This window comes from Ningiella algicola (assembly GCF_028401415.2).
In the GTDB taxonomy this organism is placed as follows: Bacteria; Pseudomonadota; Gammaproteobacteria; order Enterobacterales; family Alteromonadaceae; genus Glaciecola.
Genome location: NZ_CP171821.2, coordinates 4,240,172 through 4,355,514 on the forward strand (window position 1 = coordinate 4,240,172; position 115,343 = coordinate 4,355,514).

Annotated in this window: 114 protein-coding genes and 4 tRNA genes (2 of these 118 running past the window's edge); 78 read left to right on the top strand and 40 right to left on the bottom strand. The window is 44.5% G+C overall.

Features of this window, described 5'->3' with window-relative positions:
* A protein-coding gene (locus PN836_RS18415) for a GntP family permease (protein ID WP_395341153.1) crosses the window boundary here: on the bottom strand, positions 1 to 1,262 show its 5' portion. The gene continues 115 nt to the left of window position 1, outside the view; 1,262 of the gene's 1,377 nt are visible here — the first part of the coding sequence; it begins with the start codon at positions 1,260 to 1,262; its stop codon lies off the left edge, out of view.
* A gap of 99 nt (positions 1,263 to 1,361) precedes the next feature.
* Between PN836_RS18415 and PN836_RS18420 the strand changes: the two genes are divergently transcribed.
* From PN836_RS18420 to PN836_RS18435, 4 genes are all read left to right on the top strand, one after another.
* Positions 1,362 to 1,892: a gluconokinase gene (locus PN836_RS18420; protein WP_395341157.1), complete on the top strand. Its 531-nt coding sequence runs from the start codon at positions 1,362 to 1,364 to the stop codon at positions 1,890 to 1,892.
* 229 nt (positions 1,893 to 2,121) lie between these two features.
* Entirely contained in the window at positions 2,122 to 4,212 is a 2,091-nt protein-coding gene (locus PN836_RS18425) for an FG-GAP repeat domain-containing protein (RefSeq protein WP_395341159.1), read from the top strand.
* A 1-nt stretch (position 4,213) separates the two neighbouring features.
* Positions 4,214 to 5,518, top strand: a complete 1,305-nt coding sequence (locus PN836_RS18430) for an FG-GAP repeat domain-containing protein (RefSeq protein WP_395341162.1) — start codon at positions 4,214 to 4,216, stop codon at positions 5,516 to 5,518.
* A 188-nt stretch (positions 5,519 to 5,706) separates the two neighbouring features.
* Complete coding sequence (locus PN836_RS18435; protein WP_395341163.1) at positions 5,707 to 6,750, top strand: MBL fold metallo-hydrolase; 1,044 nt, start codon at positions 5,707 to 5,709, stop codon at positions 6,748 to 6,750.
* Positions 6,751 to 6,754: 4 nt separating this feature from the next.
* Here PN836_RS18435 and PN836_RS18440 read toward each other — a convergent pair whose 3' ends face one another.
* From PN836_RS18440 to PN836_RS18450, 3 genes are read right to left on the bottom strand one after another with little or no spacing between them, the layout of a single operon-like run.
* Complete coding sequence (locus PN836_RS18440; RefSeq protein ID WP_395341166.1) at positions 6,755 to 8,425, bottom strand: PH domain-containing protein; 1,671 nt, start codon at positions 8,423 to 8,425, stop codon at positions 6,755 to 6,757.
* Positions 8,418 to 9,059, bottom strand: a complete 642-nt coding sequence (locus PN836_RS18445; protein WP_395341169.1) for a PH domain-containing protein — start codon at positions 9,057 to 9,059, stop codon at positions 8,418 to 8,420. The genes PN836_RS18440 and PN836_RS18445 overlap by 8 nt, the downstream gene beginning before the upstream one ends.
* Positions 9,031 to 11,013, bottom strand: coding sequence for a diguanylate cyclase (locus tag PN836_RS18450; protein ID WP_395341172.1), 1,983 nt, complete (start codon positions 11,011 to 11,013; stop codon positions 9,031 to 9,033). The genes PN836_RS18445 and PN836_RS18450 overlap by 29 nt, the downstream gene beginning before the upstream one ends.
* Positions 11,014 to 11,243: 230 nt before the next feature.
* Here PN836_RS18450 and murB point away from each other — a divergent pair, with 230 nt between their 5' ends.
* From murB to tuf, 8 genes are all read left to right on the top strand, one after another.
* Complete coding sequence (gene murB / locus PN836_RS18455; RefSeq protein ID WP_395341174.1) at positions 11,244 to 12,203, top strand: UDP-N-acetylmuramate dehydrogenase; 960 nt, start codon at positions 11,244 to 11,246, stop codon at positions 12,201 to 12,203.
* The gene (birA, locus tag PN836_RS18460; RefSeq protein WP_395341177.1) at positions 12,204 to 13,232 is read left to right on the top strand and encodes a bifunctional biotin--[acetyl-CoA-carboxylase] ligase/biotin operon repressor BirA; all 1,029 of its coding nucleotides are present in this window, start codon (positions 12,204 to 12,206) and stop codon (positions 13,230 to 13,232) included.
* The gene (locus PN836_RS18465) at positions 13,216 to 14,121 is read left to right on the top strand and encodes a type III pantothenate kinase (protein WP_395341180.1); all 906 of its coding nucleotides are present in this window, start codon (positions 13,216 to 13,218) and stop codon (positions 14,119 to 14,121) included. The genes birA and PN836_RS18465 overlap by 17 nt, the downstream gene beginning before the upstream one ends.
* Before the next feature lie 189 nt (positions 14,122 to 14,310).
* A tRNA-Thr gene (locus PN836_RS18470) sits at positions 14,311 to 14,386 on the top strand.
* Between the two features lie 9 nt (positions 14,387 to 14,395).
* Positions 14,396 to 14,480 (top strand) — tRNA-Tyr (locus tag PN836_RS18475).
* A gap of 32 nt (positions 14,481 to 14,512) precedes the next feature.
* Positions 14,513 to 14,587: transfer RNA gene (locus PN836_RS18480), tRNA-Gly, on the top strand.
* An 8-nt stretch (positions 14,588 to 14,595) separates the two neighbouring features.
* Positions 14,596 to 14,671: transfer RNA gene (locus PN836_RS18485), tRNA-Thr, on the top strand.
* 48 nt (positions 14,672 to 14,719) lie between these two features.
* Positions 14,720 to 15,904, top strand: a complete 1,185-nt coding sequence (gene tuf / locus PN836_RS18490) for an elongation factor Tu (RefSeq protein WP_395341183.1) — start codon at positions 14,720 to 14,722, stop codon at positions 15,902 to 15,904.
* Between the two features lies 1 nt (position 15,905).
* Here tuf and PN836_RS18495 read toward each other — a convergent pair whose 3' ends face one another.
* Positions 15,906 to 16,382 (bottom strand): hypothetical protein, encoded by a 477-nt coding sequence (locus tag PN836_RS18495; protein WP_395341186.1) that lies wholly within the window; start codon positions 16,380 to 16,382, stop codon positions 15,906 to 15,908.
* A gap of 164 nt (positions 16,383 to 16,546) precedes the next feature.
* Here PN836_RS18495 and ltrA (PN836_RS18500) point away from each other — a divergent pair, with 164 nt between their 5' ends.
* The 9 genes from ltrA (PN836_RS18500) to PN836_RS18540 all read left to right on the top strand — a co-directional run bounded on the left by ltrA (PN836_RS18500) (position 16,547) and on the right by PN836_RS18540 (position 23,395).
* Positions 16,547 to 17,815, top strand: a complete 1,269-nt coding sequence (gene ltrA, locus PN836_RS18500; protein ID WP_395341189.1) for a group II intron reverse transcriptase/maturase — start codon at positions 16,547 to 16,549, stop codon at positions 17,813 to 17,815.
* A gap of 391 nt (positions 17,816 to 18,206) precedes the next feature.
* Positions 18,207 to 18,752 (top strand): hypothetical protein, encoded by a 546-nt coding sequence (locus PN836_RS18505; protein WP_395341191.1) that lies wholly within the window; start codon positions 18,207 to 18,209, stop codon positions 18,750 to 18,752.
* A gap of 110 nt (positions 18,753 to 18,862) precedes the next feature.
* Positions 18,863 to 19,282 (top strand): hypothetical protein, encoded by a 420-nt coding sequence (locus PN836_RS18510; RefSeq protein ID WP_395341193.1) that lies wholly within the window; start codon positions 18,863 to 18,865, stop codon positions 19,280 to 19,282.
* A gap of 63 nt (positions 19,283 to 19,345) precedes the next feature.
* Entirely contained in the window at positions 19,346 to 19,744 is a 399-nt protein-coding gene (locus PN836_RS18515) for a hypothetical protein (protein WP_395341195.1), read from the top strand.
* Between the two features lie 115 nt (positions 19,745 to 19,859).
* On the top strand, positions 19,860 to 20,291 hold the full coding sequence (locus tag PN836_RS18520) for a hypothetical protein (RefSeq protein WP_395341198.1): 432 nt from the start codon (positions 19,860 to 19,862) through the stop codon (positions 20,289 to 20,291).
* Between the two features lie 94 nt (positions 20,292 to 20,385).
* Positions 20,386 to 20,820 (top strand): hypothetical protein, encoded by a 435-nt coding sequence (locus PN836_RS18525; RefSeq protein ID WP_395341201.1) that lies wholly within the window; start codon positions 20,386 to 20,388, stop codon positions 20,818 to 20,820.
* A 119-nt stretch (positions 20,821 to 20,939) separates the two neighbouring features.
* Entirely contained in the window at positions 20,940 to 21,305 is a 366-nt protein-coding gene (locus PN836_RS18530; protein ID WP_395341204.1) for a hypothetical protein, read from the top strand.
* Between the two features lie 120 nt (positions 21,306 to 21,425).
* Positions 21,426 to 21,863, top strand: a complete 438-nt coding sequence (locus tag PN836_RS18535; RefSeq protein WP_395341206.1) for a hypothetical protein — start codon at positions 21,426 to 21,428, stop codon at positions 21,861 to 21,863.
* A 665-nt stretch (positions 21,864 to 22,528) separates the two neighbouring features.
* Positions 22,529 to 23,395 (top strand): reverse transcriptase domain-containing protein, encoded by an 867-nt coding sequence (locus tag PN836_RS18540; RefSeq protein ID WP_395341208.1) that lies wholly within the window; start codon positions 22,529 to 22,531, stop codon positions 23,393 to 23,395.
* Here the strand turns inward: PN836_RS18540 and PN836_RS18545 are convergent.
* The 4 genes from PN836_RS18545 to tnpA (PN836_RS18560) are packed head-to-tail and all read right to left on the bottom strand — an operon-like array spanning position 23,387 to position 25,944.
* Positions 23,387 to 23,722: a hypothetical protein gene (locus tag PN836_RS18545; RefSeq protein ID WP_395338410.1), complete on the bottom strand. Its 336-nt coding sequence runs from the start codon at positions 23,720 to 23,722 to the stop codon at positions 23,387 to 23,389. The genes PN836_RS18540 and PN836_RS18545 overlap by 9 nt on opposite strands.
* 7 nt (positions 23,723 to 23,729) lie before the next feature.
* On the bottom strand, positions 23,730 to 25,313 hold the full coding sequence (gene tnpC / locus PN836_RS18550) for an IS66 family transposase (protein ID WP_395341210.1): 1,584 nt from the start codon (positions 25,311 to 25,313) through the stop codon (positions 23,730 to 23,732).
* 23 nt (positions 25,314 to 25,336) lie between these two features.
* Positions 25,337 to 25,672 (bottom strand): IS66 family insertion sequence element accessory protein TnpB, encoded by a 336-nt coding sequence (tnpB, locus tag PN836_RS18555; protein ID WP_395338414.1) that lies wholly within the window; start codon positions 25,670 to 25,672, stop codon positions 25,337 to 25,339.
* Positions 25,672 to 25,944: an IS66 family insertion sequence element accessory protein TnpA gene (gene tnpA / locus PN836_RS18560; RefSeq protein ID WP_395341213.1), complete on the bottom strand. Its 273-nt coding sequence runs from the start codon at positions 25,942 to 25,944 to the stop codon at positions 25,672 to 25,674. Before tnpA (PN836_RS18560) ends, tnpB (PN836_RS18555) begins: the two co-directional genes overlap by 1 nt.
* A 106-nt stretch (positions 25,945 to 26,050) precedes the next feature.
* On the opposite strand from tnpA (PN836_RS18560), the gene PN836_RS18565 reads away from it, so the two are divergent.
* From PN836_RS18565 to PN836_RS18595, 7 genes are all read left to right on the top strand, one after another.
* On the top strand, positions 26,051 to 26,476 hold the full coding sequence (locus PN836_RS18565) for a group II intron maturase-specific domain-containing protein (RefSeq protein ID WP_395341217.1): 426 nt from the start codon (positions 26,051 to 26,053) through the stop codon (positions 26,474 to 26,476).
* 140 nt (positions 26,477 to 26,616) lie between these two features.
* Positions 26,617 to 26,862 (top strand): hypothetical protein, encoded by a 246-nt coding sequence (locus tag PN836_RS18570; protein WP_395341219.1) that lies wholly within the window; start codon positions 26,617 to 26,619, stop codon positions 26,860 to 26,862.
* Positions 26,863 to 26,955: 93 nt separating this feature from the next.
* Positions 26,956 to 27,462, top strand: coding sequence for a hypothetical protein (locus PN836_RS18575; RefSeq protein ID WP_395341222.1), 507 nt, complete (start codon positions 26,956 to 26,958; stop codon positions 27,460 to 27,462).
* A 609-nt stretch (positions 27,463 to 28,071) separates the two neighbouring features.
* Entirely contained in the window at positions 28,072 to 29,361 is a 1,290-nt protein-coding gene (ltrA, locus tag PN836_RS18580) for a group II intron reverse transcriptase/maturase (protein ID WP_395341225.1), read from the top strand.
* Positions 29,362 to 29,503: 142 nt separating this feature from the next.
* Positions 29,504 to 29,833 carry a hypothetical protein gene (locus PN836_RS18585; RefSeq protein ID WP_395341227.1) on the top strand — a complete coding sequence of 110 codons (330 nt, stop codon included), beginning with the start codon at positions 29,504 to 29,506 and terminating at the stop codon, positions 29,831 to 29,833.
* Positions 29,834 to 29,956: 123 nt separating this feature from the next.
* Positions 29,957 to 30,268 (top strand): type II toxin-antitoxin system RelE/ParE family toxin, encoded by a 312-nt coding sequence (locus PN836_RS18590; RefSeq protein ID WP_395341230.1) that lies wholly within the window; start codon positions 29,957 to 29,959, stop codon positions 30,266 to 30,268.
* Complete coding sequence (locus PN836_RS18595; protein WP_395341232.1) at positions 30,261 to 30,548, top strand: helix-turn-helix domain-containing protein; 288 nt, start codon at positions 30,261 to 30,263, stop codon at positions 30,546 to 30,548. The genes PN836_RS18590 and PN836_RS18595 overlap by 8 nt, the downstream gene beginning before the upstream one ends.
* Before the next feature lie 689 nt (positions 30,549 to 31,237).
* On the opposite strand, the gene PN836_RS18600 is transcribed toward PN836_RS18595, so the two are convergent.
* From PN836_RS18600 to tnpA (PN836_RS18615), 4 genes are read right to left on the bottom strand one after another with little or no spacing between them, the layout of a single operon-like run.
* A complete protein-coding gene (locus PN836_RS18600) occupies positions 31,238 to 31,573 on the bottom strand; it encodes a hypothetical protein (protein WP_395338410.1) in 336 nt (111 codons plus the stop codon).
* A gap of 7 nt (positions 31,574 to 31,580) precedes the next feature.
* The gene (gene tnpC / locus PN836_RS18605; protein ID WP_395338412.1) at positions 31,581 to 33,170 is read right to left on the bottom strand and encodes an IS66 family transposase; all 1,590 of its coding nucleotides are present in this window, start codon (positions 33,168 to 33,170) and stop codon (positions 31,581 to 31,583) included.
* Between the two features lie 23 nt (positions 33,171 to 33,193).
* Entirely contained in the window at positions 33,194 to 33,529 is a 336-nt protein-coding gene (tnpB, locus tag PN836_RS18610) for an IS66 family insertion sequence element accessory protein TnpB (protein ID WP_395338414.1), read from the bottom strand.
* On the bottom strand, positions 33,529 to 33,801 hold the full coding sequence (gene tnpA, locus PN836_RS18615) for an IS66 family insertion sequence element accessory protein TnpA (RefSeq protein WP_395338416.1): 273 nt from the start codon (positions 33,799 to 33,801) through the stop codon (positions 33,529 to 33,531). The genes tnpB (PN836_RS18610) and tnpA (PN836_RS18615) overlap by 1 nt, the downstream gene beginning before the upstream one ends.
* 51 nt (positions 33,802 to 33,852) lie before the next feature.
* Here tnpA (PN836_RS18615) and ltrA (PN836_RS18620) point away from each other — a divergent pair, with 51 nt between their 5' ends.
* From ltrA (PN836_RS18620) to PN836_RS18645, 6 genes are all read left to right on the top strand, one after another.
* Positions 33,853 to 35,166, top strand: coding sequence for a group II intron reverse transcriptase/maturase (gene ltrA, locus PN836_RS18620; protein WP_415926379.1), 1,314 nt, complete (start codon positions 33,853 to 33,855; stop codon positions 35,164 to 35,166).
* A 130-nt stretch (positions 35,167 to 35,296) separates the two neighbouring features.
* Positions 35,297 to 35,650, top strand: a complete 354-nt coding sequence (locus tag PN836_RS18625) for a hypothetical protein (RefSeq protein ID WP_395341237.1) — start codon at positions 35,297 to 35,299, stop codon at positions 35,648 to 35,650.
* A 12-nt stretch (positions 35,651 to 35,662) separates the two neighbouring features.
* Complete coding sequence (locus PN836_RS18630; protein ID WP_395341240.1) at positions 35,663 to 36,172, top strand: DUF4145 domain-containing protein; 510 nt, start codon at positions 35,663 to 35,665, stop codon at positions 36,170 to 36,172.
* 133 nt (positions 36,173 to 36,305) lie between these two features.
* A complete protein-coding gene (locus PN836_RS18635; RefSeq protein WP_395341242.1) occupies positions 36,306 to 36,806 on the top strand; it encodes a hypothetical protein in 501 nt (166 codons plus the stop codon).
* 120 nt (positions 36,807 to 36,926) lie between these two features.
* A complete protein-coding gene (locus tag PN836_RS18640) occupies positions 36,927 to 37,496 on the top strand; it encodes a hypothetical protein (protein ID WP_395341244.1) in 570 nt (189 codons plus the stop codon).
* Between the two features lie 115 nt (positions 37,497 to 37,611).
* Positions 37,612 to 37,899, top strand: coding sequence for a hypothetical protein (locus tag PN836_RS18645; RefSeq protein ID WP_395341247.1), 288 nt, complete (start codon positions 37,612 to 37,614; stop codon positions 37,897 to 37,899).
* Positions 37,900 to 38,156: 257 nt separating this feature from the next.
* Here PN836_RS18645 and PN836_RS18650 read toward each other — a convergent pair whose 3' ends face one another.
* Complete coding sequence (locus PN836_RS18650) at positions 38,157 to 38,675, bottom strand: transposase (RefSeq protein ID WP_395341249.1); 519 nt, start codon at positions 38,673 to 38,675, stop codon at positions 38,157 to 38,159.
* The gene (locus PN836_RS18655; RefSeq protein ID WP_395341252.1) at positions 38,630 to 39,274 is read right to left on the bottom strand and encodes a transposase; all 645 of its coding nucleotides are present in this window, start codon (positions 39,272 to 39,274) and stop codon (positions 38,630 to 38,632) included. The genes PN836_RS18650 and PN836_RS18655 overlap by 46 nt, the downstream gene beginning before the upstream one ends.
* Positions 39,275 to 39,396: 122 nt before the next feature.
* Between PN836_RS18655 and PN836_RS18660 the strand changes: the two genes are divergently transcribed.
* The 11 genes from PN836_RS18660 to chrA all read left to right on the top strand — a co-directional run bounded on the left by PN836_RS18660 (position 39,397) and on the right by chrA (position 45,261).
* Positions 39,397 to 39,684 (top strand): BrnT family toxin, encoded by a 288-nt coding sequence (locus tag PN836_RS18660; protein ID WP_395341253.1) that lies wholly within the window; start codon positions 39,397 to 39,399, stop codon positions 39,682 to 39,684.
* Positions 39,685 to 39,707: 23 nt separating this feature from the next.
* Positions 39,708 to 39,905, top strand: a complete 198-nt coding sequence (locus tag PN836_RS18665; RefSeq protein ID WP_395345742.1) for a BrnA antitoxin family protein — start codon at positions 39,708 to 39,710, stop codon at positions 39,903 to 39,905.
* 202 nt (positions 39,906 to 40,107) lie between these two features.
* Entirely contained in the window at positions 40,108 to 40,359 is a 252-nt protein-coding gene (locus PN836_RS18670; RefSeq protein ID WP_395341256.1) for a type II toxin-antitoxin system Phd/YefM family antitoxin, read from the top strand.
* Positions 40,349 to 40,636 carry a type II toxin-antitoxin system RelE family toxin gene (locus PN836_RS18675; protein WP_395341259.1) on the top strand — a complete coding sequence of 96 codons (288 nt, stop codon included), beginning with the start codon at positions 40,349 to 40,351 and terminating at the stop codon, positions 40,634 to 40,636. The genes PN836_RS18670 and PN836_RS18675 overlap by 11 nt, the downstream gene beginning before the upstream one ends.
* Before the next feature lie 436 nt (positions 40,637 to 41,072).
* Positions 41,073 to 41,426: a hypothetical protein gene (locus PN836_RS18680; protein WP_395341261.1), complete on the top strand. Its 354-nt coding sequence runs from the start codon at positions 41,073 to 41,075 to the stop codon at positions 41,424 to 41,426.
* A 1,004-nt stretch (positions 41,427 to 42,430) separates the two neighbouring features.
* The gene (locus PN836_RS18685) at positions 42,431 to 42,832 is read left to right on the top strand and encodes a hypothetical protein (protein ID WP_395341264.1); all 402 of its coding nucleotides are present in this window, start codon (positions 42,431 to 42,433) and stop codon (positions 42,830 to 42,832) included.
* A gap of 63 nt (positions 42,833 to 42,895) precedes the next feature.
* A complete protein-coding gene (locus PN836_RS18690; protein ID WP_395341267.1) occupies positions 42,896 to 43,021 on the top strand; it encodes a hypothetical protein in 126 nt (41 codons plus the stop codon).
* A 51-nt stretch (positions 43,022 to 43,072) separates the two neighbouring features.
* Positions 43,073 to 43,309 (top strand): hypothetical protein, encoded by a 237-nt coding sequence (locus PN836_RS18695; RefSeq protein WP_395341268.1) that lies wholly within the window; start codon positions 43,073 to 43,075, stop codon positions 43,307 to 43,309.
* Positions 43,306 to 43,524, top strand: coding sequence for a hypothetical protein (locus PN836_RS18700; RefSeq protein ID WP_395341270.1), 219 nt, complete (start codon positions 43,306 to 43,308; stop codon positions 43,522 to 43,524). Before PN836_RS18695 ends, PN836_RS18700 begins: the two co-directional genes overlap by 4 nt.
* A gap of 87 nt (positions 43,525 to 43,611) precedes the next feature.
* Positions 43,612 to 44,082 carry a hypothetical protein gene (locus tag PN836_RS18705; protein WP_395341272.1) on the top strand — a complete coding sequence of 157 codons (471 nt, stop codon included), beginning with the start codon at positions 43,612 to 43,614 and terminating at the stop codon, positions 44,080 to 44,082.
* Entirely contained in the window at positions 44,083 to 45,261 is a 1,179-nt protein-coding gene (chrA, locus tag PN836_RS18710) for a chromate efflux transporter (protein ID WP_395341274.1), read from the top strand.
* Between the two features lie 32 nt (positions 45,262 to 45,293).
* Here the strand turns inward: chrA and PN836_RS18715 are convergent, their stop codons facing one another.
* The 4 genes from PN836_RS18715 to PN836_RS18730 form a co-directional block, all read right to left on the bottom strand.
* On the bottom strand, positions 45,294 to 46,361 hold the full coding sequence (locus tag PN836_RS18715; protein WP_395341277.1) for an AEC family transporter: 1,068 nt from the start codon (positions 46,359 to 46,361) through the stop codon (positions 45,294 to 45,296).
* A 13-nt stretch (positions 46,362 to 46,374) separates the two neighbouring features.
* Positions 46,375 to 46,812: an SRPBCC family protein gene (locus PN836_RS18720; RefSeq protein ID WP_395341279.1), complete on the bottom strand. Its 438-nt coding sequence runs from the start codon at positions 46,810 to 46,812 to the stop codon at positions 46,375 to 46,377.
* A gap of 40 nt (positions 46,813 to 46,852) precedes the next feature.
* Positions 46,853 to 48,421, bottom strand: coding sequence for an AMP-binding protein (locus tag PN836_RS18725; protein ID WP_395341282.1), 1,569 nt, complete (start codon positions 48,419 to 48,421; stop codon positions 46,853 to 46,855).
* Positions 48,422 to 48,522: 101 nt separating this feature from the next.
* Positions 48,523 to 48,978, bottom strand: a complete 456-nt coding sequence (locus PN836_RS18730) for a hypothetical protein (RefSeq protein ID WP_395341285.1) — start codon at positions 48,976 to 48,978, stop codon at positions 48,523 to 48,525.
* A 113-nt stretch (positions 48,979 to 49,091) separates the two neighbouring features.
* Here PN836_RS18730 and PN836_RS18735 point away from each other — a divergent pair, with 113 nt between their 5' ends.
* The 8 genes from PN836_RS18735 to PN836_RS18770 all read left to right on the top strand — a co-directional run bounded on the left by PN836_RS18735 (position 49,092) and on the right by PN836_RS18770 (position 61,540).
* Positions 49,092 to 50,303, top strand: coding sequence for a PQQ-dependent sugar dehydrogenase (locus tag PN836_RS18735; RefSeq protein ID WP_395341286.1), 1,212 nt, complete (start codon positions 49,092 to 49,094; stop codon positions 50,301 to 50,303).
* Between the two features lie 262 nt (positions 50,304 to 50,565).
* A complete protein-coding gene (gene acnB, locus PN836_RS18740) occupies positions 50,566 to 53,178 on the top strand; it encodes a bifunctional aconitate hydratase 2/2-methylisocitrate dehydratase (RefSeq protein ID WP_395341288.1) in 2,613 nt (870 codons plus the stop codon).
* A 167-nt stretch (positions 53,179 to 53,345) separates the two neighbouring features.
* The gene (locus PN836_RS18745) at positions 53,346 to 53,873 is read left to right on the top strand and encodes a DUF192 domain-containing protein (RefSeq protein ID WP_395341291.1); all 528 of its coding nucleotides are present in this window, start codon (positions 53,346 to 53,348) and stop codon (positions 53,871 to 53,873) included.
* A 39-nt stretch (positions 53,874 to 53,912) separates the two neighbouring features.
* Positions 53,913 to 55,262, top strand: a complete 1,350-nt coding sequence (gene lysC, locus PN836_RS18750) for a lysine-sensitive aspartokinase 3 (protein ID WP_395341293.1) — start codon at positions 53,913 to 53,915, stop codon at positions 55,260 to 55,262.
* 478 nt (positions 55,263 to 55,740) lie between these two features.
* A complete protein-coding gene (locus PN836_RS18755; RefSeq protein ID WP_395341295.1) occupies positions 55,741 to 57,477 on the top strand; it encodes a hypothetical protein in 1,737 nt (578 codons plus the stop codon).
* Positions 57,478 to 57,536: 59 nt separating this feature from the next.
* Entirely contained in the window at positions 57,537 to 60,806 is a 3,270-nt protein-coding gene (locus PN836_RS18760; RefSeq protein ID WP_395341296.1) for a calcium-binding protein, read from the top strand.
* Between the two features lie 109 nt (positions 60,807 to 60,915).
* Positions 60,916 to 61,170, top strand: coding sequence for a hypothetical protein (locus tag PN836_RS18765; RefSeq protein WP_395341298.1), 255 nt, complete (start codon positions 60,916 to 60,918; stop codon positions 61,168 to 61,170).
* Between the two features lie 61 nt (positions 61,171 to 61,231).
* Positions 61,232 to 61,540 carry a hypothetical protein gene (locus PN836_RS18770; protein WP_395345744.1) on the top strand — a complete coding sequence of 103 codons (309 nt, stop codon included), beginning with the start codon at positions 61,232 to 61,234 and terminating at the stop codon, positions 61,538 to 61,540.
* Between the two features lie 115 nt (positions 61,541 to 61,655).
* Here the strand turns inward: PN836_RS18770 and PN836_RS18775 are convergent, their stop codons facing one another.
* From PN836_RS18775 to PN836_RS18805, 7 genes are all read right to left on the bottom strand, one after another.
* Complete coding sequence (locus PN836_RS18775) at positions 61,656 to 63,680, bottom strand: methyl-accepting chemotaxis protein (RefSeq protein WP_395341301.1); 2,025 nt, start codon at positions 63,678 to 63,680, stop codon at positions 61,656 to 61,658.
* Positions 63,681 to 63,800: 120 nt separating this feature from the next.
* Positions 63,801 to 64,622 (bottom strand): symmetrical bis(5'-nucleosyl)-tetraphosphatase, encoded by an 822-nt coding sequence (locus PN836_RS18780; protein WP_395341303.1) that lies wholly within the window; start codon positions 64,620 to 64,622, stop codon positions 63,801 to 63,803.
* A 24-nt stretch (positions 64,623 to 64,646) separates the two neighbouring features.
* Positions 64,647 to 65,021, bottom strand: coding sequence for a Co2+/Mg2+ efflux protein ApaG (apaG, locus tag PN836_RS18785; protein WP_395341305.1), 375 nt, complete (start codon positions 65,019 to 65,021; stop codon positions 64,647 to 64,649).
* A 14-nt stretch (positions 65,022 to 65,035) separates the two neighbouring features.
* Positions 65,036 to 65,851, bottom strand: a complete 816-nt coding sequence (gene rsmA, locus PN836_RS18790) for a 16S rRNA (adenine(1518)-N(6)/adenine(1519)-N(6))-dimethyltransferase RsmA (RefSeq protein ID WP_395341308.1) — start codon at positions 65,849 to 65,851, stop codon at positions 65,036 to 65,038.
* 30 nt (positions 65,852 to 65,881) lie between these two features.
* On the bottom strand, positions 65,882 to 66,868 hold the full coding sequence (pdxA, locus tag PN836_RS18795; protein WP_395341310.1) for a 4-hydroxythreonine-4-phosphate dehydrogenase PdxA: 987 nt from the start codon (positions 66,866 to 66,868) through the stop codon (positions 65,882 to 65,884).
* A gap of 10 nt (positions 66,869 to 66,878) precedes the next feature.
* Positions 66,879 to 68,114 (bottom strand): peptidylprolyl isomerase SurA, encoded by a 1,236-nt coding sequence (gene surA / locus PN836_RS18800; protein ID WP_415926406.1) that lies wholly within the window; start codon positions 68,112 to 68,114, stop codon positions 66,879 to 66,881.
* A gap of 85 nt (positions 68,115 to 68,199) precedes the next feature.
* Positions 68,200 to 70,410, bottom strand: a complete 2,211-nt coding sequence (locus tag PN836_RS18805) for an LPS-assembly protein LptD (RefSeq protein ID WP_395341314.1) — start codon at positions 70,408 to 70,410, stop codon at positions 68,200 to 68,202.
* A gap of 188 nt (positions 70,411 to 70,598) precedes the next feature.
* On the opposite strand from PN836_RS18805, the gene djlA reads away from it, so the two are divergent.
* Entirely contained in the window at positions 70,599 to 71,477 is an 879-nt protein-coding gene (gene djlA, locus PN836_RS18810; RefSeq protein ID WP_395341315.1) for a co-chaperone DjlA, read from the top strand.
* A gap of 32 nt (positions 71,478 to 71,509) precedes the next feature.
* Here the strand turns inward: djlA and aceK are convergent, their stop codons facing one another.
* Positions 71,510 to 73,243, bottom strand: a complete 1,734-nt coding sequence (gene aceK / locus PN836_RS18815) for a bifunctional isocitrate dehydrogenase kinase/phosphatase (protein ID WP_395341317.1) — start codon at positions 73,241 to 73,243, stop codon at positions 71,510 to 71,512.
* Between the two features lie 35 nt (positions 73,244 to 73,278).
* Between aceK and xerD the strand changes: the two genes are divergently transcribed.
* A complete protein-coding gene (gene xerD, locus PN836_RS18820; protein WP_415926380.1) occupies positions 73,279 to 74,232 on the top strand; it encodes a site-specific tyrosine recombinase XerD in 954 nt (317 codons plus the stop codon).
* 202 nt (positions 74,233 to 74,434) lie between these two features.
* The gene (dsbC, locus tag PN836_RS18825; RefSeq protein ID WP_395341320.1) at positions 74,435 to 75,229 is read left to right on the top strand and encodes a bifunctional protein-disulfide isomerase/oxidoreductase DsbC; all 795 of its coding nucleotides are present in this window, start codon (positions 74,435 to 74,437) and stop codon (positions 75,227 to 75,229) included.
* 24 nt (positions 75,230 to 75,253) lie between these two features.
* Here the strand turns inward: dsbC and PN836_RS18830 are convergent, their stop codons facing one another.
* The 3 genes from PN836_RS18830 to pdsO all read right to left on the bottom strand — a co-directional run bounded on the left by PN836_RS18830 (position 75,254) and on the right by pdsO (position 79,220).
* A complete protein-coding gene (locus PN836_RS18830; RefSeq protein ID WP_395341323.1) occupies positions 75,254 to 75,865 on the bottom strand; it encodes a sortase in 612 nt (203 codons plus the stop codon).
* Positions 75,866 to 75,890: 25 nt separating this feature from the next.
* Positions 75,891 to 78,230, bottom strand: coding sequence for a marine proteobacterial sortase target protein (locus PN836_RS18835; protein ID WP_395341325.1), 2,340 nt, complete (start codon positions 78,228 to 78,230; stop codon positions 75,891 to 75,893).
* Positions 78,231 to 78,380: 150 nt separating this feature from the next.
* Positions 78,381 to 79,220: a sortase-associated OmpA-like protein PdsO gene (gene pdsO, locus PN836_RS18840; RefSeq protein ID WP_395341327.1), complete on the bottom strand. Its 840-nt coding sequence runs from the start codon at positions 79,218 to 79,220 to the stop codon at positions 78,381 to 78,383.
* Between the two features lie 211 nt (positions 79,221 to 79,431).
* Here pdsO and pdsR point away from each other — a divergent pair, with 211 nt between their 5' ends.
* From pdsR to PN836_RS18855, 3 genes are all read left to right on the top strand, one after another.
* Positions 79,432 to 80,133, top strand: coding sequence for a proteobacterial dedicated sortase system response regulator (gene pdsR / locus PN836_RS18845; protein WP_395341329.1), 702 nt, complete (start codon positions 79,432 to 79,434; stop codon positions 80,131 to 80,133).
* The gene (pdsS, locus tag PN836_RS18850; RefSeq protein WP_395341331.1) at positions 80,127 to 82,331 is read left to right on the top strand and encodes a proteobacterial dedicated sortase system histidine kinase; all 2,205 of its coding nucleotides are present in this window, start codon (positions 80,127 to 80,129) and stop codon (positions 82,329 to 82,331) included. Before pdsR ends, pdsS begins: the two co-directional genes overlap by 7 nt.
* A gap of 111 nt (positions 82,332 to 82,442) precedes the next feature.
* Positions 82,443 to 84,077 carry an FMN-binding glutamate synthase family protein gene (locus PN836_RS18855; protein ID WP_395341334.1) on the top strand — a complete coding sequence of 545 codons (1,635 nt, stop codon included), beginning with the start codon at positions 82,443 to 82,445 and terminating at the stop codon, positions 84,075 to 84,077.
* 702 nt (positions 84,078 to 84,779) lie between these two features.
* On the opposite strand, the gene PN836_RS18860 is transcribed toward PN836_RS18855, so the two are convergent.
* Positions 84,780 to 86,717: a hypothetical protein gene (locus PN836_RS18860; RefSeq protein WP_395341336.1), complete on the bottom strand. Its 1,938-nt coding sequence runs from the start codon at positions 86,715 to 86,717 to the stop codon at positions 84,780 to 84,782.
* A gap of 525 nt (positions 86,718 to 87,242) precedes the next feature.
* Positions 87,243 to 88,487, bottom strand: coding sequence for a DUF3466 family protein (locus PN836_RS18865; RefSeq protein WP_395341338.1), 1,245 nt, complete (start codon positions 88,485 to 88,487; stop codon positions 87,243 to 87,245).
* Positions 88,488 to 88,868: 381 nt separating this feature from the next.
* Between PN836_RS18865 and PN836_RS18870 the strand changes: the two genes are divergently transcribed.
* The 11 genes from PN836_RS18870 (at position 88,869) to PN836_RS18920 (ending at position 101,144) form a co-directional block, all read left to right on the top strand.
* On the top strand, positions 88,869 to 90,062 hold the full coding sequence (locus tag PN836_RS18870; RefSeq protein WP_395341339.1) for a DUF917 domain-containing protein: 1,194 nt from the start codon (positions 88,869 to 88,871) through the stop codon (positions 90,060 to 90,062).
* Between the two features lie 113 nt (positions 90,063 to 90,175).
* Positions 90,176 to 91,936 (top strand): single-stranded-DNA-specific exonuclease RecJ, encoded by a 1,761-nt coding sequence (gene recJ, locus PN836_RS18875; RefSeq protein ID WP_395341341.1) that lies wholly within the window; start codon positions 90,176 to 90,178, stop codon positions 91,934 to 91,936.
* Positions 91,933 to 92,646 carry a DNA repair protein RecO gene (recO, locus tag PN836_RS18880; RefSeq protein ID WP_395341343.1) on the top strand — a complete coding sequence of 238 codons (714 nt, stop codon included), beginning with the start codon at positions 91,933 to 91,935 and terminating at the stop codon, positions 92,644 to 92,646. Before recJ ends, recO begins: the two co-directional genes overlap by 4 nt.
* Positions 92,647 to 92,713: 67 nt before the next feature.
* Positions 92,714 to 93,472 (top strand): pyridoxine 5'-phosphate synthase, encoded by a 759-nt coding sequence (gene pdxJ, locus PN836_RS18885; protein WP_395341344.1) that lies wholly within the window; start codon positions 92,714 to 92,716, stop codon positions 93,470 to 93,472.
* Positions 93,469 to 93,894 carry a holo-ACP synthase gene (gene acpS / locus PN836_RS18890; RefSeq protein ID WP_395341346.1) on the top strand — a complete coding sequence of 142 codons (426 nt, stop codon included), beginning with the start codon at positions 93,469 to 93,471 and terminating at the stop codon, positions 93,892 to 93,894. The genes pdxJ and acpS overlap by 4 nt, the downstream gene beginning before the upstream one ends.
* Positions 93,895 to 94,394: 500 nt before the next feature.
* Positions 94,395 to 96,536 (top strand): GTP diphosphokinase, encoded by a 2,142-nt coding sequence (gene relA, locus PN836_RS18895; RefSeq protein ID WP_395341349.1) that lies wholly within the window; start codon positions 94,395 to 94,397, stop codon positions 96,534 to 96,536.
* 164 nt (positions 96,537 to 96,700) lie between these two features.
* The gene (gene rplM / locus PN836_RS18900) at positions 96,701 to 97,129 is read left to right on the top strand and encodes a 50S ribosomal protein L13 (RefSeq protein ID WP_395341351.1); all 429 of its coding nucleotides are present in this window, start codon (positions 96,701 to 96,703) and stop codon (positions 97,127 to 97,129) included.
* A 12-nt stretch (positions 97,130 to 97,141) separates the two neighbouring features.
* Positions 97,142 to 97,534: a 30S ribosomal protein S9 gene (rpsI, locus tag PN836_RS18905; RefSeq protein WP_395341352.1), complete on the top strand. Its 393-nt coding sequence runs from the start codon at positions 97,142 to 97,144 to the stop codon at positions 97,532 to 97,534.
* A 291-nt stretch (positions 97,535 to 97,825) separates the two neighbouring features.
* Positions 97,826 to 98,953: a hypothetical protein gene (locus PN836_RS18910; protein ID WP_395341355.1), complete on the top strand. Its 1,128-nt coding sequence runs from the start codon at positions 97,826 to 97,828 to the stop codon at positions 98,951 to 98,953.
* Between the two features lie 82 nt (positions 98,954 to 99,035).
* A complete protein-coding gene (locus tag PN836_RS18915; RefSeq protein ID WP_395341358.1) occupies positions 99,036 to 100,079 on the top strand; it encodes a hypothetical protein in 1,044 nt (347 codons plus the stop codon).
* 354 nt (positions 100,080 to 100,433) lie between these two features.
* Positions 100,434 to 101,144, top strand: coding sequence for a hypothetical protein (locus PN836_RS18920; protein ID WP_395341360.1), 711 nt, complete (start codon positions 100,434 to 100,436; stop codon positions 101,142 to 101,144).
* Between the two features lie 319 nt (positions 101,145 to 101,463).
* Here the strand turns inward: PN836_RS18920 and PN836_RS18925 are convergent, their stop codons facing one another.
* Entirely contained in the window at positions 101,464 to 102,000 is a 537-nt protein-coding gene (locus PN836_RS18925) for a hypothetical protein (protein WP_395341361.1), read from the bottom strand.
* 111 nt (positions 102,001 to 102,111) lie between these two features.
* Between PN836_RS18925 and PN836_RS18930 the strand changes: the two genes are divergently transcribed.
* The 6 genes from PN836_RS18930 to PN836_RS18955 all read left to right on the top strand — a co-directional run bounded on the left by PN836_RS18930 (position 102,112) and on the right by PN836_RS18955 (position 107,307).
* Positions 102,112 to 103,146 carry a glycoside hydrolase family 43 protein gene (locus tag PN836_RS18930; RefSeq protein ID WP_395341364.1) on the top strand — a complete coding sequence of 345 codons (1,035 nt, stop codon included), beginning with the start codon at positions 102,112 to 102,114 and terminating at the stop codon, positions 103,144 to 103,146.
* 312 nt (positions 103,147 to 103,458) lie between these two features.
* Positions 103,459 to 104,091 (top strand): ubiquinol-cytochrome c reductase iron-sulfur subunit, encoded by a 633-nt coding sequence (gene petA, locus PN836_RS18935; RefSeq protein WP_395341366.1) that lies wholly within the window; start codon positions 103,459 to 103,461, stop codon positions 104,089 to 104,091.
* Positions 104,091 to 105,356, top strand: coding sequence for a cytochrome b (locus tag PN836_RS18940; protein WP_395341369.1), 1,266 nt, complete (start codon positions 104,091 to 104,093; stop codon positions 105,354 to 105,356). Before petA ends, PN836_RS18940 begins: the two co-directional genes overlap by 1 nt.
* Entirely contained in the window at positions 105,353 to 106,087 is a 735-nt protein-coding gene (locus PN836_RS18945) for a cytochrome c1 (RefSeq protein WP_395341372.1), read from the top strand. The genes PN836_RS18940 and PN836_RS18945 overlap by 4 nt, the downstream gene beginning before the upstream one ends.
* Before the next feature lie 125 nt (positions 106,088 to 106,212).
* Positions 106,213 to 106,845 carry a stringent starvation protein SspA gene (gene sspA, locus PN836_RS18950; RefSeq protein WP_395341374.1) on the top strand — a complete coding sequence of 211 codons (633 nt, stop codon included), beginning with the start codon at positions 106,213 to 106,215 and terminating at the stop codon, positions 106,843 to 106,845.
* A gap of 66 nt (positions 106,846 to 106,911) precedes the next feature.
* Entirely contained in the window at positions 106,912 to 107,307 is a 396-nt protein-coding gene (locus tag PN836_RS18955) for a ClpXP protease specificity-enhancing factor (protein ID WP_395345748.1), read from the top strand.
* 52 nt (positions 107,308 to 107,359) lie between these two features.
* On the opposite strand, the gene PN836_RS18960 is transcribed toward PN836_RS18955, so the two are convergent.
* From PN836_RS18960 to PN836_RS18975, 4 genes are read right to left on the bottom strand one after another with little or no spacing between them, the layout of a single operon-like run.
* Positions 107,360 to 107,929, bottom strand: a complete 570-nt coding sequence (locus tag PN836_RS18960; protein ID WP_395341376.1) for a BON domain-containing protein — start codon at positions 107,927 to 107,929, stop codon at positions 107,360 to 107,362.
* Between the two features lie 3 nt (positions 107,930 to 107,932).
* Positions 107,933 to 108,529 (bottom strand): phosphoheptose isomerase, encoded by a 597-nt coding sequence (locus PN836_RS18965; protein WP_395341378.1) that lies wholly within the window; start codon positions 108,527 to 108,529, stop codon positions 107,933 to 107,935.
* Positions 108,530 to 108,552: 23 nt separating this feature from the next.
* Entirely contained in the window at positions 108,553 to 108,909 is a 357-nt protein-coding gene (locus tag PN836_RS18970; RefSeq protein ID WP_395341380.1) for a YraN family protein, read from the bottom strand.
* Complete coding sequence (locus PN836_RS18975; RefSeq protein ID WP_395341382.1) at positions 108,910 to 111,030, bottom strand: penicillin-binding protein activator; 2,121 nt, start codon at positions 111,028 to 111,030, stop codon at positions 108,910 to 108,912. It lies immediately after the preceding gene.
* Positions 111,031 to 111,179: 149 nt separating this feature from the next.
* Between PN836_RS18975 and rsmI the strand changes: the two genes are divergently transcribed.
* On the top strand, positions 111,180 to 112,022 hold the full coding sequence (gene rsmI, locus PN836_RS18980) for a 16S rRNA (cytidine(1402)-2'-O)-methyltransferase (RefSeq protein ID WP_395341384.1): 843 nt from the start codon (positions 111,180 to 111,182) through the stop codon (positions 112,020 to 112,022).
* A 10-nt stretch (positions 112,023 to 112,032) separates the two neighbouring features.
* Here the strand turns inward: rsmI and argR are convergent, their stop codons facing one another.
* Positions 112,033 to 112,497: a transcriptional regulator ArgR gene (gene argR, locus PN836_RS18985; RefSeq protein WP_395341386.1), complete on the bottom strand. Its 465-nt coding sequence runs from the start codon at positions 112,495 to 112,497 to the stop codon at positions 112,033 to 112,035.
* Between the two features lie 289 nt (positions 112,498 to 112,786).
* Here argR and mdh point away from each other — a divergent pair, with 289 nt between their 5' ends.
* On the top strand, positions 112,787 to 113,725 hold the full coding sequence (mdh, locus tag PN836_RS18990; protein WP_395341388.1) for a malate dehydrogenase: 939 nt from the start codon (positions 112,787 to 112,789) through the stop codon (positions 113,723 to 113,725).
* Between the two features lie 67 nt (positions 113,726 to 113,792).
* Here the strand turns inward: mdh and PN836_RS18995 are convergent, their stop codons facing one another.
* Positions 113,793 to 114,314, bottom strand: a complete 522-nt coding sequence (locus PN836_RS18995; protein ID WP_395341389.1) for an RNA methyltransferase — start codon at positions 114,312 to 114,314, stop codon at positions 113,793 to 113,795.
* 52 nt (positions 114,315 to 114,366) lie between these two features.
* Positions 114,367 to 115,343 carry the 3' end of a phosphoenolpyruvate carboxylase gene (ppc, locus tag PN836_RS19000; protein ID WP_395341390.1) on the bottom strand. Its footprint extends 1,672 nt past the window's final position, so the window shows 977 of its 2,649 coding nt (coding positions 1,673–2,649); its start codon lies beyond the right edge, outside the window — the gene reads right to left on this strand; the stop codon is at positions 114,367 to 114,369.

The following is a 115,343-nucleotide window of genomic DNA, read 5'->3' on the forward strand; positions in this document are numbered from 1 at the left end:
ACCAGCCAAAAGCCGGAGTCATTGAAGTGGGATAAAACGCTTGCGCCGCCCGCAATAGCGATAACAATGAAACACAAATCAGCTTGCGAGAGCTGGGCTTGCGTGGCGAGCATGGGAGCAACCAAGGCTGCTGTAGTGGTTAAAGCAACGGTGGCCGAGCCTTGTGCTATGCGCAGGCTGGCTGCGATAACGAATGCAGCGACAATGATTGGCATGCCGGTATCGCTTAGCGCATTAGATAATGCATCTCCAATTCCCGTAGCTCTGAGCACACCTCCAAACATGCCGCCAGCGCCGGTGACCAGAATAATCGCGCAAATCGGAGCGAGTGCATCGTTACATAGGTCATGAAGCTTTTGTTTACCTAACTTCGGTAAAAATAACAATAGACATATCAACAGTGTGATGAGCAATGCGATAGGGGTTTGCCCGATCGTTTGAAGCACCATTAGTAAGGTTGATTTGTTTTCAATACTGTAGGCGACGAGGTAAGTGCTGATGCCCGTGTTCAAAAAAATGAGCAACAGTGGCAAAAGTAAGATGCTTAATACTTGGCCTAGCGGCGGCAGACTTTCTGATAGATGAGTGTCATTTGGCGCAGAAGCGTCATTGTGTGAGGCACTAAATAAAGAAGGAAGAGGCACATCGAAGCGCGGCGCAATCCATCTGGCGAAAAGATAACTGCCGAAATACCAAGTTGGAAGCGACACCAGTACCCCCCAAAACAATAAGTTGCCGATGTCTGCACCGAGTAAATCTGCGGCTACCACGGGGCCCGGGTGGGGCGGCACTAGAGCGTGCATTACGGCAAATGCACCTGCAGCGGGAAGGGCGTATAGCAGTACTGAACCTTTAAAGCGTGCAGCAACGCTTAAAATTACCGGCAGCATAACAATTAAACCGGCATCGAAAAAAATAGGGAAACCAAATAGTAGAGAAGCTATACCAAGGGCAAATGGTGCACGGGAAATGCCAAATCGATTGATTAAACTATCGGCTAGCACCTGTGCACCGCCAGTCACTTCTAAAATTTTGCCAATCATTGCACCAAGACCCACTAATAAGGCGACAGATGCTAGCGTTGAACCAAATCCCTGCATCATGGTGGGTACAATATTGTCAATTGTCACACCGCCAAACACGGCAGTAAGCGCGCTAATTAGAATCAAGGCGATAAAAGCGTGTATGCGTAAATAGATGATGCAAATTAATAAACTGACAATAGCTAGCAGGGCAAGAAGTAGAGGGAAATTGGCAAGCACGAGATTTACATTCCTTGTGTGGCAAATTGATACAACTGAAGCGCCAATCAATGTAAACTGAAAATATTTACAAAACAATAACAAACTTGCTTAAGCCTTATGAATGACCACGACCAGAACGATGTGAAAACGATCAAACCGTTGCGGGTACTTGTTATGGGGGTGAGTGGTTCAGGTAAGAGCACCATAGCAAGTAATTTAGCGAAGTCTCTGGACGGTAGCTATATTGATGGAGACGATTTACATCCACAGGAAAATATTCAGAAAATGTCGCAAGGAGAGGCACTTAATGATGAGGATCGCAAACCTTGGTTAAAACAAATTGCCAAGAAATTTGCAAGAGCAAAGCGAGAGAATAAAACGCTCGTTGTCGCATGTTCTGCGCTAAAACGTGCTTATCGCGATCAGCTTCGTGAAGGCGAAACGAATTTATACACGATATTTTTAGATAACGATTTTGATACCTTGGAAAAGCGTATGTCCCAGCGCGCTCACTTTATGCCGACCGCGCTTTTAAAAAGCCAGTTTGAAACGCTCGAGCGGCCAATCAAAGAACCCCGTACCTTGTCGATTAGCAATGGGCAGCCAGTGGAAGACGTTATTTGCAAGATTGTGGCTTGGCTTAGCTGACAAGGCTTTAACGCCAAGTAAAATGTGAATTAATTGTAAATATTAAACATGATAAAGCAAATATCATAACTTTATTTCGAAACTCACTATCACATACTTGTTCATTCATTTATCAGGAGACGCTATGCCTATTCATCAGACAGTATTTCGCTCACGTTTTTCAGTTCTTACATCCTCCTTGTTTCGCGCTTGTTCTCTGACAAATTCACGCCGACTTTTTGGTGCAGGTATGTGTGCTTTTGCACTAACTGCTTGCCAGCCAGCTGCGAATAATGAAGCTGAGGCGATAAGTGAAAGCGAGGCTGCGCCCGATATGGCAATGAATACAAAAGAGCAAGTAGCTAAAAGCGTATCTACCGCATCAGCAATGCCTGCGCTTGATTGGCAATATATTCAAGTGGATGACAGTAAACAAATGTGGGGTGATTGGGCCGAACCAGAATGGCTGCGCTATTTTGGACTTGCTGCTGGCGATGTGAACGGTGACGGTTTAATGGATATTTTGTCAGGTCGTTATGTGTATCTTCAAAAAAATAGCGCGACAGGTGTTCCCGCGAGTCAATGGCAACGACTGGATTTAGGGGACAATGTTGATGGAATATTGATTATCGATGCAGACGGTGACGATAAGCTCGATATTATTGCCCAAGCGCTTCCGCAGCTGTATTGGTATGAAATGAATGATGAGGGTGGCTTTACTCGCACTAATATTGGCGAAGTGCCTGCTACCACACATGTAAATAGCCAAGGCTTTACGGTTGCAAATATAGTTGGTGACCAGAGAAACGAATTTATCATTGCCGGTAACGGCAACTTGTTCGCGTTTAAGGCTCACTCAAACGACGATGGCAGCGTTAGATGGCAAAAACAACTGGTTGCTGCAAACACCTCTGACGAAGGTATTGGCGTTGGCGATATAGATGGCGACGGTGACATTGATTTAGCCGCGGGTCGGCGTCCAGAGGGCGATCCAGAGCCTAAAGAAGTGCTTTGGTATGAAAACCCAGGAAACATGGACGGACAATGGCAATCCCATTATGTCGGAAAAGGCTCCCATCCCATCGACCGTGTTGAAATTGCAGATCTCAATGGTGACGGTTTAGGGGATATCGTTTTCACTGAAGAGCGCTACCCCGGTCTTGAGCCAGATGCACAGATGGTGAAGTTTGTTCAAACTAGCGATGGTGCGTGGGAGCGTGAAGTATTGGTCACGCAGTTTTCGATGAATAACTTAGATATTGGTGACGTTGACCAAGATGGCGATTTAGATTTAATTACTGCTGAACACAAGGGTGAAGTTTTAGAAACGGAGCTTTGGCAAAACGACGGAAACGGTAACTTCACTCAATCTGTGATTGATACCGGTAAAGAGAGCCACTTAGGTACGCAGCTGGTTGATATTGACGGTGATGGCGATTTAGACATTATCAGCGCAGGCTGGGATCAGCATCAGTTTGTGCATATTTGGTTAAATCCGGCTATATCCAATATATCTATTAGTGAAGTTGAGCATTTAGAGCGCGCGCACTTTCTAGTGAAAACGCCCAGCGCCAGTTATTTACTGGATAGAGCAGGTGGCGGTTTTTCAAGCATCATTGATGTAAGGGGGAACGATTGGGTAAATTTTAAGATGCAGCCGTGGGGGGATTACCCTGCGGCTGCTGCCGGTGCGTTTAGAGGGATCCCCAACGCGATTCATGACCCCAACAACGACCGCGGTCAAAAGGCCGATAGCGGCGCGGGCCATCCGGGCTTTGACACTATGCAAACTTCGCAAGTTGATGAAAAACGTGTTGTCAGCACCAGCGCTAGCGGCAATTGGCAATGGCAGTATTCCTTTTATCCACAAGGCGTGAAGATGCAGATATTGAAAGCCCCAGCAGATGTTCCATACTGGTTTTTGTACGAGGGAACGCCAGGAGGTGTATATGATCTTAGCCAATCTACTTACGGCACGAACACCCTTGGCTTTCAATCTGACACGCCGGACTTTTATCAAGGTAGCGTAAAAGAAGGGGAATTTGATTGGGCATACTTTTCGCACTCAAGTGTTGAACAGTCTTTGTATCTTGCCCAGTTAACTGATGATAATGCCCCAGATGTAATGTCATATTTAGGCAATACGCAAGCCGGTGCAAACAGTCCTGACGGGATGGTGGTGTTTGGTTTCGGCAGAGATGGAAGCGGCGCACCAGGCTTAATCGGCAAGCAAAGCTTTCTATTTGGTCTAGCGCCTCTGGGTGTAAGCGATACACAGGCTCATGAAGACATTACACGGTTTATTAACCAACAAGTTTCCTACTATTCAACGGAGTCCTAATATGCAGTTCAAAACACCTCTTACGATTATAGCCAGCGCGTGTTTGTTGGCTGCCTGTCAGCCGGCGCAGGAGCAAGAAGCCGAACCAAGTTCTGCACAAGACCTGCAGGCCGAACAAAAGAAAGCTGAAGTTGAGGCGATGGCTACAACGGCGGCAAATGCGATCATTGGCGTTGATTTTGTTGACCGCAAGGTAATTGGCGACGCCAAGTTTTTCTGGGCGCACACAGCGCGCGATATCGATGGTGACGGTCTGGCAGATTTAGTCTTTATTAACAATAACGCAAGTGGTGGCTCACTTGGCTATTACAAAGGGCAGCGCGAAGAAGGAATGTGGGAGAAGATCATTATTGCTGATGTGCCTCCTACAGGTGGTTTGTTCGCCGGTGGCGATTTAGAAGTCGCCGATATTGACCAAGATGGTGACACCGATGTTGTGGGTATTAAGCACCCAGGCGAATGGACTGATGCCAGCGCCACAGCAGAGATTTTCTGGTATGAAAATACGGGTGAGGGTTGGAACCCACATTATATAGGTGACGTGCCAGATGCGGTGAAAGACGTCAATTTTGCGGATTTTGACCAAGACGGTTTGCTCGATGTTGCACTATTGACCTTTGATTCACACACGCTAAGCATTTTCAAACACCATGACGCTGACAATTGGGAGCGTGTGCAGTTCATTCAAGATGAAACCCTGCACGAGGGCATGGATATTGGTGACTTCAATGCCGATGGCTTCAAGGACATTGTTGCTAATGCATATGTGTTTTACAACCCGCAAGGTAACATCACTGAAGACTGGGCGATGCAAAACTTGGATGAAAAATGGAATAATCAAACGGGTGACTGGTCAAGAAACGGCACTAAGACCTTTGTAACTGATGCCGATGGCGATGGCGTTGACGATATATTCATGTGTCATTCAGAGCGAGCGGGATATCCGCTAGTAAAATACACGGCAACGCAGCAAACGGATGGGCTCCCCAACTGGGAAGAAAGTGAAATTCTGCCAGAGATAACCGCATGTCATACGCTTCAGGTATATGATTTCAATCTAGATGGCAAAAAAGACATTTTAACCGGCATTAACTCAGGTCGGGCAGTAAATTTAGATTCGACTAATTTCGATGTAAGCCTGCTTGTAGGTGATGGCGCATTGTATAGTAAATCGCAAGTGCTAAGCGCAGAAGGCATATACAACGGCGTAGCCATTGATTTTGAAGGTGACGGCGACATGGACTTTTTCCGCTACCCAAATCACGAGTCTACGGAATTGTTTTTGTACGAAAATCAAACTAAATAGGCTCTGGGAACCACGCAAACCTGCACTGCCTAAAGATTGAACCACAGTTGAGATGTATATAATTCATCACAGATATCCCTAAGTATTCATATTGATGAATTGCCAAAGATGGCGCTGGTCGGTAACACTAGCGTCATCTTTTTTTGTGTTGTATTTCGTGTAAGACATGTCTTGGAGAATAAGTAGCGATGACTGATCCGGTTGAGGCAAACGTATCTGAAATAATACCGCTGGACTTAGCTTTGCCAAGCACCGGACAACTGCGTGAAGTTGACGCTGATATTTTCTGGCTTCGAATGCCACTTCCCTTCGATCTTGACCACATTAATTTATACTTGATAAAAGATGGGGATGGCTACGCGGCAATTGATACTGGCATTGGCACCAATACAACAGAGCTTATATGGGACCAGATTTTCAGCGAATTTAATATTCGCTTAAGCAAGATCATTGTCACCCACATGCATCCTGATCATATTGGGATGGCGGGCTATTTATCCGAGCGGTTCAAAGCCCCACTGTATATGACAATGTCGGAGTACTTCGTTGCTCGCGCTATTGTAGCTGGCGGCAGAGGAGCCTCTGACTGGCATGACAGAGACTATTTAAACAAGTGCGGCATGAGCGAAGAATATATTAATAACGCGATGTCGGGAAGAGGGGGAATCGGAAAAGTTGTACGTCCCATTCCACTTGGATTTAAGCGTTTAAATGCTGACAGCTGCATTAGCATTGGTGATTATCAATGGCGAATAATGATTGGACGTGGGCACTCCCCAGAACACGCCTGTTTATATTGTGAAGATAAGAAGATATTGATTTCAGGTGATCATGTTCTGCCAAATATATCGCCTAACATTGGTGTGTACAGCACAGAGCCTGATGCAAATGCGCTTAATCTATACTTACAAACATTGCCGCAATTTAAGGCCTTACCCGCTGATACTCAGGTTTTACCCTCACATAAACTGCCCTTTACTGGTTTGCATACACGGGTAGACGAATTGATTGCGCATCATCAAAGCCACTTAGCCACGTTGTTAACGCACTGCGCTACACCTAAAACCGTTGAGCAATGTTTGGCAGTACTTTTTAAACGCAAGTTGAACCCTCACAACATGTTTTTTGCTATCGCAGAAGGCTTAGCGCATCTTAACTATTTGTATTATGAGGGGAAGATGTCGCGGGAGTTAAATTCACACAGTCAATGGGTATTTAAAGCGATTGTGTGAGTGCTCACATCCAGGCCGGTTTGTCGCGGGCAATTCTTAATAAAGCGTGGTCGATAAGCTTGGTAACAGTTGCCTGTGGCAAGTAGGGAACCTTCATCCCGCCAGATGCTAATACCAGCTTGACGCTAGCGAGTTTGTTCAACTTCATCAAAGGGGTTTGTAAGAGTAAAGTCTGCTGAATTTTATCAATAGGAAAGACTAAAAAATCTCGTCCAAAAAAGCCCTTTCGAATGTAAACGTAATTTGCATCTTGCGCAAATCCCCAGCGGTACCAGCGTAAAACGCAGGCGCCCAACAGCACTAATACAAAGCCACTGAATCCAAGCCATCCTTGGATAGAATAGTCATTTGCTAAGCCAATTGCGCCAAACAACAAGATAAACGGTAGGCAAGGGTATAAAAAGTAGCGAATGATTAGGCGCGGATTCACATGAAAAAAAGCAATTTGTGAGAGTGTTTTGCCAGTCGCAAACACATCGGCCACCAAATTGTCGGCTTCGTTTGGCGTAACCGAGGGGACAATCAGTTTGTTTGCATTGTTGATTTGATTGGCTTGCCCCGCATTGTTTGGACCGGTGGTGTTTTGCTCAAAGCGCACGTTTACGCGTTTAATTAACATGTCTAGCCAGTCTTGTTGCTCCACTGCACGCTGTATTCGGCTTTTGTTCATGCTGACTTCATGCTTACTTAACAAGCCGCTTCGTCTTATGTAGCGCTGACCACGTTTGCTCAATCGATAGTCGTAAAACACAAAAATTGAGCCGATAATTGAGAACAGCACAACCAGCAGCATGATCACCATTACGATGGATAAAATGTGCAGCATGAAGACCCAAATGGTTTGGGTTTCATAGTTAAGGTAGGAGGCGACATCTAAGCCGATTGCGCTAAACACTTGACCGATGTTTTGCGAAATGGTGTTGTAAAAAGGCGCCAAAAACCCAAGGAAAATCCACACGCGGTTGTTGGTAACGCCGTGAATAATAAGATCCTTTATAGAGCGTGTGTTTAGAGTTGTTTCTTCATTGTGTTCGTAGGCAGCCCTATCTCTATCAATCGCATCTGGATTTATCGAATCAGCACCGTTTTCAGAGGCCTGTTTTGCACTGAGGGCGATGTTTGTATCCTGAATACTTTGTTTGAACAGCTCTGCTTTGGGCAAGCGGATAGCAACGATATTGGCCTCTTGTCGGGCAGAGCCTGCAGTATCTAGCTCGATGATGGAATAATCACTAAAGCGATAGTAAAAGGGCTGAATAATTTTGACGTTTTGAATCTTTACAAAAGGTAAATCCAGATGTGATTTTTTGATTACACCTTGTCGAATTTCTACCCTGTCATCGCCCAAACGATAATAATAAAACAAATATTTCAAGATTGAAGCGACCGCAACCAGTATCATAAGCGCGACGACACCGGAAATAACGGGAACAGGATTCTCTCGAATGGTATTTAAATTGAATGCCGCCACCGGGAGGGCGTAAATCAGTCCATTGCCAAAGGCGAATATGGTTTTTACAAAGAAATAAAGAATGGCAACCGGAGACACTCGCGCCCAGTCAGATTCAACCGCCTGTGCACTTACACTATTAGTGTCATCTTCGCCTTGACTTGCAATTGATTGGTTTTTATCTACTGGTGTTGATTCATCGATGCTCGTATCGTCTTTATTCATCGATAGATAAGTCCCGATGATCAATAATGAATTGGCGCAAGCTCACCGCCTTTTCATAAGGAAGGCCTGGGATCTCAAAGGTGTGAGACATGCCGCCAGCGCTAAATACCTGTAGCGTCGCTAAATTAGCCTTTCGCTCTATAGGCCCGCGTTTCAACTCTATATGCTGAATCCTCAGAATGGGTTGGCTGACAAGTCTTCGAAAGAACAGACCAGACTGAAAATGTAAATCTTGCTCTCGTAAAGCATATTTAATTTTAGGATCGGCAAAGAAGTGATAGCTGATGTTAACAACGCCTAAGAGCGCCACTGCTGAAATTATCCACGGCCCCGGTTCAACAAATCCTGTTGGCGGAGAAAACAACCATCCTTGGTGCACAATCAGCATTATCAAACATACGAGTGAGGTGATCGCGAAACTCATCACCATGTTGATACTTCGATAGCGCGAAGATATGTCGCTTAACTGTAGCCTCACTATAGAGATATTCTCTAGGGGAACCGCAGCGTTAGAAAAGCAGGTTTCATCAGAGGGTTGTGTGCTGCCAAAGGGAATATTTTCTTCAGCGGGCTGATCTAAGCTGTTTGAGCTGGGGCGTGTTTCATCAGGCTGTGACAATTTGATTTCGTCCATTGTTTTTCGCTTTATACATTGCCTTGTCGGCGCGACTAATGATGTTGCTTGCTATTTCATCCTCTGTAGCCTGCACTAAGCCGACAGAAGCACTGGTGTCTTGCTTAATCTTAAGCTCCGTGCTGACCTTGGAAAGTGCCTTACAGTATTTTTCTAACAACGGTTTTGCTTGCTCAATATGAGTATCGGGGAAGATAAACAAAAATTCTTCGCCGCCAATTCTGCCAATACTGTCGGTTTTGCGAAAAGACTGTTGAGCGATTGCACCTGCGGCTTTGAGCACTTCATCGCCTTTTTGATGGCCATGTCGGTCATTGATTTGTTTGAAGTAATCTAAATCAATGATGGCTACGCAGTAAGGCAGGAGATTACGCTTAAACATGTCATGCTGAAAATCCAAAATCTCTAAAATACGCCGACGAGAAAATACGCCGGTCAGCGCGTCTGAATGTGCAATTTGCTCAAGCTTTTGCCGATGACGTCGACTGCGTATGAACATCAGCAATAGTAGCGCACTTATGCAAATCAGCAGAGCAATGACTAAAAAGAACAAACGATTTAACATCTGCTTATTTTCAATTTCAAAAGACTGAAATTCATTTTTCTGCTTGAGCTCAATGTTTTCCTGTTTTTGCATTTGCAATTGAAAATTGGTGTGCATGTCTAACATGCGTCGTACTTCATCAATGGGCTGATTGATATCGCGCGCGGCAATGACGTCTCTTGTTACCTTGAATGCCTCTTCAAATTGATTCAGTCTGGCGAGAAGTTCTGCTCTGTGCAGTTGAATACTCTGCACAAGATTGAAGTCGCTCATGTTGCCCTGTACCGCGTCAAAAGCGTCAACCAAGTGCTTAATGGCTTTGTCCATGTCGTTCAATACCGTATACGAGCGGCTAAGCAATAGCTGAGTTTGGGCTTGTTCTAGGGTTTGCTCGTCAAACAGTTGTTGTGCGCTTGTGAGCTTATCAATCGCCTCTTGCACGTCGCCTTGATTGTATGCAAGCTCTCCCGCGTAATACAAAGCTTTGGCGCTTAACTGCAGGTTACTGTGCTTAAGCAGAAGCGCATTTATTCGTTCTAAGCGTTCACTTGCCAAGGGCAATTGACGACTGGCGAGAAGACTGGGCATGCTTGTGATAAGCACATCAAGAAGCGTTTTCTCATTGTTTGTTGTCTGCGCTTTGTCTAACGCTTGCTGAACATAGCTTAGTGCAATAGCGTGTTCATTTCGCTGCTGGTGAACCTTTGAAATTTCGGTAGCCAGTTTGATTTCTTGTGCATTTAATTCCAAGGTTGAGGCTAGTTGTAGCGCAAGTTGCAAGTCTTGCAACGCGGAAATACTTGCTCCTGCCTGTAAATCGATTAGCGCCCGCATTTCAAGCCTTTGGATTAGGACTGGCTGAGAGTCGGGCAACGCGGTGTTGTTTATCGCCTCAGTAATAGCCTGCCTTGCATTTGGCAAATCGCTCAACTGCAGGTAGATACTGGCCATTCCTTCAAAAAATAGTGCATTTAAGGCACGCTTTGAACTCAGTGAGCTGTTTTCTGCCAAGCTGAGTCCGTTTTGTAATGCCCTTAGGGCCTGCTCAGGCTCACCGCTGAGTAGTTGAGCTTGCGCCGTTAAATAATAATGCTGCATGGTGACAAATTCGCCCTCCTGCTCAGATGCTGAGGATTCATCGTCTAAAAATTCAGCGGGCTTGGCTAACATTCGCTGCAGTTTACGCTCATAGTCTTCGTTTAAAAGTGGCGCGGGCTTTAACACTAAGCCCTGATTGAGCTGCGAATCTTGTGAATCTTGTGAATTTGCAAATGCGCTAAAGCACAGGCAAAGGGCTACAACTAGCATCGTGGCGAGCGTGCTGACCGGAGCAAACGATGAATTGAAGTAGCGTAATATGAAATTATTGGCTATTAATAAACGAGCGCTGCTGGCTTTTTCGTATATCAAAAACATCTGCCTTTTAAGTCTCACTTCTTAGTATAAGTTACGCACGTTTGGATACTTAAGCGCGTTGATAATTGCACAGTGCATGGGATTGCAGTCACACTATAAATATTGTAGCTAAGCCATATTATAGTAGGTAACATACGTCAAATGATAAAGCGTCGGTTAATAAAATTTTGAATTCTTTGAGCGCCCTTCACACTTTCGGCTTACCCGCTAGCTGCCTGAAGATTATGACTGTAGATTCAGTGGATAGTTTGCTCAATGCCGTACAAGCTTGTAAAGATAAGGCTTTGCTATTTATTGGCGAAGGCAGCAACACGGTGTTTGTAGAAGATTTTGATGGCATTGTTATCCAAAATCAGCTCAAAGGGATTCAGATCAGCGAAGACGATGAGCGCTATTTTTTAAGTGTTGCATCGGGCGAAAATTGGCATGATTTAGTGTGTTTATGCATGGAAAAGGGCATTTACGGCTTTGAAAACCTCGCATTGATCCCCGGAACGGTGGGCGCTTGCCCTATTCAAAATATTGGTGCGTATGGCGTAGAAATTGAAAAATTCATTCATAGCGTTGAATTCTTTGATACGCATAGTGAAATGATGGGGTATTTTAATCACAAAGAGTGCGAGTTTGCTTATCGAGAGAGCCGATTTAAACAATCCCCGGGTAAACGCATCATCACCATGGTCAATTTTGTGCTCCCCAAGGCTCATGTACTAGTGACCGATTACGGCCCGCTTGCACAGCTTATCCAAAATGGCCATGTGAGCCCGAAAGATGTATTTAACAAAGTGATTGAAGTGCGTCAGAGTAAATTGCCAGACCCAGCGACGCTTGGCAATGCCGGTAGTTTTTTTAAGAATCCAACGCTTGGGATTCCAGAATTTCTGAGCTTGCAATCCAAATTTGCGGACATTCCACACTACAATGTGCCTGATAATCGCGTAAAAGTGCCCGCTGCGTGGTTAATCGACCAACTCGGCTACAAAGGCAAAACCATTGGCGATATTGGATGTCATGAGCATCAAGCTTTGGTATTGGTGAATCATGCAAGTCGCTCAAATGGAGGCAAAGGCGAAGACTTACTCGCGTTAGCAAGGCAAATAAAAGGCGCAGTGGAGAATGAATTTGGGATCATCCTTGAAAACGAAGTCCGACTAATCGGTGCAAACGGATTGGTTAACCTTTAAGTGACTTCGCTAGCCAAACAGCGTGCTAACGATACGCGCACCAAAATTGTTGCTTTGCTAAGCGATGAAAAGTTTGTGTCGGGTGAAGCGATATCACGCACACTTCACATAACTCGAAGCTCTGTATGCAATCATATTAAAGCACTTAACGATCTTGGTCTGGACATATTCAGTGTAAAAGGGCGTGGTTACAAACTGTCTCAAGCGCTGAGTATGCTTGATCGCGACCTCATTGTTGCGCGCATATCGAACAAAAAAGATGCACAGATTGTTGTGCATAATATTGTTGGCTCGACCAATGATTTAATGAAAGAACGTTTAGCCGCGGATAATTTCGGCGACACACAAGGTCAAGCACAGCTTAGTCAAGGCAGTACTATTTTAGCCGAAGCGCAAACTCAGGGGCGCGGCAGGCGCGGTCGAAAATGGGTATCGCCCTTCGGCGCGAGTCTATATCTGACCATGCTGTGGCGATTTGATAGCGGATATCAGGCAATGTCTGGGTTATCACTACTGATTGGTATCGGGCTCAAGCGCGCGCTCATCCAGCTAGGTTTGCCCGAGTGCAAGTTAAAGTGGCCGAACGATGTTTACTTTGACAATAAAAAATTAGCAGGCATTTTGGTAGAAGTAGAGGGGCAGTTGGGCGAGGCCAGTGATGCTATTATAGGGATTGGCGTCAATGTTAATTTGCCAGAAGGCGTACAAGATATTGATCAAGCCTTCACTGACTTATCAAGCATATCTAAGTCCACCAATTTGGTATTAGATCGAAATCACATAGCAGCCACTTTAATAGAGGAACTGTGGCGTATCTTACCGCTGTTTGAACAAGAAGGTTTATCTGCGTTTCTAGACGAATGGAAAGAAGCGGATTTGTTTGCTGACCGGAACGTAAACTTAGTTTCAGGTCGATTTACTACCGCTGGAATTGCCCGCGGAATAGATGAAAGTGGCGCATTGTTATTAGAAGTAGATGGCACAGTGAAAGCATATTACGGAGGTGAGATAAGTGTTAGGCCAGCGTAGCTTATTGCTTGATTTAGGGAATACAAAGCTCAAGTATGCATGGCTTACTTTATTGCCTGAACAATCCTCTGCGCAGGAAGTGCTAAAAAGCTTGCAGGTAAAAGCGATTGCGTATGATGATCACACCCTAGCACAAATCGTGCACGACAATATTGGACAACTCTTAGCTGCACATTTGAAAGAAGGCGGAGTTGAAGTGCTTAACAAGGAAGCTATCGAGGGTAAGGTCTTGGTGTATTTGTGTAGTGTTCAAGATGATGAAAAAACTCAGCTTGTCACCAACAGCATTAAGCAACTCGGGTTTGAAGTTCATGTAGCAAGAAGTCAAAAACAGCAGTGTGGACTCCACAATAGCTATGCAGTTGTTGCTAATATGGGAAGTGATCGCTGGTTGGCGATGATTGCAGCGGATACCTTGTTCAGCTACATCAATAAAATGGCAGAAAATGACGCTCGCAATGCCGCCCAAGGTATAATCATTGTAGATGCCGGTACAGCTATAACGTGCGACCTATTGCTTGATAAAAACCACTTAGGAGGCTGGATAGCCCCTGGATTGGGCCTGTTGAGAGAGGCCATTACCAGCCGAGCAAAGCGAGTGTTTGATTTTGAGGATAAGGATAACGAAAATAACGTAGCCCGACTCGCATTAGGCAATGATACGCCAGCGTGTGTTGCCAACGGCGCGTTTGCACAATTGTGCGGCATGGTTGTACAAGCAAGTCGTATCATGCGAGCGCACACTGAGCATTATTGCATTGTGATCAGCGGTGGCGATAGCGATCTTCTGGCCCCAATAATTTCAGAGCAAGTTGTAGTACCGGTTTATCAGCACAGCAATTTGGTCTTAGCGGGCTTAGCGCGACTATCGTTTGAAAATGAGAATTAGATCATAAAATCAGTCGCTTATCTTAATAGAATGTACTTCAACACCGTACTATAGCTAGCCTTTTATAATGATGGAAATCCGGCTTTTTTTAAGGGACTATTTTTTTTACCTAAAAAAACTCATTTTTTGCGATTTGTCTCTTGCCATGAGCATAAGCTTACTCTAGAATGCGCACCCACTTGATGCAGTGCCGACTTAGCTCAGTTGGTAGAGCAACTGACTTGTAATCAGTAGGTCGCCAGTTCGACTCCGGCAGTCGGCACCATCAATCTCAGGAGGGGTACCCAAGCGGTCAACGGGATCAGACTGTAAATCTGACGGCTCAGCCTTCGCAGGTTCGAATCCTGCCCCCTCCACCACTTTTTATGAGGTGGCCAGAGAATTAAGGAATGCGGGCATCGTATAATGGCTATTACCTCAGCCTTCCAAGCTGATGATGCGGGTTCGATTCCCGCTGCCCGCTCCATCCAATTCGCTGATATAGCTCAGTTGGTAGAGCGCACCCTTGGTAAGGGTGAGGTCGGCAGTTCAAATCTGCCTATCAGCACCATTCTCTGACATCTGAATAATTTTAATTAACTTTGCTGGGAAAATAGAAATGGCAAAAGAAAAGTTTGAACGTACGAAACCGCACGTAAACGTAGGTACAATCGGCCACGTTGACCACGGTAAAACGACGCTAACCGCGGCAATCACTACAGTACTAGCAAAGACTTACGGTGGTAGCGCGCAAGCATTCGACCAAATCGATAATGCGCCTGAAGAGCGCGAGCGTGGTATCACTATCGCAACGTCTCACGTTGAGTACGATACACCGACTCGTCACTACGCACACGTAGATTGCCCAGGACACGCTGATTACGTTAAAAACATGATCACCGGTGCTGCCCAAATGGACGGCGCGATCCTGGTTGTTGCTGCCACTGACGGCCCTATGCCGCAAACGCGCGAGCACATCTTGCTAGGTCGTCAGGTTGGCGTACCTTACATGATTGTCTTCATGAACAAATGCGACATGGTAGATGATGAAGAGCTACTTGAGCTAGTTGAAATGGAAGTGCGTGAGCTACTTTCAGAGTATGAATTCCCAGGTGATGACTTACCGGTAATTCAAGGCTCAGCACTTAAAGCCCTTGAAGGCGACGCTGAGTGGGAAAAGAAAATTGTTGAGCTAGGCGAAGCACTAGACTCATACATCCCAGAGCCAGAGCGTGACATCGACAAGCCGTTCATCCTTCCAATTGAAGATGTATTCTCAATTTCAGGCCGTGGTACAGTTGTTACCGGTCGTGTTGAGCAAGGTATTGTAAAAGTTGGCGAAGAAGTTGAGATTGTTGGTATCAAAGAAACCACAAAAACAACCTGTACTGGTGTTGAAATGTTCCGTAAGCTGCTAGACGAAGGTCGTGCGGGCGAGAACGTGGGTGTACTACTACGTGGTACTAAGCGTGAAGAAGTAGAGCGTGGTCAAGTATTGGCTAAGCCTGGTTCAATCAACCCACACACTAAGTTTGAAGCTGAAGTATATGTACTAAGCAAAGACGAAGGTGGCCGTCATACGCCATTCTTCAAAGGTTATCGTCCACAGTTTTACTTCCGTACAACTGACGTAACCGGTGCTGTTGAGCTACCAGAAGGCGTAGAAATGGTGATGCCTGGCGACAACTTGAAATTTAAAGTTGAGCTAATTGCTCCTATCGCGATGGACGAAGGTTTACGCTTCGCAATCCGTGAGGGTGGCCGTACCGTAGGTGCTGGCGTTGTAGCGAAAATCCTAGACTAATCTAGTATTTCAAACCACATTGAAAAGGCCGCTCATTGAGCGGCCTTTTTGTATGGTGCGCCAAGTATGGCGCGTAGCGCCTTAATGGTGCTGTTCTGATACGCATGGTGGCGATCAGATGACTTGGTGGTGAAAGTCCACTATTAGCCCGACAAGGGGAATAATTAGCTGAACGGCAAGGGTGTTCATCGTGAGGTGAAATCTGAAGAAAGCCGAAAGCAAAGCACTGGCCTGACGAACAGGAATCGTATATGAGGCGGTCGCAGTGGGTGAGAAGGCCATTATCTTCAAAGCCCAATACTTGTCCAGAAACTGCGGACGTAGATACGGCGGGCATAAGTGTGAAGGTCACGCGCATTACCTTGGGAGGTCTGTTTATCTGCCACTGGCTATTAATATCGAGAGGTATTGAGATGGGTAAACAGAAGTCAGCCGAGGCCATAGTAGGTTGATTGCCGTCAACTGAAGGGCTGAACATGTTAAATGGTTTGAGAGCCAAGTGCTCGATGAGGGTAGAAGGAGCAGAAACAGCTACTGAGATATAGCTGATTATCGCCAAGGGGTGCAGACAGTATCTGCAAGAGTAGGTGAATAAGGCTTCAAGCCACGCGGCGCACAAGGATTTACTCTCATGAGGAGACGATGACCTTACTCGAAAAGATACTATCAAGACCTAATATGCAAGGTGCTTATCAGCGAGTTATGCGCAATAAAGGGGCGGCAGGAGTTGACGGTATGAGTGTAGATGCGCTTAAAGCGTATCTGCAAACACGCTGGCAAGACCACAAAGCCGATTTATTGGCAGGGCGTTATTGTCCACAAGCGGTGCTTAAGGTGAGTATTCCTAAAGCAGGCGGTGGGCAACGCGAATTAGGCATCCCAACGGTGTTGGACAGATTGATTCAGCAAGCGATACATCAGGTATTAAGTCCTATATTTGAGGAGCAGTTCTCAGAGAATAGTTATGGATTTAGGCCGCATCGCGATGCAGGGCAAGCTGTTCAACAAGCGCGAGCCTATATCGAGGAAGGTTATAGATGGGTGGTCGATATCGACTTGGAGAAGTTCTTCGACAATGTTAATCACGACATATTGATGTCGAGAATAGCGCGCCATGTCAAGGATAAAGCGGTGCTTAAACTCATTCGTGCTTATCTGAGGGCAGGTGTGTCACAGAATGACAAAACCAGTCAACGGGTGATGGGGACACCTCAAGGTGGACCATTATCGCCGTTACTGTCGAACATCATATTGACCGACTTAGATAGAGAGCTTGAGCGCCGAGGGCATAAGTTCTGTCGCTATGCTGATGACTGTAATATCTACGTCAAAAGCGAGCGTGCAGGACATCGTGTATTGAAAAGCGTGACGAGTTTCTTAGAGAGCACCTTAAAATTAAAGGTGAACAAAGAGAAAAGTGATGTGGGTCGACCGTGGCAACGAAAGTTCTTGGGGTATAGTGTCTGTCATCGCAAGCAAAATGTTCGATTGCGAATAGCGCCTGCGGTGCAAATGCGTTTTAAAAAGGACGTAAAACATACACTGCGCAGTGCAAGAGGATGGTCAATTCACCGTACGGTGGAAAAACTGAACCTGAAACTGCGAGGCTGGATAACTTACTTCCGACATATAGACGTCAAAAAGGTACTTCTTGACTTGGATGGCTGGCTTCGCCGACATCTACGCAAGATTTTATGGCGTCAATGGAAACGTGTTCACACACGCATTAAGAGACTAATCGCATTGGGTATTGATGAAGCGAGGGCGGCGACAAGCGCGACGAATGGCAGAGGACCTTGGTTCAACTCAGGGGCTTCTCACATGAATCAAGCACTACCTAAAAAGTTCTTCGACAGCCTAGGTTTAATATCATTAATGGACTATTATCATCGTCTCAAGTATTTAACATGAACCGCCGTGATACGGAACCGTACGTCCGGTGGTGTGAGAGGACGGAGAGTGTAAACTCTCCTCCTACTCAATCCCAGCGTTTACAATTCATTCTGTTCTCGTTATAACTCGTCTGACTTCTTGCAAAATACAGCTCCAGCCACTTTAATGTTATTGAAATTATTGGCCTTTACTAAAATCTGATTTTTATCAAGCGGCACGCTAAAAGCATGCTCGCTAAACACATAGGCCAGATATTAACAATCGTGCTTGATAGTTTTAGAAATAAGAAGTAAAACAATAACTAACATTAAATGAGAATGTGAGATACGAAAATGTCGTATGGTATTTATTGTAAATGCTCGCTAATAAATTGTTAGGTTTCCAATCAAGGTCGCGGGTTGTTTAACAAATGAGCCAAAAGCTAATTTCAATTATTCAAGTCGCAGAAGAGTTGGGACGACAGAAACAATACATATTCAAATTAGTCAATCGACTAAAAATTGAAAAAGTAATGCAAAAAAGTTCGGGCGCTCGCGGCCAAACCATTACATACATTAGCATCGACGATCTCGAACGTATCAAAGAACATCTTTTAACCAGTTCTCAGGCAAATAGCTCCACTCCAGAAGTGAGCTTTGAGTCTGCAACATCGGGTGTTTTTTATTTAATCCAACTGGAACCGGAGCACGATAAAGGACGATTCAAACTTGGATTTGCCACCAACTTAGATGAGAGATTAAGGTCACACAAAACCGCTGCTCCTTTCTCAACTGTTATAAATTCATGGCCATGCAAGCTTCTTTGGGAAAAAACTGCTATTGACTCTATTACGCAAGGATGTGAACGCATTTACACTGAGGTTTTTCGTCACGATTCAATTGATGAAATTGAAGAAAGATGCGAGAGATTTTTTGCGTTAATGCCTTCACCAGAGATCGGAGGAGGGGAAACCTAACAAGAGTTTGAACAGAGATGCCCAGCTCATGTCATGCTGCTTGCTTTCGCAACCACCACGCCATAATCTGGTCACTCGTTAAACAGGCGTTATGCATCTAAGGAGGCTTTTTGAGCAAGAAACTCACAGTTACATTAATTGTCATCGTAGGACTTTTATCATATGGCCTTGGTTTTATAACGGACAAGCAGCTCAAAACAGATGAATTAAATGCAAATTTGATCGCTCAATCAAATTTGGTAAATGATAGATGGGAGGAAGCAATGGTGCTTAAACACTTATATGAGCAGTTGCTCAATTCACCTGAAACTGCAAAACGTCAATTGCGTTACGCTCTATTGCTAATGTACAACGACGACGTCCGACTCAAAGGTGTTTTCGGTGATGTTTATGGAACTGATAATTTTGCTATAAAGACTAATCAGGTTATTTTGGATTTTTTACGCGAACACCCATTAGCAGAATGTTCAAATAAAAATATCGATGAAGCAGTGAGATGTAACATTGCTTTTTTAAACACCGATGCATAACAAAACGTTGAAGCGGACAAAAATAAAAAACGATTTTCGCCGCTTAACGTGGTGTTAGGCTCTATGTCGATAATAGCTATTTTATTAAGTATTTTATTATTTTTTCCGGCAGCTATTGCAGCCTTTATTTGTGCTATGGCTACTGCTTTTTCAATCCTATCTCCAATATTTATTATTCCTTCCTTATTGGTGAGCGCACTTATTTTTTATATTTATTATCGACAGTTTCAACTTTGTAAAAAAATTGGAAGAAATGAAGTTTTGGATGCAAAAATGAGTTCAAGCCTGATACTTGCAATATCTTGCCTATCTGGAGTTAGCGCAATACTGTATATGTATAGTTACATTAAAAATCTGGAAACTGTGCTTTTTAATCCAGATATTCTTTTTACGGCGGCTTCAATCTCACACACTTTAGCCTCTATTGTTTTGTTGTTAATTTATACAAAGCGAAAAGCCTAACAAAAAACTGTAGTCGTTCGCTGGCGCTCACTGGGACAATAACACGCAGGCTCAGTCGCTTCGCTCCAATTTTAGCCTGCGTGTTATTGCCCCTAAGTTGGGCGTTAGGTGCTCAATGGTGAATATTAGGATTTTAGTTTTATTCGCACTTTTCTGGCCAGCAGTCTCAGAAGCTATTGAGATTGTTTTTAGAGAGTCTCATTTCTTGGGTCAGTATCGGCACGAGATTTACATTAAAGATAATCAATATGTTTACATTGACGATCACTTTAAACTTGATAACGAATCCAATTGGATACCTAGCACACCTAAACTTAGAGCTCTTGTTTTAGACATCAAAGCGCAGCAAAACTTAATTGAGCAACTAATAGAATTAGGTGTTCAAGAATGGAAGCCGGAGTATCCAGAGAGTAACACCCCACTTATTTGTGACGGTTTGTCGTTTGTTCTTTATATTAAATCAGAAAAATTGAACACCAACTCTTCAGGTGGGTGTCGGTTTCCGCCAAATTACGAAAGTGTTAGAAAGGCATTGGAAGATTTATGAGCGCACCTAACAAAAGGATTAAGACGGACGTAATACAAGAGCGGTATTCCGCTGCTTATCCAAGGTGTTAGGTGCCACGGAGGAATTTTTATCTATGGATATTAAATTGACAGTCGGCTTATTGGCCTTTTTAAGTGTAATCGTTGGTGCAACGCTTCAATATTTTTTTACTAAGCATGTAGAAACCTTAAAGCATGCAAAAGAGTTAAAGTCCAAAGCGTATTCTGATTATCTAAAAGCCATTTCCGAAGACGCATCACACAATTACGAATCAGGTAGTGTCGAACAAAAAAATATTTATTCTAAAATTGCAGATGCTAAAGCTAGAATTTGTCTGTACGGCTCAAACGAAGTCGTTACAGCTTACTCAGAGTTTTTGGCTTTAGGCGGAGTTTTTGAAACCCAAAAACAAAAAGAGTCTTTCGCAAAAGTATTCTCGCTAATGCGCAAAGATTCTGGTGGAAAAGAAATTGTTAACCTAAAAGAAATCGAGATTATACTTTTGGGGAGTGCTGGCAGTGGCACCTAACAAGGCGCTAAACTCGTTCCCTTCGGTCACTGGGACACAAACGCAGCGCGCCTTCGGCATTATAGCGCTGCATTTGTGCCCGTTAGCTTTGCGTTAGGTGTAAAACAGTGATATCAATTATGCTAGATTTATTAGCTCCTAAAGCGAAGGTTGTAAAAACGATTAAGTTGTCTAGATCCACTAATGATTTTTTAAAAGTTTTAAATACGAATTTTAAACTTAAAGGTGAAGCACAAAACGAATCAATATTTAGAGTACCGGGTAATTTTTTTTCTGATTTACGCGCCGTTGGAATCGTCTTTGGGAGGTCTGCAGATCCTAAGCACTATAAAAAAGTAGGCTTTAACGTAACTGTAAAAATAATAAATAGTGATTCAGTGGAGTTAGAGCTTAGCGAGCGTATAATTTTAGGGTATTTTGAAATAAAGGCGTTTAAGTCGGTTTTACAAGATAGACTGGAAGGACTAATTGAAAATTACACCTAACAAAAAATTCAACGCACTCCCGTCGGTCGCTGGGACAGTCACATGGCGCGGCTTCGCCATTATCGCGCCATGCGTCTGCCCGTTAATTGGGTGTTAACTGCCAAAAAGGAGATTCAATCAATGAAGGTTATATTAGTTACAATCCTGTTATTATTAGGCGGTTGTAATGCAATGACTACTAATCACTGGAAAGCCCCTACAGAAAAAGATCCTCACGCAAATATTGTTGCTCAAGAGGATATGGATTTGATGTGGGTTAATGACTTACCCGTGAATGGGTGGGGATATTGGACTTTCGAAAACTTCATTTTACCTGCTGGTAAATCGGAAGTTGTCATGCGAGCTAGAAGAGGTAACGATCACTTTGCTTTAGCTTCATTCCATGTTGACCTAACTGAAGGTGAAAAGTATTACTTTGTAAACGAAGTTGTTGGCATCAATTATCGAATTTCACTTTTAGACTCAAATAAACAAGTAATACAAGTTGCTGTAGCACCCCAACAGCAATTCAATGAATCTTTCACATTGCCTGTCGTCGCTATTCCTAGGACTAATTAGGAATGACAGTTAACAAAGCGCTTAAGGCGTTCCCTTCGGTCACTGGGACGCTTACACACGGGGCAACTTCGTTATTATGCCCCGCGCGCAAGCGCCCCTTAGCTTAGTGTTAGTGCGTCAAGCAAGCTTGATGCATCTTGCAGGGTGAAAGTCCCTGTCGGGTAAGGCTTAGCCAGCCACCTGTAGCGAGTCTTGCGCGTTGTGCGGAGTTTGAGGATGGGAATTGCTTTCCAGTGTGCAGACACAATCAAATGAACAAGTAACGTGAAGCGTAGACAGCGAATTATATAGGCCATAGGGGATACGTGTCCCTGAAGTGCTGGTATCGCTTCGATAATACTTAAGATCTGACTGACAAGGCCTGTAACACAGCCGAAGTCCACGTAAAGCAACCGATATTGGTGAGGTTGTGGCGAGTCAGCGGAGTTATCAAGCCGTGGCATGTATAAAGAGATGCGTTAGGAACTTGAGAGAGCCAAAGGTGTTCCCTAAGGACGGGGTAGGTAAACTTAGCCCAAAAGCAAGGTGAGCCGATGACGCTTTGGCAGTCAGATCAGCCCATAGTAGTCTGAGCAGGGGAAAGCCTTGTACATGGCGAAGGAGCTGACAGTTATATGAGGTGTTTAGCAGACACATAGGCCGGACAAAGTAGGGCTGGAGCCACTATGACAACTACACTAAACGCCATCGCATTTAAAGCACAGACCCACCCCAAGCACAGGTTTCAGAATTTATACGGACAGCTAAATACTGATTTACTGTATCAAAGTTGGGGTCAACTCAATAAGCAGGCCAAACCAGGTATAGACTGGATCACGATGCCGGCGTATGAGGATAGCCTGCCAGAAAATATACGACGCTTAAGTTGGGCGCTTAAGCAGAAATGCTACCGAGCGAATGATATAAAGCGCGTATATATCCCCAAATCGAATGGCAAGCAAAGGCCATTAGGGTTACCTACGGTAGATGACAAGTTAGTGCAACAAAGTGTGAGCCAATTACTGCAAGGTATTTGGGAACAAGATTTTGTACGCCATAGCTATGGTTATCGACCGCATAAAAGTGCGCATCAAGCCGTGCATAGTTTGACCTTGAACTTGCAATTTAAGGGCTATGGTTATGTGGTGGAAGCAGATATCAAGGGGTTCTTTGATAATATTGACCACAACTGGCTAATGCGTATGCTCAAACAGCGCATAGACGATAAGGCATTGCTGAGCTTAATCAAACAATGGTTAAAGGCGCGGATAAAAGAGCCTCGTGGGGCGTTTAATAAGCCGACTAGTGGTAGTCCACAAGGCGGAATTATCAGTCCTGTGCTGGCGAACATTTATCTGCATTACGCATTAGACTTATGGTTTGAGAAGCGTGTAAAGCCGTGTCTGCGTGGTCGCGCCATGATGATACGCTATGCAGATGATTTTGTGTGTGCGTTTCAATATGCTCAAGACGCTGAGTACTTTTATCAGGCATTACCCACACGATTACAGAGATTCAACTTAGACGTGGCAAAAGGTAAGCGATCATTTTAGACCGTTCTTTACAACCGTTTGATTTAGGTCTAGTGGTGCAGCGCTAATATGCCTGACTATGCCTGCCGGTACTTTGTGATGTGTTTTTGCGTTGTCGTTGGCAATCAACACCGTTTTTCGGTTTTTCTTAAGTAACGTGCCGGTGACTGTCGTGCCGTCATGAGTAAATTGCACTTTCATACCAGGTCGTAAGATGGCAATCGCGGCTTCGTCTTGCTGCTTTTGCAGGGTATCTATGCGCTCACATACAAATTGATTGAGTATATATAGTTGGTCAATGGATAAATGGCTGATGTCTATCGTGGTTTTGATGTCTTTATTTGTCATGGTGTGCTTACTTTTCTATATCTGAGCGCAGGCGTTTGTCTGCGAACAGGACTTTCCAGCGCCGAGGGGTTAAATCGATAACGTCTTTTGCCGGATGTTGTGAGACGCGCTGCAGTACATCCACCAAGTAGTGATACGGATTGATGTTGTGTAATTTGCACGTCACGGTGAGTGTATGCAAGACGCCAAGCTGTTTTGCGCCTAGTTCACTCCAACAGAACAAGTGATTCTTTCTTCCCATAGGGATAACGCGCAGGGCTCTCTCCAAGTGGTTCGTATCGATGCTGACTTGCGCATGAGTGAGGTAAGTTTTTAACTCATGATGGCGCTCATAGGCATAAGCAAGTGCTTTGGTTAACGGGTCTTTAGGCAGTAATTCAGGTCTCTGGCGCTGCTCGTATATCCATTTGAATAATGCAGTAATGATAGGCTCACTGTGTTTAAGGCGATATTGCACGGTATCCTCGGCATTAAGTGCCTGTTTTCGTATGTGCGCTTCAATCTTGTATAGCTTTTGTATTTCAGCCAAGGCGTATTGCGCCTCTTTAGGGTGATAATCCAATGCTTTTTCGAAGTAGCGGCGCGTGTGCGCCCAGCACGCTGCATGGGTAATTGTTTGACCTTGATGATTAAGCGTATCAATGACTTGGCTATATACCGCATAACCATCGCTTAACAAGGTGCCGTTAAAGCCTGCTAGTTGCTCCATTGCATGTTGTTTACCGCGAGAAGACGACCAGGTAAAGGCCACTTCATCTTGCTCACCATACATCGGCCAGAAGTACGTTTGCTTCATTGTTTTTGATGGTTGGCTTGATGTGCGGCTGCGGCGAGTCGAGGATTGTCGACCCGCCTTCATCGGCGTTTCATCCATACTGATGTTCCCCCCACTCAGTATATTGCCAAGCACCGCTTTGGCGATAGGGGTCAGTAAATCAATCCCTTGGCTAACATAATTAATTAGGGTAGCGCGTGATAGCGTGACCCCCGATTGCAACATCCGCAGATGCTGGCGATGAAGGGGTAAATGATAAACCGCTTTATCTACCATGAGCCCTGCTAATAAGGACACATCGGCATAGGTGCCTTCTAGTACGTTAAGTGGTGTTTTAGGCGATTGGATATCCCCACTGTCTTTGTGCTTGAGTACATTTTTGCGGTAAATGAGAATTTGATAGCTACCTGGCAATTGTGCCAAGCGATGGCTTTCTTTTACGCCAATGACCTCATAGTTATCTGCATCTTCACCTTCAAGCTCCGGACATGGGACATCAATCACTTTTGTCGGTACATCATCAGTAAAGCGAAGACCAGTGTCATTGACGTTATTTTCATCTTTTTGCTTGACTGAACGCGCATAGCCTTTGACGGCTTTTTTAGGCGCAGACGGTAAACCTTCATCCTGAGCTTGACCAAACAAGTTGGCTTGGTCAGGATTATCGATGATGTGTTTTTCTGATTTGCGCCCAAACAATTGGCGTTTAAACCAGTCAACTTGTTGCTGTAATGCTGCCATTTGCGCACGCACTTTTTCATATTCTTCGATAGGAATATGCGTGCTGTTTTGTATACTGGTTGAGGCGCTTTTCATGCCGCGAAGTATAGCAAATTCAGCTACTTAAGTCGCTTGTTTTGTTTGCCTTTTTGCCAATAAATACCATCTATTAAACACTGCAGTTGCGCGGCATTGAGCGATAGTTTGCCATCGTTACCCGCCACCTTGGCAAAGGTGCCGCGCTCCAGTCGTTTTGACCACAAACAGTACCCACCTTGATGATAATACAGCACCTTCATCATCGTGCGTTTACGATTCACAAACACAAACCAATCGCCTGCATGCGCAGGCAGTTGCATCTGGTGTTTCACCAAGGCCGCCAAGCCGTCAAACTGTTTGCGCATATCGGCAATGCCCAAATACAACCAAATGCGTGCATTGGTAGAGGACAACATCAGCCATCGGTACTCATATTCAGCACGACACCGTTTGGTAGCGTTAGCTCAATTTGCCATTGGCGCGTTTCTGGCAAGGCCATTGACTTCGTATCAATCGGCAACCACTGAGATGGCGCTTGCGCTAAGTGACTGTCACTGCGCTTTTTGCGTTGCAGGTAAAACGTAGATTGATTGATGTTGCGCGACTGACAAAACTGCTGGATTGTCATCTCGCTAACGGCTTGCTCGTCGATGAGGCGTTGCCATTCTTCACTTGTTCGTCTGGTCATTGATAGGTCTCCTGTATTTATCAATGACGCGATCTTAAATTATGCTTACGAGTGGGTGAAGAACGGTCTATTTTGATCGCTTACGGCAAAAGAGAAAACGTCACTGATGCGTTTCAGTCGTTTTCATCCCAGCCGTAAACGTCAGTTTGTGTTTCTGGGGTTTGCATTTTACTGGGGTAAAGATACCGGTGGTCAGCCCCGCTTAAGGCGTCGGACCGCAGCGAAGAAACAGCGGTCAACCCTTAATGAGCTGTATCGCTGGATTAAAGCCAAGCGTTCACAGAAGTTGAACATTTGGCTGCCACAACTAAAGCGCAAGCTTAGGGGGTTTAGCCACTACTTTGGACTACCCGATAACAGTCGCAGCCTAGCGAAAGTAAGCGCATTTGTATTGCATAGCCTTTACAAATGGCTCAACCGACGCAGTGGTAGACGAAGTTACAATTGGCGCAGTTTTAAAGAGATGCTAATCTATTTTCAGATTGAGCCATTACGCGTCAGGAAGCGAGTAATAGAAGTTGACTGGTATTAGGGTCATGTTTTACACGAGTGAATATATAACTGAAGAGCCGGATGCGGTAATTCCGCACGTCCGGATCTGTGTGGGGTCGACCCAGTAATGGGTCGCTCTACCACGATTACGTTGTTCTTTAAGTCGTAAACGAGGCTATTTTGAAAGTTAAGTTTTTAGTTGCCTATGATTATGATTGTGGGGGAATTTGGAGAGTGATTGATGCTGATGGAAAATCTCAGATTTTAGAGAAATACCCTGAATTAATTATAGTTGATGAAAAGCCGCATTGGATGTCTGATGAGAGGCTAGCAGATCTCACGAAAAATGCGATTAGTATCGAGAATAGTGGTGATACGTTTTTTAAATCGTTAGTTAGTCAAAGGAGTATAGACAATGATAGCTGAGACTAGATTGTTTCTTCGATTAACGTATAACAAATACATTAACCGGATGCTGGCAAGAGCGGCCATCACCGGTTATGTAAGGTGTTAGCAGCCATGAAATATTCAGCATTTTTCGTTGTTTTATTTTTTTCAATCGAGCTTAGTGCCGAACGATTTGGAGATTGGGAGTTCTCTATTCCAGAAGGAAGTCCTTTTGCGCTTTATCCAATCGACAACGGTTTATATCTGCAATTTTCTGGAAAGATTACTTTCAATGCTAAAGTTGTAGCAACTATAAATGAAGCTGGTGAGGCCTATATTCTGGCGGCGATTCCACCTGATGAAATAATCAGACTATTGCCGTCTAGGAAAATTGGAAATATTCAGTTGCCGAACTATATCCAATTGCTAAATAACGATGAAATTTTATCGTCTTTGAACATGACGCAATATAAGAGCGCAAAAAACGCAGAAATCATTATAGGTAGCGCTGAAGTTACAATAACAAACTTACAAAGTGGTGGTGATTGTGGTGTCGCCAATTTTTTTGCCTTTGATAATTCAATTACTAATTTCGAGTATTATATAAACTATGAGGTTGTTAAAAGTCCGAGCTGCTAACAAATACATAAACCGGACACTGGCAAAAGCGGCCAGCGCCGGTTATGTAAGGTGTTAGTGCGTCAAGCAAGCTTGATGCATCTTGCAGGGTGAAAGTCCCTGTCGGGTAAGGCTTAGCCAGCCACCTGTAGCGAGTCTTGCGCGTTGTGCGGAGTTTGAGGATGGGAATTGCTTTCCAGTGTGCAGACACAATCAAATGAACAAGTAACGTGAAGCGTAGACAGCGAATTATATAGGCCATAGGGGATACGTGTCCCTGAAGTGCTGGTATCGCTTCGATAATACTTAAGATCTGACTGACAAGGCCTGTAACGCAGCCGAAGTCCACGTAAAGCAACCGATATTGGTGAGGTTGTGGCGAGTCAGCGGAGTTATCAAGCCGTGGCATGTATAAAGAGATGCGTTAGGAACTTGAGAGAGCCAAAGGTGTTCCCTAAGGAAGGGGTAGGTAAACTTAGCCAAAAGCAAGGTGAGCCGATGACGCTTTGGCAGTCAGATCAGCCCATAGTAGTCTGAGCAGGGGAAAGCCTTGTACATGGCGAAGGAGCTGACAGTTATATGAGGTGTTTAGCAGACACATAGGCCGGACAAAGTAGGGCTGGAGCCACTATGACAACTACACTAAACGCCATCGCATTTAAAGCACAGACCCACCCCAAGCACAGGTTTCAGAATTTATACGGACAGCTAAATACTGATTTACTGTATCAAAGTTGGGGTCAACTCAATAAGCAGGCCAAACCAGGTATAGACGGGATCACGATGCCGGCGTATGAGGATAGCCTGCCAGAAAATATACGACGCTTAAGTTGGGCGCTTAAGCAGAAATGCTACCGAGCGAATGACATAAAGCGCGTATATATCCCCAAATCGAATGGCAAGCAAAGGCCATTAGGGTTACCTACGGTAGATGACAAGTTAGTGCAACAAAGTGTGAGCCAATTACTGCAAGGTATTTGGGAACAAGATTTTGTACGCCATAGCTATGGTTATCGACCGCATAAAAGTGCGCATCAAGCCGTGCATAGTTTGACCTTGAACTTGCAATTTAAGGGCTATGGTTATGTGGTGGAAGCAGATATGAAGGGGTTCTTTGATAATATTGACCACAACTGGCTAATGCGTATGCTCAAACAGCGCATAGACGATAAGGCATTGCTGAGCTTAATCAAACAATGGTTAAAGGCGCGGATAAAAGAGCCTCGAGGGGCGTTTAATAAGCCGACTAGTGGTAGTCCACAAGGCGGAATTATCAGTCCTGTGCTGGCGAACATTTATCTGCATTACGCATTAGACTTATGGTTTGAGAAGCGTGTAAAGCCGAGTCTGCGTGGTCGCGCCATGATGATACGCTATGCAGATGATTTTGTGTGTGCGTTTCAATATGCTCAAGACGCTGAGTACTTTTATCAGGCATTACCCACACGATTACAGAGATTTAACTTAGACGTGGCAAAAGAGAAAACGTCACTGATGCGTTTCAGTCGTTTTCATCCCAGCTGTAAACGTCAGTTTGTGTTTCTGGGGTTTGCATTTTACTGGGGTAAAGATACCGGTGGTCAGCCCCGCTTAAGGCGTCGGACCGCAGCGAAGAAACAGCGGTCAACCCTTAATGAGCTGTATCGTTGGATTAAAGCCAAGCGTTCACAGAAGTTGAACATTTGGCTGCCACAACTAAAGCGCAAGCTTAGGGGATTTAGCCACTACTTTGGACTACCCGATAACAGTCGCAGCCTAGCGAAAGTAAGCGCATTTGTATTGCATAGCCTTTACAAATGGCTCAACCGACGCAGTGGTAGACGAAGTTACAATTGGCGCAGTTTTAAAGAGATGCTAATCTATTTTCAGATTGAGCCATTACGCGTCAGGAAGCGAGTAATAGAAGTTGACTGGTATTAGGGTCATGTTTTACACGAGTGAATATATAACTGAAGAGCCGGATGCGGTAATTCCGCACGTCCGGATCTGTGTGGGGTCGACCCAGTAATGGGTCGCTCTACCACGATTATACCTCAAGAAAAGTTAAACACAGGAAGTTTAAATGAGCATTGATGCACGAACAGTTTTTGAAGCGTTGGAATCTTCCGGTAAAGAAGGTATAGGCGTGATTACGCTTGCCTTAGAAACAGGTTACAGTCAATCAGACCTACGAAGATTCTTTAAAAACCACAAACAGTACTGCGTCCCATTAAACGGAGAAACTAAGTATAAACTCAGTCAATTTACTGAAACACGAGGTTCTGTTGATAAAATGGTGGCGGAAATCGAAGGGCAAAAAGCCAATGACCGTGTATATAGAGCTTTTGGCTATGGACTAATTGTCGGATTGTTTATCGCTAATATTGGCACTTTTTTTGAGTTGTTATTTTGAGGGCGGTACATAACAAACCATTCAAGTGGACAAAAATAAAGAGCAATTTTTGCCGCTTAATGGGGTGTTGTACGCCATTCACTCGGCATTGACTTTGTACGGCATTGCCGTAATATTGATTCTATGATTTTTATTGAAACATCTAAATTTACTGATTTACTCCCGCAGTATCTCTCCGACGAAGAATATCGAGGTCTTCAGACTTACCTTCTTCAAAAACCTGATGCTGGCGATCTTGTTCGTGGTTCAGGAGGGGTAAGGAAAGTTAGGTGGGCAGCAACAGGTAAGGGTAAAAGCGGCGGTGTAAGGGCTATTTACTACTGGAAGAAATCGGAAAGTGAAATTTGGATGCTTACTTTGTACAGTAAATCAGAAAGAGCGACTATTCCTAGTCATGTTTTAAAGCAGATTGCAGAGGCCATAGATCATGAGTAACAGAGATATAGGTTTGGAAATCTTGAACGGAATCAATGAAATTAAGGCGTTTAAAGAAGGTAAAACTAAACTAAGAACAACCGAGTTAAGTGAACCATCCGAGCCAAAAATCATTCGCTCTAAACTAAAGCTCAGTCAATCCGCTTTTGCCGCCCTTCTCGGTGTAAGTAAGCGAACTTTACAAGACTGGGAGCAAGGACGCAGAAGTCCGCAAGGTCCAGCTGTTGCTCTTTTAAGAATTGCTGAGCAGCACCCAGAAATCTTTAACGACTTACATTAAATCCATGGCGTACAACAAGGCGCTTAACTCGCTCACTTTGTTCGCTGGGACACAAACGCAGCGCGGCTTCGCCATTATAGCGCTGCATTTGTGCCCGTTAGCTTTGCGTTAGTGCGTCAAGCAAGCTTGATGCATCTTGCAGGGTGAAAGTCCCTGTCGGGTAAGGCTTAGCCAGCCACCTGTAGCGAGTCTTGCGCGTTGTGCGGAGTTTGAGGATGGGAATTGCTTTCCAGTGTGCAGACACAATCAAATGAACAAGTAACGTGAAGCGTAGACAGCGAATTATATAGGCCATAGGGGATACGTGTCCCTGAAGTGCTGGTATCGCTTCGATAATACTTAAGATCTGACTGACAAGGCCTGTAACACAGCCGAAGTCCACGTAAAGCAACCGATATTGGTGAGGTTGTGGCGAGTCAGCGGAGTTATCAAGCCGTGGCATGTATAAAGAGATGCGTTAGGAACTTGAGAGAGCCAAAGGTGTTCCCTAAGGACGGGGTAGGTAAACTTAGCCCAAAAGCAAGGTGAGCCGATGACGCTTTGGCAGTCAGATCAGCCCATAGTAGTCTGAGCAGGGGAAAGCCTTGTACATGGCGAAGGAGCTGACAGTTATATGAGGTGTTTAGCAGACACATAGGCCGGACAAAGTAGGGCTGGAGCCACTATGACAACTACACTAAAGTAAGCGATCATTTTAGACCGTTCTTTACAACCGTTTGATTTAGGTCTAGTGGTGCAGCGCTAATATGCCTGACTATGCCTGCCGGTACTTTGTGATGTGTTTTTGCGTTGTCGTTGGCAATCAACACCGTTTTTCGGTTTTTCTTAAGTAACGTGCCGGTGACTGTCGTGCCGTCATGAGTAAATTGCACTTTCATACCAGGTCGTAAGATGGCAATCGCGGCTTCGTCTTGCTGCTTTTGCAGGGTATCTATGCGCTCACATACAAATTGATTGAGTATATATAGTTGGTCAATGGATAAATGGCTGATGTCTATCGTGGTTTTGATGTCTTTATTTGTCATGGTGTGCTTACTTTTCTATATCTGAGCGCAGGCGTTTGTCTGCGAACAGGACTTTCCAGCGCCGAGGGGTTAAATCGATAACGTCTTTTGCCGGATGTTGTGAGACGCGCTGCAGTACATCCACCAAGTAGTGATACGGATTGATGTTGTGTAATTTGCACGTCACGGTGAGTGTATGCAAGACGCCAAGCTGTTTTGCGCCTAGTTCACTCCAACAGAACAAGTGATTCTTTCTTCCCATAGGGATAACGCGCAGGGCTCTCTCCAAGTGGTTCGTATCGATGCTGACTTGCGCATGAGTGAGGTAAGTTTTTAACTCATGATGGCGCTCATAGGCATAAGCAAGTGCTTTGGTTAACGGGTCTTTAGGCAGTAATTCAGGTCTCTGGCGCTGCTCGTATATCCATTTGAATAATGCAGTAATGATAGGCTCACTGTGTTTAAGGCGATATTGCACGGTATCCTCGGCATTAAGTGCCTGTTTTCGTATGTGCGCTTCAATCTTGTATAGCTTTTGTATTTCAGCCAAGGCGTATTGCGCCTCTTTAGGGTGATAATCCAATGCTTTTTCGAAGTAGCGGCGCGTGTGCGCCCAGCACGCTGCATGGGTAATTGTTTGACCTTGATGATTAAGCGTATCAATGACTTGGCTATATACCGCATAACCATCGCTTAACAAGGTGCCGTTAAAGCCTGCTAGTTGCTCCATTGCATGTTGTTTACCGCGAGAAGACGACCAGGTAAAGGCCACTTCATCTTGCTCACCATACATCGGCCAGAAGTAGGTTTGCTTCATTGTTTTTGATGGTTGGCTTGATGTGCGGCTGCGGCTGCGGCGAGTCGAGGATTGTCGACCCGCCTTCATCGGCGTTTCATCCATACTGATGTTCCCCCCGGTGAGGATATTACTCAGCACGGCGGTGGCAATGGGGGTCAGTAAATCAATCCCTTGGCTAACATAATTAATTAGGGTAGCGCGTGATAGCGTGACCCCCGATTGCAACATCCGCAGATGCTGGCGATGAAGGGGTAAATGATAAACCGCTTTATCTACCATGAGCCCTGCTAATAAGGACACATCGGCATAGGTGCCTTCTAGTACGTTAAGTGGTGTTTTAGGCGATTGGATATCCCCACTGTCTTTGTGCTTGAGTACATTTTTGCGGTAAATGAGAATTTGATAGCTGCCTGGCAATTGTGCCAAGCGATGGCTTTCTTTTACGCCAATGACCTCATAGTTATCTGCATCTTCACCTTCAAGCTCCGGACATGGGACATCAATCACTTTTGTCGGTACATCATCAGTAAAGCGAAGACCAGTGTCATTGACGTTATTTTCATCTTTTTGCTTGACTGAACGCGCATAGCCTTTGACGGCTTTTTTAGGCGCAGACGGTAAACCTTCATCCTGAGCTTGACCAAACAAGTTGGCTTGGTCAGGATTATCGATGATGTGTTTTTCTGATTTGCGCCCAAACAATTGGCGTTTAAACCAGTCAACTTGTTGCTGTAATGCTGCCATTTGCGCACGCACTTTTTCATATTCTTCGATAGGAATATGCGTGCTGTTTTGTATACTGGTTGAGGCGCTTTTCATGCCGCGAAGTATAGCGAATTCAGCTACTTAAGTCGCTTGTTTTGTTTGCCTTTTTGCCAATAAATACCATCTATTAAACACTGCAGTTGCGCGGCATTGAGCGATAGTTTGCCATCGTTACCCGCCACCTTGGCAAAGGTGCCGCGCTCCAGTCGTTTTGACCACAAACAGTACCCACCTTGATGATAATACAGCACCTTCATCATCGTGCGTTTACGATTCACAAACACAAACCAATCGCCTGCATGCGCAGGCAGTTGCATCTGGTGTTTCACCAAGGCCGCCAAGCCGTCAAACTGTTTGCGCATATCGGCAATGCCCAAATACAACCAAATGCGTGCATTGGTAGAGGACAACATCAGCCATCAGTACTCATATTCAGCACGACACCGTTTGGTAGCGTTAGCTCAATTTGCCATTGGCGCGTGTCTGGCAAGGCCATTGACTTCGTATCAATCGGCAACCACTGAGATGGCGCTTGCGCTAAGTGACTGTCACTGCGCTTTTTGCGTTGCAGGTAAAACGTAGATTGATTGATGTTGCGCGACTGACAAAACTGCTGGATTGTCATCTCGCTAACGGCTTGCTCGTCGATGAGGCGTTGCCATTCTTCACTTGTTCGTCTGGTCATTGATAGGTCTCCTGTATTTATCAATGACGCGATCTTAAATTATGCTTACGAGTGGGTGAAGAACGGTCTATTTTGATCGCTTACACACTAAACGCCATCGCATTTAAAGCACAGACCCACCCCAAGCACAGGTTTCAGAATTTATACGGACAGCTAAATACTGATTTACTGTATCAAAGTTGGGGTCAACTCAATAAGCAGGCCAAACCAGGTATAGACGGGATCACGATGCCGGCGTATGAGGATAGCCTGCCAGAAAATATACGACGCTTAAGTTGGGCGCTTAAGCAGAAATGCTACCGAGCGAATGACATAAAGCGCGTATATATCCCCAAATCGAATGGCAAGCAAAGGCCATTAGGGTTACCTACGGTAGATGACAAGTTAGTGCAACAAAGTGTGAGCCAATTACTGCAAGGTATTTGGGAACAAGATTTTGTACGCCATAGCTATGGTTATCGACCGCATAAAAGTGCGCATCAAGCCGTGCATAGTTTGACCTTGAACTTGCAATTTAAGGGCTATGGTTATGTGGTGGAAGCAGATATCAAGGGGTTCTTTGATAATATTGACCACAACTGGCTAATGCGTATGCTCAAACAGCGCATAGACGATAAGGCATTGCTGAGCTTAATCAAACAATGGTTAAAGGCGCGGATAAAAGAGCCTCGTGGGGCGTTTAATAAGCCGACTAGTGGTAGTCCACAAGGCGGAATTATCAGTCCTGTGCTGGCGAACATTTATCTGCATTACGCATTAGACTTATGGTTTGAGAAGCGTGTAAAGCCGAGTCTGCGTGGTCGCGCCATGATGATACGCTATGCAGATGATTTTGTGTGTGCGTTTCAATATGCTCAAGACGCTGAGTACTTTTATCAGGCATTACCCACACGATTACAGAGATTCAACTTAGACGTGGCAAAAGAGAAAACGTCACTGATGCGTTTCAGTCGTTTTCATCCCAGCTGTAAACGTCAATTTGTGTTTCTGGGGTTTGCATTTTACTGGGGTAAAGATACCGGTGGTCAGCCCCGCTTAAGGCGTCGGACCGCAGCGAAGAAACAGCGGTCAACCCTTAATGAGCTGTATCGTTGGATTAAAGCCAAGCGTTCACAGAAGTTGAACATTTGGCTGCCACAACTAAAGCGCAAGCTTAGGGGGTTTAGCCACTACTTTGGACTACCCGATAACAGTCGCAGCCTAGCGAAAGTAAGCGCATTTGTATTGCATAGCCTTTACAAATGGCTCAACCGACGCAGTGGTAGGCGAAGTTACAATTGGCGCAGTTTTAAAGAGATGCTAATCTATTTTCAGATTGAGCCATTACGCGTCAGGAAGCGAGTAATAGAAGTTGACTGGTATTAGGGTCATGTTTTACACGAGTGAATATATAACTGAAGAGCCGGATGCGGTAATTCCGCACGTCCGGATCTGTGTGGGGTAGACCCAGTAATGGGTCGCTCTACCACGATTGCACCAAAAGGAGTTTGTGCCCTTGGATAAATATGAGGAAAAAGGTCAAAGCCTGCTTAAACGGGTCGTGCTTGCCTTCAAATGGTTACTCTCGTTCTGGTTAATTGTTATTGCTTCTACTTTTGGCTTCAAAACCACAGGTAGCATTCTAATCGAACATGGGCTTCAAAAAGCCGTGGTTTTTAATCCAGTTTTGGTCATAGGCTTGCCACTTGCTGCACTGATATCATTAGCGCTAGTTTTATCGTTAGAACAAAGAGCAGAGAATATCAAATTCAAAGCATTGGGTTTTGAATTCGAAGGAGCATCAGGGCAAATCATTTTATGGGTGATTTGTTTCGTCGCTATATCATTGAGTATTAAGTTATTCGTTTAAGGAGGTTGCAGCATGAAAATAAAAGACAATCGAGATGAGTTCGTCTCCCTTACTGCGAATAAAGAAATTTGGGATGATGTCCTAAACAACTCGGTAAGAGGCGCTGTTTTAAGTGCTGCCGCTGCATTTGAAGTATCATTGGAACGACTTCTTAAGTCGTTTCTAGTTCAAGGTGTATCCTCTTCTAAAAATATTGCGGAAAAGAGCAATTTTTCACACAAGATAAATCTTTGTTTTAGTCTAGGGCTCATCACTGAAAAAGAAAAAGACGACCTAAACACATTAAGAGAAATAAGGAATGCGTTCGCTCATAATATTTTCGGCTGTGACTTTAAAAATTCCGAAGTCCAGAAATTTGTTCGGGCTTTAAAATTACCATTGAGTATTAACTTTCCACGCGACAATATTAGGAACTTTTTTAATATCGGAATGATAATGTTGGATACATCTCTGAGCGATAGACTAAAAAGAATAACGCCAATAAACCAGCGCCCCAATTTAGTTTATTCGCATGGTGCATAACAAAAGCATATTGGCAGTCGCTATCGCTCCTTCGGACATTTTGCGTTTGCTAAAATCTGCTTTTCACTATGTTCAATTATCGCAGACTTTAGCAAATACAAACTGCCGCAAATGCTGGCGTTAGGTGCCTATTATGATCAAGATTGTTGTTTTAATTTGCACGGTTCTCTTATCAAGCAGTCTTTTCGCCCAGAATTTAATGTGGAAGACAAGGGATTTACCTGATGGAATTACTATTATTTACCAATTTGACAAGGGATTTGACGACTTAAAAAATGCAATAGACTCTGTCCCCAAAAACTCATGGATTAAACACATTGCAGTGTCAAACATTCTAAATGAGAATAAGTTTCAAGATGAAATTTTCTCGTACTTGCAAATTCACTATCCCACTAAATTGAAAACAGCATTGTTGTCAGCAGGGAATATGCATAATCCAGCAATAATTCAGATCCGTGATGCGTACATGGAAGCTATTTTAAAATCAGAACGTGTTCAAACGTTCAATTCTAAATTTAGTGCACGTTGTGAAAGGATTACTAACGTGAGTATTGAGAAATTATTTATCTCCAAGAGTTCTGGAGAACCAAGATTTAGTTCTTTTCTCTGGTTAACAACAGATGAATGCACCTAACAAAGCGCTAAACTCGCTCACTGCGTTCGCTGGGACAGTAACGCAGCGGCGCTTCGCGATTATGCCGCTACGTCACTGCCCGTTAGCTTAGCGTTAGCTTTAAAGGAGGGCTTTGTGCTCATGGATAGAAAAATTATATTTGCAGCTTTATCAACTTTGCTACTTTCAGCTTGTAATTCTACGCCTAAAAGTGGTGTCACAAAGTATGAGTCTGCTGGAAATTTGGAATCCCCGAAACCAGCTGGATGCGTCGCAGTGGTCGAGCTATCGAACACGCAGAACCCTGTCGATATTTTTACTGGACTTAATGCTTGCTTGATCAACAATAATTACTCGAAGGCTGCTGAGCTATATTTTGCCGGCATGTCTTATGGCTTTTTTGATACTAAACGTGTTTCAGACAAAACTGCACATCAAGCTATTAGTGTTCTGCGTATGAATTTGTTCGGTGCGCGATCACAAGAAGATATGGATAAGTTACAAACGGCTCTTACAAAATTAAGTTCTGATAATACTGCGATTTGTCAAAGCCTAACTAATCTAGGTGCACCAGCATATAAGCCAACTTATATGATTCAACATGGAATGGGGGCTTTCACTGGTCAAAGTACTAAAGACGGCTTGGTAGAAAACTTTGATGCTGTAGCTGCTTGGAAAGATGCTTTATCAACTATCGCCAAGTGCGTTTAAAGCTAACAAGTCAACCAACGAAGATTATCAGCCTATGTCATGTCGCTTGCGTTCGCAACCGCCACGCCATAGTCTGATAACTCGTTATTGAAGCGTTATGTTTACTAGCATTAGCATGAAGTATTATAAATACGAATCAAAAGGAAATAGTCAGGGGTTGGAAGAGACTATTGAATGTTATTGGGAAATAGATGAGGCGGATATTATTGTCAGGTCAATTGAAGTGCTTAACGACAAGACTATACTGAAATATTCCGAACAGCATGAAGCAGATTCAATGGGGCAATTACCCGAAGGTCGGGTTACCCATGATGACTTAAATGACAGTAGTTTTGGGATTTGTACAAGACTGTCAAAAGACCAATTTGAAAAACATTGGAGAAAAAATGCGGAAAATTGGTAACCGTAAACATAACAAGAACTTAAAGACGGACATTGGCAAGAGCGGCCAACGCCGCAAATGCGAGCGTTGAGACTGTAGAATTAATCGTTTTTCACAGTAAATTTGTCGCCCAAGATCATTATTTGAGTTTCTCTTTTTGTTCCTCAAGATGTCAGCTATCAATTTGGGTTTTGGATAATTTTTTTTGTGAACAGGTTGCGAATGCAGATAGTTGCTTTTTGTGTGTGAGATGGGCGTAATTACACGTTTGGAGATGGCTATTGCAGCGCATTCCTTAATTTTTCAATGTTATGCACTAAACAGTACATCTTCCATTGAGCATTTACGTTGGTTTTTCCACGTAAGGTAAAGTAATTTATCTTTTTATTGATGGCGATGTTAGCAAACACAAGCTCCACACAGCCTAAGCGTTTACTGTACTGCTCACGGCCTTTTTTACTGTCTATTTTATCTTTCATTTGCTGAATTAACGCCACATTTTTGGTGGGAGGTGCACCGCTTCTAAGAGATACTTGCCTGCCTCGTTTGTTAGGGGGATTGCGCATACATCGCGTTTGCATTGGGCAGGTTTTGCAGTGGTTGAGATAGCCTTCAAACTTGTAATAATAGTGGCCTTCATTTAGGTGTGGCTGTTTAGAAGATAGCCACATTGGCTTGCCGGCTGGACAACTACAAGTCATGGCGTCGCGGTCGAAGTGAAAGTCTTTCGGTGTGAAGAGTTTGTCTTTTGTTAGGTTGCGTTGTTTGCGTCTAGTTTGTTGATGTTTTGACCCCATGCTTGGGCTTGCATAATGATTTGATGTTTATCATCACTAATCGCGACACCATTGTAGCCTTGAATAGTGCCTTTGCTGGTGAGCATTTTGGCACTGTCGTTGTCGGTGATATTGCTTTTAATGGCTTTGTTTCGACTACCAATACGCTCTACATTGCGCTTGTCTTGCAAGAAGGCCTCTATGCGCTTGGCCGTATTATCGAGCTTATTGCGATGCTTGCACTCTTTTTCAGGGGGGTTGTCTTGCTCAATGTGATGCTTAAGAATACGCTGACTGGCTTCACGCAGGCGTTTGGCTTTACGATTAAGCTCATCATGGGTACCGCTTGACTCCTTGCTAGCATTGGAAGGGATTTTACAGCCATCGATGGCAAACATATGATGGCCAATTAACTGTTGCTGGTCACAAATCATCAAGACTTGCGTAAACAAAGGCTCAATATGGAGATGCATATTGGCCACAAAACTGGCAATGGAGGTAAAGTGCGGTTGGGTATCGCCAGATAGCGCCATCAATGTGATATTGGTTTCACAGGCATGGGCGATACGGCGACTCGACACTATCCCATGTGCATATGCGTAGAGAATGATTTTAAGCATAATGGCGGGAAAACCTGCATTTCACTTCGTTCAATTGTTGCAGATTTTAGCAAATACAAACTGCCGCTAATGCAGTTGTTAGCTACCCTTGACACATTTTTTAATGTACATACAATGTACATATGATTAAATTTGAATGGGATTCGGCGAAAGCTGAATCAAATATAGAAAAGCATGGTATAAGCTTCGAAGAGGCGAAATCGGTATTTTTCGATGAGTTTGCTTTGCAGTTCTATGATGATTCAAATTCAGGTATCGAAGAAGACCGATTTTTACTGCTTGGAACTAGTATTGAGTCGAGGATACTTCTTGTATGTCATTGCGAGAGATGTGATGGCGAAATAATACGATTAATTTCAGCACGGAGAGCAACGAAGAAAGAGCAAAAACACTATCGAGGTGACTTATGAAAGCTGAATATGATTTCTCGAAGATGAAGTCTCGAAAAAACCCATATTATTCAAAATTAAAAAAACCTGTCACAATGCGACTGAGCGAAGATGTTATTGATTATTTCAAGGCGATGTCAGAGGAGAATGGTGTGCCTTACCAAAGCCTCATTAATTTATACCTTCGAGATTGTGTTGTTCAGCACAGGAAAATAGACATTGCATGGAAAACGAGTAGCTAACAAACGTTTCATGGCGTTCGTTGTCGCTCTCTCGGATGTGCAATTTGTTGAGGATTTTGCATTCCGCTTCGCTTCATTTTTGCAAAATCCTCAACAAATTGCACACTGCATAAACGGGTGTTATCCCTAAAAAATGAGTCATTGATTAAGCCCTAAATAAAGAGCTACAATCAGCTCTATATTTATTGGGGGGGGTAAAACCATGCGACAAGTTTTAGCTGATTGTTCAGCGAGCATATCTGAATTAAAGAAAAATCCTTCTGCACTGCTAAATGAAGCCGATGGTGCAACAATTGCGATACTAAATCATAACAGACCTGTTGCCTATCTGGTTCCGGCAGATACTTATGAGCAATTGATGGATTTGTTAGATGACTACGAACTATCAAAGATTGTAGAGAACCGCCGCTCCGAGATTGATAATGCAATAGAAGTTAAATTGAATGACTTATAGGTTAAAGTTTGTTCCATCTGCATTTAAAGAATGGAACAAACTAGGTGCGTCAATTAAATCTCAATTCGAGAAAAAGCTTAGAGAGAGGCTTGACAACCCACATGTCATTCCCGACAAACTAAAAGGTTATAAATCAGTCTATAAAATTAAGTTGAGAACTGCCGGATATCGAATGGCGTATGAAGTGTTTGATGATGAGATTTTAGTCTACGTTTTAGCTGTCGGAAAGCGAGACAAAGATGCAATCTTTAAGAAATTGGCAAAACGTATTGACTAATCACGGGATAACAAAATGATGAAGACGGATTTGTCACAAAAGCGGTGCCAAACCGCTTGTCAAAAGTGTTGAGACTGTAGAATTTATCGGTGTCATAAGCAAGCTTAAAAATTGTGTGAAATTTAATCAAAAAATCTAACGCTATGTAAATTTTAGATAGGTTTGAGCATTGATTGAAGCAAATAATCGACACAGGAGACGGCAAATTTTGAGGATACTATTAATTCTACAGTCTCACTATACGCACAAACGTTAAGCAGTATACCGCTTTAGATGAAAACGTTGAGGAGCCCTGGCAACCTTAGATGAATGATTCAAAGATATAGGCGATTCCGATGGCAATTGACGAACTTAAATCGCTCTTTTCGTTTTTGAATCGAGAAGACGCGCCTCCCGGCGTTTACCCGTTAATTGAAGTGTTGCGCGAAGGTAATTCATGATCCAGAAACCTGAAAAACCAAAGAACTATATTCGAGACCAATTCCTTATAGCCTTTTTTGTTTTAAATGTCATTTTGGCGTTATTCCTCTGGCAGGCTCCACATTACCTGTTCGTCTCTATCCCATTGGTGTTGTATTTTATCGTTGACGGAATTTGGTTTAAAAATTACAACGCACAAAAACGCGAATACGATGAAAAAGTTTCCGCTAATAATGCAGCAAAAAGAGAAGCTGCCAGAGTAGACGGTCTTTATCCAAAAGATAGCTCGGTAAATGAGAATATCGCCAACTACTTAAAACAGCAGCGAGAGAAAAAAGCCAATAAAAAATGGTGGCAGTTTTGGCTGTAGTTGCGCATCCAAACCAATTAACATTGTTCGCTTCGCTTTTAGGGACAAGTGCTCATCGTGTAATCCAGCGAGGTCATATGAAGTTTCTATTCATCCTTAGTACCCTTATAACAATAGTGGGTTGCTCAAGCACTCAAACGTCCCATCACGAATCTATATGTTTGGAATCTGAAGAAGCGGCAAGAACGATGGGGCAGCAAATTTATGATTCAGGTTTCAATAATCGTGTGAGCTATTGGGTTACAGGTGATCCTTCAATACCGATGCGTGGGTTGGGGTTAATGTTTGGAGGTGTTGATCCTAAGCTTTTTTGTCCAAATGGTGGATATCCGATAGTCGCAGTTTAAGAGAGCAAGGACTCAACGTATGATATTGATAACGTTATGAGTTGGTCTCGAACAGTATTAAGAGCGACGGTTAAGGAGCATGAAGCTCTCTCTGAAAAATAGAAAGAGCCAAGTCTTTAGCTAGTGATCTAAAATGTCATCCTGCAGTTTTGGTTTTTCTTGGCTGGGATATTGATAGCGAGAACGCTGCATAACAAACGAATAAAACGGATTTTGCAATAAGACGTTTCAAAACCGCTTATTCAAAGTGTCACGTTGCTTGTTGAAATTTCATATATGGAGGTTTTCTTATGTCAAGCGGTGAGCTAGGTGCCAGAATAGCGTTTTTATTCTTAACAGTTGCATGTTTGATAATGGCATACGGCTCATTTTTTGTTTATGACCTAAGAGTCCACGGAGCATCAATAGTTTTCATGGCTATATTTTTCTTTGTTACCCAATACGATATAAAAAAGGTATTCCAGCTTGAGCAGAAGTTGAGTCTCATTCAAAAACTCTGTATCGGTGCGTGGGTAGTACTAACCATCATTGGATCTTTTAGGCATACGACTTAATAAACAGTTTATCATACCCATTCTCGTTCGCGGGCACAGCAACAAGTAGGGGCAACTAGATTGTGAAATGCATTTTTTTACAGCCTTGTCTTAAGGAAATTCAATGAAAAAACGCTTACTTACATACTTGTTTTTATTTCCTTGCTTTGCGCTTGCAAACCAAGAGACTTTATCTATTGATACGCCATTGCCGTCTGAGTTTGAGCTTGTTTTTCCAAACGACACAAATCTGCAGCCAGAGGAAAGTGAATTTAGGGTGTTAGATTTTGTGTTAATGAGTAACGAAAAGGGTGAACGATGGGTTGTTGTTACCCTAAAGAACGAAGCATCGGGGCGCAGAACGTTCAATCATAAGCACATAATGGGTTTGTTAGCCGACGGCACAAGGCTGCATCCGAGAAAGATATCACAAAGCTTTGTTGCAAAAGAAAGCTTGTCGGTCATTATCGACTTTGGTCCCAACAAGTTTCCTTTGTTAAGGGTATACTCAAGGTTGGCGCAATAATAGGCTGTAGCATCGGCGCAGAGTAAGTCCAGAGCGGCTTCATACATCTAAAAGGGAATGGCTATGGAAACAATCATAAATTTTATGCTAAGCGCAGGACTGGTGATCTTGGTGTTATTCATTGCTGCTATATTCGCTGGCAAAAGCCTGGCTGATAGGCAGTCAAAAAAAGATAAGGATTCAGACTGAGTTTACTTTAATGTGTAAACTAGTTTTTAAATGAAGCGAGAGAGCTATTTCATGAGTACAGCACTTTTTATCGTTATGTTAATTTTAGGCATTATCATTTTAGATGCTGGGGCGCCTCCTTTGCTGGCATGGGCTTGCATCGTTGTTGCGGTATTGATGCTTGTTAAGCGGCTTTTTTCTGGCTCTAAAAGTGTCGACGTAGGGGGTGATGGTTCGTATAGTGATAAAAGCGGTTCGGGATTTTTCTCGGGTGGTGATGGCGACGGCGGCGGAGGCGGCGGCGAATGAGTCATGACCAAAACAAGCAAGCTAAAACCCTGTCTAAAAAAGTCCGATTAATCATTGGCATATTATCTATCCCCTCATTGATACTGACCGCCATGTTGCTCAAGTTAGCTTTGGATGGACAGCAAGATTCCATTGGCTTTTTTGAACTAACATATGCGGTCGTCGGTATTTTTGCAGCATACATTGCGCTAACTGGAAAACGGTTTTTTCTGTAAAGAACCAAAGCGTGGCTTTTCATATATAAACTTCAGTGGTAATGCACGCGTCAGCGCGTGCGTGATTCAAAACGAGGCAATGCATCAATGAGTGAAGAGCAGAAAGTAGATGAGCAAAGTAATACAAACGAGCCACACAACTCACAAGATAATAAGCTTTTTGTGTACCTTTGTATTGCAATTGTGGGCGTTGCCTTGATCCTCATATTGTTTAATTTTCGAAGCGCAGGCGGATATCAACACATGGCTGAAGACGTCCGCACAATGTTGTTTGCAGATAATGTTGACGACGCTAGCGTAGTGCGCACACGCGCGCTTTTAATTACCTATCGTGAAGTGCAAGGCTTGCTTGAACTCAGAGTAAATGTGACAGGTATTGAAGGCGAGTTTGAGTCGTATCGAGCGGAAGCATTGGCGTTTGTCTGTTCCCATCCATATTTAGCATCGCAAATGGAGAATGGAAAAACGGTAGAGCTAAATTTAGTGGCAAGCGAGCGTAAATTAGATAAGTATTTGTCGTTAATGGTTGAGGCTGAACAATGTGACGCCTTTAGTTAAATGTCTCTACTAAACATTTTTTGGATATTTCTGCGTTTAGGCTGTACGTCTTTTGGCGGGCCTATTGCGCATTTAATGTATTTTCGAAAGCGTTTTGTTGAGCAGTATCACTGGCTTTCTGAGCAAGAGTACGCGCGCTTATTAACGTTATGTCAGACGCTGCCGGGGCCAGCGAGTAGTCAGGTCGGATTTGCGATTGGTATGCATAAAGGCGGCTTGATAGGCGGGATACTGGCGTTTGTGGGCTTTACTGCGCCTACCGTAATATTGTTGGTAGCTTTTGCTAACTACTTGTATCTGTTTTCAGGTGAGTACGGACAAGCAGTGATAGGCGGTTTAATGATCTTGTCATTTGTGGTCGTGTCTCAGGGGCTTGTGGGGATGTGTAAGAGTCTGTCTAGCACATTTTTACTGGCCGGCATTTCGATGCTGAGTTTTGTGTTACTTGTGGTATTGCCAAGTGTCTGGATGCAGTTATCAGTGATTATTGGTGGTGCAGTCATACACTTTGCCATCGTTCAAGCTCGTGCCGCTAACACAGCGACGAAAGAGACCACGCACTCTACAGTGCGCGATGAGCAAGTTATGGGACGTCCTTTTATGGCATGGTTTGCGTTAGCAGGTTTCATTGCCCTTTTTGTCTTACTGCCTTTTATATCAATCCAAGCAGATAGCTTTTATCGTTCTGGCGCCCTTGTGTTTGGTGGTGGACATGTGGTGCTGCCTTTACTTGAGCAAAACCTTGCGGACGCTGCGATGATTTCACAAGCGGATTTTCTTGCGGGTTATGGCGCAACGCAAGCGATGCCTGGTCCAATGTTTGGTTTTGCGGCTTATCTAGGCTTTATTTCTGAGCAAAATGGCGCTTATCTGGGCGCGATAATTGCGACTGTGTGCATATTTTTACCGGGTTTTTTGCTCCTAATAGCAGCCTTACCATATTGGAATATCCTTTGTACAAAACCAAGGTTTAATGCCTTAATTGCTGGAGCAAATGCAGCAGTAGTCGGTTTACTCGCGGCAGCACTTTATGACCCTATTATTACTCATGCTTTAAAAACGCTCCCAGATGTGCTCATTGCGCTTGTGGCACTAACAGCGGCCTGGCGTTTTAAAGTGCATGTGTTACTGGTGGCTGGCGGTTGTGTGTTGCTAAAACTGTTGGTGTTGTTTATCTAATGAATGCAGCTATACACGTTTAGCATCGAACATTAGGCGATGCTCGTGTATTTCAGCATTAGAAAGTAAGCAAGCACGGTAACGGGAACCGACGCAATCGTTGTTAAAGCAATAATTTGAGCCGCCAACTGATGATTCCCTCCTATTTTGCGAACCATGACATAACTAGCGGCAGCCGTTGGGCTAAGCGCCATGAAAAATATCACGCCAAGCGATAGACCTGAGATATCAAACACCAATGCCAATGCGATGGTGACAAGCGGGTATAATATACATTTTCCCATAACTGCAGCGCTTAGCACTTGGTGATTGCTGCCTACATTGCTGAACCGAAGTGACGCACCCGTGCACAAAAGGGCAAGGGGAAGGGTAAGCTGTGCAAAGTAGCCCAAGCTATTGAGCGCAAACTCAGGTACAGGTATGCGAAGGTAAGCAAACATTACCCCTGCGATAATGCTTAGAATAATTGGATTGGTGATAATGCCTTTGCCAATGCGGGATTTGCTAACGCGCACTTTATTCTTTAAAAGTAGCGGGTCTTGTTTATTACTCCCTGTTAGGGCAATTTGTTCTGCGCTAAAAATGTTGAGAACCGCGACCGACATTACATTATAAACAATGGTAAGACAGCCCAAGTAAATAGATGCATAAGCTAAGCCTTCACTGCCATATGCGTTCGCACAGTAAGCCAGGCCGATGATCCCCATATTGGCACGAAATGCACCTTGAATGAGTACGCCCTTGTCTTGGCGATGCTTCACCATGAAGCTCGCCCATAGTAAATATAATATAAAGATGATTAAGGTAGCACTAACACCAATTGCAATGGTCTTTGGCTCCGTGAGCGCACTAATGTCGCTAGCGCTGATGTTGACGAACAGCAATGCGGGTAAAGCAAAGTTGAAAATCAGTTTAGAGGCCTTTTCAACAAAAGCGTCGTCCAGCACTTTGAAGCGATAAAACAGGTAGCCGATGACAATGAGCAACAGCACAGGGCCAATTACAGAAAGGGTAAACGAAATAAAGCTATGAATATCGGAGATGGCGAATACTAAAGACCGTGGTTTGGTGCCTTTATTATTGCATAAATAAGGGCACAAGCGAGGGTATAAATTACCGTGTGTCGATGGTTTTTAAAATACTGCCAAAGGCCCTTGCACCGAATTTTTCAATTTGCTTATCGAAGTATAAGGGCCCTAATATTGGAATGGCAATTATTCCTTTAGACCTCCACGTAACAAGCGTCCCTTGCTCATTTTCTTCCAGGCGAATTTCACCCAATTCGTGCTTGTAGGGAAGCGGCTTGCTATATTCAATTTTATAAGCGAGCAGATTGGGTGGCTCATACGCAACAATGCGTTCATGCAAAACGGATTTGCCTGCGCGTATCTCTCGCAGTGCGCCAAGTCCGTTTGGTGTTTCGCTACCCCGCTCCAAAAGCGCAGCGGCGTCTACGCCCTTGAACTGGTCGTAGGCGGCATGATTACTAAGCTGCGCAAAAACGTCGTTAATGTTTTTGTTTATTTGACGTTGGACATAAATATTAAACATTTAGGATGCTGTTCCCTTTAGTTGCGCAAAATGAATACACTTATGCACGCAGCTCACGACGTAGAATTTTACCCACAGTGGACTTAGGTAATTCGTCAATCACGTGGATTTCTTTTGGCAATTTATAGTTGGTAAGGTGCGCTTTGCAATGCGCAAGAATCTCGTCGTCTGTTACTGCCTCGCTGACTGTAATATAAGCACAAACGCGCTCTTGCGTATTTTCGTCACTTTTGCCGACAACGGCGGCTTCCAAAATATTCGGATGTTGGGTGAGCACATCTTCCACTTCATTCGGATATACGTTAAACCCTGACACAATAATCATGTCTTTGAGCCTGTCGACAATTTTAATGCAGTTATCAGGTGTACGAAGCCCGACATCGCCGGTTTTAAAATAGCCATCTTCGGTCATTACTTTGGCTGTCTCGTCATCGCGCTGCCAATAACCTTTCATAACTTGCGGGCCTTTAACGGCAATTTGCCCTTCTTGTCCGTCTGCAACTGGCTTATCGTTAGCGTCGAGCAATTGGATATCTGTCTCGACAAGCGCCGGGCCAACGGTACCAAGTTGCTCTTTACCTGGCTCGTTAAACGCGACGACGGGGGCGGTTTCAGATAAGCCATAGCCTTCGGTGATAGGGCAGCCGGTTGTATTTTGCCACAAATCAGCTGCAGATTTGGTTAAGGCAGTGCCGCCAGACATGGTGAGTCTAAGTTCGCTGAAATCGAGTTTACGAAATGCTTCCTGGGCACATAATCCCATAAATAGAGTGTTGATCCCCGCAAAGGCAGTAAACTTATGCGGAGTCATCGCTTCTATAAAGGCGCCCATATCGCGTGGATTGGGGATAAGCAATACCATTGCACCTTTTGCAAAAAAGGTCATCATGCATACCGTAAACGCATAAATATGGTAAAGGGGAAGCGGACACACAACGAGCTCTTCACCCGATTTAAAGGCGCCACCCAACCGGTCTAAGGTTTGAATACTATTGACCAGTACGTTTTGATGGGAAAGCTCTGCGCCTTTTGATACACCTGTTGTGCCACCTGTGTATTGTAGTATGCAGGTGTCATCTAACGATGTATCAGGTCTGGCTTGTAAGCTGAGACCCTTTGACTTATCAAAGACTTCGGCATAACACGGGTATTCTCCTTCAACTACTTCGTGCGTTAGCAACTGAGCAGCACTTGTGACGATCACCGTTTCAATGCCGGTTTCGGCTTTTATGGCTTCATATTTAGGTAGCAAGTCGCTTAGGATCACCAAAGCTTTTGCGCCAGAGTCGTTAAATTGATGCTTCATTTCTGTTGTCGTATATAAAGGATTGGTGTTTACAACGACCAATCCTGCGCGAAGAGCGCCATAAACTGCGATGGGATGCTGAATTAAATTAGGCAACTGAATGGCGATCCTATCGCCGGGTTTAAGCTCGGTGTGGGTTTGCAAATAGCTCGCAAATTGGGATGAAAGCGCATCCATTTCGGCAAACGTTTTTTCTTGTCCAAGCGCTGAGTAAGAGGGGCGGTTGGCGTATTGTACGAAGGTTTCTTCGATGTAGTCAGCCAAACTATTGATATGCTGGGGGATAAGCGATGAGCGAGCCATTGATGTCCTCTTTATTATTGTCGTTGTTGCCACAAAATATGTCTTTTTAACAGTATTTTTACAATAGTGGATCAATGCGAATCTTTTGTATGAGCATGGCCTTATTCAGAATGATAAGCGCGTCGAAAAAATGCAAAACATGCACCGGAGATGGCGCCTGCCATGCATTGCATCATTAGCCCCGAAACGCCTCGGGCACCTGCAAGCAAAGTCACGTTTAAAATAGGCTGCATTGCTATCAACATCACAAAGAATGCGACAATGCCGGCGCTGGTATATAAATACAAACTGCCCTTTTCGCTCAAATTGCCATACTTGAGGATGAGGCCGGCGATGCTAAACGCAATAAGCAGCGCCGCAAGAACAATCAAGCCATAGCTTGGAGCAAGACCCAACATGTCTTGCCAAGTGCTTTCTAATCGTTCGCTAAAAGGAATAATAATATCGATTGCGCTTAGCTTGGCGAGCACCGCTTGAGTGTGCAGCAAACTTGCAAAGAAAAACCCAATGATAGATGCTAGTAAAAGATGCAGAGTACGCATTAACCACTTTTTCAATTTGATGCCCTTTTGCGAGAACCTTAAGTCCAAGCTAAGTTACTTCAATGATACTTGTCAAATAAACTCTGTTTGCACAAGCTGGCTAACACCATGTTCAGATGAGGCTTTTTATGTCCAGTGCCCCAACAGTATTGCTTGTCACTAGGCTTATCATTCTGATAGTCATGTTGGTGAGCATGAGTCGTCATGAATTTGCAAGGGCGCAATCAAATAAATATGAGCTTGAGCCGGTTATTGAGGGCTTAGCGAAATCTTGGGGCTTGGCCGTGTCTGCTGACAATACGCTCTTTGTCAGTCATCGAGAAGGCGATATTGGTCTTTATCGAATTAGTGACAAGGGGACTTTGACTTTAATTCAAATCCTTGCATTTAAACCAGACGACTTGCTTACAGGCGGGCAGGGAGGCTTGTTAGATATAGAATTGCATCCTGACTATGCGCGTTCTGGCTGGGTGTACTTGTCGTATTCTGCGGGAACGGATGCAGCAAATGCGTTGAAAATTGTGCGCTTTAAAGTCGAGTCGTCTGAGGCGTCGAATAAGCCTTTTCAGGTTTCTGAGTTACAAACTGTGTTCGAGGCCTTCGATAAAAAAGATACGCCTGTGCATTACGGTGCGCGCATGGTGTTTGACGCTCAAGGCGCGCTGTTGGTTACAACAGGTGATGGTTTTGATTATCGAGAGCAAGCGCAAATAAAAAGCAGTCATCTGGGTAAAGTGTTACGAATGAGCGATACAGGTGCGCCGCATCCGGGCAATCCTTTTTTCACCGGAACCAATGCTCCACAAGATTACATATTTACTCTTGGACATCGCAATCCACAGGGGCTTATTTCCACAACTGATGGGCTGTTAGTGGCACATGAGCATGGGCCTGCTGGTGGAGATGAAATCAATGTACTGCGTGTTGGTGAGAATTACGGCTGGCCTGTGATCACCCAAGGTAAAGACTATATTGGCGCGACCATTTCACCATTTACCGAGTATCAAGGCATGAGACAACCCGCGGTGAATTGGACGCCTTCCATTGCGCCATCAGGCATGGTGCTTTACGAGGGCAAGCAGTTTGAGGAGCTTCAAAACTGCCTACTTGTTACTTCACTTAAATATCAGCAGATATACGTCGTCAGATTAGGGGATGTGACTCAAGCAGATGCCAAAGGTGAAATTGCGGAAAAAAGCGTTGGCGCATCAACCTTACTTGCTACCCCGATGGCGCGATTGCGTGACATTGTCCTTGACCCTTCCGGACAGGTTTGGGTGCTGGGAGATGGCACAGGCGATGACAAGTCGACGCGAATTTTCAGGCTTAGTGCCGAATAACGCTAGTCGCACGCTTTTGTCATAAACCATCAATATTGATTGGACGTATTAACAATTCTTTTTCAATTATTAACGTGAATATTGGGTATAAGCTCCTTTTTACCGATTAACATTCATTTTCTTGGCTCTTGTGGGTATAATCACGCCCCTTAGTCGTACTCCTAAGCCGTCTTTCGCTGAGTTTTAAGCGGAGTTTTAAGCGGAGTTTTTAACTTAGTTGCTGACACAATTGCCAGTGCACTAATTATCAGAGGACCTTATCGTGTTAGAAGAATATCGTAAGCATGTCGCCGAGCGCGCCGCTCAAGGCATTCCCCCAAAGCCACTAAACCCAGAACAGGTAGCCGGCTTGGTTGAATTGTTAAAAGCACCCCCTGCCGGTGAAGAAGATTTCTTATTAGAACTAATTTCAGAACGCGTGCCTCCTGGCGTTGATGAAGCGGCTTATGTTAAGGCTGGATTTTTAAGTGCGATCGCAAAAGGCGAAGACAAGTGCGCTCTAATATCACCAGATGCAGCCGTTCAGCTGTTGGGAAACATGCACGGTGGATATAACATTGAGACCTTAGTTGCTTTATTAGACGACGCTGAACTTGCTGAGCTTGCCGCGGAAGAACTTAAGCACACATTGCTCATGTTCGATGCATTTCACGATGTAGAAGAAAAGCACCGTGCTGGCAACAAGTTTGCTACTGAAGTCATGCATTCTTGGGCTGAAGGTGAATGGTTTACTTCACGTGATGATTTAGCCGAAAAAATCACCGCGAGCGTATTTAAAGTGACCGGTGAGACAAACACCGATGACTTGTCGCCTGCGCCTGATGCGTGGTCTCGCCCCGATATTCCTTTGCATGCAAAAGCGATGTATAAAATGACGCGCGACGGCTTGGAGCCAGAGAAACATGGCGACGTTGGTCCAATGGGACAAATTGAAGCCATAAAAGAAAAAGGCCATCAAGTTGCTTTCGTTGGTGATGTTGTAGGAACCGGTTCTTCACGAAAATCGGCAACTAACTCAGTGCTTTGGTTCTTTGGTGAAGATTTACCGGGCGTACCAAACAAGCGTGGCGGTGGCATTTGTATCGGCTCAAAGGTAGCGCCTATCTTTTTTAACACCATGGAAGATGCAGGTGCATTAGTATTTGAGGCAGATGTGGATAAGATGGAAATGGGCGATGTAATTGAAATTTACCCATTTGAAGGTGTCATCAAAAATGCAGACAGCGGCGAAGTTATTGCTGAGTACAGCTACAAATCCAAGGTCTTGCTTGATGAAGTGCGTGCCGGTGGTCGAATTAACCTCATTATTGGTCGCGGTTTGACTGAAAGAGCACGTGAGTCTCTTGGTTTAGAGGCAAATGATCTCTTCCGCAAGCCCGAATTGCCTACCTCGAAAGCTAAAGGATTTACACTTGCTCAGAAAATGGTGGGTAAAGCATGTGGTGTTGATGGCATTTTGCCAGGTACTTACTGTGAGCCAAAAATGACGACCGTGGGTTCGCAAGACACCACAGGCCCAATGACGCGCGATGAGCTAAAAGATCTCGCCTGTTTAGGTTTCACAGCTGATTTAACCATGCAGTCATTTTGTCACACTGCCGCCTATCCTAAGCCGGTGGATATTGACACTCAGCATACTTTACCTGATTTTATTATGAACCGTGGTGGCGTGTCGCTTCGACCGGGCGATGGCATTATTCACTCTTGGCTAAACAGAATGTTGTTACCCGACACCGTGGGGACAGGGGGAGATTCGCATACGCGCTTCCCGATGGGTATTTCATTCCCTGCAGGCTCAGGGCTAGTGGCGTTTGCCGCTGCAACCGGCGTGATGCCGCTTGACATGCCAGAGTCGGTGCTGGTGAAATTTAAAGGTAAAATGCAGCCAGGTATTACTTTGCGTGACCTTGTACACGCCATTCCGCTTTATGCAATTAAGCAAGGCCTGTTGACCGTTGCCAAAAAAGGCAAAATCAATGCATTCTCTGGTCGCATTTTGGAGATTGAAGGTCTGGAAGATTTAACCGTTGAGCAAGCATTTGAGTTATCGGATGCTTCTGCCGAGCGCTCTGCCGCTGGCTGTACCATTAAACTTTCTGAAGATTCAGTAGCAGAATACTTGCGATCAAACATCACCATGCTGCGTTGGATGATCAACGAAGGTTACGGTGATCCGCGCACGCTTGAGCGCAGAGCGCAGAAGATGGAAGAGTGGTTGGCTAATCCATCGTTGATGGAAGCGGATGCTGAGGCGGAGTACGTCGAGACTATCGAGATTGACTTAAACGAGATTAAAGAGCCAATTTTGTGTTGTCCTAACGATCCTGATGATGCGAAAACCTTGTCAGACGTTGCCGGTGACAAAATTGATGAAGTGTTTATTGGCTCTTGCATGACTAACATTGGTCACTTCCGCGCTGCGGGTAAATTGCTAGAGCAATTTGATGGAACGCTACCTACTCGTTTATGGATGTCGCCACCCACTAAGATGGACAAAGCCCAGCTTATGGATGAAGGCTACTATAACATTTACGGTCGTGCAGGTGTACGCACAGAAATGCCGGGTTGTTCGCTTTGTATGGGTAACCAAGCACGCGTATTGGCAGGTACAACCGTGCTTTCGACCTCAACACGTAATTTCCCCAACCGCTTAGGTGATGGTGCAAACGTATACTTATGTTCGGCAGAAATGGCCGCGGTAGGCGCGATTGTCGGTAAAATCCCAAGTGTTGAAGAATATATGGAATATGCAGGTAAAATTGAGTCGATGAGCGGGGAAGTATTTCGCTACTTGAACTTTGATCGAATGGAATCATTTAAAAAAGCGGAAGAAGACGCGAAAGCGAATATCATTCCCGCTTTAAACGTTGCTTAGTGAGTGCGCCAAGCACAGAAAACATAGCTTATAGCTAGATAGCATGTAAAAACCCGCCGCATGGCGGGTTTTTTTGTTTACAATAAATCCTTGCGCACGAGCCTTCTTTTGGGTCTTGATGGCTCTCAAACTGCAAAAATGGTTATTAATGGATCGAAGGTATTTATATGTCCGATCATGATAAAAAGCACCGCGGCGTCAGTTATCGTCTCCTTTTCGCCATCGGCAAAATAAATTTGCTGATCATTGCGATGTATTTTTGTGCAAATGCATTTGCACTTGAAGAGAATAATAGTGAAGGGCAATCTCAATACGAAGAGGGCATCGATACTGTTACGCTTGCATTTGGAAACGATGTAAACATAGAAGTCGAATACGCGGACGAACCGCATGAGCGACAGCTTGGGTTAATGTATCGACGTCAGATGTGCGAAGACTGCGGCATGTTGTTCAAGTTTGATAGTGTCAGGGTGGCAAGCATTTGGATGAAAAACACCTACATTCCTCTTGATTTGGCCTACATCAATGCATTTGGCAAAATTATCGATATTAAGCAGCTTGTGCCTCACGATTTGACTTCTGTCCCAAGCTCTATGCCGGTTTTGTACGCACTAGAAATGAACGAAGGCTGGTTTGCCGCAAACGGGATTAAAGAGGGAGACAAAGTTTCTTTGCCAGCCTCCGTAAAGCCCTAATCTACGAATAATGAATGCTCGAAGGATAAACAATTAAGCATGCAATCTTCATTAAATATCGCTAAGTTTGGCGGCACAAGCGTCGCAAATTACGACACAATTAATAATTGTGCGCAGGTGGTCATTAACAATCCCAACACCAAAGTGGTGGTGGTGAGTGCGGCAGCTGGCGTAACCAATCATTTGGTACTGTTGGCAAACACCTCCTTAACCTCTCAACAAGCAAGCGAGATCATCGAAAAAATTCGCGTGATTGAGTTAGCCATTTTGAATGAGCTAAAAAATCCAAGTGAGGTTGAGGATAAACTCTTTGCCTTACTTGATGAGTTAGAGGAATACGCCTGTCATGAGGAAATTAATTTCAGAGATGATTTAAAAGATGCTTTGCTTTCCATGGGTGAACGTATTTCGTCACTATTGGTCGCCGCCATTATTCGCGAACACGGTTACCAAGCCATTAACTTTGACGTCAGAAAAGTGCTTAGAACAGATTCTCGTCATACCGAGGCAAGTCCAAACATTGAAGATATTGAGCGATTGTCTGCACAGTTACTCGCTCCAGAGCTTGAGACTGCCATTGTGGTCACTCAAGGCTTTGTTGGTGCTGACAAAGCAGGCAAAACGACAACATTAGGACGCGGTGGGTCAGATTTTACGGCAGCGCTGTTAGCGGAGGCGCTTGGTGCATCTACCTGTGAAATTTGGACGGATGTTATTGGCGTGTACACGACTGACCCGCGCATCACTGATAAAGCCCGTCCGCTAGCGGAGTTAAGCTTTGAGGAAGCCGCTGAAATGGCAACATTTGGCGCAAAAGTGTTACACCCTGCAACCATGGAGCCTGCGCTTCGTCAGAATATTAAAGTATTTGTGGGCAGCAGCAAGGAGCCTGAGAAGGGCGGAACGTGGATAGTGCGAGACTGTAAGCATGAGCCTGCATTTCGCGCCATTACACGCCGTAAAGACCAAGTTCTGGTTACGGTGAAAACTCCGAAAATGATGTATGCTCAAGGGTTTTTGGAACAAGTGTTCCATATCATTGCCAAGCATAAGCTCAGCGTAGATTTAATTACGACATCTGAAATATCGGTGTCGTTCACGCTTGATAATCCGCCCAATAGTATGTCGGAAAAAATCAATAAAGAGACCTTACTTGAGCTGAGCCAACTTTGTGAGGTGAATGTCGAGCGAGATTTTGATGCAGTAACGGTGGTAGGGAACAACATGCATTCAGAAGCAGGTGTCTCGGCCAAAATATTTGCTGCGGTGGCCAGATTCAATTTAAGAATGATTTGCTTTGGTGCGAATGTGCATAACCTATCTTTTGTGGTAGATAAAAACGACAGCACGGATGTAGTAAAAGGACTGCATGCAGCGCTTTTTGAATAGCCGATGCAGGTCTAAATGAGGATACTATTTGCTTTTCCTCTGCTTAGAATCAACGACATAAAAACACATTAAAGCGAGCGGCTACTGTTTCTGTTCTCTCTGACAGGGCCTATGTCGTAATACTCACTTGGCAATCAATCTCTGAGCTTATGGTCTTTGAAAAAATCATCACTAATTAGGGCTTTTAAAGCTTTGTGAATATATTGTTGCTTACATTGTGCCAGCATCTTAAACGTAGCAATCACACCCCTTTGGCTGTATGAGCATGACTAAGGCTCATTGCGGCTGCAGTAATAACTGATAAAGGGAGTGTGGAATAGTTTTACATTTGGATGAGATTTTACCAACCGATCGGTTTGATGTTTCTTTTGCTAGAGCGTTTGAAAAAAACAGTTGACTATTTTTTGCACATTATCGTAACCTAAGAAACATGGTCACAAATTGACCAGTCATTCATGAATTACAGGGAGAGTTTTCATTGTTTAGATTGCCTATAATACTATTAAGCCTTATCTTTCTAATTGCCGCCTCAGGAAAATCTGACGCTAGAGGCGCAAGCTCAATGGCGCTTGATTCCAACGACATAAGGTCGAACGGGAACGGTGACTGGGGCAGCGCAGCACTTCACGAGAGTGCAATTCGTAGTGCCACCGATCAAGGTGTTAATAACTTGGATTCGTGGACGAGTGAGCAGCAGCGTGAGCATATTGAAAATGGTGGTGCTGTAGACTACAACGCAAGAGCAGCAGCAGGCTTGAGTACTGAAGCCGACGCTTTCACCGGTGCAGGTTTGAGTCAGTCTGATTTTGGCTCATGCGGTACTTGCGGAGGCGACGATAACAGTTGGCCTAGTGGAAATGTTAACACAGGTTCTTTTGTAAGCCCTGAGACCTTTTCATTTAACATTAAAACGTCAACTCCACCTGAGTCATTCAATGACTTCGATGCCGCATTCGAAACGTCCAGAACCATTATTGAATCGCGCCACAATAGCGGCGCTATTGCTGATGCGGTTGAAGACGACTTGGTCCGCCAAACCGAAGAGGCTCTATCAAATGCGACAAGCGGGTTTGACATTTTTGGCTACGCTAATTCTCTTGTTGATGCAGCCCGAGACATCGCTCAAAATATAGCAGAAAGAACACTTGCCGCAGCTGGCCCGCATGTCAAAGCATGGCAAGCTGGAAGCAGCTTTTCGGCGGGTGCAACTGACACGCTGGAGAGCTTGCGGCGTTTTACTAGAGGCGCCGCACTCAGTTATGACAGTCAAAATCGACAGCGAATTGATGCTGGTTTAGACCCGATTACAGAAGTTATTCCAAGGGGGATAATAGACTGGGCTGTCCGAACCGGAAACTTACCACCAGAATTTAGGCAACTGTACGACTATACTTTGGATCGCTTTGAAGTCTTTGAAACAAACGATTTACAACATCATGAAACGGCACGAATGCTTGATGAGCTTTGGGGAAATGGTTTAATCGACATCGCACTCCCTGGAAATGCAAATGCTGGACCGTTTCAAGCTGACATAGAATCCTTTTACGAGGGTGTTGAGTTGACAGATCAGCAGAGGCGTGCACTTAATCATTCCATTGTCATAAAAGGCTCGCCCGCATTTATCCAAGGGCTTAGGAACAGAACCCAGCGTTGGGAGCGTCCTAATGGTGCATTTGTTTTTCCTAATTTTGAGGCCGTTGGCGACCCATTTGCGGCCGGTGGTTTAGCCTTTGTACCCGAAAGAGGGATACTTGACGAGACTGAACACCAAAACACTGTGCAAGAGGAGTTTCAGCACGCTTTTAATTTCACTATAGGAGAGTATGCTACTGCCGCGGTAGAGGCGCACGAGCGAGGTACACGAAGACTTGATGCGTTCAGCGGCGAACTCGAGCGCGCCCAAACACTAGCAGCCCTTCATGAGAGTATGGAAGCGAGAGAAAGGTTGATCGAGACCCCATTAGTAGGCGGCAACTTCGGTGTTGAATACCATACACAAATAATTGAGGGTGTAGCTAAAACCCAAATTTTGAGTAGGGAAGACCATATTGCGGACGTATTGAATACCACTACCCTATCCTATGAAGACGCGGTTACCCTCACTGACCAAATTAGAGAAGCAAGTGCCGAATACATCGAGGTGATTAATCTCGGTGCGCTTGAGTTCACCGAAGAGAGATTTCAAGAAATTTCAGATGCACATTCACAAAACTAAGTCTTAGCATAGAACGGCTTCACGCTTAGCTTTATTTCCATTTAAGGAAGATTAGGAATATGAAAATCATTACCCCACTATTTTTGCGACTTGTTAGCTTGCTAGTCATGTTGTTCCCCCTTATAGCTAATGCGGAAGGCGTAAGCAATGCAGAGCGACTAGAGTCCATTGAAAATCTGAATAATTTAAAGGCAAACGCTAGTCACTCTGACATTGCAATTGCGATGATTGAACAACAGATATACATGCAATCTTTATTACTCTCTAAGGATGCTAAGGTCGCTAGCTGTGCAGAACTGCTCGCCGTTAACCCTTACATGCAAACTGGCGCATATGTTTTGCATCAAGACGGTGCCGACAAGAGTTTTATTTGCGAAATTGAAAGTGGCATGGTTACCGCGCAGTCAGAAAACAATATTGCGACAGAGACAAACTGCATAATATCAAATTCATGCTTGCGAGCGCCTGAAACCTTTCTCGGTGACATTTATTCAGAACAAATGGAAGGCACGAACATTGACGATATACTCAATGGCACTGACCGCGGAGACTTGATTCTGGCGTATCAAGGAGATGATGTCATTTACGCTGGGGGGGGCGACGATGAGCTAAGAGGTGGAGACGGAAGCGATACCTTAAATGGTGGTTCAGGTAATGATTTAATTTATTCTGGAAACGGGTCAGATCGCATTTTTGGCGGCCGCGGAGAAGATGCTCTGTATGGCGATTTAGGCGATGATTACCTCGCTGGGGGAGATCATAATGACGTATTGTCTGGAGGGCAAGGGGATGACTTACTAGAAGGCGACTCTGGCGATGATTATTTACTCGGCGACAACGGCTCAGACTTTTTAGTTGGAGGCTCTGGCGTTGACTATTTAAAAGGTGGGAATGGCCGCGACTTTTTGCTAGGCGGTCACGGCGATGACCGGCTTGAAGGTGGCGAAGGGCATGATGACTTGCATGGTCTCGAGGGTCGTGATGATTTGTATGGAAATGGCGAGAACGACCTAATTTATGGTAACGAAGGCGCTGACCGACTTACAGGCGGCGCAGGACACGATCGACTGCATGGTGGCGATGACGATGACCTATTATTCGGCGACGATGGCACTGATTTACTCGACGGAGGCGCTGGAAACGACTATTTGGACGGTGGTACAGGAAATGATTTCCTGTTCGGAGGTGAAGGCAACGACACCCTGCTAGGGGGTGATGGTCCAGATGTATTTATTTTTTATCCTGGGTCGGGTCGGGATGTGATAAACGAATTCGATTTGGAACAAGACCGAATTGATATTCGCTTTTTTGACTTAGACCGCTGGCGAGATTTAAAAAGAGTGCTTACTTGCTATGGGCAGCATAATCGTCCAGAAACCTACTGCGTAATTCGTCTCAATGCAAACGACCACATTGCTATCATGGATGCGCCTTTAGTGCGTTCTTTGATGACTAAAAGCGTTCTCAACGAAGTGTTCATGTTTGAGTTTGATGACGAAACACAGGCAAACAGGGATTTTGTTACTGACACATATGAGCGCTATTTTGGCAGGGTGCCAGCGTTTCAGGGCTATCATTTTTGGATGGGCTATTTAAAAAATCATACATTTGAGGAGGCCGAGCGAGAAATAATCTATGGCGCCAGCCGAGAAGATCAGGTTCATATAATTGCCAATACGGCAGAGGCCGCTAGAAGCTTTCTTACAAGCAATGGCTTCGATGTACCAGAGTGGTTGCAACCCGGCAATTCTCCAATAGAGCAGCTCATCAATAGCCTTTACGTCAAGTACTTTGACCGTTCACTAAGTGAAAATGACATGGTGTATTGGGTTAATCAATCGCTTAATTTAACTAACCGTGAGCTTGAAGCATATATTATTTATGGTGCGCAACAAGGGGATAAAAATCACCTTTGCGGATACACTCATGAGCTAGCCCGAAACTATTTACTCAGTAACGATTTTGCCGTACCTGCATGGATAGAGCCTGCGGCAGTAAGTGCACGTAGGGACACTGTAAACGGTTTCTATGCGAGTTTGTTTAATCGAACGGCTGAAGAGGGTGGTTTAGGGTATTGGAGCGGGCAGATATGTTCATCAACAGAGACAGAAGTAAAAAGGGACATGATCTATTCTGCTTCAGATTTTGACAGACAGAACATTATCGACCACAGTTTGGATAGCACCTTTAATTTCCTGAGAGAGAATGCTTTTGGGATCCCACACTGGCTAATTGATGCGGCCGATGCAGACTACAGCGACATCGACAAAGAGAACTTTATCAACACCAAGTACTTGCATTATTTTGGCCGATATGCAGATGACGCAGGATTGAGTTTTTATCTTGAACATCTTGTTTCAAGAGGACTAGAGCCGACTATAGAGGCGAGTATTATTATTGGCGCTGCGGATATCGACCGAGTGCATGTGGTGCAGAATAGAAAACAAGATGCCATTGACCACTTACAAGCTTATGGATTTGACATACCAGAATGGCTGCAAGAATCAGCAGACGAAACGCCCCCATATGGTGATGCAGAAAAGAGGAGCTTTATTCAGTCCGTCTATATCAAATATTTTGACCGATATCCTGATGAAGATGGTATGAATGCATATTTAGATGCCCTAGAGTCGATTGACAAACAAATCGACGTAGAATATTGGATTATCACTGGCGCGGTTGGAAGCGACCGCAATCGGCTCATTTCGCATAATGCATCAAAAGCAATTGCCTTTTTAAACAATCATGGCTTTGCAGTTCCCAGTTGGTTGTCTGGTGCAATTAATCCACCTTCTAGGCCTGATCTACCTGTACCACCTGAGTACTCCGAGGAAGCCAAGATCGAATTTTTGCAATCGGTGTATCGCAAGTACTTTGGTCGAACGGCCGACAATATTGGTATAAATCTTTACCTCGTAGAATTGACTGGCCCTGAAAGAGAGAACCAAGTAGAGGCATGGATAATAACGGGTGCATTGAGAGACGACAAAGCATACCTTGTGAGATTCAAGGGGGCACAGGCTCGAAACTTCCTGCAAAACAATGGTTTTACGATACCAAACTGGTTAACTTGGTCGACGCACAACACCTGGAATCAAACAATCGAGCAAATTTATAGTAGATACTTTGGGCGCACTCCAGATCAAGCTGGTAAGGACTTTTGGAGGGGCCAATTGGCTGTGTTTGGCGCAAGTTTTGTTGAGCGCGAAATCATTTATGGTGCAAACGATGAGGATAAGGCGCGACTTAATAGTTCATCAAGTCGCCGAGATGCGGCGCGACGATTTTTGCAAGACAATGGATATTCGGTTCCTGATTGGATTGAGTAGAGCGCACTAAGACATCAATTGAAAAGGCACTTCTTAAGCTTGGATGCAGGAGCATTCGGCACGATTTACGCTAATTAACCTGTAGCCTGAAAGCGTTGTTAGCAATGAAGTGGGTTTTAGAGCCTCTACAGATGCGTCTGAGTTTTCAATCAGCGCGTATAGAAATGATTATGAAAACTTCATTGAGTCTTTGGCATTGAATGGTTTGAACGCGCAAACCGGGTTACTGGAATTTCAAGCGCGTTATATTATTAACGAGGTAGAAATCAGTGGTGTTGCCGTAAGCGCTACTTGGTTTATGGGGGAAAGTTTCGAGTCGCTAGCGCATTGGATGCTGCGGTTGAGTTACTCGAGTCAAAAATAGCGAAGATAAAGCTATCGGTGCTGAGCTTGACTCCATATTACCTGCCCAGAGCATCGTTGGTATAAGCTATGTTAGCCTTGATGCACATTGGCGAATAGAGCTTGCTACAAGCTACACTGAGCAGGCCAATACAGTAGAAAACGAACCTGATGCGCCAGAGTTTTTCGTCGCACCGAGTTATACCTTGGTTGACTTACTTGGGCACTATCAAGTGACACCGAATATTCGCATTAATGCTGGTATATTCAATCTATTCGACCAGGAGTATTATCTTGCATCAGAAGTCCGAGGGCGCATAGAAAATGAAAACCTTGGCAGATTCTCATCACCGGGCAGAAATACTTCAGTTAATGTGGTGATAAATTTTTAAGATTAGACTCATCGTCGCGCAATGTGAGTGAAAACAAGTTATAAAAAAAGCGACCCAACAAGGTCGCTTTTTCATTGAGCACTCAATCGCTCACACTCAATTGTTTTTACTGACTCTAAACTCTGAATTGACTAATGGACGATTGCAATTCTTCGGCTAATTTGGCCACTTCGCTGCTAGATTCAGCAGTTTGCTTAGCACCAATGGTGGTGTGCTCAGCAATACCGACAATGTTTTCTAAGCGCTCGCTAATTTGTGACGATACAGAGTGTTGCTCGCGTGCCGCCGTTTCAATGCGCGTGCTCACTTCATAAGCTTTGTGCACTGCGTCGGTTATCATGTTAAGTGCTTCACCGGCTTTTTCAGTCTGTTCTACGCAAGCATTAGTTTGCTCTTTACCTTGATTCATTACCGCTACTGCTTTTTCAGCACCCGCTTGCAAGACTTCAATCATTGAATTGATTTCTTGCGTAGATTCTTGAGTGCGGCTTGCCAAGGTGCGTACCTCATCTGCTACCACTGCAAAACCTCGACCTTGTTCGCCTGCACGGGCAGCCTCAATAGCAGCGTTTAATGCAAGCAGGTTAGTTTGGTCGGCTACGCCACGAATTACGTCTAAGATGCCGCCAATACTTGCGCTATCTTGATGCAGTTTGTTGATAACTTCAGCCGCTTGTTCGACTTCGTTAGCCAGCACTTGAATAGTGTCTTTGTTCTTAGCTGAAATCTGCTTCACTTTCTCTGCTTCTTTATCTGCATGCTTGATTTCCGTTAAGGTGTCGTTTGCACTGCTAGATACTAGTTCTGAAGTGGTGTGCATTTCAGTTGTTGCCGCGGCAATTTGCGAAATTTGTGATTTTTGATCTTCAATTGATGTTGTGGTTTGCATGGTGATAGTAGAGGTCTCACCCGAAGCTGCCGCCAGTTGATCTGCACGCTGGTTAATTGCGTGGATAAGCTCTTTTAAGTTATCAATCAGCATGTTGCAGTTTTTCGCCAGTGTACCAAACTCATCACCTGAGGAGTCATCTAGCTTATGTGTTAAGTCGCCAGACGAGGCAATCTTTAGTAAGTTGTTAACGCGCTCAAGCGGGCGAGTAATTGCATTTACCGTTAGATAGCCTACGCCACCTGCAATAGCGAATGAAATCAACACGACAACAACAATGGTCACTGAGCTGCTTGAAACTTGATCAGACACGCTTGTTTTCAAGGTCACGGCTTTGTTATCTGCCATTTCAGTAAGGGCATCTAGCTCAACAATGGCCTCGGTGATTTTTGCATCTGAGGTGAGCAAAGCATTTTGTGCTGATGATACATACTCAAGCTCTTTAATCTTGCTGTCTAACAGGCCGTCGTTAGCGCTTAGAGTTTTGTTTATTTGTCCAAGAAGCTCTTGCACTTCGTCTATTGTGCCAGATTCGTCTTCTCCATTTGCAGCGCTAACCATGTTTGAGAAATTTTCGTTAGCTTGTTCAAGAATGACACTCACTTCTTTTTTACGAATCTCTGCACGCTGCATAGATTCTGTTTTTAAGTAGTCAGCGGTCACTGTCATTAAAGTCAGCATGTTTGATTCGACAGAATTTGCCAAATCAGCCGCTTCTTGCAAGGAATCTGATTCTTCAATCTCATCTAGGTCAGTGAAATCGAGCAACATAGATGATGCGTCGTCAGCGCTTTCTTCGATTGTTTCGAGTTTACTGAGTAATTCTGAGCGAAGGCGAAGCGCACTGGTGTGGTCAGAAAACATTTTTTGAGAGGTATCGACATAAGAGTCATACATCGCACTGACTTGCGCGACCGATGAGCGCAATTGCTCATCTTTTTTCACAATCTCGTTGAGTTCCTGCAAGGTTGCGTCAAAGTTTTCTTTGCTTTGTGCAAACATGGCTTGCTTTTCAATGACCGCGTCTTCTTTGTCGCTCACAAACCCTTCAAAAGCTAAACGACCCATGTTCAGGAATGCTGCTTTTAAATTGGAGGTTCCCGCCACAGTGGGAAGGGCGAGTGTACTTACTTCACTTGATGCATCGCCTACCTTGTTGAGGCTGGACATCGAAGAAAATCCAAGTAACAGCAATAATAAGCTTATGACGGCGAATCCGCCTATCACGCGCATGGCTACTGTTATTTTCATGTTGGCTCCCGTTAATACCTTAAAGTGATTCTGAATGGCTTCACTATAGTATCGGTAGGCTGAGGTATAACTTAAGATATAAATATTGCTTTAATTATTGCGCGCTTGAGCGCCACTGAGTCACGCCTGAAGCTGGAAGGTTTCTTGCGTTTCTATGCAGTAAAGCGATAGCGAGTTGCCCCAGACAAAACCGGTATCCAGAGCCCTAATTCGAGCGTGATTTGCGATGTGCGGCGGTATTTCACCCATAAGGGACGCCCAGTGACCGAATAAGATAAGGTGCTTTTCATTTAATGCGGTGTTTGGCATGTCAAACCAAGGCTTTACCCGCTTAGGTGCGTCATTTGGATGACACTTAATGGCGAAATCTAAGTCCATGTCCTGCGATAAATATCGCATTCGGGTAAAGGCGTTCACAACAAATCGCAGGCGTTCATAGCCCATGAGTGTGTCGTCCCATTTTGTTGGGCTGTTGCCATACATTTGTCGCAAGAAGGCTTCAGGCTGTTTTCCCTGTAACTTTGCTTGCACTTCGTTGGAAAGCTTAAGGGCAGTTTTTATTGACCAAGAGGGGTAGAGCCCCGCATGGCTAATCAGTGTTTTTTTGGCGGGTTTTATGGCAAGTGGCTTTTGCATCAACCAGTCTATAAGGGCGTCAAAATGCTTATGTTGTATTAAACTTTCGAGTTTATCTTGAGGTTTCACAGAGCGAATACCATGAGCAATGGCTATCAGATGCAAGTCATGATTACCTAGCACCGTTTCAAATTGTTCGCCTAAGTCTCTACAAAACTGAAGCGTTTCTAGTGAGTCTGGCCCTCGAGCAACCAAATCACCAACCGCCCAAAGCTTGTCGTGTTTAGGATTGAATTTGACTTGTTTTAGCGCTTTTTTTAGCGCTCTATAACAACCTTGTATATCGCCAACGACGTAGTTTTTCATTAATTGAGTTTGAGAATTTAGGTGCTAGTGAATTGCGTTGGGCACAGCGAGTCCAAACACGGGAATTTGAGCACGATAGGCTTGTTTGTCCTCTCGCTCAAAGTCGTAGTATCCTTCCATGCTTCCTACTTCGGTTTTAAGCATGGATGCACTGGTATATTCATAACTTTGCTTGGGGGCAATGATAGGCTGCTCGCCGACAACTCCGTAACCGCTGACTTCCACTTTTTCACCATCGCCGTTAGTAATTAGCCAGTATCGACTCTTTAAGGTCATCGGTGCATCGCTTATGTTGGTGATATTGACGGTGTAGCTGAATACGAATACTTCATGTTCTGGCGATTTTTTTTGTGTACCGATGTACTTGGAATTAACTTTTATTTTTATTAGCTCACTCACACTTGGCCCCGGGCTTAGCTGTTTTTTTCGTATACGTAATTGGCGATTGCTGAAAATTCTTTTAACGAAAGGGTTTGTGCTCGTCTTTCAGCATCAATGTCTAAGTGATTAAGGCTAGTCTCGTCTATGAGCTTTTTCAAGCTGTTGCGGATAGTTTTTCGCCGCTGATTAAAAGCGCTGCCCACCACCAGTGATAAGCTTGATATGTCATGAAGCTCAACGGGGGGCCGTGCGTGAGGCACCAGTCGCACTACCGCAGACTCCACCTTTGGCGCTGGTTTGAATGCGCTTGGCGGCACCATTACAACCGGCGTCGCGCTGCAGTAGTATTGGGACATTACTGAAAGTTTGCCATACAAGCTATCATTATGTGTTGCGCAAAGGCGCTTTACTACCTCCAGTTGCAACATAAAGTGCATGTCATCGATACAATCGCTGAATGAGAATAAATGAAACATTAGTGGAGTGGATATGTTGTAGGGCAGATTGCCAAACACCCGCAGTTTGTGACTAGGATGTGTGATTGGGTCAATTAAGTTTGAAAAATCAAATTTAAGTGCATCCTGCTCAATCACATTTAGCTTATTTTGAATAAAGGGATGTTCGCGCAAGCGCTTTGCTAGGTCGCGGTCAAGTTCGACAACATTCAGCTTATCCACTATTTCAGCCACAGGTTCGGTTAATGCGCCTAAGCCAGGGCCAATTTCAACTAGGTTTTGTCCATTTTCCGGTTTAATTGCACTTACGATTTGGTCGATGACATATTCATCGAATAAAAAGTTTTGTCCAAATCGTTTTCGGGCTGTATGGCCAAGATGTGTTTTACTCATGATGTTTGTTCACCGACAAGTGGACAGGCATTAGAGCTTTCGTTGCGCCAGCTTAATGGCTTTGCTAATGGCCCGCTTCATACTTCCGCAGTCAATATCTCCGGTGCCCGCGAGATCGGCAGCGGTGCCGTGATCCACCGATGTCCTGATAAAGGGTAAACCTAAGGTAATGTTTACAGAATTACCGAAGCCCTTGTACTTTAGAACAGGAAGGCCCTGATCGTGATACATGGCAAGCACGGCGTCTGCTTTATCTAAATACTTTGGTTGGAAAATCGTGTCGGCGGGCAGTGGACCCACTAGGTTTAGACCTTGTGCTCGTAGTACGTCCAAGGTGGGTGTTATCACTTGAATTTCTTCTTGCCCTAGGTGGCCATCTTCACCAGCATGAGGATTGAGCCCGCACACATAAATGGTGGGGTCCGATAAACCAAACTTAAGTTTGAGATCGGTATTGATGATGCGAATTACCTTCTCAATGCGCTGTGGGGTAATTGCTTTGGATACATAAGCTAGCGGAATATGCGTTGTCGCCAGACAGACTCGCAAACCGTCGGTTGCCAACATCATTACCACGTCTGCTGTATTAGATTGTTGAGCGAAAAATTCGGTATGTCCACTAAACGACACGCCCGCTTTATTGATAATGCCTTTATGAACGGGACCGGTGACAACCGCATCAAAATTACCAAGCATGTTTTCTTCGCATGCTTGCCTAAGCGTTTCCACAACGTATTGCCCATTGCGACTGTCAAGCTTGCCCGCTGTGACTTCCACTGCCGTTGGCACATGCTTGACAATCATTTGTCCGGGCTTTTGAATGAGTTCTAAGCCTGGTTCGAATGGAATTATTTCGATGCCTACACCTAATGCAATTGCACGCTGTGTCATCATTTGCGCATCTGCGAATACGACTAACTGCTCTTCCCATACTTGCTGACACAGTTTTATCATTAAATCCGGGCCAATACCGGCTGGTTCGCCCGGCGTAACGGCGATGCGCAATGGTTGTGACATAAGCCTTCCTTTAACTTTCGATAACTTCTATATAGGCTTGATCACGCATTTCTCTAATCCACGCGTCAGTCTCTTCTTGGAATTTTCGGTTGTAAATTAGCTGATAAGCTCGGTCTTCTTTTCGTTTTTCAGTCGCATCATCAATGCGTCTATCAATTAACTGGATTAAATGCCAACCATGCTGTGAACGGATAGGCATGCTGTATTCATCCTTTTCAAGCTGCGATAGGGCGCTTGAAAACTCAGGGACGTAAATGTTCGGGTCATTCCAACCTAGTTCACCGCCTCGAAGCGCGGAACCGGGGTCTTCTGAATGTTCTTTGGCTAATTCTGCAAAATCCGCATCCCCCTCAAGCAATTGTGCTCTAAATTCCAGCAACATTTGTTCAGCCTTAGCATCACTTAGGATAATGGATGGCGTGATGAGAATATGTCTAGCGTTGACTTCCTCAACTTGCACAATTTCAATACCGCGGGTATCTAGCACTTTGAGAATATGAAAGCCCGCGCCTGAACGGATAGGGCCAACAAGCTCGTCTTTGGGTTTGTTTTCTACCGCTTCTGCAAATAGTGTTGGCATAGAGTTGATGTTCATCCAACCCATATCACCGCCATCTAATGCTTCTGAGCCAGAAGAGGACGCAATGGCTATCTTGGCGAAGTCTGAGCCACCGTTCAATAGCTCTAGCACCTTGTCTGCTCTATCACGCGCATCTGCTATATCGGCCTCACTAGCATTGCCAGAAAGACCGATTAAGATGTGACCAAGGCGATATTCCGCTTGTGCCTCGCCTTGCTGATTTAACAGGTCAAGTAAGGTATTGATCTCTTGTGGGGTGATATAGACTCGTCGACGCACATTGGCTCGTCGCACTTCACCCATAATCAGCTCTTTGCGAATCGACTCGCGATACGACTCATAAGTAGTGCCGCTTGAGGTAATCACATCACGAAACTCTTGAGGACTAAAGCCTTCGCTTTGTGCAATGTTATTAATTGTCTGGTCAAGCTGTGGGTCGCTTATCTGAATTCCCATGCGCTCTGCCATCTGCGCTTGGAGATTTTCCAAAATCAGTCGTTCAATAACTTGGGTTCTAAGCGCACGGTCTGAAGGAAGTGCTTGTCCACTTGCCATGGCGCCAGCTTTAACGCCCTCCACCATATCGACAATTTCACTTTCAAGAATGACGCCTTGGTCAACAATGACCGATACTTTATCAAGCAATTGCTTTGCTTGAATGCCCATTGCAATTGCGCAAAGCAAGGATGCAATGCCGATACGAGTTAATGTGTTTTTCATAGTGTCTCGAATAATACTCTTTAGTGTTAAGCTAGTTCAAAACCAGTGGCTGACGATAGCCAAACAGGCCTTGTTGAAGCATATCTACCTTATTGGTTTTGCTTCCCATTCCTTTAAATACGAATTGTAACGCAATTCCCGAATCAAATTCATCTATATCTCGCACGCCGTCATTGTTAAACCGCGTTGCTAAATGTCGCTGCACGGTTAATCGCAATGCCCAGCAACAGCTTTCATATTCTATTCCCATAAAACTTTCGGTGGTTCTGGAACGTTCGAAATCACGATAGTAGCGGCCTACCCAATGCCATTTATCATTGATTGGCCAACTCGCCGAGATACCAAATTGATCAATCTTCTCGTTTGAAAGCTCACGAATATAACGATGATTTACTTGAATGAGCTTGTTTTCAGCTAATCGGTATTCCGTCGCGAAGCTACTGCGCTCTACCTCATTGCTTTGATTCCCAAGCTGTATATCAGAGTGCAAAAACCAGTTTTGGTTCACCCGCCAGTCAAGTTCAGCGGCAATCGCTGAGCGATTATTATTCCGCTGGCTAGCCTGAAGTCTCGCATTTTCTAAAAATACAATCTGACCAATGCTGGCAGAAAATAATTCACGATTGTTGCGGTCAGTAATACGTGTTGTTGCACCAATGGTAATTTGATTATTGTCGTTGATTCGGTCGAGCCCAGTAAATTCTTGGCCTTGGAAGATGTTTGAAAAAGTCGTCAATAGCTGCGTTGTGTCGTACAGTCCAATATTAGACTGGTCTTGATAGCTGGTATATAAATACTGAGCTTTAGGCTCAATGGTAATCATATAGTCATTATTGCCGATGCTTTGTTCACGCTCGAATACTAATGAGCCGTACAAGCGGGCTTGACCTAGTGTTCTATCGACACTGCTGTCTAGATTGGTATTGTCGATTCCTTCTATATCTTGATCATAATAAGTATGCAGCACACTTAGCTCAGCCAAGATTTCACCCCACGCGCGCTGATAGGGGAAGCTTAAAGATGGCTCGACATGCATTCTAAAGGCGTCAGGTCTCTGACTTAAGCGGTTGTCAAAATAAGCCATCTCTGATTTCACATCAAAGTTTATCCATTCGTTTACTTCGCTTGAATAGTTCAGCTTAGCCTCAGGTAAGGCGCGATAATTGTCGTCAAAGTTGCCGATAACGGTGAAGTCTCTCACGAACAGAGAAAAATCGATCGCGTTACTGAAATAATTGACGCCAGCTTGCCGAAACAAGTAGGTATCAGCTTGATTGTAGAAGTCAGAGCGTAAATCAACGATATAATTGTTGTCGCTGATATCATTGATATCGGCCACCACCGTCCAGTTTTCGCTAAGTTGACCTTGATGATTGAAGCGATAGAAGTAGCGTGCGTCGCCGCTTTGCGTATCGGTATCGTTGGCTAGATATTCTAGCTGAAACTCACCGCGGTGATTCTCACTTAAGTATCGAAACTCGTTTTTAAGCTGCAGCCCACGATTTGTCATATAGCGAGCAGCGATAGTTGCATCCATGTTTGGCGCAATGTTCCAGTAAAAAGGTTGCTCATATTCGACACCCGTTCTTCCAGTACCGCCTGGTTGCGGAAACAAAAAACCGGTTTGCCGTCCAGTGGTAATTGGAAACGCAAAATACGGCAAATAGAAAACGGGCACATCACCGATGTAAAAGCGCGTGTGTTTTGCTTCACCAAATGGCTTTCCTTTCGCGATTGAAATTTCAGAGGCTTGAATTCGCCAGTCTTCACCGCCTTTGGGACAGGTCGTAAACGAAACGTCTTCTAATACCACGCCTTGCTCTTTGGAAATTGACAGTAAATCTGCTCCGCCGCGCCCATTGATGTCTTTGATTTGATACTCTGACGATTGCAATTGAAGCAATTCGATATCTGCATTTGCTTCAAGGCCGAGACTCTCCACTTTGAGAAATTCATCGGTGTAGACAACATTGCCGCTTGCTTCAATCGTGCGGCCATTTTCCTGCACGATCGCAGATTGAGCTTGAATAATAGACTCGGGGCTTGTGATCAACACATTCCCTTCAAACACGGCTACTTCGTCTTTGATAATTTGTGCGGCATCAGATAGAACTTCGATGGACCCTTGGGCAATAGAAGGCGGTTCGAATTCGAAAGTTTGAAGCTCGCAAGTCAGCTGAGCCTTAGCGCCTGCGCTGCATAATGTGACGCTGAGCAACAGCGCAATGGGTGCTAATTTCATTCAAACTTCATTAAAATGTTGTGTATATTGTTTCGGAGCGATCAGCTCATAATATTAAGTCTAATCGCTTGAAAACCCAAGGTGAAACTGTCAAAAATAAATAAATATTGCGATTTGTCGTCTTTTTTTTGCCAAAGGCTCTAAAATACATCACAAACTTAAGCACCACGAAGCATTTGAAATAGATTATGTCGAATAACACAAAGTCGTACTGGGGAAAAATAATTGGCGTACTCATAGGTATGGCAGTGTTAAAGCTGCCGGGCGCTATCTTAGGCCTTATTGTTGGTCATTTGTTCGACATCAATTATGCGCGTGACTTTAATCGACAAGGCGGCTTCGCGCGCTTCTTTTCATCCAAAGACGGTATCGAAAAGCAAGCAACATTCTTTCATGCATTATTTTCAGCACTTGGCCACATTTGCAAAGCAGATGGTCAAGTGACTGAGCAAGAAATACGCGTGGCAACCAGGCTCATGGACGATATGCAGTTGCGAGGGGAGGTTCGAAAAGAAGCTCAACAAGCATTTAGAGAGGGGAAAGCAAAAGACTTTCCATTGCCAGAGATGCTAAGAACCTTCAAGCAACATGTGCACTCGAGACGAGATATTTTGCAGGTATTTCTAGAAATACTGATTGCTGCTGCTTGCGCCGATGGTCGAATTAGTCAGTCTGAAGCGCGGGTTTTACAAACAGTTGCCTCTAGTTTGGGTTTTAGTGCCCAAGACCTACAGTATTTGATTGCCACATTTGAGGCAGCGCAGCGCTTTCGCCGAGGAGGTGGTTTCCATCAGCAACATGCATCGGGTGCAGGCTCCAATGGACAAGGATACAGTCAAACTTACTCCAGTCAAACGGCTTTAGAGGACGCTTATAAGATACTTGGCGCTTCCACCAGTGATGACGATAAGCAAATAAAGCGAGCCTATAAAAAGTTAATGTCTGCCCATCACCCTGACAAACTTGCAGCGAAAGGTTTACCTAAAGAAGCCATTGAGCTAGCTAACAAACGCACTCAGGAAATACAGTCAGCTTATGAACTCATCAAAGAAAAACGGGGAATTTGAGTGCACTGTTCGCCTTGTTCGCTGCATTTTGCTTAACTATTTTGATGAATGTTAAACCGCCTACTCTGTGAATAGGGGAAGACATCTTCAAATACACCGTGCTTGATATTATCTTGTTTCGATTTCCAATAATCAGCATCAAGAAGCTCTGGGTGCAGCTGCTTAAAGTGTTTGCGGGTAAGTGGGTCGCATAATAAAAATGAGGCAAACTCCTCCGGGAAAATATCATTAGGCGCGACTGAGTACCATGGCTCGCTGGCCATTTCATCCTCAGGATAGCGCGGCGGTGGAATGCGCCTAAAATTGCATTCTGTTAGATAACAAATTTCATCATAATCGTAAAATATGACTCTCCCGTGTCGAGTGACACCAAAGTTTTTGAATAACATGTCGCCAGGGAAAATGTTCGCGGCTGCAATTTGTTTTATAGCTAAACCGTATTCGTTGATGGCATCAATCGACTGCTGCTCGGTTTCGGCGTTATCCAGATAAAGGTTAAGAGGGATCATCCGTCGTTCAATGTAGACGTGTTTAAGTAATAACATGTCTCCCTCAAATCGCAGTTGGCTAGACACCGTGTTTTGCAACTCTTCAATTAATTCAGGGCTAAAGCGAAACTTTGGAAAAGCTGCCCACGAAAATTCGAGCGTGTCTGCCATACGACCGACACGGTCGTGCTGTTTAATCAACTGGTACTTTTCTCTCACAGTGGCATGCGTCATCTCTTTTTGTGGTGCAAATTTGTCTTTTATCAACTTGAACACAAAAGGGTAGCTTGGGAGTGTGAACACCGCCATCACCATACCTTTGATGCCGGGTGCGACGATAAAGTCGTCATCAGTTGCCGATAGATGTTCTAAGAAATCTCTATAAAACAGTGTTTTACCATGTTTTTGCAGGCCTATGCAGGTGTAGAGTTCTGAAGCGGTTTTTGACGGCAGAATGGACTTTAGAAAGTGTACAATGGCGCCCGGATGTTCAGTGTCGACCATAAAATAAGCTCGCGCAAAACCAAAGGTTATTGCGGTATCTTGCTCATTGGCTACAACGGTATCGACAAATAAATAGCCCTTCTCATCATTCAAAATGGGCAGCACAAATGGGAAGGCGTTTCCGTTCTCAGTCGTGAGCCTGCCAACTGCATATGCTGCCTTATTGCGGTAAAATAGCGGCGAGAGCACTGAAACTGTTGCGCCACTTAAGGATAGGTTTTCAATTTGCTCATAGAGCCCTGACAAAATTTTATCGAAAAGATGCGCGTCACGGGCGATGGTTAAGCGTAAGGGTAAATCCTCTAGAAGTTGCGCTAATACTTCATGGTTATGGCTCGCACTATCTGCCATTGTATAATGCTTGGCTTCAGTGTGCCTTTCAAATCGACCAGGGTCGATATGGGTTTTAACAAAAATGTTTTCATTTAAGTAATAGCGCCGGTCAAACATGCGACAGAAAAGGGAGTTAAAAAAGCTTTCGGCAAGCTCAGGCTGCTTATGGTTTTTAAGTAGCAATTGATAGGCGTCTTTCACCCAATGCCAAATATTCTCATCCAGCGTTTTCAAGCCGAAGCGGTTTTTTAACAGCGTAACCGCCTCATTCACTTTGGCATCATAAGATTGAATTCTCAGTGCCGAGCTTTCTTGTACAGCTTTATAATCGGCGTTTTCAAAACGTTCCCTTGCACCTTGAGTGAAGTACAAAAAAGTGTGATAGTGGCGATTAAAGCCAGTTAGGATTGCCTGAGCAATTTCACTTGCAAGTGGTGGCATAAGGCGCTTCATTTTTTTACATTTATTTAAGGCTAATGGTGACAGCGAGCAACAAATCACGCAAGGATGAAAAAGTAAAACTTTCGTCTGTGCTCAACGCACAAAATGCACAGTTAATTGAAGCTTTTGTCGATATGCTTTGGCTAGAAAAGGGTTTGAGCCAAAATACGGTTAACGCGTATCGCACGGACCTTAGCAAGTTCGCGCTTTTTTTGCAGGATGAACGCGTGGACGATATGTTGAATGTCGAGTCATTTCAGGTCAGTGATTACTTGGCTCATCGATTGACAAAAAAACTGTCGCAGCGCTCTACCGCGCGTTTTTTGTCAAGCGCAAGAGCTTTTTATCGGTATCAAATCAGCCTCAAAGCGTGTAACAAAAACCCTATTGACCATGTCAGTAACCCTAAATTACCCAGTTATTTACCAGGGACGCTGTCTGAGGCACAAGTTGAGGCCCTGCTTGATGCGCCTGACCTTAGCGATGCGGTCCAGCTTCGTGACAAAGCGATGCTTGAGTTATTATATGCAACGGGCATGCGAGTAAGTGAGTTGGTCAATCTGCAGATGCATGAAATTGGTATGTTGCAAGGCGTTATCCGGGTAACGGGTAAAGGGGGTAAAGAGCGTTTGGTGCCGATGGGTGAACACGCCACGCACTGGATAAAGACTTATTTAAAAGAAGCTCGCGCGCAACTTATGACCAAGCCTAGCAATACCGTGTTTCCTAGTAAGCGCGGGCTTACCATGACGCGCCAAACGTTTTGGCACCGCATCAAGCATTATGCGAAAGTTGCGGGCATCAATACTCATCTTTCGCCGCATACCATGCGCCATGCTTTTGCCACTCACTTACTTAATCATGGCGCCGACTTGAGAGTTGTGCAAATGCTTCTTGGGCACAGTGACTTATCGACCACGCAAATTTACACTCATGTTGCCAAAGAGCGCTTACAGTCGCTTGTTCAAGAGCATCATCCGCGAGGGTAAATCTTCGTTATTGCTGGCACTTACTAGAAATAAACGGAAAACATGAAACTTTTTCATCAAAATATCGTCTTTTTGCGTATACTTTTTTAGGTATTAATCTTGCTTTGTTTATTTGCTTGGCCTTAAAAAAGCAATTAATTGAAATTATTTTTGCACATTGCCGGTCTACACGGGTGAATGTGTCTATCATTGGAAGTTGTAAATGACAAATTATGTAAAAGCTCGACCCTCCGCGAATTCATTCTCACAAAAGATGGTTTATGGAATGTTTGCCTTGTTAGCGCTCACCGCCTTATTTGTATCATCGGCAAGCTTTGCTGACGATCACGCCGGCAACATGACCGCTGAGCAAAAAGATACTATGGCCTCAGAACTGGGCGCAAAATTGCAGCTGCGTATTGATACTATTGCCGATTCTCAAGTGCCAGGCTTACTCGAAATATACACTGACAGAGGTTTGTTTTATGTCAGTGAAGACGGCCAGTACTTTTTACAGGCGCGTGTTTATGATGTCCAGAATGAAATTGTTGATGTAACTGAAAACTCGCTCAAGCAAATGCGGTTAGACGGTATCGAAAAATTCAAAGATTCTGCGATCGAGTTTAAAGCCGAGAACGAAAAATATGTTGTCAACGTTTTCACTGATGCAACTTGTGGCTATTGCAGAAAACTACACAATGAAATGGATCAGTTAAACGACCTTGGCATTACCGTTCGCTATTTAGCCTTCCCGCGGGCTGGTATTAATAGCGGCGTATACACGGATGCTGTCTCTATTTGGTGCGCCGAAGACCCGCAAGACGCCATTACGAAAGCCAAAGCAGGTGAGAACGTTGCAAGCGCGAGCTGTGCAAATGAAGTGGCAGAACAGTATAACTTTGGTAAACAAATTGGTGTAAACGGTACGCCGAATATTATTTTGCCAGACGGCTCGGTAGTGCCAGGGTACCAGCCTGCAAAAAGCCTGGAGCTTGCGCTTCAAGCCGCAGCGGGTTAAGCCCTTTCTAAATTCCTTGATTTATTAACGACTCGAAATTGCCCTCACTGCGTAACGCAGTGAGGGGTCCGCCTTAACGGTATTGAAGGGATAGCAAGAAATTAGTGTCAGGGCTGAGGCGCCATCCAGCGCTTGTTCATCAAGTTCTAACACGCTCATATCGTGCGCTGAAATCACTCCCACCTCGATTACCGTAAAGGACTTAGTGCCACTTAAGTGTTCGACCATAATTTGATCTCCAGTATTTAGGCGGTCAAGATTGGAAAAATGTGTATCGCGATGGGCAACGACTACCGAGTGTCCGCCACTCCCCAAAAGGTCGCTCATGCTCATCAATCCCGGTCCAAACGCTAAGTTTCGAGCCGCATGATCGTCAAATACATAATGAGACTGCTCGCCCAAATGTATGCGTGCAGTGACCCGGGCATCTGACCACGACCATGGGCGTGCCGCATGACCCTGTTTGCGTCCTTCTTCAAAAGCGACTTCCATTAAATATTGAGCAAGTAGGGCTTTTGCGTGAGTGTACATACCATTAGCGAGGATGCCCATACCCAATAGGAAAGCGATCATTAACAGCCAACGGCATCGCCGAAAAAAGCTAGGACGGGTCATGCTTTGTGCCATTGCTTGCATAAACTGAATACTCCTTGTTAACCAGTTAGCTAGCGCTGCGGCCAAGTAACATTAAAGCAAAGCCACTTAGAGCACATATAAGCGCTCCCCACATAATATAGGCATATGTGCCTGCATCGGTTTGCGGAAGGCTAACCCCGGCCGCCTGCCACTTTTGTGTACGCAAGCTTTGAAGATGTTCGCTTTGTTTGTTTAGCATGCTTAAATATTCTTCGGAGGGGCGTGTTATCTGGTCATCTATTGCGATTAGACTGGTGTGTTTACTCACTATTTCATGACTTAGCGCGATGCGCGTGATTTCACTTTTCGTGTAGTTTTGTAAGCGCATATAATCTTCACCCGAAGCTGGGCTAAGGTTTAAATTTCGGCTCAATTGTCTAATTTTTGAATAAGCCCAGTGTTTGGCTAGTGCGCTCTTACCCACTATATTGCTTTGTCCATTATCAATCTCGCGAGCGGGAAGTATGCTTTGCCATAAAACAGGAGAGTACTTGTCGTTTTTGTCTTGGCTATGCCACGTGCCACTGATATTCAGCGCTGATGTTGATGCCTGCTTTGCATTGGGTCTAAATCGATAGACTAGGTTGATTGCTTCTTTGCCATACACGTCAGGCACAATAGGCGGATACATTTCAAATTCATCCACGGTACTTGAAAATGTAAGTTCGATATCACTTAGCGCAGCTTGCTGGATTTTGCTTAATAATGCACTCATATTTTCTTCAACTTGGCTTACATCACCGATGAGGGTATAGCTGCCTCTGCCTGCAATGGCGGCTTCACTCATAAAATAGGTGTTGGGTGCGCTGCCAATGCCAACTGTGAACAGGCGTATATTATTCAGCTTATTGTTTATCATCGACAGTAGCTCAGCTTCATTGGACACTGCGCCGTCGGTGATGAAAATCATTTGTTGTAAGGCATGCTTACCTTCGTCGATAGGCGCTTCGTATTCTAAGGATAAAGCAAGCTCAAGTGCCTCGCGCATTTCGGTGCCGCCGCTTGCTTGCAAGGCGCGAACAAATCGCAGGGCTTTCGCTTTGTTTTGTGTTGAAGCGAGTTGTGCCCCTTCAAATAGCGATTTGGCTCGACTGTTAAACTCAATAATATTGAATCGGTCGTGCTCTCCTAGACTTTCAATTGCCCAGCTAATTGACATTTTTGCTTGCTCAATAGCGTCACCCACCATTGAGCCTGACGTATCGAGAATGAGCGTCAATTCACGGGGCGTGATGCTACCCCCAGATATTTGGCTTTGAGTCGGTATAATCTGCACCAAACCATATTGATATTCACCGATGAATTGTGTGGTATGTACGGCTTTTGGTGCATCCGATTCTGCTAGCTCCCAATGCAGTACAAAATCATTTTTCTGAGCTGCGTCATCTTGATTAAAGCTTACGCTGTATTGATGATTTCCAAGCTCTGAAACTTCAACGGTATATTGCGGATGACCTGCATGAATACCCTTAAGTGGCGTGCCCATATCTATAATGGTATCAATTTTAAGTTTTCGATAGGGAGTCTGCGCTGAGCCCTTTTGTTCACTATCTTGATTGGTGTTTGCTTCTAATTCGGTCATGCCTTTCGAAGACAAAGGCGATGGCATGGATGACGATAAGGGCGCTTGCTCCGTTTCGACTATTGGCTTCTTGGCAGGTGTGTAGCGCGGTGTGATGGCAGTGGGTATGCGAAGGGCATATTTTCCCTGTTCAATATTAATTATTTGCTGATATTCAATGTCAACGCTAATGCTGTTCCCAGGAGCTATATTGGCTACCTTATTTACGAACATGTTAGGTCGAATTTGCTGCACTATAGATGCGCTTTTTCCTTGCTTTTTAGCCTGATCAAACATCGCTTGGGCAGCTTGTTTTTCCTTGATTTCCCCTTTAATCGCGCGCTCGCCTATATGCATCGTTAAACTGTCGACCGTGGCATTTTGAGGTAGCGGAAATACGTACACACCCTGGCGCCATGTATTACTGGCGTTATAAAAAATCTGATGGACTCGGGTGCGTACAATATTGCCCTGTACCTGTACTTGAAAATGACTCTCTATTTCACCGAGCTTTTCATAGCCTTTAGATGGCGTGCCCTCATCAGGATGGCTAAGGTAAAAGCTCCCGGTGTCTGCCTCGTAAATATTGGTCACGTATTGGGTGTTGGAGTGGCTTCCAAAATTAATCAAAGCGTTAATATTAGACTCATTGCTTCGGTCAATTTCACTATTTGTAGTGGTTATTGCATCTTCAACAGCATCTACTACTCTCTCCATGCTTGCGCTGTGTTTTGACATATTGCTAATAAGACTAATGACACCTATGGTTGCAATGACCACAAGCAGTTTATGAATGGCATTCATGAGGAATTCCCTTTTTGTGTCAGGTGATGGCTCGGCTTTTTTTGAACACGCGCGTTATGCGCTTATGAATACTTAGAACATATGTTTTATCCGGCGGCAGCTAGCCTCAGCTTTTGGTGCGACTAGCTACTGATTTACGTGAATATGCCTTTAGTTCTCAGTATCTGTTGGCGTATTGGCTGAGGCCGAGAGCACACCTTGCTCAGTGATCAGCTTGATGGTTGCTTTGCGGTCGAAAAAGAGCGCTTCAACGTCGCTAGCATTACCAAGCGTATTGGCTGCAAGCTCGCCTTGTCCATGCGTCAAAATTTGCTCAGGCGAAACGCGCTGCTTGATAAGGAAGCGTTTGACCGCTGTTGCGCGCTGCTCAGAGAGGATGCGGTTGTATTGACTGTCGCCGCGCATATCTGCATATCCAGAAATGTGTACTCGTAAGTTTGGATACTGCGTGAGCATGCTCGCCACTGAGTTAAGCTGAGCTTTATACTCATCTTCGATTAAGAATGAGGCCGTTTTAAACTGAATGTTTGATACAATTTCAGGAATGTTTTTTAGCCATTCGCTTGTCATTGAGTCATCCACATTGGCCAATTGGAGCATTTGCGACTGTTCGAGCGCACCATATTCGGTTTTAAGTGCTGCGAATGCTTGATGTTGTTGCCACAGGTCTTGGTTAACCTCAGCTAATGCCACTTCATGGCTTTGGAGCTCATGTTCGCGATTAATGTCATTTGCGACGAAAATGCCTAAAAGCCCCCCAACAACACCGCCAATAGGCCCGCCCACTAACGCACCTGCCAATGCGCCTGAGCCGAAACCAATCAAATCATTGCTGGTTTTGTTTGGGTGTTCTGCATCTAAAGTGTATGGAGTATGGCTACTGCTGTGCGGCTGTGAACCTTCAGGTGGCGTCGTGTCGTTTGCTTGAGCATTAAAACTGCCATGACTAAGTGCGAAGCCAAGTGCGGTTGCTAACATGAGTTTTTTCATTGTTTTTCCTTTTTGATGGTCGTAAATAAATTGCTTATGCGTTGTTGATGTTCATTACAAGGCATAAAAGTGACGGTTTTTGGCAGTAAAAATGGCAATGCGCTGATCAATTGTGGCGAAAAAATGGAAATTGCCTTCTGGAAGTTTTGAAATGGACATAAAGTGGTTATAGTTGAGCGCAATACCGCCACAGACCAGAAGATTGCACTTTATGCCAAAACAGATTGCGCTGATTGAAGATGACTTAGCGCTGCGTGAAAACTATATTGCTGCCTTAAGTAAACAAGGTTATCAGGTAAGCGCTTACGCAAACCGGCCTGAGGCAGAAAAGGCTTTTGCGCAAGCATTGCCCGATTTAGCGATTATCGATATCGGTTTACAAGATGAAATTGACGGAGGGTTTGCTATCTGCCAGCAGTTGCGAGCGCTATCAAAAACGTTGCCAATAATATTTTTTACGGCCCGCGATAACGATGTAGATACCATATGTGGTCTTAGAATGGGAGCGGATGATTATTTAACCAAAGATATTAGTTTGCCGCACCTGCTCGCCCGAATCGCAGCCTTGTTTCGGCGTAACGACCTGATTGGGATGCCGATTGATAGTAGCAGTGATGCCGTGGTTCAAAACGGTGATTTGCGCATGGACAAAAATCGAATGACCGTGTTTTGGAAAGAGCAAGAAGTGGAGCTCACCGTGACTGAATTTTGGATGTTGCATGCGATTGCTAAGTATTCAGGGCATGTAAAAAGCCGTCAGCAACTAATGGAAGAGTCAAAGATGGTGGTAGATGACACCACTATTACGTCTCACGTTAAACGCATTCGAAAAAAGTTTATGTCACTAGATTCGACGTTTGATTGCATCGAAACCGTTTACGGAATGGGATATCGCTGGAAGTCTGCATGCTAAAAGGACGATTCAGGCATTGGGGTTTGGGCCTTCGAGCCAAGCTCTTGCTATTTTCTTCATTTTTACTCGCTATTCCTTATTTGGGCTACCAGTTTGTATGGGAGCTTGAAACTTACCTACGTATTGGACAAGAGCAGACACTTGTAGGCACCGCGCGAGCAGTAGCGACCGCTTTGCACGAACGTCCGGCGTTGTTTGACAATCAATCCGCATTTTTAGCCGATGTGCGCCCAGGACGCGATTTGTATGCGCATAAGATTGACTATCCCATTCAACTTGATGGACGCCTCACAGACTGGCAAGACTATCAAGACTTAAGCATTGAATATGGCGTTGAAAATCTTATCGATCAGTCGCAGGTCTATCGCAGTGATTCACTTTCATTCAGGCATATGGTGGGTCAATTTGATGATTACTTATATGCCATGTTTGATGTGCGAGACGACACCTTATTATATCGCCCATCTAATGCCCTTCGGATTGATCGCAACGATTTTGTGCAAATTGCTCTGGTGAATGAAAGTGGTGAGTTCTCCCGCTATCTGATTGCTCCGTTTGAACCCGGCTGGGTGAATGCATTTAAGCTCAATGATATTGACTCCCAAAGAAGCTCACAAACTTACTCACCTGTTGGTTTAGAAACGCGCATTCAAGGTCAATGGCGTGAGACCTCAAATGGATATCAGCTGGAGCTTCGCTTTCCTTTAGATATGTTAGGCAGCAGTATTGCCTTTGCGATTGCTGATGTAGATGATGAGCAAACGCGAAAAATTGCTTATATTATGGGCACGGCTAATCCGTCAAAATCAGAAGATTTGGGTACAGTGCTTGTGCCTTCTCCCGAGATTGAGCGCATTGTATCTGGCTTAAAGTATTCTAATGCTCGCGTTTGGGTGGTAGATAAGCATATGCGTGTGCTGGCGCGTTCGGGCGATATACAAAATTCAGGCGGCGTAGAAGCCACCGTTCAACAAGCGCCTGATAAGAAAAGCTTTGTATCAGGTATTTGGGAACAATTAGAGTCAAAGTTGTTGTTACCTTTGTACTATCAAATATTGACTCGCCCACCCAATGAGTTTGTTGATGAGCTTGCAGGTGCATTTTCGCTAGGGGGCAAAGATATTGCTAGCGCCCTTGGCGGCAGTCCAGATACGCTGTGGCGATTAAGCCCAGATAATAAGGCAGTGATTTTGTCTGCAGCTCACCCTATTTTTATTGACGGTGAGGTGATGGGGGCAGTGGTTGTTGAGCAAACGACGAATGGGATCCGCACGCTGCGTAATCAAGCGCTGGAAAAACAGTTTCATTTTATCTTAGGGATAATGCTGCTGGCGATTGTGTCTTTGCTATTGATAGCCTCTCGCATTTCAAACCGAATCAGAAGTTTGCGCGACAATACTGAAAAGGCCATTGACGCAAATGGCAAAATCGTCGCCCAGGTGCCAAGCTCAAACTCTGCTGATGAAATTGGCGATCTCACGCGCAGCTTTCATCAGGTGCTTGGCAAGCTATCTCAGTACAACCATTATTTAGAGAACATGGCTTCACGCCTCTCGCACGAGCTTCGAACGCCTGTGGCGATCGTGAACTCATCGCTAGATAATTTGATGCTGGAGAGCGATGAAGACGAGCGGAAAGTTTATGTGCAGCGCGCAAAAAATGGCATTTCACGTTTGAGTAAAATTCTCAACAGCATGAGCGAAGCAACCCGGTTGGAAGAAGCCATTGCGCGCTCTGAGAAAGAAAGCTTTGTCTTGGCGGAGGTATTAAACGGCTGCGTTGAAGGTTATCGCATGACCTATCGTGACCATGTCTTTTCACTGGAAAACGAGCTGCCTGATGCTCGACTAAACGGCTCTGATGAGCTTTTTGCGCAAATGCTGGATAAGGTCTTAAGTAACGCGACGGATTTTAGTGAGGCTGGGCAAAGCATCAATATCCGAGTATTTGAAAAGAGCAATAAGTTGGAAGTATCTATTAGCAATCGCGGTAAGCTTCTTCCCAAAGATATGAAACAACAGCTCTTAGATTCCATGGTATCGGTGCGCGCCAATACGACTGAATCTTCCTCGCATTTGGGCTTAGGGCTATACATTGCGAATATGATTGTGCGTTTTCATGGTGGTAGCTTAAGCATCAATAATTTACCTGATCACACAGGCGTTATTGTACTTATGACCTTTAATGAACCACACTAAAGTATAATGAAAAGCACAGCATTTGATTTATAACGATGCTTTGTTTCTTATTGCTCCTACGTTCTACTTTCATATTACGAATAACGTCAAACTCGAAGGAGACGACTCGGCATGGCCTCAACAATATTAGCCTTTGTGATTGGACTGAATGTTTTGACAGTTTTTGGCGCTATTTTTTTCCATGGATTAGTTTGGTTATTGCTCTTCACCTTACCTTTGCTAGCGCTCGTTTTACATGACATGTCTCAGACTAAACATGCTCTTTGGCGAAATTTTCCGGCACTTGCGCGAGGTCGCTGGTTTATGGAAGAAATAAGGCCCTTCATTCAGCAATATTTGATTGAGCCTGAAACGTCGGGTACGCCCATCAGCCGTATGTTCAGAACCATTGTCTACCAGCGTTCAAAAAATACGCGAGATACGGTGCCCTTTGGCACACAGGTGGATACATATAAAACTGGCTATGAGTGGATTGGTCATTCTATTTCTGCGCTGAATGTAAACGATATCGATTGTAAGCCGAGAATCACTATAGGTTCGAAGCACTGCAAAATGCCCTATAGCGCGAGCCTGCTCAATATCTCCGCAATGAGTTTTGGTTCGCTGAGTAAAAATGCGTTGTTAGCACTCAACGCTGGTGCAGCAAAAGGTGAGTTTTATCACAATACGGGGGAGGGCGGTATTAGCCCCTACCATAAAGAGCATGGCGGCGACCTAGTCTGGCAAATTGGAACCGGTTATTTCGGTTGTAGAACAAAAGATGGCAAGTTTTGCCCAGATACTTTCGCTAAAGCCGCTGTCTCACCACAAGTGAAAATGATTGAAATTAAGCTTTCACAAGGCGCAAAGCCCGGACATGGCGGAATTTTGCCTGCATCGAAGAACACTATAGAGATTGCAGAAATAAGAGGTGTTGAACCAGGTACGCAAGTTGATTCGCCACCATTTCATACGGCTTTTACCTCGCCAATTGAATTGGTTGAGTTTATCATGCATTTACGCGAGCTTTCTGGCGGCAAGCCGATAGGCTTTAAACTTTCTGTGGGTCGTAAAAGTGAATTTTTAGCTATTTGCAAAGCCATGCGCGAGCTAGATAATGGTCCCGATTTTATTACGGTAGATGGCGGGGAAGGTGGGACAGGTGCCGCACCTTTGGAATACTCCAATTCAATCGGGGCGCCCTTGCGTGAAGCGCTTGCCTTCGTCGATGACGCTTTAACCGGTTTTGGGGTGCGAGATCAAATCAAAATTATCGCCAGCGGCAAAATTATTTCTGGTTTTCATTTGGTGAAAAACTTAGCGCTTGGCGCAGACCTTTGTAATAGCGCTCGCGGTATGATGCTAGCCCTTGGTTGTGTGCAGTCGCTAAGCTGCAATACCAACCGCTGCCCCACAGGCGTTGCCACTCAGGATGAAAAGCTCGCGAAAGGCTTGGTGCCGGAAGATAAAGCCATGCGTGTCTATCAGTTTCAGAAAAAAACCGTTCACGCAGCGGTAGATATTATGTCTTCTGCTGGCGTCAGGCACCCAAGCGAACTGAATCGCACCCACATTTTTAGGCGAATCAGTCAATCGCGAGTCAAACGTTACGATCAAATTTTCCCACTGATGAAAACAGGAGGCTTCAATACCGCAGACGTACCTGATTATTATGAGCTGGATGTTGCTGAAGCAGATGCCAAGTCCTTTAAACCAGCGGCGCATTTAAGCGACGTGGCAGGCGAGAATTTAGCGGTTAATCAATAAACTCATCTATTTAAAAGCGTTAGATGGAACAATATATAGACGGGAATATTTGTGTGTCGTAGCAGTGGTTTGAATATTTTAAAGGTTTCACTATTGTTTAAAATAGTAAAGCTAATATCCAGTTACATATTTTCTGCTGGGCGCCAAGCATTGTTCACTGGATACCGTGGTCCCAAGCTAACAAAGATAGATATTTTGCTGACACTCCTTTAAATGGATTTTGAGCGAGCGAATAAGATCGTTAGTGCTATTTACTTGTTTCGTAAGGTTTTAGGGTATTGATTCTCAACTATAAACACACCGCCGCGTAGTAAGCAAAGTATAGTGGTTTCGAGAAAAATCAATGGTTCAGGCAAAATGTTTAACTGACGATGTACCTATTACAGCTAGTTCCATCGCTAACATGGATACGGTAATCTGCATCTAGGAGACGACGCTAAAAAGGTGCATGGTCGAACACGTTATATATTGAGACCAACCAATAGTAAGACTGGGAATGTAGGTATGGACTATCGATTATTCAGATAACGACATTTAATTAAGAATCCTTTTATCAGATTCAACAAAAATCGTGCACCAGCACCTTGATACGAACAGTTAGCAAGGCATTACATTACCACACCGCGTTTTCAGCAGTTTTTATGAAAATGTCTGTCGTTGTGATGATATAGAGCAATTGACGTGTGAACAAAATTCAACCATCTAATCATTACCTAATTGTGGAAATTTATTAATAAGCTCATCGTATTTCTCGCGGTCAGACGCTTTTAATTGGTCAATAAGTGTGAAATTTGAACCTCTAGGAGTAAGTCCTTGTTCTAACGTAACTTCCAAAAATTTCGAATTGTCTTTTTCGACGAACTGATAAATGGCCGCGTCAATCGCATCCAAATGGTGTTCACTTGGTCTTAGCGAATTACCTTGCATTGTTAAATACTCAAATGCTTCGAAGTTTCCTTCTACCGCAAAAGATACTAATAAATTAGTACTATTTGAGTGATACTTCCTATCCAAATTCAGGCCTAGCTCATTCATAGCCGAGAGTACCTTTATTGGATTATCGAATAAAATCGCTCTTTGATATATGTTTGTGGGAACTGCTTCGCCGACTTCAGATAGTAGAGAAACGAATTCTTTTCCATCGTTGGCCATACTGGCCAGATACATTCTGTAAAAGGCGCTCTCTTCTCGCGTCAAGCCATACTTATCAGTTAATAATGAGGCTAGCTCGCTGTTCTTTCCGTCGGCAATAAGTCGCCTCGCTTCAGTGTTGATCTCATAAGGAATTTTAAAAGCATCAATGTCACTATCTTCTGAAAATACAATTTCATTATCTACATTTTTTTCATCCATTGAATTTGGAATGAACTTACTTTCTGGAGTTCTTAGACTAGCTAGAAATTCACCCTCCTCTGTGATGTTCGATTCCGATTCCCTGTCCTTCGTCCAATCTGTTGAATATAGGTATCCTAAAGTAAATAAACGTTCACACATGGGAGAGGAATTAACATTATTTACTGAAAGTAACGAGGTCACTTCAGCCAGCATCTCTATCGACAAACTTTTAACATCCAGCTTTGTTTCGGGAGACAATTTCTCAAAATTATAGGTGAAGGAGGATTCTAACTCGCTATATTCTTCAGAAATAATAGATGACAAGCTAAGTTTATTTGATATGTTGACGGAAATTGGATTGACACGATGTTGCAACAATAATAACAGAGCTTTCGATGAAAATTCGCTGTCGTCACTAAGTAATGCACCCAATATTTCGTCAGCATTTTGGCCCAATTGAACAATATTATCTGACAACCAGTACTCCAAAAGGTCAAGTCTTTCAAGCCTTATACTCAATGAAAGTAGGGTAACATTACCAAATTCGGCGCCTAATGGAATTGGACCAGTCTTCAAAAAACTAGATTCTTTGAGCTCAGTGTTCAGGTAGTCAATTTCAGAAACACTAAATCCCCAAACCATAGCACTTGCAATATCCAACGTTGTAGGAAATATTCCATGCAAACTGAGAGTTTCAAGAGCATACTGAGCATCAAACTCGTCAACATCCTGCTTTAGAAATGATAAGGCAAGACCGTATTTTGTAACGTTAGTAAATACTTGTCCGTTTTGCACCGTAAAGTAAGTCTGATCAAACTCGCTGGATGATAGCAAACCGAACAAATTATTTAAGTCATTTCTTTGGATGTAATCAATGAGCTGCTCACGTTTATCGTCAGAAACAGCATCATAAACATTGCTATAACCAGCATCCTCAAATGAAAAATCCCCGCTCACTGATAATGCCGATAATGCGGATGATACGATCTTGCTGACTGGGAGTTTTAGCTCTCCCAGTGCTAGTGTTAACAAGCGAAGATCAGCACCACTATTAATTCTGTTTCGCGTACTTTGCAATATCAACTGGGAAATTTGATTAGAAATGCTATCGTCAATCACCAATCTATCATCGCAAGTCAATATCTTTGGTTGATCAGTTGTGTCACGAGAGCCAGTCAACTCAGTAAGCTCGGGCTCGGCTACCAGCCACGAACTTACTTCATCAGAGCTGCTTACATGAAAGTTATATACGAATAAAAATGCTAACCCGATTGCAAAAGCCGATGCTAATATCTTAGCTTTCATTCAGTGTTACCCGAAGAATTCTCTACAATCTGCGTTCGAGTTGTGTTTGATTGAATCGCATATTTGCTCTTCTGCGCCTATGTTAGCGCGATATTTATTCCCGCATTTCGCTATTGCGTCGTAAGCGATCATTTTAGACCAGTTCAAAGATAGAAGCAGTTTTCTAATTGATATAGACATAAGAGTCCCTGTTTTTGAGTGAATTAATCCCTGTATTCGTGACGTATATAACTTTATATGAAAAAGCTAGTATTCAATATAAATTAATTCAATTTTTTGCATTTCTTGAGATAACTTCTTCAGTATCACTAAAAAATATAGGGGACGAATACGTTTTACTACTAGTATTTTATTTGCAGTTATAGTGGCAGAGTAAAGCCGTATACCTTTTAAATGGTAGCATCACACTCATAAAAGAGGTGTTCAATGCAAAAGGAAAAACGCCCGCAGTACAACGATACTTATTGAATCAGTTTTCATGGTGAAAGCCGCTTAAACAAGCGGCTTTGGGTGTTTGTTTGAGGATTACGACTTTAGCTTTGACTTGCGTCTTGCTCCGAGTAGCAGCAGAGTGCCGGCCATCAGAGCGATTGTTGAAGGTGCGGATACTTCACTTGCTTGAAAGCTCATCAAAAATGCGCGCTGAAACCCTGCTTTGGTGGTACCGTAACCGACAATATCATTATTCTCGTTAATGGAGTATGCAAAGTCTAATGACATAAAGTCACTGTCTGCGCTTAATAAGTCATTAAGTAAAAACAATTCATTGGTATCAAGGTCAAACAAAAAGGGTGAAAAAGTCGGTTCATCTTCGCTGATGCCGAAATTAGCACTCCCCCATCCAACGGCCATATTGTTATTGTTAATATTTCGCAGGTTGCTTGTATTAAACCCAAATAGGTCGTTCATGTCAGTCATTCCGCTTGCTTCGTTGTAAACAAAAGCGTGGTAGCCATCTTCAGGATTTTCTAATCGGCTTCTCCCTACTATGGTGCCCCTATCATTAATATCAAAGCCGAAAGCAACCCTTCCGCCAAGCGTTCCTAGACCCATAATGTCTTCGCCTCGGTTTTTAACAAAAACGCCGCTCGCGCCGCCATCTTCCGATTGACTAGTGCCGAATGCGAGGCCAGTGTAGTCGCCATTCTCGTTTAAAGCATTGGTGCCTGCGATAAACACGCTTGAAGCGCCGGATTCATTGCCAGGAAGGCGGCCACTTAGCTCAAGCTCTTCACCGCTTTTTAAAAAGGTCTCACCTGCCACTTTATCAAAGGACTCATCCTCTTCATTGAATACAGCTTCAGAATAACTCCCCAGAATTTGGCCATAATCGTTAATTCCATATGCGTCGGAGCTTTTTATACCGCCATCCACAGACGATGTTAAATCGATAACTTGGCTCATCACGCCACTGTCATAAACAAATCCGGAGTTTTGGTTGTCTACACCTGTTCCAGATGTGCCAACGATTTGTCCGTGGTTATTAATATCTCGAGCTGTTGAAAAGTCTCCACCTAATGTACCAAGACTTTGCATGCCGTTGATTGCGTCCCATAAGAAAGCAACAGTGTTACCGTCTGCGTCAGTGTAAGAGCCAACCACTTGACCTGATTCGTTAAGTGCAAGTGCAGATGAGCTGCTTTCAGGCGCACCAATGGTGCCTAAGTTCTCAATAGTATAAATGGGTTTTGCGACAGACGATAGTGAGACGGTAGAAAGTGACAATAACGCGGCAAGCGCAACACTTACCGTGTGAGAAACGTACTTCATAAATCGATTCCTTTTGAGCTTTAAATCCGGCTGAATATGTGTCGAAGATTTTTTACACGACCGAGCGAGCAATAAACATGCCTTAACAAGAAAACCTCGTATTATCAAAGGTTTTCGCTCAAAGGCCATATCTGCAATTATTCTGATGTAAAGATATCTGACGATGATATAGCCGTAAGTGCTTAAAATATATACAAAAAACGAATGCGCATTGACCACTGTTCAGACTGCTGGTTTATGCTGAGTTGTCATGCTTTAAACTTATTCACGATGATGAATCATCATATTACATGGGGTATTCTTACGAATTAAGATTAAGATTTCGGAGCGAGCGGCATGTTACTAAAAATCCAAACATCATACAGTGATGAAACATTAAAAATGTTAGTAGTTTTTGTACTCGGCTGCTTACTTCAATCTTGCGCACTAAAGCCAACTTCCGAAGCTCCCTTACGCATACTCAATGAACAAAATTTGATTGATATTCTGGTTGGTTCTTGTATCCAATCAACGCGCAACTGTGATCCGTCTCAGTCAATTGCTGATGTAAAAAAAGCCCTCTCTGAGGGAAAGGTATTTCGCACCATTGCACCTGAGAATGTGGCAAGCGATGAGATGGTTATTGCCGTTCAGGGAATTGGCGGTGGCGGACCTTGGCAATATGTAATTGATAGAACCGACAAGCAAGAGTTGGCCCTTATCGATGATCCGCATAAGCGCGTCGTGCAGTTGTTTAGCAAATACAGCAATCAGAGAATTGCTGCCCTAGTCCGGTCTGAAGCAGCTGGTGCGACTGCCACAGCGCTACTGTTAGGTGCAGAAATGGGTATTCCCACTCTCGATGGCGGCATTACAGGTCGTGCAGTACCAGAAGTGCAACAGTCTATCCCATGGATCAACGGTATTGCTTCGGTGCCTACTGCAATTATCAGCCCATGGGGAGATGAAATCGTTATTACACGCGCGGTGGATGAATACCGTGTAGAAGATATAGCAAGAGCGATTGCTGTGGCAAGTGCGGGTGATGCCTGGATAAGCATGACGCCAATGTCGGGAAGTCAGCTCGCCAAAGGTATCTTGCCGGGCAACCTGTCTGAGGCGGAGTTATATGGTAGAACAGTTCGCGAAGCCAGAGAAAAAGGAAGAGATCCCATTGCTGCGCTGATAGACGTTGCTGGCGCATTCAAACTCTTTGAAGGCAATGTGATGAAGTCGCAAGAAAGAGGCGATCGTGGTTTTAACTGGGTGGAAGCTGAGTTTGAGGGTACAGGGGATTTCCAAGGTCGCAGTTATAAATTGTTTGTCAAGAACGAGAACATTGTTGGCTGGCTTGATGGGGAGTTGAGCGCGATGGCACCTGACTATATTTACAACCTCGATCCAACAACAGGTGAGTCTACGTTAGGCGTTGGATATGGCGGATATGTGGTAGGCGAGCGCGTAACGCTTATTGCGGTTCCTGCACCAGCGCAATGGCGAACGCAAAAGGGTATAGAGCTCATAGGGCCAAGGCATTTTGGTTTTGACTTTGATTACATGCCAATTGAACAGATGCAGCAAAAGCTAAAACAGTGAAGTGTTTTGGCAGGTCAATAATGCTGTATATCTTTGTGCGGCTTGAATGAGAGATTCATAGTGATTCAAAGCGCTTGTTACGGTATTCTCTGCCTTAGTTGTGGTCATTTAATATGGCAGATAATGTGTTATTAAAAAATAGAATAAAACGCAGACATGCCCGCACTGAAATTGTGTTGGATAAATCTCTTCCTCCGATTTTTGATAAGATTCTGCGCCAGCGTGGGTTGGACAATATCGGCGACATTTCTACCAAAGCTTCAGACCTACTTCATTATCAAGACTTAAAAGATATCGACATTGCAACTGCCGTAATAACTGAAGCAATTGTCAAGCAGCAAACAATCTGCATTGTCGGTGATTTCGACGCAGACGGTGCGACAAGCACTGCGCTTTGTATGTTATGTCTCAAAGACTTTGGTCATGCGCCCGAAAAAACGCAATTTATTGTGCCCAATCGCTTTGATTTTGGTTACGGTCTGACTGAGCCTGTGGTCGATATGGCGGCGAATCAAGGCGCTGAGCTTATTGTTACCGTTGATAATGGTATTTCAAGCTTGCACGGCGTGGCAGCGGCGAAGGCGAAAAACATCAAGGTTGTAGTGACAGACCATCACCTAGCGGGCGAGCATTTGCCTAATGCTGACGCCATTGTGAATCCCAATCAACCTGGCTGTAAGTTCGCGTCTAAAAACCTGGCAGGCGTCGGTGTTGCGTTTTACTTAATGTCAGCGGTAAAAACACATTTGCTTCAAAACGGCTATTTTGAGGCAAAAGGTTTACCTGTGCCCAACCTTGCCCAGTATTTAGACATAGTGGCGCTGGGTACTGTAGCTGATGTAGTGCCTTTAGATAAGAATAATCGCATTTTGGTGCATCAGGGCCTACAGCGGATACGTGCTAAAAAAACGCGTCCCGGGATTTTGGCGCTATTACAGGTAGCTAATCGGGAAGCTTCACGACTCGCCTCGTCTGACATGGGCTTTGTACTTGGACCGCGATTAAACGCTGCGGGTCGACTTGAAGATATGTCAGTGGGCATCCATTGTTTACTGTGTGAAGATAGCTATGAGGCACAACGCTTTGCTGCTCAACTTGACGAGCTAAATCGACAGCGACGAAGCATTGAAAGTGAGATGCAGGAATTGGCTGAAGCGGCCTTAAGCAAAGTGAGTCTTTCAAGCTCAGCGGAATCGGAGCCTGATACGCCAGCAGGCATTGTTTTATATGATGAGAGTTTTCACCAAGGTGTAGTGGGCATTGTTGCCGGACGTATAAAAGAAAAGTACAACACACCAACAGTCGCTTTTGCAAATGAATCTGAGAGTATGCTCAAAGGGTCTGCGCGCTCAATTGCTGGCGTCCACATTCGTGATGTGTTTGAGGCGATACATCGACAATTCCCAGAATTAATCGCTAAGTTCGGCGGGCACGCTATGGCCGCGGGATTGTCACTTTCCAAAGCGAATTTAGCACAGTTCATTACTGCGTTTGAGAATGAGGTGGCGCGTGTTTCCGCCGCATTGCCCAATGCACAGGTCTTGTTGTCCGATGGTCAGCTACCTGCGGAAAACATAGACATAGATACTGCGAGTTTGTTCAAGCTAAAAATTCCATGGGGGCAGCACTTCGAAGAGCCTCTGTTTGACGATGAATTTAGCTTAATTGAACATCGAATTGTTGGCCAGAAGCACTTAAAAATGGTGGTGCAAAAACAAGGTCAACTGTTCGATGCAATTGCGTTTAACGTGGATACTTCGCTATGGCCAAATAATCACATCATGCGTGTACACTTGGCTTATCGCCTGGACATAAACGAATATCGCGGTCAGGTGAGCGTGCAACTTCTGGTGCAGGATTTGAGTCCTGCATGAGTAGGCTTCAGGCGACGGGCTTTGTGATCCATCGACGAGCGTATCGCGAAACCAGTGTGATTGTAGACTTTTTTACTCGCCAGTATGGCCGCATCGCAGTGGTAGCGAAAGGTGCGCGCGGAGCGGGTAAATCAGATCGTAAAAGTTTGCTTCAGCCACTTCAGCTATTGATGTTTGAAATAAGCGGAAGAAGTCAGCTCAAAAACCTGGGCTTACTTGAGGCGGTGCAAAGCCCGATTCGTTTGCAGGGTTTAGGTACGTACAGTGCCATGTATTTGAATGAATTGCTGATGCGAGCCATACCAGAGACTGAGCCGATGAGCATATTGTTTGAGCAGTATCAGCAAAGTTTGCTGCAACTAGCTGAACTTGATGTAGATAGTCCAACAGAGCACGTGGAAGTGGTACTACGCAATTTTGAATTCGTGTTGTTACAGGATTTGGGCTACCTCCCAGACTTTACCACCTGCGCCGACAACGCAGAGGAAATAGCGCCTCAGCAGAGCTATTGCTTTATTGCTGAGCAGGGTTTTGTAAGGTGTCCACCGACCCAACGCTATGCGCTTAGCGGTAAAGATATCCTTGATATTGAGCAGCGCCATTACACTCAAAGTGCCCGTAAAGTAGCCAAGTACATTTGTCGTCAAGCGCTGTTGCCGATTATTGGAGATAAACCATTGAAGTCACGCGAGCTTTTTGTGTCACAATAGATCGTCCGGGCACTTTCATAAGTAGTATATTGGCTCTAACGCGCACTTATCTAGCGAGAATGACACTATGCAAGACATCCTTTTAGGGGTAAACATCGATCATATTGCGACTTTGAGAAATGCTCGCGGCACGAATTATCCATCGCCTGTGCATGCAGCGGATGTTGCCGAACGAGCGGGGGCTGATGGCATCACCGTGCATTTGCGCGAAGATAGGCGACATATAAAAGATAAAGATGTTTTCTTATTAAAAGAAACCATCAATACCCGTCTGAATTTGGAAATGGCAGTCACAGAAGAAATGCTGAAGGTTGCTGCAAAAGTGTTGCCGGAATTTTGCTGCTTAGTACCTGAAAAACGCGAAGAATTAACCACCGAAGGTGGGCTGGATGTAGTGGGCAATTTCGATAAAATAAAGGCAGCATGTACTCAGCTAAGTGAGCAAAATACCCAAGCTTCGCTGTTCATTGACGCTGACGAAAAGCAAATTGAGGCCTCGGTTGATGCTGGCGCTCCTTATATTGAAATTCATACGGGGCAGTACGCGGAAGCAAAAGACGAGCATGAAGCTGCTCGGGAGCTGAAAAAGCTAGTTAATGGTATTGAATATGCCGATAGGCTAGGACTCAAAGTGAATGCAGGTCATGGACTGCATTATCATAACGTCAAAACGATTGCGGCCATTCCCCAACTGATTGAACTGAATATCGGACATGCAATTATTGCTCGCGCAGCCTTCGACGGACTTGAAAAAGCGGTGAGAGACATGCGATGTCTGATGCAAGAAGCTAGAACGCAATTTCCAAGCAGTGTGAACACTGAATGATTATTGGCATCGGAACAGACATCGTTGAAATCACACGTATTCAAGAGTCCCTTGAAAAGTCACTCGCGCTTGCAAAACGTATTCTGACCGATTTTGAATTCAAAGAATTTGACAAGCTAGGTGTTGATGAAAATACGTCCCATGTGCTTGATACGCCACCCCCAAAAACCCTGAAACAGGCTCGATATTTAGCGAAGAAATTTGCCAGTAAAGAAGCAACTGTCAAAGCAATAGGGAAGGGGATAGGGCATGGTTTTAGTTGGCAAGATATTGAAATTGGACACGATGACTTCGGTAAACCAATCTTACTAGCGCATGGCGCGTTTGAGCATTGGTGTGAAGTGAATCACGTTAGCAGTCTACATATCAGTATTGCTGATGAACAAGCCTACGCGACTGCAACGGTCGTGATTGAAAGTTAGCATTAACAGAGGCGGTTTGGTCTAGCGTGTAAAAGTGAAAACGCATACACTAAACACCATCGACTTCATATTTAACCTGAATCTTGTTTAAGGAATGGTGCAAGCGATTGTTTTACGTACTTAACCCGAACTCTGGATAAGAGACAGCGCTCAGCAGCCCTAATGGCGCGGATTACTGCGTTATAAAAGTGAGCAATAGAATCTCACTATTACGTCACTTTTATGCCTTGTCCTCCACGCCATTAGGACTACTGAGTCTAACAATCTGAAATCTCAGCACTTTTTATATTCCTGCACTGCCTCTTATCCAGAGTTCGGGTTACTTAAATTAATTTTTACACTCAGTGCTGCTAGTATTGTGAAGTACAAGGCGCAAAAGTCACGTAATAGTTATTCTATTGCTGGTTTTTGCAACGTAGTAATTCGAAATTCTCGCGTTACTGAGAGCCGTTTCTTAAACAGGATTCAGGTTATTTATTGAGGCTAGTTAGGCAGATCTTATGGTGTCAATCCGCAGTGTTCATCAATCTCAGCGCCCCGCCTTTGAGCAGTGGCTAATACAACTGCCGGTCTCTGATTCTACTAAAGATAAGCTGCGAAAAGTCTCTGATACGCCTGATATTCTGTTAATTGGGCAGGAAATGGTGGAAATTCTTCATGAGCTTCACATGGACGATGAAACCCTGCAGGCTGCACTGGTGTTTCCCTATTGCCAAATTCACGACTTGAATGCAGAAGATATTTCCGAAAAGTTTGGTCAATCTATATCGGATTTGGTCGCAGGCGTGCGCAAAATGGATGCGATTAAGACCTTGCAGTCGCGCTCTGAGTCAAATGGTGTACAAGTAGAAAAGCTCAGAAATATGCTGCTGACCATGGTGGAGGATGTGCGAGCCGTGGTGATAAAAATGGCCGAGCGAATTTGCCATTTGCATCAAATTAAAGACGAGGATGAGGAAACACGAGTAATTGCCGCTCGTGAATGCGCAACAATTTATGCGCCTCTGGCAAATAGGCTCGGCATAGGGCAATTAAAATGGGAACTTGAAGACCTTTCGTTTCGCTATTTACACCCGCAAACCTATAAGCGTATTGCAAAAATGCTGAAAGAAAAACGCTTAGATAGAGAGCAATACATCAGCGACTTTGTTGCGCATTTGCAAAGTTTAATGGACGAAGAAAGTATTCAAGTAGAAGTGATTGGCCGCCCCAAGCATATCTATAGTATTTACAAGAAAATGCAAAAGAAGCAGCTGGATTTTGAACAATTGTTTGATATCCGCGCGCTGAGGATCATTGCTAAGCGCTTACAAGATTGCTACGCAGCGCTTGGCACGGTGCATAGCCATTACCGACATATTCCTAAAGAGTTTGATGACTACATTGCCACCCCCAAGAGTAATGGCTATCAAAGTATTCATACCGTGATCGTTGGTCCAGAGGGTAAATCCATCGAAATCCAAATTCGTACCGAGCAAATGCACCAGGATGCCGAACTCGGGGTTGCTGCGCATTGGAAATATAAGGAAGGAAGCGCAGGTAGCAACGCCAGCACTGACGAGCGCGTAAACTGGCTTCGCAAAATTTTGCTTTGGCAAGAGGAAATGGCAGAGTCTGGCAACTTAATCGAAGAGTTCCGAAGTCAAGTATTTGAAGATAGAGTGTATGTTTTCACGCCAAAAGGGGATGTTATAGATTTGCCCCATGGCGCCACACCACTAGATTTTGCCTATCATATTCACAGCAATGTCGGGCATCGATGCACTGGCGCTAAAGTGAACGATCGGATAGTGCCTTTCACTTACAAGCTTCAAACAGGCGATCAGGTAAACGTCCTGACAAGCAAAAAGCTTAATCCTTCTCGTGATTGGATGCATCCAGGTTTAGGTTACATACACAGCGCGCGAGCGCGGGCGACTATTCATTCCTATTTTAAAAAACAAGATAAGGATAAAAATCGTGAAGCGGGTAAAGAGCTGCTTGAGCGAGAGTTAAATAAAGTCAATATCGCAATAAAATATGCCGCTGAGCTTTGCGAAAAATATAATGTGAAGACCGCTGATGACCTTTATGCCGCCATTGGCACGGGCGACGTGCGAGTAATGAATGTGGTTAACGCGCTTCAGCAAAAGTACGCGCCGGTGGTTGAGGAGCCGGTCGAGGCGAAAATTAGAAAGCCTAGGAAAGCTAAGTCGAATCAGCCTATCATTGCAGAGGGCGTAGGAAATTTGCTCAGTGCGCTGGCAAAGTGCTGTCAACCTGTAGCAGGAGACAGCATTATAGGCTATATCACGCTGGGTAAAGGTGTGAGTGTGCACAAAGAAGGCTGTGCGCAGCTAGAACATCTATTGAAAACTCATCCAGAGCGCGAAATAGAAGTGAGCTGGGCGGATGACGATCGAGGCGCATTCAGGACAACCCTCGATGTGCTTAGTGAAGACCGCGATGGTATTTTACGCGACCTAACCACTGAGCTTATCAACGAAAAAATTGCCCTGTTGGGCGTGAATAGTCTATCTAACACCAAAGACAACACTGCACTTATCAAACTGACCATTGAAGTGGCAAATGCGTCTATTTTAAATAAAATGGTGCTTCGATTGAGCCGGGTAAGCGGCGTTCTTAATATTTCCCGGCATTAATCGGGGAGTTTGTATTAATAAATAACTTCGCTTTTCCTCCAAAATCTGTATAATTCGCGACCTGCCCAGTTACGCCCACCGTTGGGACGGTGGAAGATTGACCGGTTCGAAGGGACCAAATGGTTGATATACATAACTTTATTTTATAATTCGGGTAATAATTAATGAAAACTTTTGTTGCAAAGCCAGAAAGCGTAGAACGCGACTGGTTTGTGGTAGACGCCACGAACAAAACGCTAGGTCGTTTAGCAGCTGAAATCGCAAGCAGATTGCGCGGTAAGCACAAGCCAGAGTACACACCTCACGTAGACACTGGCGATTATATCGTTGTCGTAAATGCTGAGAAAATCACAGTTACTGGCAACAAAGCTAAAGGCAAAGTGTACTACTCTCACTCTGGTTATCCAGGTGGTTTGAAAGAAGCGACATTTGAAAAGATGATCGAAAAGAAGCCTGAGATGGTGCTAGAAAAAGCGGTTAAAGGCATGTTGCCTAAAGGCCCTTTAGGTCGCGAAATGTTCCGTAAGATGAAAGTCTTCACCGGTCCTGAGCACACACATCAAGCACAGCAACCACAAGCATTGGATATTTAAGGAGCGAGCAACATGGCAGATACACAATATTACGGCACAGGCCGTCGAAAAAGCTCTACCGCTCGCGTTTTCCTTCGTCCAGGTAGCGGTAACATCGTAGTAAACAAGCGTCCTCTAGACGTGTTCTTTGGTCGTGAAACAGCTCGAATGATTGTTAAGCAACCACTTGAGCTAGTTGAAATGAGCGACAAGTTTGACCTATACGTCACCGTAAGCGGTGGTGGTATTTCTGGTCAAGCAGGCGCGATTCGCCACGGTATCACTCGTGCTCTTATGGAGTATGACGAAGGGCTTCGCCCTGCGCTTCGCAAAGCAGGCTTTGTGACGCGTGATGCACGTCAAGTTGAGCGTAAGAAAGTGGGTCTACACAAAGCGCGTAAGCGTCCACAGTTCTCAAAACGTTAATCTGTATAGATTGTTTGAAACCCCGCTTTTGCGGGGTTTTTTTTGGCTTTGATTTATGCCTCGGGGTGGGCTGATGCTTTGGCAAAGGCGCTCTTCGCCATCCATGGCCGCTTCGCCAAAACCATCCATGGTTTTGGAGACTTTGCCAAAGCATCAGCCCACCCCGAGGCATAAATCGAAGCCAAACAACTTATTTTTCAATTTTGTTCTTGCAATGTGAATTAGTTGTTAACAAATGTAAATTATTTGTTTAAACTGTAATTCTGTCTCATCCGATGACCTGACAAGTTCATGCGCAACTCAACTTTGCTTGTGTTAATAACCATTTTTCTCATCCTCACCGCTGGACTGTTTTGGTTACTCAATGCTGACGCAACCATAGATAATTCAGCTGAGCTTTCGTCGCCTAATAATCAAGCTAAAAATCAAGCATACGACCCATCAAGTGCCGATGTAGCCACAGGCATGTCACTCAGCGTAGTCGAAGCGCCTGCTGATGAGGCCGTTTTTACCCTAGCAAGTCAAATTCAAGACATTGCGACTGCCTATAGCCAAAGCGCACAGTATCCGCGCGGCTCCCAGCCAGTGCTCAATCCTGAGCAAGTGATCGTGTTTTCGGCATTTGAAGAGAATGCCACATCCTTTGAGCTGGATTCAAATATGCACGGGCAGGTTCAATTGTCGGTAGCGACTAAGCAATATCAGCATTTTAGCGGTGATGACATCGAGGTGTTGGTAAGTGTCGGCAAAGTACCTAGAACTGCATCTGTAGATGCTATTGCAATACTTAGCGATATTAATGGAGATGCGCTTTTTACGCTGGATTTAGACACCGGCTTTAAGCAAAGCTGGGAGTTGAGGGGTGCAATTAACGGCTCCGACTTAGCCGAACTAGACCTCCCGCCTGAGCTTCAGATAGCTGCGACTGTTGAAGTAGATGGGGAAGTGTTTTTCTCTAGCGCTGCGCTTAAGTATAACGATCCCTCCGCCACTATTGTAGGGCTGGGTAATGCAAACCCGAATGCCGAGTACTTAGACCTACCCCTTAAAATTGATGTGCACGATGCTGGCTATTATTTTTTGAGTGCAGTGCTTTTTGATGCGAACGGCAAAGCACCTTTGGTTCAACTGCAGGAGGAAGCGCGTTTGAGAGTTGGCGACCAAGAGATAGTGCTAAAAGCGCATATCCAAGCGCTTAAAGTAAGTGCGAACGAAGGGCCTTATATGTTGAAACACTTCTCATTACGACGGGGCGCTGAAGATGGCGAACTTTATGATAGCGCCGGAAATAGCGCCATCGAAGCGCTACACATTGAGGCCTTTTCGTTTGAGCGTTATGAGGATAAGGCGTATGTCGATCCTTTAGCGCAAGAGCGTGAGGCATTTTTACGTCGCTTGAGCAGTGTTAGCGGTAATTGATCAGGCGGCATTCAAGCAGGCTTGATAACGCTTAATAGTCAAGCTTATAAAAACACGGGAAGTAACACATTTAGGAAAGCATATGAAACTACTACGATTGTGTATTTTAAGTCTTTTTTGCATATCGGCATCAGCTACTGCGTCGATAGCGGGTAAACCGGTAATATTGGTACACGGCTTTAACTTTACCGATTTACAAAATACGCCACCCAACGAACAGTTCCTGCTTCAACAATCGCGTGAGTATTTTGGCGATTTTTGGACGGCGCGCGCCGACCGTCACCATTATTTTTCGAGTACCGACAGAGTCAGTGGAGGTGTAAAAGATCAGTTCCGTCGACATTTTGAGGAGCTCGAATCCAGCGGACTGTGTATGAGTGGTTGTGTCTTTGTAACGCATTCAACAGGTGACTTAGTGCTGCGAGATGCCTTGAATCGTCTTGGGCAGTGGGGGATTGATAGGAATCGGGTTAAAGTTTTAACGGTTATCGATTTTGCTGGCGCGGGTGGGGGTACAGAGTTAGCGGATCTTGCATCAAATGTTGCGACCGGCGGCGGATTCGTAGATTTTACTGTTCGCCAAGTGGTTCGTGCATTCTTAGGTGTAGACCCATCAAGTTCAGGTTTGGGGGTAGTGAATGATTTACGCCCGGCTAACGCTCGAAATATTGCACAAGGCAATCAGGGTATTCCACGCTTGCGTTTTGTAGGCACTGGCTCTGAGTTTTTAGGCATTACCAAACCTTTCATTTCCGGTAAAGATGACAGTGTAGTGCCTTTGCACAGTGCTTGCGGGTCAAATCGCGCAAGTAGCTACGATTCTTGTTCTTCCGGTATTCGCAATAACGGTGTGCTTCGCTCTGCACGCGCTCCAAGTGCATTACTTGCCAATCATTATCCGATACTAATGGGTGAGAAGGTGAATCACAGCCAGCACATTAACAATGATCGAGTCGGCGGTATTTATGCGCCAATCATTAACAATGTGTCAGCCAATGGGATTGTCATCGATTTTGAGGAAAGCACGGGTCGAACCTGGTGGAGTTGGGGAGCAAAGGTGCGCTCAGTTGACGACAGCCGCCGCAAAAGTATGTCTGAAAACGTATTTGATACACTGAATAATTAGGTTAACGAATTCGGATAAGGAACAAGAGCACGTTTTGTGCTCTTGTTGCATTTGCACCATAAAAGATTAATGAACCTCAACTCGGGATAAGCGACAGCGCCAAGCAGCGCTAAAAACGCGAATTACTGCGTTGCAAAAGCGAGCAATAGAATAACTATTACGTCTCTTTTGCGCCTTGCACTTCACGTTTTTATCACTACTTGGTGACAATTTATTAAATACATCGTTGAAACAAACATTTGCACTATCGCTTATCCCGAGTTGAGGTTAATGAATATATAAATGAGCTTACGCTTTTTAATCGGTCTATTGGTTGTCAGCAACTAAAGAGGTTTAATACAGGCAAATTCCTTATTGCCTCACGCCTTAGATTGTATGCCGTCATTGCAACAAAGCGCATTAAAAGACAAGATTGCTTCGGCAATCTTGATAAATCTCAAACCTGCGCTGTACCTTCAGCTCATTGCGCTATGTCTTGCCTTGTCATATTTTTACTGGGATGCCGCTCAACCCACGTTTAGCTTTTTCGCTGAATTAAAAAGCACGTATGGTCGAGTGTTTGCCATCTTATCAACCAGTATTTTCGGCGGTTTGATCCCATTTTTGATTTTACTTAGGACGGGGCAGGTAAGAGGGCAAGTAATCCAGCAAATGCTGTTCTACTGTTTACTGTGGGGGTTTATGGGCTTTGTCATTGATGAGTTTTATCAATTCCAAAGCGTGATGTTTGGTGACGATAATGCGCTGGAAACGGTTGTAAAGAAGGTGCTGTGCGACCAATTTATATTCAGCGCCTTTTTTGCCTCTCCGTTTCTAACCTTTTGGTTTCTATTTCGTGATTGCCGTTTTAGCGTCACTATATTCACAAAAACCTTTCACTTCGCTCTATTTATTAATCAAGTTTTCACCACTTTAGTCAGCACATGGATTGTGTGGATACCGGCAGTATCTATCATTTACTCCATGCCTAGCGATTTGCAAGTGCCTTTGTTCAATCTGGTTTTGTGTATGTTTGTTTTGATTGTAGCTATCGTCAACAGTGATAAGGAATCACCGCAACGATAGCTCATGGCTGTTTAGCGCTTTGAATTTACTTGCTTGTAACTAGGGCGTGTTGATCTTTGCTGTATGAATTTTGTACGCTCTGTGTGTTCATCGATCGCGGCACATGCTCGCAGGTGCAGTATATCTGCATCAAGAGCATGTAACAAAGAGCGGTGGACACACAGAGCGTACCCTTTGTGGCTCCCACAGCAGTGAGCGCTTGTGCACCATTTATACTGCATCATCGCAATTTTATGTAGATGACTACACTTCAATTGCGTTTCTTTGTCTAAATAGCGCACAAACTGCTGCAAAATCATACAGCAAAGATCAACACGCCCTAGAGTGAATCAAGCTTGGACATGTTTGCTTTTACTACATCAATATCTGCTTGCGGGACGTCTTTGGCGGCCTCTAACATACGTAAAGTGCCTTCGAGCTGGTCCCGCATCGTTTGTGGCATCATCTGCATCATTTCAGGAGTAAGCTCAGACATATCCATGGGCTCGTTCTCCATTTCAATTGCTAGCATTGCTGCAGATACGCGATTGCTGATATCTATCCACTCATCTAAATCATCAAACCCTGCGTCCTCGACGACGTCTTCAAGCGCATCAACTTGAGCGGATTCCAGACCAGCAAGCATTTGTGAGGCGAGCGCAATCTTGCCGTCACTATCCACATCAAAACTCATTCCATTATTCATCAATGAGCCTTCTATGGATTGCACATTAGGATTGTCACTTGATTTTATTTGGTTGATAGACGAAACGTACTTGTCAATTATGCCGTCGCTAAGCGCTGCAGAAAATACATTGATTGAGAAAACAGCAATTGAGCATGCTAGAAGTGTTTTTAAGGTGCTTGTGTATTTCATTATATGTCCTTTTTAAAGGTGAGTCCTTGAATGTTCAAAAATTATACTATTCGCTTTTTTTAAAGATGACAAGCATACTTCTTACAAGTAAATTTATTAAGTGGAGTTGTGATGAAGCTGTCAACCGCGTCGGGCATATTTTTGGCAATTTTATGCTTAAATGGATGCACAAAGTTGCCGGAAGACGCACCAGAGAATCCTGAGTCCTACAGCGGCAATCCCTTGTTTGACGGGTGGTATGCTGACCCACAGATAGCCATTTTCAACAATCAATACTGGATATTCCCCACTTATTCCGATGAGTTTAGAGCGCAGCTGCACATGGATGCTTTTTCATCGACCGACTTATCCAATTGGCAAAAGCATGAAAATATCATTGATAACGATATTATTTCTTGGGCAAAGCAAGCGATGTGGGCGCCTGCCATCGTTGAAAAAGACAATCAATACTATTTATTTTTCGCGGCAAACGACCCGCAAACGCCCGATAGAAAATGGTGGAATCCTGATGATGACATTAATCATTTTGGCGGCATAGGCGTTGCCGTTGCTAATAGTCCCGGCGGCCCTTATCGCGATTATCTAGGGCAGCCATTAATTTCAGAGTTCTATAACGGTGCTCAGCCTATCGACCAATTTATATTTGAAGACACCGACGGCACGCATTACTTTTTTTATGGCGGATGGGGTCATTGTAACTTAGGTCGCCTAAATGAGGATTTCACAGGTTTTGAGCCGTGGGAAAACGGTGAGTTATTCAAGGAAGTTACACCAGAAGGTTACGTTGAAGGCTCTGTGATGTTTATCCGAAATGGTAAGTATTATTTCATGTGGTCTGAAGGAGATTGGGCTGACAACAGTTATCAGGTGGCCTACAGTATTTCAGACTCGGTTGAGGGGCCATTTGAGCGCGTTGGGGTCGTAATGTCATCACAAGCGCCAATAGCCACCGGTGCCGGTCATCACTCTGTTCTACATATTCCCGATAGCGATGATTACTATTTCGTATATCACCGGCGGCCTATCCCTAATGAGAGCCCACACCATCGTGTCGTTGCGATTGATGAAATGCATTTTGACGAAGACGGTTTTATTTTACCGGTTGTGATGACTGAGCAGGGCGTGGTCACTCGAAAGATCAAATAACAGACATAATTTGTATGAGCGATTATCCTAGCTCACCTCATCTTTATGCAAGCGAAATCAAAAAGACTATGGTCTCATGGCGATATTAGGGTGAGTGTGCAAAATAGTTGACTTAAATCAGGGAATACATTGCTTTTTTGGCAGTAAATCCTTGTGTTTACTAAGTGTTTTCTTTTACCATACGCGGTGAAATTTTAAGCCTGAATATTCTCTTGTTTGCTGCACGTATTTCACTCGTTTAAATACCTGCCGATAAATGTCTTGAATATTCAAACAGCAGGATTACGACCTGTCTAACTCGGAGAACAGTTGATGAGCGATGTATCAGTAGATGCTAATGCGTCAGCACAGTCCCCAGCTACCCCGCCCAGTAATGGTCGGCGCAAGTTCCTCACCGTAGCGACTTCAGTCGTTGGTGCGGTCGGTGTAGCGGGAGCGGCAGTGCCGTTTATAGCATCATGGCAACCAAGTGCCAGAGCCAAAGCGGCGGGTGCCGACGTTGAGGTGGATATCAGCGGTATTCAGGACGGACAGTTGATACGTAAGATTTGGCGTAGTCAACCAGTGTGGGTTGTTAAGCGCACGCCAGAAGTGCTTGCATCGTTAGCAAAAGTTGAAGACAAGCTTAAAGACCCAGGCTCAGAAGCTGAGCAACAGCCTGAATATGCGCAAAATCAGTATCGCTCAAGAAAAGAAGAGCTTTTGGTGTTGGTGGGTATTTGTACTCACCTTGGATGCTCCCCTCAGCATTTAACCGAAGGCGCGTTCTCTGAATATGAGGAAGGGGTAGATAATGGTTTCTTCTGCCCTTGCCACGGTTCAAAATTCGATATGGCCGGTAGAGTATTCCAAAACGTGCCAGCAGGCTTGAATTTGGTCGTTCCCCCTTATTACTTTATCGACGATAATACAATTCTCATCGGTTCAGACGCGGAGGAAGCATAATGAATGGCTTTCTAAATTGGATTGAACAACGCATTCCAATGATGCGCGTGGCAAATATGCATGCGATTCAATATCCTGCGCCACGAAATATGAATATTTGGTATGCCTTTGGATTTTTAGCAACCATTGTATTAGTAAACCAGATTGTGACTGGTATTTGGTTGACAATGAACTTCGAACCCTCCGCTGAGCGCGCGTTCGCGTCAGTTGAGTATATCATGCGTGAAGTCGATTACGGCTGGCTAATTCGCTATATGCACAGCACAGGCGCATCTGCCTTTTTCATCGTTGTGTACCTGCATATGTTTAGAGGCATGATGTACGGTTCTTATCAAAAACCACGCGAACTGTTGTGGATTTTCGGTATGCTAATTTACCTTGCGCTTATGGCTGAAGCCTTCATGGGCTACGTATTACCTTGGGGGCAAATGAGCTACTGGGGCGCGCAAGTAATCGTTTCTTTGTTTAGTGCCATTCCTGTTATTGGTCCAGACTTGGTGGAGTGGATTCAGGGTGACTACGTCATCTCTGGCGCTACCCTTAATCGATTTTTTGCTCTGCACGTGATTGCACTTCCACTGGTGATTGTAATTTTAGTGTTCTTGCACATTGTTGCGCTTCACGAGGTTGGTTCAAATAATCCTGACGGTGTGGCTATCAAACATAAGAAAGGCAGCTTGCCGGAAAGCGAAAAAACATCTTTCCAAATACATGAATACTACACTAGCAAGTACGACATTGCCGATGATGTGGTGCCTTTCTTCCCGCACATTGTATTGAAAGACTTGGTCGCTTTTGCGGTCTTCCTGTTTATTTTCTGTTATATCATGTTCTTTGCACCTGAAATGGACGGCAAATTCCTGGAGCATCCGAATTTTGAAATAGCGAATCCGCTCAAAACACCAGAGCACATTTTCCCTGTGTGGTACTTCACGCCATTCTACGCCATATTAAAAGCGGTGCCTGATAAGCTCGGTGGTGTGCTTACCATGTTTGCCGCAATTGGCTTTTTATTTGCAATGCCATGGTGGGACAGAAGTAATGTGCGTTCATGGCGCTACAGAAGTGGCTTGCACAAAGCCAACCTCATTGTCTTTGCAATCGTGTTTGTGTTCTTGGGTTACTTGGGCGGCACGCCTCAAGAAAACTGGAAAATTGTTGCATCTCAAATTGCAACTGTGATGTATTTCGGGTTCTTTATTCTCTTGTTTATATACTCGAAAAGTGAGAAAACCAAACCGGTACCAGAGAGGATCCCGAAATGAGAAAATGCTTAGCCCTTTTATTGCTCATTCCGGGTATGGTGATGGCTGCGGGATCTAATTATCCCTTAGATGACGTGGATATTGATTTAACTGACCAAGCATCTCTACAAAACGGTGCAAAGATATTTATGAACTACTGCTTGGGTTGCCACCAAATGCAGTATCAACGATACCAGCGTACGTTTAATGATTTGGGTATTCCCGAAGATTTAGGTCAGCAGTATCTGCAGTTTACTGGCGAAAAGGTGAGTGATTATATTACTAGCCCAATGCCGGCTGAAGATGCAGCGACTTGGTTTGGTGCTCCGCCACCCGACCTGACTTTGGTAGCGAGAGTGCGAGGGCCTGAATGGCTGTTTACTTACTTGAGAACCTTTTATGCTGAAGAGGGTAAAACCTTTGGTGTAAACAATTTAGTCTTTCCTAATGTAGGCATGCCTCATGTTTTGGAGCCTTTGCAAGGAACACCGCGTAAACAATACAATGAACGTATGGTTGATGGTTCGATGCAAGAGACCAACGTTTTTGAGTTGGTTGTGGATGGCAACGGCGCACTTTCACCTGATGAATTTGACGCTACCATGCGAGACTTGGTGAACTTTTTAGAATATACCGGTGAGCCCTCACGCTTACAGTCAGAAGCGATTGGTAAAAAAGTATTAATCTTCATCGTGATTTTCTTTGTTTTAGCATACTTGCTGAAGAAAGAATACTGGCGAGATTTAAAGTAATACTCTATAATCGCGAGTCTTTTTCCATAAGGGGGCATTACGCCCCCTTTTGATATCTTCTATTTACATGCAAAAAGTTCTTCTACTGCTTACCTTGCTAGGCGCGAAGAATGCGGAGGTTTTTAATGGCGGTAGCCAACAACAAACGTTCAATCATGACCCTGTTCTCTGACAATATTGACATCTATAGCCATCAAGTACGCATTGTACTTGCTGAAAAAGGGGTTGGAGTAGAAATCATCTTTACTGATCCTACTCAGTTAAACGAAGAATTACTTGAATTAAATCCTTACGGCACTGTCCCAACGCTTGTTGACCGTGAATTGGTGTTATACAAGTCGCATATCATCATGGAATATCTCGATGAGCGATTCCCCCATCCGCCACTTATGCCAGTGTATCCAGTATCACGAGGTCAAAGCCGCTTGATGATGCACAGAATTGAACAAGATTGGTATAGCTTAGCAGGTCGTATCTTCAGAAATGAAGAGGGTACAGAGCAAGCACGAAATGATTTGCGAGAAGCAATCTTAAGTCTTGCTCCAGTATTTAACGAAACGCCTTATTTTATGAGCGAAGAGTTTAGTCTAGTCGATTGTTATCTTGCACCGCTATTATGGCGACTGCCAGCACTAGACATTACGCTCAGTGGAACTGGCTCACGCGAAATAAATGCCTATATGAAGCGTATTTTTGAGCGTGGTTCGTTCAAAGCGTCTTTGACAGATCAAGAGCGTGAGATACACAATCCTTTGTAGGTACAAGGTTGTCCACGCTTTAGGTCGCTATCAAAGCCCTGTGAAGGAAATGCAATTATGACAGGAATGACATCTAATCAGCCCTACATGCTTAAAGCATTTTTTGATTGGATCCTTGATAATGGCCTCACTCCGTATATGGTGATTGATGCGAGCATAGAAGGGTGTCAAGTACCCGGCGAGTTTGTACGAGACGGACAAATTGTATTGAATGTTTCGCCAAGCGCATGCGTCAATTTCTATATGGACTTAGAGCAAATAAGCTTTCAAGCTCGCTTTAGTGGCCAACCGATGTTAGTGCAATTTCCCTGCTTTGCGGTGAGCGCGATTTATGCAAAAGAGAACGGCGCTGGAACCGTGTTTACTGCAGAAACCATGGGTGATGATGAACCTCCGAAACCTCCTAGCCCCTCACCAACGCCGAATAAAGGCAAAAAAGCCAGCTTGCGTGTCATAAAATAGTCGTGTTCGTCTTCAGTCAATACGCTAATTTAGTCACGCTTACCGGATCGACTTAATTCAGTAGCTCCATCACCCTTACTACTTTCGAAACGCCTTGCACGTTGCGAGCAATGTCCACTGCGGCCGTCGCTTCGCTTTTAGTTAGCTGTCCCATAATGAATACTTCGCTATCTTCAACAATAAGATCAAGTTTTAACAATGGCACTTTCTCTTCAGCTGTCATTAGTGTTCTAATCTTGGTGCCTAGCCAAATATCGTTCATAGTCGCTGTGGCAGGGATAGGACTGCCTAGGCGAACCTGATTATGTACCTTATTCACGTTGGCAACGCTTGCTGCAGCGCGCGACGCTGCGTCGATGATCTGTTGTATCTTTGCTTGGCCGGTTAATAACACTTGGCCATTGTAAACATGCACACTGATAGCTGCATTGTCATCAATCGCAACTACGTCATTTACTGCGGCATTTACGCGGGCTTCTGTGGTCTTATCATCAATCTGTGTACCGACTGTTCTTCGGTCGCTGGCTGACACAGCGGCAGTGCCGGCAGCGCCCACTGCCACGACAGACACACAACCGCTAAGATGAATGCACAGCACCAGCAGCACTAGGTGTTTAAACATACGTCAGCCCTCGCTGTCAGTGATTGGGAATAGCGCGTTGTCGATAGACTCGCACAAATTATGGATAACGAGCAGATGCACCTCTTGAATTCGTGCTGTTCGTGAGGAGGGCACGCGAATTTCCACATCGTTCTCACCAATTAAGCCTGCCATCTCACCACCGTCTTTTCCAGTGAGAGCAACAATGGTCATGTCTCTGGATAAAGCGGCCTGCATAGCACTGATCACATTTGGTGAATTTCCACTGGTTGATATTGCCAATAAAATGTCGCCCGGTTGACCGAGCGCTTTGACTTGTTTGGAAAAGACTTCATCATAGGAAAAGTCATTTGCTATCGAAGTTAGCGTTGAAGAATCGGTGGTCAGGGCAATCGCTGGCAAAGGTGGTCGATCGCGTTCATAACGATTAAGCAACTCTGATGAAAAGTGTTGGGCATCGCCAGCTGAGCCGCCGTTTCCGCAGGTCAGGATCTTATTGCCTTGAATGAGTGCATCTATCATCATCTGAGCCGCTTTTGCAATTGGCTCCGGCAACTGTTCAGCCGCCGCGATTTTTGTTTGAATGCTTTGCGTGAAGTTCTTCTTAATATTATCTAGCACGGATGTGTCACTCCTATTGCTGTCTACACGTTTTGTATCCAATTGATATTTTGTTTATCGATTGCGATGAGGTCTATTCTCAAAGAAGTATGGTGTAAGTTTAAATCAAGTGCCTGCAAATAGCACATGATTGCTCGCTCAAGTTTACGCCGTTTTGCGCGCGTAAACATATGGGCGGCACTGCCATGAGAATCGGTTTCGCGATATTTGACTTCTACAAAGACAAATTGTTGCATATCCTTGAAAATTAAATCAATTTCGCCCGCTTTGCAGCGAAAATTCTCAGTAATAAAGCCAAGCCCCTGATCAATCAAATATCCTTTTGCCACTTGTTCGGCTTTCGCACCGGTTTCACTAGCAATCCATTGCTTAATTGGCATCTATCCCCCTGCTTGAATTTCTCTCACCTTCAGTTCTCGCAGCACGAGTCCATTTCTGTTGACCTTCAGTGTTCCTGACAGCCCTTGTGATTCAACCTGCCCGAAAATACGCATTCGCGTTGCATCAGTGCTGAGGCTCATGGCGTCATAACCAAAGGCAAAAAGGCGTAAGAAGGTGCTAGAGGGCTCGTTGAACAAGCTGTCAATTTCTGATGCAAGTTGACTTTCACGGCCCATTGGAAGCACAAAAGGCATATCTACAAAGACGAGGTTTCTGAGATCGCGTAGTGTGTTTTTATTTTGCTTGTGGTTGTAGCTAAAAGAGGTTGCATATACGGGGATCTGTTTGTCGGTGAACAAGCTCATACTGCTTTCAATAATGGGATTGATGAGTTCTACTTCATTGGGTCTCGCAAAAATCACAAATGCGTCAACGTCTCTGCGATTTCTTGTTACGCTGTACACTTCTTCATTGACCAAATTAGACAGTTGATTAATGCGTTGCTGACTTTGCAGCACGTTCAAGGCAGATGTAATGCCGACACGCATTGCTTTGTTGTCAGTGTATTCCACAATACTAGGCGCCGATTCAGCCCTACCATTTTGTGCAACCTCCCAGGCTTTGACGAATGCGTCTGTCATTCGCTGCGTCACGCTGGAACTATCTTGAATTAAAACGGGGTGGCGAATGTTTGCACGTAACATTTTTTCCACTAGCTGTTGTGCTTCTTGCTCTGGCGAAAGGGCAAAATAGATCCCCTCTACACCCGATTCTGGTTCAGATACTTCGTTAAGATACAAAATCGCAGGATATGAAGGACTGGTGACGTCAGGCGCAAGGTTTGATAAAGGGTTTCCAATCATTTGCTCGCGACTAATTCTTGCAACAGACTTTGATGTTAAGCTTTGAATTTGCTCTACATGGCTTTTCAATAGCGGCCCGATGATGTGAGAATATTCGCTCAAAGCCTCGGCAGTGATTTGGGCTGGTAAATCTTGAAATGAACCGGTATCGATGAAGCTTATATTAGGCGCTTGTTGATTATTGAAACGCCCCCTCCTTTGGGACGCTTTGGTGCTGCGATCTAGTTGAGTGAAATAACTGGCAAGAATGCCTTGTTTTATGGCCTCTCCCTGATTTTCGAGACGTCCTGATAGCGGGAGGAGAACCGCAATTTTTTCCTGTGTAAGCATGTTTTGGTCGAGAAACTCTTGAATAGATATCGGCACATAGTCATCTTGTATGCGCGTTTCTGCGACGATGTTTGAGAGTTGCTCAATACGCTGAGACTTGCTTAAATCTGGATTCTCCACCGTACTTATCATGGCATTAAAAGAAAACAAGACTTGTGCATTTGCACCTGCGTTATTGATAATTTCGCGTCGCTCGGGTGCCGAAAGTCGAGAGAATGTTTCAAACAGCCACTCCCAGCTATCTTTATTTCGTGTGTCGTCATCACCAAGAGATTGAAGAGCAAGACTGAGGGCTTCGCGATGTGCGCCTGCGAGTCCTTTCTCAACACTATTGATAAAATTCAAGCGTTGAATAAGGCCCTCAGATATGACTGATGAATCGAATGTATTCCGAGTTAGAGTACTTAAGCGTCGTAGCAGCAATAGACGAGCTTCTGTTAAGGCGATTGCAGAGGCCTTAACATCGGATGTGTTTGCAATGCTTTGCGCACTAATGCCCTTACCCGACAGACCGAAATACTCAGCTATGGCACATTCGCTTCGAATAATATGCAGGGTTGCTATATTTTCAGCTTCACGAGCGTCATTTAAGCCTGTATAACCAGCGGGGTTTGACAATGCCTCAGGCGCTAAATTTAATGTGTTCTTTACAATGGCATTTGCAGATAAGCAGTCGCCTTGATTGGCAAAATCTTGGGCCAGAGTAGTCAATTGACTCAGCAGGGAACTAATGTTTTGCTCGCGCCTATAGCGTTCGACTATTGAGTCAAAGTCAAAAGTCTCTTGCTCACTTGCTTGCTCGATCTTGATAGGATCTTTTGGCTTTTGACTAACAGAGCTTGTTTTCTGACTAGCACATCCGCTTAAAAGCAACATGAGTGAAACGGCACCGAAAAGGGGATAAATGTGCATTGGGGCTGTATTCATATTGTCCTTATTCATGCTTCCACTTAGTCTACTCTATGCACTAAACACGCTCTAGTGTATCGCGCTGTGATAAAAATTCTAGTGAACAAGCCAGATTCTGTACTTCAGGTCATGTAGAATATCATCATCATTCAATCTAGAGCGATAAAATGCCAGAGCAAGCATGTTTGTATATTGTGCCAACGCCCATCGGAAATCTATCTGATATTAGCCATCGTGCTCTGGGTGTATTAACCGATGTTGATTTAATCGCTGCTGAGGATACGCGTCACTCTGCTCGGCTATTGCATCACTATAACATAACAACGCGCACAATAAGTCTGCATACTCATAACGAGAGTGCTCGCAGCGCACTTTTAATTGAAAAGCTATTGAGCGGCACATCTGTTGCGTTAATCAGCGATGCGGGCACACCCTTAATAAGCGATCCTGGATTTACCTTTGTAGCAGCGTGCAGACGAGAGGACATTAAGGTGATTGCATTGCCAGGCCCGTGTGCGCTGACTACAGCGCTAAGCGCTTCAGGTTTACCCACAGATGTTTTTACGTTTTTTGGCTTTTTGCCGGTTAAGCAACAAGCAAAGCAAAATGTGCTTGAGCATGCCGCGTATACTCATCATACGGCTGTGTTTTATGAAGCGCCAAGACGAATCAAAGCGACGGTTGACATGTGCATGCGCGTTCTTCCGGCCTCATGTCATTTTGTATTAGCAAAAGAAATAAGCAAAACCTTTGAGACGTATATCTCAGGCAGTGCACAAACGCTTTTGGATTATTTAAATCTTGAAAGTGCGCATGAAAAAGGAGAGTTTGTGTTGATGTTGCATCTAGCGAAAGAAAAGGACGAAGACTTGCCTATTGAAGCAATTGCCCTGCTGGATGAGCTAGGGTCTCTGCTCCCGCCAAAACGAGCCGCGGCGGTGGTGTCAAAACACTACAAGGTAAATAAAAAACAGCTGTATGAGTTTGCCCTTAAGGCAAAAGAGTCTTAAACAAGGACACTTAAACACTGTCGAATAAGTCCTGTACACGCTGCCTAAGATCATCGATATCGTTAATGTCAGCTGGCGCGATAAAAATCGTATCGTCACCAGCTATCGTGCCCAGCACGCCATCAGTATGACTTAACGAGTCGAGTAATCGAGCGATAAGCTGTGCGGCGCCCGGACTGGTGCGGATAATGACCATGACGTTGTTATGCACAATATCCAAAACAAGCTGTTTGACTGGGCTTTTAGCAGTGGGCATGCCCAACTCAGGTGGAAGGCAATAGACCATATCGCCGCGAGCATCGCGCGTTCTCACGGCACCGAACTTACTCAACATACGACTTACTTTAGACTGACTGATATTGTCAAAGCCTAGGTTTTTTAATGCGCTTACAATTTCGCCCTGAGAGCCATAGCTTTCAGTATTAAGTATCTCTTTGAATGCCTTTACTAATTCATCTTGTTTGCTGCTTGTCATGCTTGGCTGCTCGTTATACTTTGCTTAAGGAATGGATTACCTAAAAATAAACGTACTAATGATAGGCTGGAGACTTGATTTGCGCAATAAGATCAACAGGCTCCAAGCTTGAATAAGATAACACGCTTTAACATTTCCGATTTCTTATCCCGAGTTGAGGTTAAATAATTTTTATCAGACCATTGTGTCATTGAGATAACACCTCATATAGATTATTCTCACGCACGAATTTAAGTCAGTGCATGCATACAGGTGCACCAAGATCATAAGCTCACACAGGAGATAAAACATGAAAGTAGCCGTATTAGGCGCCGCAGGCGGAATTGGGCAAGCACTGTCATTACTACTCAAAACTCAGTTACCAGCAGGTTCTGAGCTATCTTTATATGATGTAGCCCCAGTTGTTCCAGGCGTTGCAGTGGACCTTAGCCATATACCTACTGATGTTAGAGTAAAAGGTTACGGCAAAGATGATTTAGCAGATGCGCTAAGTGCTTGTGATATCGTTTTAATCCCTGCTGGCGTGCCAAGAAAACCAGGTATGGATCGCTCAGATTTATTTAATATCAATGCAGGCATCGTTAAAAATCTGATCGAAGCCTGTGCTGATAACTGTCCAAATGCGTGCATTGGCGTTATCACAAACCCGGTGAACACCACGGTTGCGATTGCGGCTGAAACGCTTAAAGCGAAAGGCGTTTACGATAAGAACAAGTTATTTGGCGTAACCACGCTTGATGTTATTCGTTCAGAAACCTTTGTTGCTGAACTGAAAGTAAAGAGCATCTCAGATGTCCACGTTCCTGTTATTGGCGGACATTCAGGTACCACGATTTTGCCATTGCTTTCACAAGTTGAAGGCGTGAGCTTTAGCGATGACGAAGTAGAAAGTCTGACGAAACGTATTCAAAATGCAGGCACCGAGGTGGTTGAGGCGAAAGCTGGCGGTGGTTCTGCTACCTTGTCTATGGGACAAGCAGCGGCGCGTTTTTGCTTATCGCTAGTTAAAGCCATGCAGGGTGAAGCAGTAACCGAGTATACCTACGTACAAGTGGATGGCTCAGAAGATGCTGCATTTTTTGCGCACCCAGTGAGATTAGGCAAAAACGGTGTTGAAGAAATCCTACCTTACGGCGATTTAAGCGCCTTTGAAGAGCAAGCCAAAAACGACATGCTAGATGGCCTGCGCGGCGATATTCAGTTAGGTGTGGACTTCGTCAAAGGTTAATCTGACGATTTGCTTTATCGCTCTATCATTTAAAAAGTCACTGCGTATCTGTGACGCAGTGGCTTTTTTATAATCTATTATTGTTGTCTCGGCTTTTGCGAATAAACGCTTTGGAATGCACATATCCTCGTTTAGCCAGCCTGTCATATAGCAGTACATTTGCGGTCGCGGCCAGGTTCATGCTGGTGAAGGTGGGTACGTACACTATATGAGAGCATTGCTTAACTACCTTCAACGGTATTGAACCGTCTTCAGGTCCCAGTATGTAGTATGCGTTGTCAGGGTGCTCAAATTCGGGAAGCGGTTGCGCCTGTTCCGAAATTTCGACTGCAACAGGCGTAGCGCCATGAGGCATAAACTCGAATAAGTCATCTACGCCAATAGTCGGGATTTTAAACCTTACTCCCTTAGTATCTTGATTGAAGTCTTTAGCTCGACGAAAGCGCTGTCCGGTATAAAATACTGACGATATGCCGTAACATCCCCCGGCTCGCAATATTGACGCGACATTTGATGCGGATTTTGGGTTCACTAAGCCAATACTCACTAGCCCTGGCTCGTGCGTTGAGTCATTGTTCAAAATTAACATCCATTTTTATTACAACTCTCTTATGCATTCCCATACTGGCAAATGACAAGGCTTAGCCGGTGTTGCGTATACCAACGGCTATGCCGGTTATCGCTACCATCATCGCACTATTTAATGCGCGAATATCATCATCCGCATCACTTTCAGACGCTTCTGATTTTCGAATGCGATCTAAGAGTTCAATTTGCAAATAGTGTAAAGGCTGCAAGTATCCCGCTCGAATGTTCATGGAATTTCGACCTAGCGGATCGTCTTCCATCATGTAGTCATGCCCCGTAATTTTAAGCAACGAATCCATGCTTTCTTTCAGTTCTTCTCGCAAAGCTTCGCCAAAATGAGCTAAGTTATCAGGTACGAGGCGTTTGTCGTAGGCTTCGCTAATAGCAGGGTCAGCTTTTTTAAACACCATGTCGAGCATAGACAAACGTGATGCGAAAAACGGCCACTGCTCAATCATTTCTTGCACATCGGCTTGATTATCTGGCGTGTTTAGGGATTCCACTGCCCGCATCACGCCGAGCCATGAGGGCAAAACTAAACGAGTTTGCGCCCACGCGAAGATCCACGGAATAGCTCGCAAGCTTTCAATGCCGCCGCTTGGCTTTCGTTTAGCAGGCCGACTTCCCAAGGGTAGTTTACCCAATTCTTGCTCAGGCGTGGCAACTCTGAAATAAGGCACAAATTCTTTGTCGTGCCGCACTGTTTTACGATAATTGTCGCAACCTTGCTCTGCCATCTGCGATATCAGCTCTCGCCAGCGCTGCTTTGGCTCTGGTGGTGGTGAGGTAATAGCCTCCACAACCGCTGACGCATACAAGGATAAGCTGCGTTTTGCCAGTTGCGGCATACCAAATTTGTAGCGAATCGTTTCGCCTTGCTCGGTCACCCTAAAGCCACCTGCCAGTGATCCTGGTGGCTGGGAGTGTATAGCCGCTTTTGCTGGTAATCCACCGCGACCGATGGTGCCGCCGCGACCGTGGAATAAGGTGAGTTTGATGTCTTGCTCTTTTGCAATTTTAACCAGTGCTT

Excerpts from the sequence above, each read along its gene's own strand:
- PN836_RS18520 (WP_395341198.1), top strand. The coding sequence starts at position 19,860 with ATGGTGAATATTAGGATTTTAGTTTTATTCGCACTTTTCTGGCCAGCA.
- PN836_RS18445 (WP_395341169.1), bottom strand. The coding sequence starts at position 9,059 with ATGGACGAAATCAAATTGTCACAGCCTGATGAAACACGCCCCAGCTCA.
- acpS (WP_395341346.1), top strand. The coding sequence starts at position 93,469 with ATGATTATTGGCATCGGAACAGACATCGTTGAAATCACACGTATTCAA.
- dsbC (WP_395341320.1), top strand. The coding sequence starts at position 74,435 with ATGACAAATTATGTAAAAGCTCGACCCTCCGCGAATTCATTCTCACAA.
- tnpB (WP_395338414.1), bottom strand. The coding sequence starts at position 33,529 with ATGTTGTCCTCTACCAATGCACGCATTTGGTTGTATTTGGGCATTGCC.
- PN836_RS18690 (WP_395341267.1), top strand. The coding sequence starts at position 42,896 with ATGGAAACAATCATAAATTTTATGCTAAGCGCAGGACTGGTGATCTTG.
- PN836_RS18430 (WP_395341162.1), top strand. The coding sequence starts at position 4,214 with ATGCAGTTCAAAACACCTCTTACGATTATAGCCAGCGCGTGTTTGTTG.
- petA (WP_395341366.1), top strand. The coding sequence starts at position 103,459 with ATGAGCGATGTATCAGTAGATGCTAATGCGTCAGCACAGTCCCCAGCT.
- mdh (WP_395341388.1), top strand. The coding sequence starts at position 112,787 with ATGAAAGTAGCCGTATTAGGCGCCGCAGGCGGAATTGGGCAAGCACTG.
- lysC (WP_395341293.1), top strand. The coding sequence starts at position 53,913 with ATGCAATCTTCATTAAATATCGCTAAGTTTGGCGGCACAAGCGTCGCA.
- PN836_RS18530 (WP_395341204.1), top strand. The coding sequence starts at position 20,940 with ATGCTAGATTTATTAGCTCCTAAAGCGAAGGTTGTAAAAACGATTAAG.
- PN836_RS18960 (WP_395341376.1), bottom strand. The coding sequence starts at position 107,929 with ATGTTTAAACACCTAGTGCTGCTGGTGCTGTGCATTCATCTTAGCGGT.
- tuf (WP_395341183.1), top strand. The coding sequence starts at position 14,720 with ATGGCAAAAGAAAAGTTTGAACGTACGAAACCGCACGTAAACGTAGGT.
- PN836_RS18665 (WP_395345742.1), top strand. The coding sequence starts at position 39,708 with ATGAAGTCTCGAAAAAACCCATATTATTCAAAATTAAAAAAACCTGTC.
- tnpC (WP_395341210.1), bottom strand. The coding sequence starts at position 25,313 with ATGAAAAGCGCCTCAACCAGTATACAAAACAGCACGCATATTCCTATC.
- recO (WP_395341343.1), top strand. The coding sequence starts at position 91,933 with ATGAGTAGGCTTCAGGCGACGGGCTTTGTGATCCATCGACGAGCGTAT.
- argR (WP_395341386.1), bottom strand. The coding sequence starts at position 112,497 with ATGACAAGCAGCAAACAAGATGAATTAGTAAAGGCATTCAAAGAGATA.
- PN836_RS18565 (WP_395341217.1), top strand. The coding sequence starts at position 26,051 with ATGCGTTTCAGTCGTTTTCATCCCAGCCGTAAACGTCAGTTTGTGTTT.
- PN836_RS18870 (WP_395341339.1), top strand. The coding sequence starts at position 88,869 with ATGTTAGTAGTTTTTGTACTCGGCTGCTTACTTCAATCTTGCGCACTA.
- PN836_RS18735 (WP_395341286.1), top strand. The coding sequence starts at position 49,092 with ATGTCCAGTGCCCCAACAGTATTGCTTGTCACTAGGCTTATCATTCTG.
- PN836_RS18995 (WP_395341389.1), bottom strand. The coding sequence starts at position 114,314 with ATGTTAATTTTGAACAATGACTCAACGCACGAGCCAGGGCTAGTGAGT.
- relA (WP_395341349.1), top strand. The coding sequence starts at position 94,395 with ATGGTGTCAATCCGCAGTGTTCATCAATCTCAGCGCCCCGCCTTTGAG.
- PN836_RS18910 (WP_395341355.1), top strand. The coding sequence starts at position 97,826 with ATGCGCAACTCAACTTTGCTTGTGTTAATAACCATTTTTCTCATCCTC.
- PN836_RS18680 (WP_395341261.1), top strand. The coding sequence starts at position 41,073 with ATGATCCAGAAACCTGAAAAACCAAAGAACTATATTCGAGACCAATTC.
- tnpB (WP_395338414.1), bottom strand. The coding sequence starts at position 25,672 with ATGTTGTCCTCTACCAATGCACGCATTTGGTTGTATTTGGGCATTGCC.
- PN836_RS18640 (WP_395341244.1), top strand. The coding sequence starts at position 36,927 with ATGGATAGAAAAATTATATTTGCAGCTTTATCAACTTTGCTACTTTCA.
- PN836_RS18780 (WP_395341303.1), bottom strand. The coding sequence starts at position 64,622 with ATGAAAAACTACGTCGTTGGCGATATACAAGGTTGTTATAGAGCGCTA.
- PN836_RS18675 (WP_395341259.1), top strand. The coding sequence starts at position 40,349 with ATGACTTATAGGTTAAAGTTTGTTCCATCTGCATTTAAAGAATGGAAC.
- PN836_RS18650 (WP_395341249.1), bottom strand. The coding sequence starts at position 38,675 with ATGGGGTCAAAACATCAACAAACTAGACGCAAACAACGCAACCTAACA.
- PN836_RS18535 (WP_395341206.1), top strand. The coding sequence starts at position 21,426 with ATGAAGGTTATATTAGTTACAATCCTGTTATTATTAGGCGGTTGTAAT.
- PN836_RS18805 (WP_395341314.1), bottom strand. The coding sequence starts at position 70,410 with ATGAAATTAGCACCCATTGCGCTGTTGCTCAGCGTCACATTATGCAGC.
- PN836_RS18775 (WP_395341301.1), bottom strand. The coding sequence starts at position 63,680 with ATGAAAATAACAGTAGCCATGCGCGTGATAGGCGGATTCGCCGTCATA.
- PN836_RS18545 (WP_395338410.1), bottom strand. The coding sequence starts at position 23,722 with ATGACAAATAAAGACATCAAAACCACGATAGACATCAGCCATTTATCC.
- PN836_RS18540 (WP_395341208.1), top strand. The coding sequence starts at position 22,529 with ATGACAACTACACTAAACGCCATCGCATTTAAAGCACAGACCCACCCC.
- pdsR (WP_395341329.1), top strand. The coding sequence starts at position 79,432 with ATGCCAAAACAGATTGCGCTGATTGAAGATGACTTAGCGCTGCGTGAA.
- PN836_RS18660 (WP_395341253.1), top strand. The coding sequence starts at position 39,397 with ATGATTAAATTTGAATGGGATTCGGCGAAAGCTGAATCAAATATAGAA.
- PN836_RS18440 (WP_395341166.1), bottom strand. The coding sequence starts at position 8,425 with ATGAATAAAGACGATACGAGCATCGATGAATCAACACCAGTAGATAAA.
- PN836_RS18855 (WP_395341334.1), top strand. The coding sequence starts at position 82,443 with ATGGCCTCAACAATATTAGCCTTTGTGATTGGACTGAATGTTTTGACA.
- PN836_RS18955 (WP_395345748.1), top strand. The coding sequence starts at position 106,912 with ATGACATCTAATCAGCCCTACATGCTTAAAGCATTTTTTGATTGGATC.
- ltrA (WP_395341189.1), top strand. The coding sequence starts at position 16,547 with ATGACCTTACTCGAAAAGATACTATCAAGACCTAATATGCAAGGTGCT.
- PN836_RS18595 (WP_395341232.1), top strand. The coding sequence starts at position 30,261 with ATGAGTAACAGAGATATAGGTTTGGAAATCTTGAACGGAATCAATGAA.
- PN836_RS18915 (WP_395341358.1), top strand. The coding sequence starts at position 99,036 with ATGAAACTACTACGATTGTGTATTTTAAGTCTTTTTTGCATATCGGCA.
- PN836_RS18865 (WP_395341338.1), bottom strand. The coding sequence starts at position 88,487 with ATGAAGTACGTTTCTCACACGGTAAGTGTTGCGCTTGCCGCGTTATTG.
- PN836_RS18425 (WP_395341159.1), top strand. The coding sequence starts at position 2,122 with ATGTGTGCTTTTGCACTAACTGCTTGCCAGCCAGCTGCGAATAATGAA.
- PN836_RS18655 (WP_395341252.1), bottom strand. The coding sequence starts at position 39,274 with ATGCTTAAAATCATTCTCTACGCATATGCACATGGGATAGTGTCGAGT.
- PN836_RS18925 (WP_395341361.1), bottom strand. The coding sequence starts at position 102,000 with ATGAAATACACAAGCACCTTAAAAACACTTCTAGCATGCTCAATTGCT.
- ltrA (WP_395341225.1), top strand. The coding sequence starts at position 28,072 with ATGACAACTACACTAAACGCCATCGCATTTAAAGCACAGACCCACCCC.
- PN836_RS18585 (WP_395341227.1), top strand. The coding sequence starts at position 29,504 with ATGAGCATTGATGCACGAACAGTTTTTGAAGCGTTGGAATCTTCCGGT.
- PN836_RS18635 (WP_395341242.1), top strand. The coding sequence starts at position 36,306 with ATGATCAAGATTGTTGTTTTAATTTGCACGGTTCTCTTATCAAGCAGT.
- PN836_RS18760 (WP_395341296.1), top strand. The coding sequence starts at position 57,537 with ATGAAAATCATTACCCCACTATTTTTGCGACTTGTTAGCTTGCTAGTC.
- aceK (WP_395341317.1), bottom strand. The coding sequence starts at position 73,243 with ATGCCACCACTTGCAAGTGAAATTGCTCAGGCAATCCTAACTGGCTTT.
- PN836_RS18745 (WP_395341291.1), top strand. The coding sequence starts at position 53,346 with ATGTCCGATCATGATAAAAAGCACCGCGGCGTCAGTTATCGTCTCCTT.
- PN836_RS18645 (WP_395341247.1), top strand. The coding sequence starts at position 37,612 with ATGAAGTATTATAAATACGAATCAAAAGGAAATAGTCAGGGGTTGGAA.
- PN836_RS18835 (WP_395341325.1), bottom strand. The coding sequence starts at position 78,230 with ATGAATGCCATTCATAAACTGCTTGTGGTCATTGCAACCATAGGTGTC.
- djlA (WP_395341315.1), top strand. The coding sequence starts at position 70,599 with ATGTCGAATAACACAAAGTCGTACTGGGGAAAAATAATTGGCGTACTC.
- PN836_RS18830 (WP_395341323.1), bottom strand. The coding sequence starts at position 75,865 with ATGCAAGCAATGGCACAAAGCATGACCCGTCCTAGCTTTTTTCGGCGA.
- rplM (WP_395341351.1), top strand. The coding sequence starts at position 96,701 with ATGAAAACTTTTGTTGCAAAGCCAGAAAGCGTAGAACGCGACTGGTTT.
- PN836_RS18685 (WP_395341264.1), top strand. The coding sequence starts at position 42,431 with ATGAAAAAACGCTTACTTACATACTTGTTTTTATTTCCTTGCTTTGCG.
- sspA (WP_395341374.1), top strand. The coding sequence starts at position 106,213 with ATGGCGGTAGCCAACAACAAACGTTCAATCATGACCCTGTTCTCTGAC.
- PN836_RS18725 (WP_395341282.1), bottom strand. The coding sequence starts at position 48,421 with ATGGCTCGCTCATCGCTTATCCCCCAGCATATCAATAGTTTGGCTGAC.
- tnpA (WP_395338416.1), bottom strand. The coding sequence starts at position 33,801 with ATGACCAGACGAACAAGTGAAGAATGGCAACGCCTCATCGACGAGCAA.
- PN836_RS18705 (WP_395341272.1), top strand. The coding sequence starts at position 43,612 with ATGAGTGAAGAGCAGAAAGTAGATGAGCAAAGTAATACAAACGAGCCA.
- xerD (WP_415926380.1), top strand. The coding sequence starts at position 73,279 with ATGGTGACAGCGAGCAACAAATCACGCAAGGATGAAAAAGTAAAACTT.
- PN836_RS18695 (WP_395341268.1), top strand. The coding sequence starts at position 43,073 with ATGAGTACAGCACTTTTTATCGTTATGTTAATTTTAGGCATTATCATT.
- PN836_RS18525 (WP_395341201.1), top strand. The coding sequence starts at position 20,386 with ATGGATATTAAATTGACAGTCGGCTTATTGGCCTTTTTAAGTGTAATC.
- pdxJ (WP_395341344.1), top strand. The coding sequence starts at position 92,714 with ATGCAAGACATCCTTTTAGGGGTAAACATCGATCATATTGCGACTTTG.
- PN836_RS18860 (WP_395341336.1), bottom strand. The coding sequence starts at position 86,717 with ATGAAAGCTAAGATATTAGCATCGGCTTTTGCAATCGGGTTAGCATTT.
- PN836_RS18970 (WP_395341380.1), bottom strand. The coding sequence starts at position 108,909 with ATGCCAATTAAGCAATGGATTGCTAGTGAAACCGGTGCGAAAGCCGAA.
- PN836_RS18720 (WP_395341279.1), bottom strand. The coding sequence starts at position 46,812 with ATGTTTAATATTTATGTCCAACGTCAAATAAACAAAAACATTAACGAC.
- PN836_RS18575 (WP_395341222.1), top strand. The coding sequence starts at position 26,956 with ATGAAATATTCAGCATTTTTCGTTGTTTTATTTTTTTCAATCGAGCTT.
- PN836_RS18945 (WP_395341372.1), top strand. The coding sequence starts at position 105,353 with ATGAGAAAATGCTTAGCCCTTTTATTGCTCATTCCGGGTATGGTGATG.
- PN836_RS18600 (WP_395338410.1), bottom strand. The coding sequence starts at position 31,573 with ATGACAAATAAAGACATCAAAACCACGATAGACATCAGCCATTTATCC.
- rpsI (WP_395341352.1), top strand. The coding sequence starts at position 97,142 with ATGGCAGATACACAATATTACGGCACAGGCCGTCGAAAAAGCTCTACC.
- rsmA (WP_395341308.1), bottom strand. The coding sequence starts at position 65,851 with ATGAGTAAAACACATCTTGGCCATACAGCCCGAAAACGATTTGGACAA.
- pdsO (WP_395341327.1), bottom strand. The coding sequence starts at position 79,220 with ATGAAAAAACTCATGTTAGCAACCGCACTTGGCTTCGCACTTAGTCAT.
- PN836_RS18630 (WP_395341240.1), top strand. The coding sequence starts at position 35,663 with ATGAAAATAAAAGACAATCGAGATGAGTTCGTCTCCCTTACTGCGAAT.
- tnpA (WP_395341213.1), bottom strand. The coding sequence starts at position 25,944 with ATGACCAGACGAACAAGTGAAGAATGGCAACGCCTCATCGACGAGCAA.
- PN836_RS18495 (WP_395341186.1), bottom strand. The coding sequence starts at position 16,382 with ATGTTCAGCCCTTCAGTTGACGGCAATCAACCTACTATGGCCTCGGCT.
- pdxA (WP_395341310.1), bottom strand. The coding sequence starts at position 66,868 with ATGTCACAACCATTGCGCATCGCCGTTACGCCGGGCGAACCAGCCGGT.
- PN836_RS18420 (WP_395341157.1), top strand. The coding sequence starts at position 1,362 with ATGAATGACCACGACCAGAACGATGTGAAAACGATCAAACCGTTGCGG.
- PN836_RS18515 (WP_395341195.1), top strand. The coding sequence starts at position 19,346 with ATGTCGATAATAGCTATTTTATTAAGTATTTTATTATTTTTTCCGGCA.
- PN836_RS18590 (WP_395341230.1), top strand. The coding sequence starts at position 29,957 with ATGATTTTTATTGAAACATCTAAATTTACTGATTTACTCCCGCAGTAT.
- tnpC (WP_395338412.1), bottom strand. The coding sequence starts at position 33,170 with ATGAAAAGCGCCTCAACCAGTATACAAAACAGCACGCATATTCCTATC.
- PN836_RS18700 (WP_395341270.1), top strand. The coding sequence starts at position 43,306 with ATGAGTCATGACCAAAACAAGCAAGCTAAAACCCTGTCTAAAAAAGTC.
- PN836_RS18670 (WP_395341256.1), top strand. The coding sequence starts at position 40,108 with ATGCGACAAGTTTTAGCTGATTGTTCAGCGAGCATATCTGAATTAAAG.
- surA (WP_415926406.1), bottom strand. The coding sequence starts at position 68,114 with ATGGGCATTCAAGCAAAGCAATTGCTTGATAAAGTATCGGTCATTGTT.
- murB (WP_395341174.1), top strand. The coding sequence starts at position 11,244 with ATGACTGTAGATTCAGTGGATAGTTTGCTCAATGCCGTACAAGCTTGT.
- chrA (WP_395341274.1), top strand. The coding sequence starts at position 44,083 with ATGTCTCTACTAAACATTTTTTGGATATTTCTGCGTTTAGGCTGTACG.
- PN836_RS18505 (WP_395341191.1), top strand. The coding sequence starts at position 18,207 with ATGAGCCAAAAGCTAATTTCAATTATTCAAGTCGCAGAAGAGTTGGGA.
- PN836_RS18940 (WP_395341369.1), top strand. The coding sequence starts at position 104,091 with ATGAATGGCTTTCTAAATTGGATTGAACAACGCATTCCAATGATGCGC.
- PN836_RS18975 (WP_395341382.1), bottom strand. The coding sequence starts at position 111,030 with ATGAATACAGCCCCAATGCACATTTATCCCCTTTTCGGTGCCGTTTCA.
- PN836_RS18435 (WP_395341163.1), top strand. The coding sequence starts at position 5,707 with ATGACTGATCCGGTTGAGGCAAACGTATCTGAAATAATACCGCTGGAC.
- PN836_RS18930 (WP_395341364.1), top strand. The coding sequence starts at position 102,112 with ATGAAGCTGTCAACCGCGTCGGGCATATTTTTGGCAATTTTATGCTTA.
- pdsS (WP_395341331.1), top strand. The coding sequence starts at position 80,127 with ATGCTAAAAGGACGATTCAGGCATTGGGGTTTGGGCCTTCGAGCCAAG.
- rsmI (WP_395341384.1), top strand. The coding sequence starts at position 111,180 with ATGCCAGAGCAAGCATGTTTGTATATTGTGCCAACGCCCATCGGAAAT.
- recJ (WP_395341341.1), top strand. The coding sequence starts at position 90,176 with ATGGCAGATAATGTGTTATTAAAAAATAGAATAAAACGCAGACATGCC.